100 protein-coding genes, 1 tRNA gene and 3 pseudogenes (2 of these 104 cut by a window edge) are annotated in these 115,343 nt (G+C 40.8%); 54 read left to right on the top strand and 50 right to left on the bottom strand.

Annotated elements, in window-relative coordinates:
* Positions 1-351: the final stretch of an alkaline phosphatase D family protein gene (locus HEQ19_07660; protein ID WYM03300.1), read on the top strand. Its footprint begins 1,236 nt before the window's first position; 351 of the gene's 1,587 nt are visible here — the last part of the coding sequence; the start codon falls outside the window, past its left edge; its stop codon occupies positions 349-351.
* Between the two features lie 514 nt (positions 352-865).
* Here HEQ19_07660 and HEQ19_07655 read toward each other — a convergent pair.
* The 8 genes from HEQ19_07655 to HEQ19_07620 all read right to left on the bottom strand — a co-directional run bounded on the left by HEQ19_07655 (position 866) and on the right by HEQ19_07620 (position 5,724).
* Complete coding sequence (locus HEQ19_07655; GenBank protein WYL99421.1) at positions 866-1,132, bottom strand: type II toxin-antitoxin system ParD family antitoxin; 267 nt, start codon at positions 1,130-1,132, stop codon at positions 866-868.
* 39 nt (positions 1,133-1,171) lie between these two features.
* A complete protein-coding gene (locus HEQ19_07650; GenBank protein ID WYL99420.1) occupies positions 1,172-1,729 on the bottom strand; it encodes a DOMON-like domain-containing protein in 558 nt (185 codons plus the stop codon).
* Positions 1,726-2,844: an aminoglycoside phosphotransferase family protein gene (locus HEQ19_07645; protein ID WYL99419.1), complete on the bottom strand. Its 1,119-nt coding sequence runs from the start codon at positions 2,842-2,844 to the stop codon at positions 1,726-1,728. The genes HEQ19_07650 and HEQ19_07645 overlap by 4 nt, the downstream gene beginning before the upstream one ends.
* Positions 2,845-2,973: 129 nt before the next feature.
* A complete protein-coding gene (locus HEQ19_07640; GenBank protein ID WYL99418.1) occupies positions 2,974-3,390 on the bottom strand; it encodes a retroviral-like aspartic protease in 417 nt (138 codons plus the stop codon).
* Complete coding sequence (locus HEQ19_07635) at positions 3,383-3,601, bottom strand: hypothetical protein (protein WYL99417.1); 219 nt, start codon at positions 3,599-3,601, stop codon at positions 3,383-3,385. The genes HEQ19_07640 and HEQ19_07635 overlap by 8 nt, the downstream gene beginning before the upstream one ends.
* A gap of 108 nt (positions 3,602-3,709) precedes the next feature.
* Positions 3,710-4,297 carry a Uma2 family endonuclease gene (locus HEQ19_07630; GenBank protein ID WYL99416.1) on the bottom strand — a complete coding sequence of 196 codons (588 nt, stop codon included), beginning with the start codon at positions 4,295-4,297 and terminating at the stop codon, positions 3,710-3,712.
* Between the two features lie 41 nt (positions 4,298-4,338).
* A complete protein-coding gene (locus tag HEQ19_07625; protein ID WYL99415.1) occupies positions 4,339-4,539 on the bottom strand; it encodes a hypothetical protein in 201 nt (66 codons plus the stop codon).
* A gap of 3 nt (positions 4,540-4,542) precedes the next feature.
* On the bottom strand, positions 4,543-5,724 hold the full coding sequence (locus tag HEQ19_07620) for an AGE family epimerase/isomerase (GenBank protein ID WYL99414.1): 1,182 nt from the start codon (positions 5,722-5,724) through the stop codon (positions 4,543-4,545).
* A 199-nt stretch (positions 5,725-5,923) separates the two neighbouring features.
* Between HEQ19_07620 and HEQ19_07615 the strand changes: the two are divergent.
* Positions 5,924-6,217, top strand: a pseudogene (locus HEQ19_07615) (sugar ABC transporter permease).
* Positions 6,218-6,618: 401 nt separating this feature from the next.
* Here the strand turns inward: HEQ19_07615 and HEQ19_07610 are convergent.
* Positions 6,619-8,115 carry a DNA methyltransferase gene (locus HEQ19_07610; protein WYL99413.1) on the bottom strand — a complete coding sequence of 499 codons (1,497 nt, stop codon included), beginning with the start codon at positions 8,113-8,115 and terminating at the stop codon, positions 6,619-6,621.
* Positions 8,116-9,163: 1,048 nt separating this feature from the next.
* Here HEQ19_07610 and HEQ19_07600 point away from each other — a divergent pair.
* The 4 genes from HEQ19_07600 to HEQ19_07585 all read left to right on the top strand — a co-directional run bounded on the left by HEQ19_07600 (position 9,164) and on the right by HEQ19_07585 (position 11,802).
* Positions 9,164-9,373 (top strand): hypothetical protein, encoded by a 210-nt coding sequence (locus HEQ19_07600; protein WYL98098.1) that lies wholly within the window; start codon positions 9,164-9,166, stop codon positions 9,371-9,373.
* A complete protein-coding gene (gene psbV / locus HEQ19_07595) occupies positions 9,366-9,857 on the top strand; it encodes a photosystem II cytochrome c-550 (GenBank protein ID WYL99411.1) in 492 nt (163 codons plus the stop codon). The genes HEQ19_07600 and psbV overlap by 8 nt, the downstream gene beginning before the upstream one ends.
* Before the next feature lie 260 nt (positions 9,858-10,117).
* Positions 10,118-10,537, top strand: coding sequence for a plastocyanin (gene petE / locus HEQ19_07590; protein WYL99410.1), 420 nt, complete (start codon positions 10,118-10,120; stop codon positions 10,535-10,537).
* 920 nt (positions 10,538-11,457) lie between these two features.
* Complete coding sequence (locus HEQ19_07585; protein WYM03299.1) at positions 11,458-11,802, top strand: c-type cytochrome; 345 nt, start codon at positions 11,458-11,460, stop codon at positions 11,800-11,802.
* A gap of 90 nt (positions 11,803-11,892) precedes the next feature.
* Here HEQ19_07585 and HEQ19_07580 read toward each other — a convergent pair whose 3' ends face one another.
* On the bottom strand, positions 11,893-13,599 hold the full coding sequence (locus HEQ19_07580) for a hypothetical protein (protein WYL99409.1): 1,707 nt from the start codon (positions 13,597-13,599) through the stop codon (positions 11,893-11,895).
* Positions 13,600-14,031: 432 nt separating this feature from the next.
* Here HEQ19_07580 and HEQ19_07575 point away from each other — a divergent pair, with 432 nt between their 5' ends.
* Together HEQ19_07575 and HEQ19_07570 are read left to right on the top strand one after the other, a co-directional pair.
* Positions 14,032-14,664, top strand: coding sequence for a cytochrome b N-terminal domain-containing protein (locus HEQ19_07575; protein WYL99408.1), 633 nt, complete (start codon positions 14,032-14,034; stop codon positions 14,662-14,664).
* 295 nt (positions 14,665-14,959) lie between these two features.
* Positions 14,960-16,198: a transposase gene (locus HEQ19_07570; protein ID WYL99407.1), complete on the top strand. Its 1,239-nt coding sequence runs from the start codon at positions 14,960-14,962 to the stop codon at positions 16,196-16,198.
* A 15-nt stretch (positions 16,199-16,213) separates the two neighbouring features.
* Here the strand turns inward: HEQ19_07570 and HEQ19_07565 are convergent, their stop codons facing one another.
* Complete coding sequence (locus HEQ19_07565) at positions 16,214-18,133, bottom strand: cation:proton antiporter (protein WYL99406.1); 1,920 nt, start codon at positions 18,131-18,133, stop codon at positions 16,214-16,216.
* Positions 18,134-18,422: 289 nt separating this feature from the next.
* On the opposite strand from HEQ19_07565, the gene HEQ19_07560 reads away from it, so the two are divergent.
* Positions 18,423-18,495 (top strand) — tRNA-Glu (locus HEQ19_07560).
* A gap of 120 nt (positions 18,496-18,615) precedes the next feature.
* Here HEQ19_07560 and HEQ19_07555 read toward each other — a convergent pair.
* From HEQ19_07555 to HEQ19_07545, 3 genes are all read right to left on the bottom strand, one after another.
* Complete coding sequence (locus HEQ19_07555) at positions 18,616-19,215, bottom strand: SRPBCC family protein (GenBank protein WYL99405.1); 600 nt, start codon at positions 19,213-19,215, stop codon at positions 18,616-18,618.
* The gene (locus HEQ19_07550; protein ID WYL99404.1) at positions 19,184-21,217 is read right to left on the bottom strand and encodes a GAF domain-containing protein; all 2,034 of its coding nucleotides are present in this window, start codon (positions 21,215-21,217) and stop codon (positions 19,184-19,186) included. Before HEQ19_07550 ends, HEQ19_07555 begins: the two co-directional genes overlap by 32 nt.
* A gap of 550 nt (positions 21,218-21,767) precedes the next feature.
* Complete coding sequence (locus HEQ19_07545; protein WYL99403.1) at positions 21,768-22,103, bottom strand: hypothetical protein; 336 nt, start codon at positions 22,101-22,103, stop codon at positions 21,768-21,770.
* Positions 22,104-22,174: 71 nt separating this feature from the next.
* Between HEQ19_07545 and HEQ19_07540 the strand changes: the two genes are divergently transcribed.
* From HEQ19_07540 to gntT (HEQ19_07500), 9 genes and pseudogenes are all read left to right on the top strand, one after another.
* Positions 22,175-22,423, top strand: a complete 249-nt coding sequence (locus HEQ19_07540; GenBank protein ID WYL99402.1) for a hypothetical protein — start codon at positions 22,175-22,177, stop codon at positions 22,421-22,423.
* Between the two features lie 109 nt (positions 22,424-22,532).
* Positions 22,533-22,922, top strand: a complete 390-nt coding sequence (locus HEQ19_07535) for an alr0857 family protein (GenBank protein ID WYL99401.1) — start codon at positions 22,533-22,535, stop codon at positions 22,920-22,922.
* A gap of 109 nt (positions 22,923-23,031) precedes the next feature.
* A pseudogene (locus tag HEQ19_07530) lies at positions 23,032-23,118 on the top strand (IS5/IS1182 family transposase).
* Positions 23,119-23,424: 306 nt separating this feature from the next.
* A complete protein-coding gene (locus HEQ19_07525; protein WYL99400.1) occupies positions 23,425-23,547 on the top strand; it encodes a DUF928 domain-containing protein in 123 nt (40 codons plus the stop codon).
* A 135-nt stretch (positions 23,548-23,682) separates the two neighbouring features.
* Positions 23,683-25,062 (top strand): guanitoxin biosynthesis MATE family efflux transporter GntT, encoded by a 1,380-nt coding sequence (gntT, locus tag HEQ19_07520; GenBank protein ID WYL99399.1) that lies wholly within the window; start codon positions 23,683-23,685, stop codon positions 25,060-25,062.
* Positions 25,040-25,987: an aldo/keto reductase family protein gene (locus tag HEQ19_07515; GenBank protein ID WYL99398.1), complete on the top strand. Its 948-nt coding sequence runs from the start codon at positions 25,040-25,042 to the stop codon at positions 25,985-25,987. Before gntT (HEQ19_07520) ends, HEQ19_07515 begins: the two co-directional genes overlap by 23 nt.
* A 15-nt stretch (positions 25,988-26,002) precedes the next feature.
* The gene (locus HEQ19_07510) at positions 26,003-26,434 is read left to right on the top strand and encodes a GtrA family protein (protein ID WYL99397.1); all 432 of its coding nucleotides are present in this window, start codon (positions 26,003-26,005) and stop codon (positions 26,432-26,434) included.
* A gap of 58 nt (positions 26,435-26,492) precedes the next feature.
* Positions 26,493-27,242: a class I SAM-dependent methyltransferase gene (locus HEQ19_07505; GenBank protein WYL99396.1), complete on the top strand. Its 750-nt coding sequence runs from the start codon at positions 26,493-26,495 to the stop codon at positions 27,240-27,242.
* Between the two features lie 63 nt (positions 27,243-27,305).
* Positions 27,306-28,685: a guanitoxin biosynthesis MATE family efflux transporter GntT gene (gntT, locus tag HEQ19_07500; protein WYL99395.1), complete on the top strand. Its 1,380-nt coding sequence runs from the start codon at positions 27,306-27,308 to the stop codon at positions 28,683-28,685.
* Positions 28,686-28,779: 94 nt separating this feature from the next.
* Here the strand turns inward: gntT (HEQ19_07500) and HEQ19_07495 are convergent, their stop codons facing one another.
* The 4 genes from HEQ19_07495 to HEQ19_07480 form a co-directional block, all read right to left on the bottom strand.
* The gene (locus HEQ19_07495; GenBank protein ID WYL99394.1) at positions 28,780-29,181 is read right to left on the bottom strand and encodes an ester cyclase; all 402 of its coding nucleotides are present in this window, start codon (positions 29,179-29,181) and stop codon (positions 28,780-28,782) included.
* Positions 29,182-29,689: 508 nt separating this feature from the next.
* Positions 29,690-30,871, bottom strand: coding sequence for a glycosyltransferase family 2 protein (locus HEQ19_07490; GenBank protein ID WYM03298.2), 1,182 nt, complete (start codon positions 30,869-30,871; stop codon positions 29,690-29,692).
* 47 nt (positions 30,872-30,918) lie between these two features.
* Positions 30,919-31,869, bottom strand: coding sequence for a hypothetical protein (locus tag HEQ19_07485; GenBank protein ID WYL99393.1), 951 nt, complete (start codon positions 31,867-31,869; stop codon positions 30,919-30,921).
* Positions 31,869-32,957: a DegT/DnrJ/EryC1/StrS family aminotransferase gene (locus HEQ19_07480; GenBank protein WYL99392.1), complete on the bottom strand. Its 1,089-nt coding sequence runs from the start codon at positions 32,955-32,957 to the stop codon at positions 31,869-31,871. Before HEQ19_07480 ends, HEQ19_07485 begins: the two co-directional genes overlap by 1 nt.
* Positions 32,958-33,719: 762 nt before the next feature.
* On the opposite strand from HEQ19_07480, the gene HEQ19_07475 reads away from it, so the two are divergent.
* The 7 genes from HEQ19_07475 (at position 33,720) to HEQ19_07445 (ending at position 41,118) form a co-directional block, all read left to right on the top strand.
* The gene (locus tag HEQ19_07475) at positions 33,720-34,739 is read left to right on the top strand and encodes a DMT family transporter (protein ID WYL99391.1); all 1,020 of its coding nucleotides are present in this window, start codon (positions 33,720-33,722) and stop codon (positions 34,737-34,739) included.
* A gap of 105 nt (positions 34,740-34,844) precedes the next feature.
* Complete coding sequence (locus HEQ19_07470) at positions 34,845-35,483, top strand: DUF1349 domain-containing protein (protein ID WYL99390.1); 639 nt, start codon at positions 34,845-34,847, stop codon at positions 35,481-35,483.
* 342 nt (positions 35,484-35,825) lie between these two features.
* Positions 35,826-37,412, top strand: coding sequence for a hypothetical protein (locus HEQ19_07465; GenBank protein ID WYL99389.1), 1,587 nt, complete (start codon positions 35,826-35,828; stop codon positions 37,410-37,412).
* A 31-nt stretch (positions 37,413-37,443) separates the two neighbouring features.
* A complete protein-coding gene (locus tag HEQ19_07460; protein WYL99388.1) occupies positions 37,444-38,676 on the top strand; it encodes an SGNH/GDSL hydrolase family protein in 1,233 nt (410 codons plus the stop codon).
* A 26-nt stretch (positions 38,677-38,702) separates the two neighbouring features.
* Entirely contained in the window at positions 38,703-40,541 is a 1,839-nt protein-coding gene (locus HEQ19_07455) for a carbamoyltransferase (protein ID WYL99387.1), read from the top strand.
* Positions 40,541-40,954 (top strand): SxtJ family membrane protein, encoded by a 414-nt coding sequence (locus HEQ19_07450; protein WYL99386.1) that lies wholly within the window; start codon positions 40,541-40,543, stop codon positions 40,952-40,954. The genes HEQ19_07455 and HEQ19_07450 overlap by 1 nt, the downstream gene beginning before the upstream one ends.
* Positions 40,954-41,118 (top strand): DUF5989 family protein, encoded by a 165-nt coding sequence (locus HEQ19_07445; GenBank protein ID WYL99385.1) that lies wholly within the window; start codon positions 40,954-40,956, stop codon positions 41,116-41,118. Before HEQ19_07450 ends, HEQ19_07445 begins: the two co-directional genes overlap by 1 nt.
* A gap of 240 nt (positions 41,119-41,358) precedes the next feature.
* Here the strand turns inward: HEQ19_07445 and HEQ19_07440 are convergent, their stop codons facing one another.
* The 5 genes from HEQ19_07440 to HEQ19_07420 all read right to left on the bottom strand — a co-directional run bounded on the left by HEQ19_07440 (position 41,359) and on the right by HEQ19_07420 (position 47,232).
* Complete coding sequence (locus HEQ19_07440) at positions 41,359-41,871, bottom strand: GtrA family protein (GenBank protein WYM03297.2); 513 nt, start codon at positions 41,869-41,871, stop codon at positions 41,359-41,361.
* Positions 41,872-41,902: 31 nt separating this feature from the next.
* Positions 41,903-43,549 carry a glycosyltransferase family 39 protein gene (locus HEQ19_07435; protein WYL99384.1) on the bottom strand — a complete coding sequence of 549 codons (1,647 nt, stop codon included), beginning with the start codon at positions 43,547-43,549 and terminating at the stop codon, positions 41,903-41,905.
* Between the two features lie 17 nt (positions 43,550-43,566).
* Positions 43,567-45,390, bottom strand: a complete 1,824-nt coding sequence (locus HEQ19_07430; GenBank protein ID WYL99383.1) for a hypothetical protein — start codon at positions 45,388-45,390, stop codon at positions 43,567-43,569.
* A 281-nt stretch (positions 45,391-45,671) separates the two neighbouring features.
* Complete coding sequence (locus tag HEQ19_07425) at positions 45,672-46,556, bottom strand: alpha/beta hydrolase (GenBank protein WYL99382.1); 885 nt, start codon at positions 46,554-46,556, stop codon at positions 45,672-45,674.
* Between the two features lie 181 nt (positions 46,557-46,737).
* A complete protein-coding gene (locus tag HEQ19_07420) occupies positions 46,738-47,232 on the bottom strand; it encodes a pyridoxamine 5'-phosphate oxidase family protein (protein WYL99381.1) in 495 nt (164 codons plus the stop codon).
* A gap of 232 nt (positions 47,233-47,464) precedes the next feature.
* Between HEQ19_07420 and HEQ19_07415 the strand changes: the two genes are divergently transcribed.
* Positions 47,465-48,943: a CIA30 family protein gene (locus tag HEQ19_07415; protein ID WYL99380.1), complete on the top strand. Its 1,479-nt coding sequence runs from the start codon at positions 47,465-47,467 to the stop codon at positions 48,941-48,943.
* A gap of 43 nt (positions 48,944-48,986) precedes the next feature.
* Complete coding sequence (locus tag HEQ19_07410) at positions 48,987-49,334, top strand: hypothetical protein (GenBank protein ID WYL99379.1); 348 nt, start codon at positions 48,987-48,989, stop codon at positions 49,332-49,334.
* Positions 49,335-49,447: 113 nt separating this feature from the next.
* On the opposite strand, the gene HEQ19_07405 is transcribed toward HEQ19_07410, so the two are convergent.
* Complete coding sequence (locus HEQ19_07405) at positions 49,448-49,858, bottom strand: hypothetical protein (GenBank protein ID WYL99378.1); 411 nt, start codon at positions 49,856-49,858, stop codon at positions 49,448-49,450.
* Between the two features lie 155 nt (positions 49,859-50,013).
* On the opposite strand from HEQ19_07405, the gene HEQ19_07400 reads away from it, so the two are divergent.
* From HEQ19_07400 to HEQ19_07390, 3 genes are all read left to right on the top strand, one after another.
* Positions 50,014-50,406 carry a GFA family protein gene (locus tag HEQ19_07400; GenBank protein WYL99377.1) on the top strand — a complete coding sequence of 131 codons (393 nt, stop codon included), beginning with the start codon at positions 50,014-50,016 and terminating at the stop codon, positions 50,404-50,406.
* 136 nt (positions 50,407-50,542) lie between these two features.
* Positions 50,543-50,779, top strand: coding sequence for a hypothetical protein (locus tag HEQ19_07395; GenBank protein ID WYL99376.1), 237 nt, complete (start codon positions 50,543-50,545; stop codon positions 50,777-50,779).
* 162 nt (positions 50,780-50,941) lie between these two features.
* A complete protein-coding gene (locus tag HEQ19_07390) occupies positions 50,942-51,109 on the top strand; it encodes a hypothetical protein (protein ID WYL98097.1) in 168 nt (55 codons plus the stop codon).
* A 713-nt stretch (positions 51,110-51,822) separates the two neighbouring features.
* Here HEQ19_07390 and HEQ19_07385 read toward each other — a convergent pair.
* Positions 51,823-52,479, bottom strand: a complete 657-nt coding sequence (locus HEQ19_07385) for a DUF3386 domain-containing protein (GenBank protein ID WYL99375.1) — start codon at positions 52,477-52,479, stop codon at positions 51,823-51,825.
* 101 nt (positions 52,480-52,580) lie between these two features.
* Here HEQ19_07385 and HEQ19_07380 point away from each other — a divergent pair, with 101 nt between their 5' ends.
* Positions 52,581-53,252, top strand: coding sequence for a LuxR C-terminal-related transcriptional regulator (locus HEQ19_07380; GenBank protein ID WYL99374.1), 672 nt, complete (start codon positions 52,581-52,583; stop codon positions 53,250-53,252).
* A gap of 350 nt (positions 53,253-53,602) precedes the next feature.
* On the opposite strand, the gene HEQ19_07375 is transcribed toward HEQ19_07380, so the two are convergent.
* From HEQ19_07375 to acnB, 6 genes are all read right to left on the bottom strand, one after another.
* Complete coding sequence (locus tag HEQ19_07375; protein ID WYL99373.1) at positions 53,603-54,475, bottom strand: hypothetical protein; 873 nt, start codon at positions 54,473-54,475, stop codon at positions 53,603-53,605.
* A 33-nt stretch (positions 54,476-54,508) separates the two neighbouring features.
* Positions 54,509-55,816: a DNA methyltransferase gene (locus HEQ19_07370; protein WYL99372.1), complete on the bottom strand. Its 1,308-nt coding sequence runs from the start codon at positions 55,814-55,816 to the stop codon at positions 54,509-54,511.
* A gap of 65 nt (positions 55,817-55,881) precedes the next feature.
* Positions 55,882-56,079 (bottom strand): type II toxin-antitoxin system Phd/YefM family antitoxin, encoded by a 198-nt coding sequence (locus HEQ19_07365; GenBank protein WYL99371.1) that lies wholly within the window; start codon positions 56,077-56,079, stop codon positions 55,882-55,884.
* Between the two features lie 55 nt (positions 56,080-56,134).
* Complete coding sequence (locus HEQ19_07360) at positions 56,135-56,581, bottom strand: DUF29 domain-containing protein (GenBank protein WYL99370.1); 447 nt, start codon at positions 56,579-56,581, stop codon at positions 56,135-56,137.
* A 187-nt stretch (positions 56,582-56,768) separates the two neighbouring features.
* Positions 56,769-57,110 carry a XisI protein gene (locus tag HEQ19_07355; GenBank protein ID WYL99369.1) on the bottom strand — a complete coding sequence of 114 codons (342 nt, stop codon included), beginning with the start codon at positions 57,108-57,110 and terminating at the stop codon, positions 56,769-56,771.
* A 511-nt stretch (positions 57,111-57,621) separates the two neighbouring features.
* Positions 57,622-60,276 (bottom strand): bifunctional aconitate hydratase 2/2-methylisocitrate dehydratase, encoded by a 2,655-nt coding sequence (acnB, locus tag HEQ19_07350; protein ID WYL99368.1) that lies wholly within the window; start codon positions 60,274-60,276, stop codon positions 57,622-57,624.
* A 224-nt stretch (positions 60,277-60,500) separates the two neighbouring features.
* On the opposite strand from acnB, the gene HEQ19_07345 reads away from it, so the two are divergent.
* Positions 60,501-60,653 (top strand): DUF433 domain-containing protein, encoded by a 153-nt coding sequence (locus tag HEQ19_07345; GenBank protein WYL99367.1) that lies wholly within the window; start codon positions 60,501-60,503, stop codon positions 60,651-60,653.
* A gap of 32 nt (positions 60,654-60,685) precedes the next feature.
* On the opposite strand, the gene HEQ19_07340 is transcribed toward HEQ19_07345, so the two are convergent.
* On the bottom strand, positions 60,686-61,828 hold the full coding sequence (locus HEQ19_07340) for an IS4 family transposase (GenBank protein WYM03296.1): 1,143 nt from the start codon (positions 61,826-61,828) through the stop codon (positions 60,686-60,688).
* A 215-nt stretch (positions 61,829-62,043) separates the two neighbouring features.
* Between HEQ19_07340 and HEQ19_07335 the strand changes: the two genes are divergently transcribed.
* The 5 genes from HEQ19_07335 to HEQ19_07315 all read left to right on the top strand — a co-directional run bounded on the left by HEQ19_07335 (position 62,044) and on the right by HEQ19_07315 (position 66,231).
* Positions 62,044-63,078: an ATP-binding protein gene (locus HEQ19_07335; GenBank protein ID WYL99366.1), complete on the top strand. Its 1,035-nt coding sequence runs from the start codon at positions 62,044-62,046 to the stop codon at positions 63,076-63,078.
* 369 nt (positions 63,079-63,447) lie between these two features.
* Positions 63,448-63,768 (top strand): 2Fe-2S iron-sulfur cluster-binding protein, encoded by a 321-nt coding sequence (locus HEQ19_07330; protein ID WYL99365.1) that lies wholly within the window; start codon positions 63,448-63,450, stop codon positions 63,766-63,768.
* A gap of 164 nt (positions 63,769-63,932) precedes the next feature.
* Positions 63,933-64,109, top strand: a complete 177-nt coding sequence (locus HEQ19_07325) for a hypothetical protein (protein WYL99364.1) — start codon at positions 63,933-63,935, stop codon at positions 64,107-64,109.
* 36 nt (positions 64,110-64,145) lie between these two features.
* Positions 64,146-65,183 carry a DUF3326 domain-containing protein gene (locus HEQ19_07320; GenBank protein WYL99363.1) on the top strand — a complete coding sequence of 346 codons (1,038 nt, stop codon included), beginning with the start codon at positions 64,146-64,148 and terminating at the stop codon, positions 65,181-65,183.
* A gap of 466 nt (positions 65,184-65,649) precedes the next feature.
* Positions 65,650-66,231: a CPBP family intramembrane glutamic endopeptidase gene (locus HEQ19_07315; GenBank protein ID WYL99362.1), complete on the top strand. Its 582-nt coding sequence runs from the start codon at positions 65,650-65,652 to the stop codon at positions 66,229-66,231.
* Positions 66,232-66,290: 59 nt separating this feature from the next.
* Here HEQ19_07315 and ruvC read toward each other — a convergent pair whose 3' ends face one another.
* Positions 66,291-66,782, bottom strand: coding sequence for a crossover junction endodeoxyribonuclease RuvC (ruvC, locus tag HEQ19_07310; protein ID WYL99361.1), 492 nt, complete (start codon positions 66,780-66,782; stop codon positions 66,291-66,293).
* A gap of 454 nt (positions 66,783-67,236) precedes the next feature.
* Here ruvC and HEQ19_07305 point away from each other — a divergent pair, with 454 nt between their 5' ends.
* Entirely contained in the window at positions 67,237-68,607 is a 1,371-nt protein-coding gene (locus tag HEQ19_07305; protein WYL99360.1) for a gluconeogenesis factor YvcK family protein, read from the top strand.
* Positions 68,608-69,108: 501 nt separating this feature from the next.
* Positions 69,109-69,579, top strand: coding sequence for a tRNA (adenosine(37)-N6)-threonylcarbamoyltransferase complex ATPase subunit type 1 TsaE (gene tsaE / locus HEQ19_07300; protein ID WYM03295.1), 471 nt, complete (start codon positions 69,109-69,111; stop codon positions 69,577-69,579).
* Positions 69,580-71,194: 1,615 nt separating this feature from the next.
* Here tsaE and HEQ19_07295 read toward each other — a convergent pair.
* Positions 71,195-72,529, bottom strand: a complete 1,335-nt coding sequence (locus HEQ19_07295; GenBank protein ID WYL99359.1) for a dihydroorotase — start codon at positions 72,527-72,529, stop codon at positions 71,195-71,197.
* A gap of 368 nt (positions 72,530-72,897) precedes the next feature.
* Between HEQ19_07295 and lepB the strand changes: the two genes are divergently transcribed.
* From lepB to HEQ19_07255, 8 genes are all read left to right on the top strand, one after another.
* Positions 72,898-73,539, top strand: coding sequence for a signal peptidase I (gene lepB / locus HEQ19_07290; protein WYL99358.1), 642 nt, complete (start codon positions 72,898-72,900; stop codon positions 73,537-73,539).
* A gap of 206 nt (positions 73,540-73,745) precedes the next feature.
* Positions 73,746-74,531: an MOSC N-terminal beta barrel domain-containing protein gene (locus HEQ19_07285; GenBank protein WYL99357.1), complete on the top strand. Its 786-nt coding sequence runs from the start codon at positions 73,746-73,748 to the stop codon at positions 74,529-74,531.
* A gap of 415 nt (positions 74,532-74,946) precedes the next feature.
* A complete protein-coding gene (locus tag HEQ19_07280; GenBank protein WYL99356.1) occupies positions 74,947-78,411 on the top strand; it encodes an ATP-binding protein in 3,465 nt (1,154 codons plus the stop codon).
* Complete coding sequence (locus HEQ19_07275) at positions 78,408-80,243, top strand: EAL domain-containing protein (protein ID WYL99355.1); 1,836 nt, start codon at positions 78,408-78,410, stop codon at positions 80,241-80,243. Before HEQ19_07280 ends, HEQ19_07275 begins: the two co-directional genes overlap by 4 nt.
* Before the next feature lie 509 nt (positions 80,244-80,752).
* A complete protein-coding gene (locus HEQ19_07270; protein WYL99354.1) occupies positions 80,753-82,090 on the top strand; it encodes a response regulator in 1,338 nt (445 codons plus the stop codon).
* Between the two features lie 224 nt (positions 82,091-82,314).
* On the top strand, positions 82,315-83,430 hold the full coding sequence (locus HEQ19_07265; GenBank protein WYL99353.1) for an LdpA C-terminal domain-containing domain: 1,116 nt from the start codon (positions 82,315-82,317) through the stop codon (positions 83,428-83,430).
* Between the two features lie 40 nt (positions 83,431-83,470).
* Positions 83,471-85,207: a R3H domain-containing nucleic acid-binding protein gene (locus HEQ19_07260; GenBank protein ID WYL99352.1), complete on the top strand. Its 1,737-nt coding sequence runs from the start codon at positions 83,471-83,473 to the stop codon at positions 85,205-85,207.
* A 207-nt stretch (positions 85,208-85,414) separates the two neighbouring features.
* Entirely contained in the window at positions 85,415-85,762 is a 348-nt protein-coding gene (locus HEQ19_07255) for a Dethiobiotin synthetase (protein WYL99351.1), read from the top strand.
* Between the two features lie 53 nt (positions 85,763-85,815).
* Here HEQ19_07255 and HEQ19_07250 read toward each other — a convergent pair whose 3' ends face one another.
* From HEQ19_07250 to HEQ19_07215, 8 genes and pseudogenes are all read right to left on the bottom strand, one after another.
* A complete protein-coding gene (locus HEQ19_07250) occupies positions 85,816-86,922 on the bottom strand; it encodes an RNA-guided endonuclease TnpB family protein (GenBank protein ID WYM03294.2) in 1,107 nt (368 codons plus the stop codon).
* Positions 86,923-87,200: 278 nt separating this feature from the next.
* The gene (locus HEQ19_07245; GenBank protein WYL99350.1) at positions 87,201-87,812 is read right to left on the bottom strand and encodes a hypothetical protein; all 612 of its coding nucleotides are present in this window, start codon (positions 87,810-87,812) and stop codon (positions 87,201-87,203) included.
* Between the two features lie 352 nt (positions 87,813-88,164).
* Entirely contained in the window at positions 88,165-88,908 is a 744-nt protein-coding gene (locus HEQ19_07240) for a peptidylprolyl isomerase (GenBank protein WYL99349.1), read from the bottom strand.
* Positions 88,909-89,817: 909 nt separating this feature from the next.
* Positions 89,818-90,285 carry a HetP family heterocyst commitment protein gene (locus HEQ19_07235; GenBank protein WYL99348.1) on the bottom strand — a complete coding sequence of 156 codons (468 nt, stop codon included), beginning with the start codon at positions 90,283-90,285 and terminating at the stop codon, positions 89,818-89,820.
* A 107-nt stretch (positions 90,286-90,392) separates the two neighbouring features.
* Positions 90,393-90,806 (bottom strand): hypothetical protein, encoded by a 414-nt coding sequence (locus tag HEQ19_07230; protein WYL99347.1) that lies wholly within the window; start codon positions 90,804-90,806, stop codon positions 90,393-90,395.
* A 1,137-nt stretch (positions 90,807-91,943) separates the two neighbouring features.
* Positions 91,944-93,824: pseudogene (locus HEQ19_07225) on the bottom strand (peptidase domain-containing ABC transporter).
* Between the two features lie 61 nt (positions 93,825-93,885).
* Entirely contained in the window at positions 93,886-95,256 is a 1,371-nt protein-coding gene (locus HEQ19_07220) for a cysteine peptidase family C39 domain-containing protein (GenBank protein ID WYL99345.1), read from the bottom strand.
* Positions 95,257-96,646: 1,390 nt separating this feature from the next.
* Entirely contained in the window at positions 96,647-99,061 is a 2,415-nt protein-coding gene (locus HEQ19_07215; GenBank protein ID WYL99344.1) for a GH116 family glycosyl hydrolase, read from the bottom strand.
* A 1,470-nt stretch (positions 99,062-100,531) separates the two neighbouring features.
* On the opposite strand from HEQ19_07215, the gene HEQ19_07210 reads away from it, so the two are divergent.
* A complete protein-coding gene (locus HEQ19_07210; protein WYL99343.1) occupies positions 100,532-101,128 on the top strand; it encodes a transposase in 597 nt (198 codons plus the stop codon).
* 461 nt (positions 101,129-101,589) lie between these two features.
* On the opposite strand, the gene HEQ19_07205 is transcribed toward HEQ19_07210, so the two are convergent.
* Entirely contained in the window at positions 101,590-101,925 is a 336-nt protein-coding gene (locus HEQ19_07205) for a CU044_2847 family protein (protein WYL99342.1), read from the bottom strand.
* A 72-nt stretch (positions 101,926-101,997) separates the two neighbouring features.
* Between HEQ19_07205 and HEQ19_07200 the strand changes: the two genes are divergently transcribed.
* A complete protein-coding gene (locus HEQ19_07200) occupies positions 101,998-102,858 on the top strand; it encodes a caspase family protein (GenBank protein ID WYL99341.1) in 861 nt (286 codons plus the stop codon).
* Here HEQ19_07200 and HEQ19_07195 read toward each other — a convergent pair.
* Together HEQ19_07195 and HEQ19_30720 are read right to left on the bottom strand one after the other, a co-directional pair.
* Positions 102,855-103,679 carry an ISL3 family transposase gene (locus HEQ19_07195; protein ID WZI67133.1) on the bottom strand — a complete coding sequence of 275 codons (825 nt, stop codon included), beginning with the start codon at positions 103,677-103,679 and terminating at the stop codon, positions 102,855-102,857. The genes HEQ19_07200 and HEQ19_07195 overlap by 4 nt on opposite strands.
* Before the next feature lie 9 nt (positions 103,680-103,688).
* The gene (locus HEQ19_30720) at positions 103,689-104,060 is read right to left on the bottom strand and encodes a transposase family protein (protein ID WZI67132.1); all 372 of its coding nucleotides are present in this window, start codon (positions 104,058-104,060) and stop codon (positions 103,689-103,691) included.
* Between the two features lie 1,097 nt (positions 104,061-105,157).
* On the opposite strand from HEQ19_30720, the gene HEQ19_07190 reads away from it, so the two are divergent.
* Positions 105,158-105,910, top strand: coding sequence for a phycobilisome rod-core linker polypeptide (locus HEQ19_07190; GenBank protein WYL99340.1), 753 nt, complete (start codon positions 105,158-105,160; stop codon positions 105,908-105,910).
* A gap of 582 nt (positions 105,911-106,492) precedes the next feature.
* On the opposite strand, the gene HEQ19_07185 is transcribed toward HEQ19_07190, so the two are convergent.
* Positions 106,493-106,912, bottom strand: coding sequence for a helix-turn-helix transcriptional regulator (locus HEQ19_07185; protein WYL99339.1), 420 nt, complete (start codon positions 106,910-106,912; stop codon positions 106,493-106,495).
* A gap of 345 nt (positions 106,913-107,257) precedes the next feature.
* Positions 107,258-107,959 (bottom strand): M23 family metallopeptidase, encoded by a 702-nt coding sequence (locus HEQ19_07180; protein ID WYL99338.1) that lies wholly within the window; start codon positions 107,957-107,959, stop codon positions 107,258-107,260.
* A 386-nt stretch (positions 107,960-108,345) separates the two neighbouring features.
* On the opposite strand from HEQ19_07180, the gene HEQ19_07175 reads away from it, so the two are divergent.
* Positions 108,346-108,732, top strand: coding sequence for a hypothetical protein (locus HEQ19_07175; protein ID WYL99337.1), 387 nt, complete (start codon positions 108,346-108,348; stop codon positions 108,730-108,732).
* Positions 108,713-108,862 carry a hypothetical protein gene (locus HEQ19_07170; protein WYL99336.1) on the top strand — a complete coding sequence of 50 codons (150 nt, stop codon included), beginning with the start codon at positions 108,713-108,715 and terminating at the stop codon, positions 108,860-108,862. The genes HEQ19_07175 and HEQ19_07170 overlap by 20 nt, the downstream gene beginning before the upstream one ends.
* Here the strand turns inward: HEQ19_07170 and HEQ19_07165 are convergent.
* The 3 genes from HEQ19_07165 to HEQ19_07155 all read right to left on the bottom strand — a co-directional run bounded on the left by HEQ19_07165 (position 108,851) and on the right by HEQ19_07155 (position 112,003).
* A complete protein-coding gene (locus HEQ19_07165) occupies positions 108,851-110,143 on the bottom strand; it encodes a lipid-A-disaccharide synthase (protein ID WYL99335.1) in 1,293 nt (430 codons plus the stop codon). The genes HEQ19_07170 and HEQ19_07165 overlap by 12 nt on opposite strands.
* A gap of 195 nt (positions 110,144-110,338) precedes the next feature.
* The gene (locus tag HEQ19_07160) at positions 110,339-111,178 is read right to left on the bottom strand and encodes an Rpn family recombination-promoting nuclease/putative transposase (GenBank protein ID WYL99334.1); all 840 of its coding nucleotides are present in this window, start codon (positions 111,176-111,178) and stop codon (positions 110,339-110,341) included.
* Positions 111,179-111,715: 537 nt separating this feature from the next.
* Positions 111,716-112,003: a hypothetical protein gene (locus HEQ19_07155; GenBank protein ID WYL99333.1), complete on the bottom strand. Its 288-nt coding sequence runs from the start codon at positions 112,001-112,003 to the stop codon at positions 111,716-111,718.
* Positions 112,004-112,157: 154 nt separating this feature from the next.
* On the opposite strand from HEQ19_07155, the gene HEQ19_07150 reads away from it, so the two are divergent.
* A complete protein-coding gene (locus HEQ19_07150; protein WYL99332.1) occupies positions 112,158-114,545 on the top strand; it encodes a CHAT domain-containing protein in 2,388 nt (795 codons plus the stop codon).
* 200 nt (positions 114,546-114,745) lie between these two features.
* Positions 114,746-115,343, top strand: the 5' portion of a protein-coding gene (locus tag HEQ19_07145) for a hypothetical protein (GenBank protein WZI67131.1). The gene runs 161 nt beyond the window's last position; 598 of the gene's 759 nt are visible here — the first part of the coding sequence; it begins with the start codon at positions 114,746-114,748; the stop codon falls past the right edge of the window.

The raw sequence follows: 115,343 nt of genomic DNA, 5'->3' as shown, positions 1-115,343 counted from the left end.
GTGGTTATTAGCGGTGATACTCATTCTAGTTGGGTTAGTAACCTGCTCGCAGATTTTAATAATCCCGAGTCTGCTGTAGTGGGTACTGAATTTGTTGGTACTTCGATTACGTCTAATTTTACCGCCAGCGATAGGATCGAAAAGGCTCTGCCCGAAAACCCTTGGGTGAAATATTTCAACGGTCGCCAGCGCGGTTATGTTCTCTGCGACTTGAACCGCGATCGCTGGCTGACTAACTTTCGACTTTTACCGGAATCGGTACTGGATAAACCCACCGTCCCCGATGAAAATCTACCAATTACGACAACGACATTTGAACTACCAAATGGAGGAGTGGTAGCAAAAGTTTAGCGACAAAGAAATACGAGTCACGGAGTCGTATTTTAACTTTTGCAACTCGCAAATTAAGTTTTTGACTCGTATTTTAACTTTTGCGACTCGCAAATTAAGTTTTTGACTCGTATTTTAACTTTTGCGACTCGCAAATTAAGTTTTTGACTCGTATTTTAACTTTTGCGACTCGCAAATTAAGTTTTTGACTCGTATTTTAACTTTTGCGACTCGCAAATTAAGTTTTTGACTCGTATTTTAACTTTTGCAACTCGCAAACCTGCTTTTACTAACTTAGTTCAGTAAAAATACGCGGATTAATCCAGCTTGCTTATGCTTTTAAAGTTCTTAGGACTTACGCATTGACAAAAAACACAAAATATAGGCTGCAAAAAACCGGAGATGTCGTAGGGGTTTAGCATTGCTAAACCCTTACAGCATTGCTAAACCCCGAAAACGCGGGTCTGTTTACCATCAAAGTAATAATTAATTTCTTCTAAATCTTGATTTGCCTCTGGGGAGATAATGTGTTGTTTCATCCTTGCTGCTCTCTTGCTTTACGCAGTTTCTCCCGTAGTCGCTCGACTACGACTTCCCCGTCAATTCCTTCACCTCTATCCAACTGTTCAGCAGCGACTTCCACTTTTTGACGGGTTTCTTCAACCCAATTTTGATAGCCTTCTTCCCACTCTCCTAATAGTTTTAGTGCTATACTAATAACTGCTTCCGGATTTTCATATTTACCTCTGGCAATTTGTGTTTGAATAAATTGCTCTTCTTCGGGCTTCAGTTGGATGTTCATGATTTTTCAAGGGTTGGTTTGCTCTTATTCCTCTATGTATTATGTCCCCAATTCGATGACGAAACTATCCCGACGGTGAAAGTCAGCCTCGGCGCCTGGATGAGTCAAAGCCCAGTATGTCACTTTACCATCTTTGCCTTTGATGACGGTGGTAATGGCAATTTCTAGGGCTTGTTCTGGGGGAATAATTTTATTTATATTTAATTTATCTAAATCGACATCTATCGCCAGTGTTAAACCATCTGATAGCTGATTTACACTAAATGGAAGTTTTGTCAAACTTGTTTCCTCAACCATCCCTTGACGGTAGTCATCAAAATGATATATATTCCAGTGTCCCGCTGGGGAAAGGTTGAATTCCCAATACTGCGGCGAATTCTTGACGCCAAAGAAAAACTCAAAACAGGTATGTTCCCACAGTTCATGCTTTCGCGCTGGTGTGTCTGATGGCGCAGCAATTTCAACTTCTTTGATATCGCCTACAAGCGCGTAACTGATGCTGAGTAAATTTTCATTACGGGAAATATTACCCTCTATTTTCAAATTAGGTGGCTCACTTGCGCCGAAGGGTTGGAGGGAAAATGTCTGTTTGTTCATTTCATTTCTTGAATAATCTTGCGAATTGTTGCTTCTTGCGCTTCAATGCTCTTTGTCAGCGCAAACTGCACAAGCGCCCTAGAAAGGTTATGTTCTGGGTGCTTGACTTTGAAATAAACATTTCCTGCTAAATAATCAGCGAAAAATCTCAGTCCCAACTCAAATGTAATCAAACGGATGGCGTCGTATATATAGGTATAATCATTCTCAGTGAGAAATTCTTTGGCTACACCAAGGTATCCTTGCAGTATGCTTTGGCAAAGTTCCGGCTCAAAATAGACAGTTTCCCATTGTTGAGTTTCTTCGCCGGCGGGATTGCAACCGGAACGCAAACAATCGCCTATGTCGTAATGTACTAAACCTGGCTTAACGGTGTCTAGGTCGATAACGCTAACGGCTTTGTCGGTGTCAATGTCGAACATGACGTTATTAATTTTCGGATCGCCGTGCATGAGGCGCAATGGTAGCTTACCTGTGGCTTTGGCATCTTCTAGAATATGTGCAAAAGTGGTGCGATCGCTCACAAATTGTAAACAATAATTGACTTCTGCTGATTTACTCACGCTAGTTTTCGCTAAAACTTCCTCGTATTGCTGAAGGTAGCGCGGTGTGATATGGAACCCTTCTAAAGTGTCGGCGAGTTTTTCTGGGGATAGGTCGCTGATGAGGTTATGAAACATACCCAAAGCATAGCCGACTTCGCTCCCGCGTGACCCATCTTGCAAGGTGTCGAATGATTGGGAGTTTTCAATAAAGCTGATTCCTCGCCAAAAGGAGCCGTCAGCATCTTTGTAATGGTCTTGAGCATCCTTAGTTAACAACACACGGGGAACTTCCCAACGACGGTTGAGGGGCGATTGTTGTAAACGCTGGTGAACATGCTCGGTGAAGATACACATATTACGCATCACCAATTCTGGCTGATTAAACACCCGCGTATTGATGCGCTGTAGGATAAAATGCTTTGCTTGTAAAGAATCTAGGGTAACGAGGAAGGTATCATTTATATTGCCATTGCCAAAGCATTTAATTCCTGTAACCTTCCCTGTGTGCGTGAATTGGTCGGCAATGATAATTAGATTGTCTGTATCCTGTGTCTTAATATTTTCCGTCATCTGCTTTACTCCCCACATACCTTGCACAATGGCAATTGGGGATATGGTAGCTTAATTTTTACGCTTGGTCTGTATAAAACTGTGGCGATAGATTGCGATCGCGTGCCATAAGGTGTCAAATCGGTTAGCTTAAGACTTTGGACGTAATTCAAATGCTATTTGGGAACGGTAGAAACAGACATCAAATTCCAGAAAAAAATTCATACGCCCCAATAGTAATGGCACATCATCAGTAAAGCTCCAAGCAAACACCAATCGCACAGGTGCAAAAGCGCCGATTTGGGCTGACACAACTAATCCTTTTGCTTCTACGGGTGCAAGATTTCCAGCCAGTTGTACGGAGGTATTCATCTCTTCCCAAACGGCTCCTAGCTGAATACCTATACTGTATGGCAAAACATTGATGCTGGCTCCAGTGTCTAACAACCCTGCAACTTCTACAACAGAATTTCGGTAAATTAGTGTCAGAGGTAAGCACGGTACTGCGTCAATATCGCCAAATACATCACGTCCTTCGATGAAGGGAAACCTTTGAGCATTAAGCATCGTTTACCTGCTTGTCTTCTTCGAGCAGTGCGGCTAGTTTCTGAGCCGCATCATGGGAATTATATGGAGACCACACATGATAGGTTGTTCCTGGTTTCAGCAACAATGCTTCTTCTTCGGCGGCTAATTCTTGAACTAAAAACTGCATGATCTGTAATTTTTCTGCACGAGAAAGATTTCGCAACGTCGGTAACAATTGGGCTACGCTCATATCAGCTTAGGAATAATAACTAGATACTAAATTATTTTAGCTTTGATTCATGTTCTTTTTTAGATAAGAGCGATGTTTACGACAGGCGTAGTTGCAGCAATCCCCAAATCACTCTCCAATTCCACTTGGTGGAAAAATTCGACTCAGGTCTAATAAAGCATCTGCAAATCCAGGAATTGTCACTGATTGATTAGATAGAAAAATTTGCTTATTGACATAGCCAAACTCCCCTTGAGCAGTTTGATAAGGTTGACTGTAACGCTCTAATTGACGAGCATTTAAATTCACAATCCAATAATTTAAAATTCCAGCTTCTGCATACAAACTTAGCTTTTTGGTTTGGTCATATATCAATGTAGAATCTGAAATTTCAACAACAAGTAAAATATCTTCAGGATAGGGATGATGAGCAAGATAGTCAAGGTGATTCCCTTGTGCGATAACGACATCTGGCTCTGGCTCGCTATTATTGGGTAGAGTAATTGGATCTTGTGCGCGAACAGTAGCCCTATCTGCTAACAGCCGATCAAGTTGTTGGCATAGAATAGCACCACAAACTGTATGCGGTGTTCCTTTTGCAACCATTTGGATCAATTCTCCTCTAATTAACTCAATGCGATCGCCCTCTGTTAAAAAACCGAGTTCAATCAGCCGATGATATTCGTCAATTGTGAATCGCTTCGGTGTCACAACCATAAGACATCCATCCCATAGAACTGCTTTTAATTTAACAAAAGTCAAGGGTCAAGGGTCAAGGGAATAGGAAAAGTAGTTGCAAATGACAAATGACAAAGAGTAATGAGTAATGAGTAATGAGTAATGAGTAATGAGTAATGAGTAATGAGTAATGAGTAATGAGTAATGACAAATGACAAATGACAAATGACAAATGACAAATGACAAATGACAAATGACAAATGACAAATGACAAATGACAAAAATTAAACTGATTGCGAACCCAAGTCCTCAAATTGTTGCCAGCATAAATACAACGCGCGCGGTACGTGAAAACACCCCTTCCATTTACCGCCTTTGAGGTTTAACAGCACTTCCCCGCGCCGATTTAGGTAGCCAAACCATTCTCCATGTTGGGGATCGGCGAAGTGTGACCAAGCGTAATCATGCAACTTTTGATACCATTCCCAGCATTCTTCCCGCCGGGTCAAACGATAACCCATCGCCAATGCAACTAAAGACTCTAAATGCACCCACCACAGTTTTTGATCCCATTCCAGTTGTTGTGGCGGATGACCTTCTGCATCCATAAAGTAATACAAGCCGCCATATTCACTATCCCAAGCAAAATTGAGGATATTTAGCACCACATCAACGGCTTGGTTAATTGTTTTTGTGTCCTGGCGACGGCGGGCGATATCCATAATAAACCACATCGCTTCAATCCCGTGACCGGGGTTAATTAAACGTCCTTCAAAACAATCAATGTGGGAACCGTCGGGAGCAACATTTTCGTACATCAGACCGCGTTCTTTGTCAAGGAAATCGGTCATTACTTCCTGAACAGTTGCATCCAAGACAGTTTCGAGGGTTTCGCTGGATAACAACCATTCCATTTCTAGGGTCAGGTTGGCTAAAATCATCGGTACAGCTAAGGATTTCATCGGGCGTGTACCTGGATAAGTTTTGGTGTACTTACCCTTTGGGTTATCCTGACGGCGCAAAACGTTATTATAAGCCTGTATCGCTACATCTTTTGCCCAGTCTTCGCCGCTAGCGAGTGCATATTGACTGAAAGCCATTGCCGCAAAGCAATCAGAAAAGATATTGTAGGGTTGAACCAGTGGCTGACCTGCACGGGTTAAGGCAAAGTACCAGTTACCTTCAGCATCTCTACCATGTTTAGCAAGGAAATTAGCCCCGTTGCTGGCAATTTTTAACCAGTTTTGGCGTTTTTCTAGCTGGTTACACAGTACGGAGAATGTCCACACTTGGCGATTTTGCAGCCAGATAAATTTGTCTGTATCGTACACTTTACCAGTGCGGTCAAGACAGGTAAAATAGCCGCCTTGCTCCCAGTCGATTGAGTGGGTTTCCCAAAATGGGAGTACATCGTTGAGGAGTGTATTTTTGTAAAGTTCAGCCAGTCTGGGAAAATCGTACTCCATAAATCCCTCCACTTTTGCGCTAAAACCAATAGCGTTAATTATCACCTTGGTGTGGATGGACTACAAGTGTTCTATATTGCTTTCAATTTCGCTGACCCCAAAATTACAGCACCTTCCTGTAAATAGACCACACAGTAGGGGATCTAGGCCTAGATCCCCCAGGTGGAATATCACAGAAAATCTGGCTGGGTATCTGTTCATGGCGCCCACCATTCTCGTTTTAGGAACTTTTGTAGTTCTACCGATTCTCTACGCCGTATTTCTTTCCCTGCAAAAAGTTGAACTTCTCGGCGGTATTAAGTACGAGTTCATTGGCTTTCGCAATTTCACCCGCTTGGTTGAAGATGAACTGGTCTGGATTGCTTTGAGAAACACGGCTGAATATGTGGCTATTGTTATCCCAACTCAAACAGTTTTGGCTTTAGTTCTCGCAGTCACGCTGAATTCGGGAATTCGCGGTAAAAATTGGTGGCGCATTCTTTATTTTTTACCGAAAGCTTGGGTCTAGAGCCGCCGTTCTTCTAGGACGGCTTTTTGGTAAAATAGTGGCAACAGGCAGGGCATTGTCTGTCGGGCTCATTCGTGAGAGGTTAAGATAATTGCACATTTGTCAAGAGGGTGCAGGAAAAGCGGATAAATCCAGCCTGGAGACTGGCGATCGCTTGGCTTTGATAATCAGTAGATCGAAAAGTTTTCCAAAACCCCTACCAGTCGTTCATTCGAGTTGAGAAACACAATTTGCCGAGAGCCCTTTAGAGTCTGCTTTTCGAGGAAAGAGCGTTGTTGGTGGGTTAATAGTGGAGTGCAAGCGATCGCGATCGCCAGCCCTAAAACTTCGGCTGAAACCCTAATTATTTCGTCAACTTACAAAAATTTTCGATCTACTGATTTTAGTTAAACAGCTTCTGGCTCATCCAATAACTCTAACTGTGTATCTTTATTTGCTTGCTTTTTAGCTGCTTTAACAACCTCAAGGCTTAAAGGAATATCTAAACGTTTAGTGTTCTCTAGCATGTCTTTAATAGTAACTATTTGAACACAAGGGTAACTTTTACCCATTGCTTTATGTTGATATATCCCACAAACCTTTGCTTCTTCAACCATTGCAGAAGTAGGTTTTTTTAAAGTAATGAATATAGCCATTGCAGCCTTTTCACGGTTCATAGTACCGTACAACTCACGAATATCACGTGAACTAACCTTACCTGATTTGACTTGTAAAACAATTCTTTTGTGTCCTCCGCCTTCTTCTAAGAAAAAAGCAAATCCGTCTATGCCTCTATCCGCACCTTTTTTCTGGTTGATAACGGCACGATTATTAGAGTAAGTAAGAACAGCCCATTTTTCAAATTCTTTACGAGTTCGGTCATTTTGACGGTTTGCTAATGCCTCTGCTGATTTAATATCTTTAGGAATGCCGTCAAGTTTAATCCCTTCCAATACCTCACTACCATAAGAATCTTCAAGCCGTTTAAGGATAAGGCTGATACTCTGATAAGTAATATCAATCCCTATCCATTTTCTATTTAATCTTTGTGCCACAGCTACAGTTGTGCCGCACCCACAGTATGCATCTAAAACAATATCGCCTTCATTAGAACTGGCTTTAATAATTCGCTCAAGTAAAGCTTCGGGTTTTTGTGTCTGATAGCCTAAATATTCTTTTCCTCTAATAAAAGGAATTTGAATCCAATCTTCGGGAAATTTACCAATATCATTAAGTTCGCAAATTTTGCTCTTTGGACTTCCTCCGCCTAAATTTGTTTTTTTATAACCTGCCCTTGCTTTACTTGTTGCAGCATAAGGTAAACGAATTTCATCAACATTAAATTTCCATATTTTTCCTTTTGCATACCAAAAAATAACATCATGGCAACGGCTTAATTGCTTTTGTCCTTTTGCTGCCATTCTGGAATATATCCAAATCATTTCGTTAATATAATTTCCACCTCTAACACAAAAAATAGCATCCAAAATTAACTTCAAATAATGGCTGGCTGTCGGGTCACAATGGAGATAAAAACTTCCTGTAGGTTTTAAAACGCGGTGAATTTCAACAACCCTGAGAGTAATACTCACTAAGTAGGCTAATAAGCTTCCTTTCCCTAATACTTCTTTTAAACCAGTTATTAAAGAAATAGTTTGAGCAGTAAATTTACCATTATAATTATTGAAAATATCTTGATAGCCTTGTTCAGCAAGGCTATTCCACTCCCAAGTATCGATGAAAGCTTGTGCTTGAGCCTTATCTTCAGAACCGATGTTGTTGTAAATCTGGTTGTAATTTCTCTTAGAATTGAATGGCGGGTCGATATAGCATAAATCCACAGATTCATCTTTTATATATTTACGTAAAATATCTATATTGTCTCCATAATATAGATGATTCATGGTTTTATAAAAATCTCGCTACTAAGTTTGGTTATTAATACTGACGAATTATAGTATATTACAGCATTAATAAATCATTTATCTGTGCTAAAAAAAACAATTGGTGATATTTGTCAACTATTCATTTTCTTCTTTAAAAGCTTATTACAATATTGAATAGAAATACCTACTGTGGGATTTGTGTCACGGTCATTTTATTTATTCCTAATAGGTTATTTTGCTCCTCAATTCCCTTCGGGGAAGTGGAATTAGTCGAAACGTGTAGGCGTTAATGTATGCCTTCATATAAAAAGCCTACCTACCCCTATGGTGGGGGGTAGGGGTATGATGTTTTTGTGTGTGGTCAGAGTTGTGTTTTGGTCGCTTGGGCATGGCGATAAACCAAAATTTTTTGTGAACTCGCTTAATAACTGAATTTACCGAATAATGTTGCCCAATTTTGATTAAAGTATTTGGTCGTTACAATAGTTTTTAAATGAAGATTTCAGCTATTCAAAAGTTTCTTAATAATGATAATCAAATAAAGGGGGAAGAAGACGAGCGTCGCTCGCCTTCTTCCCCACACCACCGCGCACGATTATCATTCTTATTTGAATTATTTTGAGTATTTTAACTGATTGACAAAATGCATTTTATCTTAACCTATCACGGATGGTCGGGCTAGGTGATGTAAGACGGGCTATGCCTGCTATTGCTGTTTGAATCCAGAATCCCTGAACTTTCAGATCAGGGAGTATGTCAAGCCTTTTTCAATCGCTACTTAGGGGGGAAAGGTTAGGAGTGAGGAGTCATTTCCCCCATCTTCCCCTCCGCCGATCCCCATCTCAAGCACAACCGTATTTTCGGCAACAAATTGCACTCCTAACGTGATATTGGTATTACAGCGACTCAATCTCTATTTACCAGTTAACAAGCATTATGGGTTTTGCAGACCTATCAATCGCAGAGATAGCAGCAGACTACGGTATTCCTGTGGAACAAGTTGTTTCTCTATGTAACCAACTGGGAATTGCCTATAAACATCAAAGGACCCGTTTGGCGTTCGAGGATGCAAAGGCAATTCTTACCCAAATCCAAATATTGTCCCAAAGATACTCACAAGGTACTACGGGCTGGATGGGTGATACCGAAGTCTTCTGAAAAGCTAGATCGGGCTTTGGTGAATGGCAAAAAACAACTAGCAATTAGCAATGTGGAGATTGAGCATCGCCAATTAGCTGTGTTGAGTGTCAAAATCTTTAAGGGGAAACATGTTTAGAAGAACAATTGGCGTTGTTGTGGCTACTATTTTACTGACAGTTCAGTTTATCGTCGGTAGCGCCTCAGCGTTGGAACTGGATGAAGCTACTCGAACAGTGCCATTAAATGCTCAGGGCGATACGGTCGTACTTAGCCTTAAACAGGTCAAAGAAGGCAAACGTTTATTTAACTTCGCTTGTGCCCAATGTCATGCTGGGGGCGTTACCAAGACTAACCAGAACGTGGGACTAGAACCGGAAGCGTTGGCTGGGGCTTTACCAAACCGTAACAATATTGCAGGCTTGGTGGACTACTTGAAAAATCCGACTACTTATGATGGGGCAATAGAAATTTCTGAATTACACCCCAGCACCAAGAGTTCAGATATTTTCACAACAATGAGAAATCTGACTGATGAGGACTTGACGGCGATCGCTGGTCATATCCTCCTGCAACCCAAAATTGTTGGCATCAAGTGGGGAGGTGGCAAGATTTATTACTAAAGCTTAGTATTAGTGCTGCGTGCTTTAAAGCCCTGCGGGCATGGCTGCGCTTAGAGCGTAGCGGTACGTAGCCCTTGCTGAGTGTTCCTTCTAGGGATGGGAGATTAGTCCCAATCTCTAATCCCCCTTCCCTAGACTACCTGTGTTATTTATTGCTTTTCATTCGCGAAAAAAATTATCTATGACAGATTGTCATATTTAGGCTCAATTGTATTTAAAATAGGAGATGCAACAAAAAAATTATTCCTTAGGAGAGAGCCATGAAATCGATTGCGGCAAGCTGGCGACGCTTTGGTTTAGCTGTGATGACAATTCTTTTAGTTGTTAGCAGCTTCGCTGTATTTACTCCCAGCGCTGCGGCTGATACCTACAAGGTAAAACTTGGTAGTGATAAAGGACTGTTAGCATTTGAACCCAAAACCTTGACAATTAAGCCGGGTGACACTATTGAATGGGTGAACAACAAAGTTCCTCCCCATAATGTTGTGTTTGACAAGGCCAAAAACCCTGACCACAGTTCCGATTTAGCCAAAGCACTATCTCATAAGAAGTTGTTGCTAAGTCCCGGAAAATCTGAAAAAACCACCTTCCCTGCAGACGCCCCTGAAGGTGACTATACCTTCTACTGCGAACCTCACCGTGGCGCAGGTATGGTTGGCAAAATCACTGTTAAATCCTAGAAACAGGGCTTTTGAACCCAGATTATTTTCCCAGGTACTGACTGAAATTAGCACAGAGCAATACCAGATATTTTTCGGGTGGCACACCGATATTGTAACGGCTCTTTAGCCCCCGGATTCATCCGTGGGGGTAAGCCGTTGGCTAATTTATTCGCCGTCCGCTACACTAACCCTCTCCATGTTAAAATAATGAACAACAACATTTGTTGTATAAAGTTTCGGCTGAGACTGTTGGTTGAAAGTACTACAAAATCAGTCAAAGTTTCTACTCATTAATTGAGTAGAAAGTTTTCCATTTAAACTTGATCAAGCAACTAAATTACTTAGTTGGGGATGGAACAATCCTTGCGGAAGGTTTGATCATGCGGAACATTAATTAATCTGCGAGAACTGCGACTAGTTCAAAGTCTCCTACTTTTGTGGGACAGAGTAGATCTTCCGTAATCCAATAGCTCGTAAGGAGTCGGAACCAGTGAGGGTAAACGAAACTTACGCAGTAAGTTGGAACCCCACGGATAAATCCGGGGGGTAGTTCAGTCTACAGATAACTGGCGGTGTCGAATCCTATACCTATCTAGTAGTCCACCACATGAACAATGCTTGGTAAATTGATTTGTTCGTAGTTGCGCTAATAGCGCTATTGATTGTTGGAGTGCTAAAGCGCAACTACAAACAAACCCTCACAACTTATGTGGAAAGACCATACAAATTTCCCTGATCACAAAATAAAGCTGCTCAACATTTATTTTTCGCGTTGTGCTTAATGGGGAAATAGATTGAGATATTTTCCTCACAGCTAAAAGTATTTAACTGAAATACATATCCGCATATGTAATCCCATCTCTAAGGCTTCTATCCGCCATAAAATAGTTAATGGAGACGGTTTTCAGTTGCTGGAAGCTTTGTGTGAGGAGAATACCTTGAAAATAGTGTTATTTATTCTGCTGTTAGCGATCGCTCTATTTAGATTTACATTCATTCTGCCAGCTCTAGCTGCCGAAACAACCTCCGGGTCCAAAATCTTCGATAATAACTGTTCTAAGTGTCATATAGGTGGTGGAAATATCCTCATCAGCGAGAAAACCTTGGAAAAGGCAGCTATGTTAAAATACCTGGAAAATTATGACAAACAATCTATCGAGGCTATTATCTACCAAGTGCGGAACGGAAAAAATGCTATGCCCGCTTTTAAAGGCCAGTTGAGCGATGTGGACATTCTAGTGGTATCTGCTTACGTTTTCGAGAAAGCTGAAAAGGGCTGGTAGGAGCAATTCTCAATCAAAAACTCCACCCACAAGGGGGTGGAGTTTTTGGTCATCAACAGTCAACTGTCAACGGTTCCGATTAAATATTTTTTATTTGGAAGTCCCTGATTGTTCTGAATTAGAACTTTCTATTTTTTCCTTCAGTTCACGCAGCTGACGTATGAGTTGTTTAGCAGATTCTACAGTGGGCGCAGACTGATTGCTAGTGTTATCCGGCGTAGCAGTCGCTGCTGGTGTGGGTGCTGGCTGTTTGCTTCTGATTAGCAGTTCGGATAATGGTTTGCGAGTCGTTACCGGCGCAGAAACTGGCTGCTTGCTATTGACTTCTGGTGTGGTTTGTGCTGGTTTCTCGCTAGGTGTCGATACAGGCGCTGGCTGTTTGCTATTGACCTCTGGTGCGATTGGCGCTGGTTTCTCAGTAGCTGCTGGTGTGGGCGCTGGCTGTTTGCGTCTCATTAGCAGTTCGGATAATGGTTTGGGAGACGTTACCGGTGCGGCAACTGGCTGCTTGCTATTGACTTCTGGTGTGGTTTGTGCTGGTTTATCACTAGGTGTCGATGCAGGCGCTGGCTGTTTGCTATTGACATCTGGCGTGGTTAATGCTGGTTTATCAGGAAGTGACTGTACCGGCAATGGCTGTTGAGTAGCCCCAGCTGTATTGCTGTTGTTTTGGAACCGCAGGCTAAATGGGTAATAGCTGGTTTTGCTATGTCCTTTGGGGGGATTGGTGCTGAAATATTCCCTGGCTTTTTGTAATAGATCAGGAGAAACCGACTTGTCTTGGAACTGAATGTCTAAAACCTTGCCATCAGCATCTACCACCAATCCACCGATAACTGTGCCTTCCTGCCCCGGTTTATCCGTAGCAATTATGTCACGGATGACAGCTTTTTCATCCGCACTTGGGTATTGTTGCTGGACGGTTTTTCTGAGATCTTCATAGGAGTTTACCTTAGAGATCTCTTGTCCGGTGATTTTTGCAGGCAACTCTGGTGTTTTTGGTGTCGATCCCTGCTGCCATTGGGGAATACTATCTTGTCCGAGGGTTAAATTATCCCCCACTTGTGGAGTTGTGTCAATGCGAGCTATTAGCTCCCCGTTTTGAGCTACTTTGGATGCATCGTCACCAGACTGGGGCGTTTGTGGAGTGGTATTATTCTGTTCAGTAGTATTGGGAGTACTTCCATATGGAATGGGAGATGGGGTATTGGGCAACCCATCTGGCATTCTTCCCGCTGGTATTGTGGGTAATTTATTGATAGGTAAGGGCTGGGCTTCTCCCATTGCTATGTCCCCACCATTAAAACGCGGCACTGATTGGGGGAATTTGCTGTTGGTATTGAAACCAGAGGTATCAAATGGCAGATTTCCCCTGGGAACTATCCGCAAAGACTGTCCTTTGGGTAATGAAGAAATACGATAGTTCCCCCCAGATGTGGGAATAGGAGGTACTACCAGCTGGCTAGATCCTGGTGGTGGTGGTGGTAACACAGGCAAAGCCGTTAAAGCACCCGGATTGAAGCTAGTTCCTGGCGATGGCGGAAATTGCGATTGTAGCGGAAATTGGGATGGGTTTGCCGCTTGTGCTTGTGGCAGACGCTGTTGGTCGGCTTGGCTTAACTCCATCACTCCGACTGATTTTTTCGATGCTGAATCCTTGGTTTGATTCGAGTCTATAGGCATCAAAGGCACAATCAACGCCATAGCACCGTGGATACCAACAGATGCTATAGCTGCTATCCCAGTTGGCTGGCTTAAGATTTCTGGTATATTTTTCAGCAGGGAGACGTAAGACATAACTGTTATCGTTCACTCAGCTCAGTTGCGGTTGACTATTAATAATGATCTTGCACGATACTATGACGGTAGATGGTCCCTTAAAAATAATAACTTCCGATGCTGGGACTCGAAACAGCAAGATTTGCTTTTTTCTAGGGGTTCCTTTTTCAAGGACGCACTATTGTACTTCAAAGTTGCACTTTATGACGAGATTTAAAAAAATTACCACTTTTGGTGTTGATGATTTCCACCAGTGAACCAGAAACTTATGGTAGTTGCAAGTTTAGGCAATCACGTCTATCTGAATATATAGCTATGTTCGCTCAAGTCGCCTGTTTCACCGTCAGCCCAATTTTAACCTGAGTGGTCAGTTATGAGAAATATTAATATTTCTTAGTTAAGATCGTAATAAAAGTACACATTTTTTCGCGAAGGAAAGAGGGGTTAGCCATGCAAAGCACCCAGTTTGAGCGGATGTTACGGCGACTGGCGACGATATTATCTGTAGTGATTCTTACCCTGTGCTTGATTAACGTGACTACGGGCATTTTGCTGTCGTTTTACTACGAACCCACAGCAGGCGGTGCTTATGAGTCGTTGAAAATGATTAATACAGAGGTAACATACGGCTGGTTATTCCGCAAAACCCATGATATTGCTGGTAACGCAGTCATTGCGATCGCCCTGATACAAGTTGTAGTGATGTTTTTAGGTCGGCAATTTCGCAAAAGTTGGTTGACCGCTTGGATCAGTGGGATTTTCTTGACCTTAAGTGTCATTGGGCTAGATTGGACAGAAATGATTCTCGGTTGGGATCAATTAGGATACTGGCGTTTTAGCATTGAGCTAGGAACTATCGAAGCAATTCCTTTCATTGGTGGGCAATTGCGAGACATCCTGACTGGTGGTGGAGCCATTAGCACCGTCACTGTTGAACACCTTTACGCCATTCACAGTGATATTATTTCAGTTGCTGCCATAATTCTGGCTGTGGTGCATTTATCTGCTTTACTTTGGCAAGAAAAGGAAATATTCATAGCACCACCAGAAATCAACAACAGCAATTTTATCAGAACGCCGTAATACCCCATCCGTCTATACGGTGGGGATGTAAGGCGGCGATTGACGATTGCATCTGTAATCAATTTTTGCCGCAGGCAAGACAGAGGACAGATGTATGAGGAATGAGCTATTTCATATTCGCCAATGCGAGGGTTTTAAAACAGTTATCAGTTATCAGTCCTGACAGCGTATGGTGGGGGATTAAAACAGTTATCAGTTATCAGTTATCAGTTATCAGTTATCAGTCCCATGAAGGATTTAACTGATAACTGTTATAATTAGAGTAGATCAAAATCAACAAGGAGGTGGTAAAGCAGTGCTAGTACTAGAGTACAAAGCAGTAGTAAATAAAAATCAGACGACTGCTATTGAGGAAGCTATTCTGACAACTCAATTCATTAGGAACAAGGCTATCCGCTATTGGATGGATGCGCCTAGAGAGTCCAAAATCAATAAAATAGCTTTAAACAATTACTCTACAGCACTGCGTAAAGAGTTTAAATTTGTTGAGGAATTAAACTCGATGGCTTGTCAGTCTGCAACTGAAAGGGCGTGGACATCTATTGATAGGTTCTATCAAAACTGCAAAAAGAAGGTATCAGGTAAAAAGGGATATCCTCGGTTTCAAAAAAATAACCGTTCAGTTGAGTATAAGACCTGTGGATGGTCTTTACATCAGACTAAAAGACGAATCACCTTTACTGATAAAAAAGGCATTGGTGAGCTTAAGTTATTGGGGAAGTGGGATATTCATGCATACCCAGTTAAATCCATTAAGAGAGTCAGAATTGTTAAACGTGCAGATGGTTTTTATGTCCAATTCTGCTTGGATATAGAAGCGACTCTTGAGCCAAGAACAGGTGATGGTGAGATTGGTCTAGATGTGGGATTGGAGCATTTTTACTCCGATTCCAATGGACATCATGAACCCAATCCCAGGTTCTTGAGGAAAGCCGAAAAGTCAATTAAACACGCTCAAAGACAGATTTACAAAAAAGAAAAAGGTAAAAACCAAAGACGAAAAGCGAGAGTGAGATATGCTCGAAAACATTTAAGAGTAAGTAGGCAACGTAATGAGCATTCTAAGAGACTAGGACGCTGCGTATGCAAGCTTAACAGTTTAGTAGCCTATGAAAACTTAAATGTTAAGAACATGGTAAAAAATCACTGTCTTGCGAAGTCCATTAATGATGTGGGCTGGACTCTATTTCGCCAATGGTTAGAATATTTCGCAACTAAGTTTGGAACTGTTGTAGTTGCTGTTCCTCCGCAATATACAAGCCAAAATTGCAGCAATTGTGGTGTAATTGTCAAAAAATCTTTGTCAGTTCGCACCCATGCTTGTAAATGCGGTTGTGTTTTGCAGAGGGATCATAATGCAGCGCTGAATATTCTAAGTCTTGGTAAACAAACTACCGGAGGGCATCCGGGAAGTAACGCTACAGGACTAGCGACCTCTACTCTACTTGGGGAAACCCTGGTAAAGCAAGTAGCTAGGAGGAATGTAGAATCCCCACCTTCCCTGCGGGACGCTGCGCGAACAAGGTACTCCTAAGGTGGGGAGTGTCAATCAACCATCGGGAGCCTCAGTAGTAGAAAGTTGAGCGAATTTAGCTAGGGGGACTTCTTCCACCTCCGGTAAAGTTTCTAAAGAAAGGCGAGTAGATTGGGTAGCACCAGATAAGCGCTTTAAAAGATTAGGTCTGGGGTCATACAAGAGGTAGATAATGCGATCGCCAATTACCCACTCTTGGTTAGCTGGCATAACTTGCAAACGTTCTTCTCGTTCTACCAATAAGGGTACTAGCTCCCCAGCCCTAATTTTTTCCTGTATATGTTCCTGTTGACTGGCAAATTCTGATTCATTCAGGGTGGTTGTCCCCAACTTGACTCGCCCATCATTCAAATACTCATTCCAAGTTTTAATCCCCAAATCAGGGATAAAAGCTTGATTAACTTTATTATTTGTGCCATTAGTCGCTTGCGGGTCACGGGGAAAAACTGCTAAAACACGAGGTGGATTAAAATCCTCAGCAGCCCGTTGCGCTAAGACAAAATTCACTTCTCCACTACTAGTCATCGCCAAAAAAGTTCCCATCGAGGCCAGTCCCGCCTCTTCCAACACCGAACCATCCAGCGCACTGCTAGCAATCACCTGCACCTCTTGGGCTTCGGCTTGGGCAAAAAAATCCGGTTCAGTATCGATCATCACCACATCTTCTCCCCGTTCTTGAAAGAATCGGGCAATCAAAAGACTTAAGGGATGACAACCGACAATCACCACCCCAGTAGCCTCTTGAGAGGTGATTTTTAAGCATTGAGCAACCCAGCCTGCGGTTAGCCCTTGGCAGACAACTGTCATAATAATTGTCAGGAAGACTAGAGCCTTAATCGCATCACCACCGTTGATACCCCGCTGTGTGAGTGAAATTGCAAATAAAGAAGCTACAGAAGCAGAAACAATTCCCCTAGGTGCAACCCAACTTAAGAACAGTTTCTGTCGCCAATTGAGGTCACTGTTCAAGGTACACAACAAAATGTTAATTGGTCGAACGACGAACATTAGTACCAAAACAGTCCATAAACTGCCCCAACCCAAGGCAAACACACTAGCAATAGATAAATCAGCCGCTAACAGGATAAACAACACCGAGACGCCCAGAATTGTCAGTTGACCTTTGAAATGTCGCAAGAGTCGCTCTTCTGGTACCGATGAGTTAGCAAATACTGCACCTGCGACTACTGTTGTCATGACACCCGATTCACTGCGGATGCTTTGGGCTAAAGTAAACAGACCCCACAGCACCGCCAGCACCACGAGATTTTTTAGTTCAAAAGACAGAAAATTGGCGCGTTTGAAAATTAAGCTCATCAAGTAACCCCCAGCCGCACCAATTGCGCCACCAATACCCAGGCGCATGGCCAGACCGATAATGGCGTTGATTGGGTCAGCATCACCATTTAAGATGGTGTCGAGGACAACGAAGGCGAGAATTGCTCCCACAGGGTCAATTAACACTCCTTCCCCTTCCAACAGTGTTGCCACTTGGCGATCCACGTTAATTTGTCTGAGTAAGGAATTAATTACAGTTGGCCCTGTAACCACAACAATCGAAGCATAAAGAAAAGCTATATTCCACGGAAATTCACCCAGCCAATGCGCCGCCATGCTACCGCCCAGCAGAGTGATTAGCGTTCCTAAAGTGACGAGCAATTGTAGACTAACCGAAACTCTACCCAACTTTCTCAAATCCAGGTTCAGCCCACCTTCAAACAAAATTATTGCCGTCGCTAAGGCGACAATCACTTCCAGTCCAGTGCCTAATAAATGCGGGTGCAATACGCCGATGCCATCAGACCCTAGCAGAATGCCCAGTAGCAGCAACAAGACAATGCTTGGTACTCGGAGGTATGCAGCCAGGACTTGGGCACTAATGCCTGCGAAAACGGTGATCACCATTTGTAGGGTGATTTCAAAAGATGCTTCCATGTTGTAGATTTTGAGCGATTTATTTCAAAATCTTCTGTAAAGGATAGAAAACGTTAACTCTACGGGGTACAACATCATACCCTTTATTGTTGACTGAATCTAGAGGTGTTATCATACTTAGTTCATTATAATACCCTATTTTTTCCCTATTTGCCAAACAGCAGCCAACATAGCAATCATCAGCTTCAACTGTTCACCTGCACCTAATTTAGCTAGGAAAAATTTTTTTAGCAAAAGCTGTTGACATCTGCTGGAAAATTGGTTAATTTATAAAAGGTCTGAGACACACGCCCCCATCGTCTAGAGGCCTAGGACACCTCCCTTTCACGGAGGTAACGGGGATTCGAATTCCCCTGGGGGTATTTAAAGAAAAGTAAAAGGTAAAGTTTATATTTTACTTTTTATAGAAGTAAACAATTGTAGGGTGGGCAATGCCCACCCTAACGAATTTATAAGGAAGGCTTGCTTCCTGAATTTCTTAATTAGGAATTACTAATTATAATTTGTACACGGTGGTAAATGGCGAGTAGATTTGACCGGATATCTTTGGTGAGGCGTGGTTCAATAATTGCGACTGGCATAGTGAGCTTAGGCCAAACTTGGATTGTGTAGCAGAGATTAGTACCCATAAGCTCACCGAGGGAATAAGGCTCTAAACACCAGCTACCAGTAAAGCCTTTGAAATCTCCCTCGACCATGCGAAAATTGATTTCTTTGGGAAAGTATTCTTCGAGATCGAAAACTACACGCGCACAAAAATTGAAGTTGAGTAAGCGTTGAGAACCTATCTGCTCTAGTCGAATACCACCTTGAGGATGCTCTAGTAGACGGCTCTTGGCAAGGCTGGGAATAAATTCAGCCAAAGCCTCATAATCTGTCAAGACCTGCCAAACTGTTTCCACAGGATGGGGAATTTGAATTTTAGCAGTAATTTGTCGTTGTCGGTCTGCTATTTTATCTACTTGGACGGCTACAGATGGTAAAACATCTGTAGCATCTGCCAAGTTCGCTTTGAGGTTAGCGTCAAGGTCGGTTGTGGTGGTATGTTGTTCAGTCACTTTTAGAATATGGTTTGCTGTCATCAGAAAACTGAGGCAAAGTAAGAGTGAAGCAAATTTCGCTCAGATCAGAATCGGATATTTGCTTACTCTCAACGGTTATCTTCCCATTTAAATGCTGTCCCAGAGACTTGGCTAGAGCTAGACCCAAACCAGTACCTGGAATCCAGCGTCCTTTACCGCGACGGAACTTGTCAAAGATGTAGGTCGCTTCTTCTTGTGAGATGCCATGCCCTATGTTAGTTACTTTAATAATAACTTGATCGAGCAGTTGTTCAACCTGGTGAGTGGCTTGCAAATAAACAGTCGTGTCAGGGTGCGAGTATTTACAGGCGTTAGTTAACAACTCTTGGAGGATGCGGTCAAAACTTTCTATTTCGGTTTGCAGTGTTAATGGTTCCTCAGGTAAATCTACAGAAATATTTAATCCTTTATCGGCGAGTTTTTTGGTAATTGATGCGGCTAAATCTTTAATTTTGAGATTTAAATCAATGGGTTCAAATTGGGGTACTTCTTGGTGAGACTCTAATTTTTGCAGTGTCAGTAAGTCATTAATTAAATTAATTTCTTTGGTACACTCTTGCTCTAGAATATCCAAGTACCTAATTTGACGATCAGGAGTTATCCCCGGCAGACGTAAATTACGGATTGACATCAGCATATTTGTCAGAGGATAACGCAGGCGATCGCTCATATTGCTCAAAAATTCATCTTTGAGTTCGTTGAGTTCTCGCAATTGCTCAACGTATTGTCTGGTCCTTTCATGGAGTTTGGCTTGTAGTTCCAGACTGCTTTGTAGCTTGGCTGTGCGCTCATCTACCAAATTTTGTACTTGTCGCAATGTCTGTGACTGAATAATGGCATTGCTAACTTGGGCACAGACCATTTCTACCAGATTTAATTCTGCTATTTGCCAAGTGCGAGCCACCGCTTGCTGTAGGACTAAAAATCCTAAGATTTTACCTTGACTTTCTAATGGTACTAACAGCGCTGCAGGCAATTTTTCCATATCAAACAATGCAGCCGCTGTCAAGGTATCCTGTTGCTCTGTGTAGTCATTAATGAGGACTGGTTTACCGGGATCTGTAAACACACGCTGACATAAACCACACTCAGCAACCGAGAATGACCTATCGTCCAAGCTAGATGAGGTAGTCGAGGAGATTTTGTTGTCCCGATTCCATTCGCATAGGATCGTCGCTTTTGCCTTAGGAACTTGCTTTTTAGCGCGAGTTTTAAACAGAGGATCTGTATATTTCAATAATATAAGTAGTCCCCGATCCGCCTGTAGAGATTCGGCGGTAGAGGTAATTACTAGTTGGAGCATTTGATTTAACTCCAAATTGCTACGATTTAGTATAGTTAATTGCTTGATTAAGCTATGATGTTGGTTACTCTTTTGTAGATATTGTTGTTGAAAAGCAATCAGATGTAATTGTTCCACTTGAGCAAAAGCGATCGCACAAGATGGCTCGATTGCTTTGAGCAGTTCTTTTTGGGACTGACTCCAATCATAGGTTTGAAATTTCAACAGCAGAATTACCCCATTATTTTTGCCACCAATTCGGGTAGGAATCGCCAAAACAGCTTTTACAGGTAATGGCAAAGACTGACACCCAGTTACCAGACTTTTCTGAATGGTGGAAATGTCCTCAATATTTAAGGGTTCTGCAGCGCATTGTATGACTGGCAAATCTATAGACAACTGTTCAATGGAGAACATCTGATCTGGATGCGATAATCCGAGATATTCGCCAGCGCACCAATTAACAGTAGTTGGTTCAGTAGAACCCTCGCTGATGACTGTAACTAAGCTGCAGCAATCAACCTGGAATACCACTCCTAGCAATTGGGCTATTTCTTGCAGGATCAATGTTGTCGCCGAACTATTGGCGATGATTTCGTTAATCTTTTGTGCCAACTGGTGGGCTGGTGGTTCCTGATGCTGCATCAGCTTGACTTGGTATTGTTGTAGTCGATCTAAGTCATCTGGGCACTGTGGCGGCGATGATAAACGCTTTTTCATTCCTGGTACGCTCTTGGATAACGACCCTAACTTGTTTGCACCCTACTTTTTGGCTGATTGTTCACCGTTAGTTGTATTGATGCACCCTGATGAATTCCAAATTTTTTATGAATACTTGCTCTCACCTGTTATAGCCCCTTTCTATGTCAGATGACTAAGTTCCTGAGAATATTAAACCAACTTATACATAAGTAATAAGATACCTAGAATATACCAAAACATATCAGCCGCATAACTTTTGGCTTGTTGGTTTTGAGTTAATTTACTAACGTTGACTTAGAATATCCTTTCTGTAACTGTACATAAACCGTAATTTCTCTGGAATTGAGGCAGGAGGTCTAAAATTGTTTTACGCATTAATACGTAATTAATTGTTGGTTGACGTGATAATTTTTTCATATTTATTTTTTGAGTGAGCTAGGGGATTATGGGTCAAGGCTAATAGTTATAATTTATCATTAGATTTATTTATTTAATTCATAAGAATATGTTATGAGTGCAGCCCTGTGACTAATTAGGGAAACAGGGCTACATTCACGTAAATACAAAACTATCCAACCAAACTCTCGACACTCAGAGGAACCATATCGCCAGTCCTCGTTAGTCCTAACAGCATTGGTTGTTGGGCCAGAATGAGTTGACCTGTGAGTACGCAACGTTCTTCTTGTTGAGCGGTAGCGGCGATGCTAGCTCGAATATCGGCTCGCGAAAATCTGGGTTTCCATTCACCTGATTTTTGCTGGACATAATTCCAGAGAATATCACGAATTAAAGCTTGATATCCCTGATTGCCGGCGATTTCTTTGAGTTTATCTTTCAATTCGCGCTCTAGGCGGATGCTGGTAACTTCCATATCGGTGGTTGGGGTGCGAGCGATGGTATGCATGACTTTTTCTCCTTAAAGGTATAGACAGGACAGTAATACAAGTGTAGTATGTTTAATGGAATGTTCAATAGGTGAAATTTTCTGTGAAATCCATTTACCCCATCTCTACTTCCTTGCGTCTTACCAATTGCCGAACCAGTTGGGAATCAGCTGCTGCGGGAGTGGAGTATTTATTTATGGGTGATGGTAGCCGAAATTATCGGCGAATTACAGAGGTTAATTATGATTTTAGATATCTCAGCATAACTGTGCTGAATGCAAAAACACAACTAGACGTAAGTAGCGGGAGGTACAGACTGAGGAATGCTGTACCGATATAAGACCAGAACAGTTTCCGGTCAATTTCCCACCCCCGCTTCACTCAAACAAGAAGCGGGGGTTTTTTTTATGATGTGCAAGCAAACCTGGAAAAACAGGAGAGCATAAGGAATGCTGAAATTAACTTATACCGAAAGGAGCTTTTATTTAGAGTGTCTGACTTTACCGCTGGAGGAATGGGTAACACAGCGAGTGATTTTGGCACTACGAGTCGGTCAATCTTTATACCTTGAACCCAATACCGCTTCCTTTTTGCTTCCTGTTGATTTACCTGGGGTAGAGAGACTAAAAGCTGAGGTGAAACGAGATGACAGGGAAATCATGGCGCTGTCAGTTTGTGACGCTGAATATATGGAAGTGAGGCTGCGGGGTTCTTGGCTATCGGATGGTTCACAGGAGGCTGTGGGTGTGTTTGTTACCACCATAAGCGATGGCACAGAGTACTTTTTACATAAACTTTGGCAGGAAGCGCAAGCCTGCACCTCCGTGATGAGTGAATAAGTAGCGGTCCAGGACCGATGAAAAAACTTCGCGCTTCCCCTCTATCTCGTGGTGGAGGGGGGGGTGGGGTTTTATTTTCCAGCTAGGCGGCTATTGAAGGGTTCTGGGGAAACCAGGTGGACGCAAGCGTGAAGTCAATATGTGGTCAGTCCTGAATGCGATTTTCTATATTTTGGTAGAAGGAGTCAGATGGCGAGGGTAGCAGGCGTGACTTTCCGCCCTATTTCTCAATTATGAGAAATTGAAATCGAATCATCATTGAATTTACTACAAATTGGGGTGGGATAGCCTGCCGTTGGCAGGCTATCCCACCTCACTAACAATGATTATCATTATTAGTAACTGTATATTTTATTTTCTGGAAGTCCCTTGGCGGACTAAAAAAACCAATGTCAGTAGATCTAAAAGTTCTGCGATCGCCAAAAAAAGGCTCAATCAAGGATTTTAGGTCTGAATATTTCTCTAACCAGAAATAGAGAGTGAACTTAGTTATTGGTATGATATGCTCAGGCTAATCGTAGAAGCTAGGCGATCGCATCCCGACAATGCCCAACTAACTAAGCTGTGGCAGAAGTTGTTAAATTCTGTACAACTCGGTGCAATTATTTCTGAAACTCTGGATTAAGCTCATCCTACCCCTCTAGGGTAAAACCCATTTTATCATCCAAACTACCCTTAACAACTGTTAGAGCAGTAAACCGCAATAAATGATTATTGTTGAGACAATTGACCACTTGAGAATTGATTTAATTCCTATTTAATGAACACCAAAGATTTTTCCCAGTACAACTTCCTTTATCGCTTTCTGAAAGCTGCTACTGTCAATGCAGCGTCGAATATTATGATACCCTTATCGGGTGCAATCAGCGTAGCTTTCCTGGGACACCTGTCAAACATTAATTATTTAGCAGGGGTGGCATTAGGTGCTGTTTTGTTTAGTTTTCTCTACGAGAGTTGTTCGTTTATTAAGTCAGCAACAACTGCGATTACATCTCAAGCCGTCGGACGAGATGACCGAGAAGCAATACTTCTAGCAGGACTACAAAATGCCTTAATCGCTTTGGGATTGGGTCTGCTTTTTGTAGTGTTGCAATATCCTCTGGGGAAGCTAGGCTTTATGTTTTTGAGTGCTACGACCGATGTGAAACTAGCAGGTATTGCTTATTTTCATAGCCGGATTTGGGGAGCGCCTGCGGCTTTAGTCAATTTAGTCTTAATGGGATGGTTGCTTGCACGAGAACAAAATCGTCAAGTTTGGTTACTGACTATCATTGGCAATGCTGCTAATGTTGGACTGGATTATCTTTACATTGTTGTTTGGGATTGGTCAAGTATGGGGGCGGGATTTTCCCAAGCTATTAGCCAATATCTCACCTTATTTGTCGGACTTGTCGTGATTAGCCGGGAAGTTTCCTTAAAAGAAATAGCTGCTTTAACAGGAAAAATCATCAATTTGTCTGCCTTAAAAGCTATTTTTGTGATGAATGGCAATCTATCTGTTAGGTCTACAGTTATTGTATCTATTTTTGTGCTATTCACTGCTTTTAGTGCCACACTGGGAACTGAGGTTCTGGCGGAAAATGTTTTACTTCTCCAAATAGTAGCATTAAGTATGTATATGTGTGATGGAGTAGAATATGCCACTGTAACTTTAACTGGTAATTTTCAAGGTCAAAAAGCCACAGATAAATTCGTACCACTTTTGCAAATTGCATTAGCAACTAACTTAGTGATCGCTTTAGTAGTTGGGCTGGTTGCTATTTTTTTTACTAACCCTATACTTTACATATTCACTAACCATTCTGAATTAATAGAAGCAATTAAAGTTTATATCCCTTGGGTAATCCTGGTTATAGTTTCTTCGGGATTTGCTTATATTATAGATGGATATTTTGCTGGTTTGGGTGAGGGAACTGCTATACGCAATACTTACTTGATAAGTGGCTCAATCGGATTTATCTCCCTAACTTTATCAACCTTTTATTTTCATAGTAATCATTTTTTATGGTTATCTTTATCCATGTTTATGTTATCTTGCGCGTTAATTTTAGGGATACAAATACCTATAACTTTTCAATTAAATCAAGAGCAAAATACCAGGGAAATAAAAAATCCAAATGAAATACAGACAATTGGGTAAGAGCGAACTGCACGTTTCCGAGATCAGTCTCGGTTCTTGGGGTATTAATGAAGGTGTAGAAAAGCAGAATGCAGAGGCTTGCATTTACAAAGCCTTTGACCTTGGTATTAACTTTATTGACACTTCTAATTCTTACGCGGCTGGTGGCGCTGAGTCATTTTTGGGTGAAGTATTACAAGGAGTGGAGCGATCCTCATATATCCTAGCGACCAAGGTCTTCTTTCCCATGTCACCTATGGACAGAGGACTGTCAGCAGCGCAGATTAGAAAGCAAATTGATGCTTCCTTAAAGCGATTGCGTACCGATTATGTTGACCTGTATCAATGCCATCGCTACGATCTGAATACACCCTTGGAGGAAACAATGACGGCACTCACTGAGGTAGTACGTCAGGGAAAAGCTCGTTACATCGGCTTTAGTGAGTGGAGTCCTGAGCAAATTCAAGCTGCGTTCAATATTCCTGATGTTGAATGTTTTGTTTCCAGTCAGCCTCAGTATTCTATGCTGTGGCGCACACCTGAAGCGGAAGTGTTTCCATTGTGTGCAGCTAATGCTATTGGTCAGATTGTTTGGTCGCCATTAGCTCAAGGTGTACTTACAGGTAAATACCAGCCAGGACAACTTCCACCTGAAAATTCTCGCGCTGCAAATGAAAAAATGAATTGGTATATGCTGGAGGAGTTGTTTAGCGATCGCATTCTCACAGCAGTACAAAAACTCAAACCCATTGCCCAAGACATAGGGTTGAGTATGCCACAGTTAGCTCTGGCTTGGGTACTAAGCTCTGAGTACATATCTTCAGCCATTATCGGTGCTAGTCGTCCTGAACAAATTGTTGATAACGCTGCTGCATCAGGAGTACAAATGGAAGCAGACGTATTCGCAGCAATTGACCAAGTATTGGTATCAGTCGTTCATAAGTGAGGAAAGTAGTTATCAATGCAACTCAATCCATTTTTTCAAAAAGTTTTGAAATTCCTGATTGGTGGAGGTATCACCACCTGCTTTAATTTACTCTTGATTTTTATGCTGGTTGATTGGTGGGGATGGGATACTCCTCTGCTACACAATATAGCCAATGCTGTATCAATTGAACTCTCTGTATTATTGAGTTTTTTCATTTACCGCATTTGGGTATGGACTGATAGCGAATGGAAGATTAAAGAAGTTTTATTTAAGCAATTACCTCTGTTTCATTTAGCGGCGGGGAGTGCGGTAGTTGCGCGAATTTTTTTTCTATTTCCTCTGCTGGACTATTTGAGTATTGATTTTATGATCAATACATTGGCTGGAGGTTTATTTGGTGCAACTCTCAACTATATTATGAGCGATCGCCTTGTTTTTAGAAGTGACAATGATAAATTGATATAAATATCTCAACATTATAAAATTTCATCAAATCATTAAGCTCTATGAGGTATCAATAGCAATGGAATCTCAAATGTACCAGGAAATGATGGAAGTCGAAGACAAACATTGGTGGTTTGTTGCACGGCGATCAATCATTGAGCAAGTTATCAGGAAGTTGAATTTACCAGCAGATGCAGAAATTTTTGAAGCTGGTTGTGGGACTGGAGGTAACTTAGCTATGCTCAGTCATCACGGACGAGTCTATGGTATGGAGTTAGATGAAACAGCCAGGACTTTTGCTAGTGACCTTAAAATAGGAGAAATTGAGCCTGGTTTTTTGCCAGATAATATTCCATTTCCTGATAAAAATTTCGATCTCATTCTATTATTAGATGTCTTGGAGCATCTAGAACAAGATACGGCATCTTTGGAAGCTTTGTCTGCAAAACTTAAGCCTTCTGGCTGGTTATTAATTACTGTTCCTGCTTATCCTTGGCTTTGGTCTCGACATGATGATCTCCTTCATCATAAACGTAGATATTTGCTCAATAACTTGCGGCAAATTGTTGGCAATGCTGGCTATAATATAAATTTTGCTAGTTATTTTAATTTTGTATTATTTCCTTTAATTGCAATGGTTCTCTTACTGCAAAAAGTTTTTAATAAAGGAGGTAAGGAACAAAATATACCACCGAAGTTAATCAATCAAATATTAACCTTCTTATTTGGGAGCGAGCGTTATTTGATAGGACGCTTATCTCTACCATTTGGTGTGTCACTCTTACTCTTAGCTCAAAGAAATAAATTAGCTCAATTGCTCGAGCAGTAAAACGCAATAAATGATTATTGTTGAGACAATTGACCACTTGAGAATTGATTTAATTCCTATTTAATGAACACCAAAAATTTTTCCCAGTACAACTTCCTTTATCGCTTTCTGAAAGCTTCTACTATCAATGCAGCGTCGAATATTATGATATTCTTGTCGCGTGCAATCAGCGTAGCTTTCCTGGGACACCTGTCAAACATTAATTATTTAGCAGGGGTGGCATTAGGTGCTGTTTTATTTAGTTTTCTCTACGAAGGTTGTTCCTTTATTAAGTCAGCAACAACCGCCATTACATCTCAAGCCGTCGGACGAGATGACCGAGAAGCAATACTTCTAGCAGGACTACAAAATGCCTTAATCGCTTTGGGATTGGGTCTGATTTTCCTAGTGTTGCAATATCCTCTGGGGAAGCTAGGCTTTATGTTTTTGAGTGCTACGACCGATGTGAAACTAGCAGGTATTGCTTATTTTCATAGCCGGATTTGGGGAGCGCCTGCGGCTTTAGTCAATTTAGCCTTAATGGGATGGTTGCTTGCACGAGAACAAAATCGTCAAGTTTGGTTACTGACTATCATTGGCAATGCTGCTAATGTTGGACTGGATTATCTTTACATTGTCGTTTGGGATTGGTCAAGTATGGGGGCGGGATTTTCCCAAGCTATTAGCCAATATCTCACCCTATTTGTCGGACTTGTCATGATTAGCCGGGAAGTTTCCTTAAAAGAAATAGCTGCTTTAACCGAAAAGATCCTCAATTTGTCTGCCTTAAAAGCTATTTTTGTGATGAATGGCAATCTATCTGTTAGGTCTACAGTTATTGTATCTATTTTTGTGCTATTCACTGCTTTTAGTGCCACACTGGGAACTGAGGTTCTGGCGGAAAATGTTTTACTTCTCCAAATAGTAGCATTAAGTATGTATATGTGTGATGGAGTACAATATGCCACTGTAGCTTTTATTGGTAATTTTCAAGGTCAAAAAGCCAGAGATAAATTCGTACCACTTTTGCAAATTGCATTAGCAACTAACTTAGTGATCGCTTTAGTAGTTGGGCTGGTTACTATCTTTTTCCCTACCCCTATATTTTACATATTCACTAACCATTCTGAATTAATAGAAGCAATTAAAGTTTATATCCCTTGGGTAATCCTGGTTGTAGTGGGTTCAGGATTTGCTTATATTATAGATGGATATTTTGCTGGTTTGGGTGAGGGAACTGCTATACGCAATACTTACTTGATCAGTGGCTCAATCGGATTTATCTCCCTAACTTTATCAACCTTTTATTCTCATAGTAATCATTTTTTATGGTTATCTTTATCCATGTTTATGTTATCTTGCGCTTTAATTTTAGGGATACAAATACCTATGACTTTTCAATTAAATCAAGAGCAAAATACCAGGGAAATAAAAAATCCAAATGAAATACAGACAATTGGATAAGAGCGAACTGCACGTTTCCGAGATCAGTCTCCGTCCTAGGGTTGTAGATATGTGTATAACTAAAAACAGATGATCCCATCATAAGAACTGATCATCAGTTATTTGAGAGAGTCTGTAAAATTGCTGCAATCGGCCAATATCCCCAAGATTCTGTAATCTTCTGATTCTCAATCTTGAATATTTCTAATGCCTCAAATTCTACTTTTACTCCAGTGGGAGCTATATTAATAAACTCACCTAAGTGCGTACCTGTAAAATGACCTCGAAATACAATTTTGTCATTTTCCTCAATGAGATCGTCAATCACCACTTTAATATCTGGAAAGGCTTTGTGAGTAGTTTTCAGTATCTCAATTGCATCCTCGACGCTTCGCACTTGAGGTAGCCCATGATCTATATAATCCGGTGCAATATATTTGTATGATGCTTCGTAATCTTGATTGTTATAGATCTCAAAAAATAGTCTAACCACTTCCTTATTAGTCAGATTATTCATAGAACCTCGTGGGATGCGGGAAACTCAGCGTCTTTAGACCTGAGAGGGAAGCGACTCGGCGACTTTAGTCGCAGTCAATCTTGTTGATCCATTACCGCCTTGGGATTGTTTAATTTGGTGTGCTTTTGTATTGCACTTTCAATGGGACAATTACCATTTCAAATCTCCCAATCCTGTACGCATAACGGTTTTGCTCCGTTCGCGCAGCGTGGCGCAGCCAGGAGCCACCCTTTCGGGGTAAAGTTAGCTTCGACCAGTTATAAGAGCTTGTTAGGCTTGCAACACTGTTCCAGTGACCTTAGAACTGTTTAATCACAAGCGACAGAGCAGGGAACTAGCTAGCCTTCGGCAACGCCAAGGGCGAACGCATTCCGAGGTGTCGTGACTCAAATAACGGCTACCTATTGCTAGGTGGTCTGGTCAGCACAGCTTGCTTGATTTCTCTTACAAGCTCAGTCCTTTAGGACTGGGTTGCTGACAGAATTTAATGTCAATTTTGATATGTAAATCATACCATAGGGTTAGTACATTGTAAATTAGTCTTCTTGGATTCTATCTCTAAAGAATTATTAGTAAAGCCATGAGATTCTTGGACTAAATACAATGGCCGTTGCTTGGCTTCCTCATAGATTCGTCCCAAATATTCTCCAATGACACCTAATCCTATCAACTGTATACCGCCGAGAAAGAGTAAAACGACCATTAACGAGATATAGCCTGGCACTGTAATTCCTGCAATCATGGTAAAAATAATTAGATAAGCAGCATATAAGAATGCTAAAAATGATATACTTAATCCCAAGTAAGTCCAAATCTTCAGAGGAATAAGACTAAAAGAGGTAATTCCATCAATGGCAAAATTCCAAAGTTTCCAATAATTCCACTTGGTCTGTCCTTGGTAACGGGGTTGGCGGTCGTATGGGATTGAGGATTGTTTGAAGCCAACCCAAGCAAATAAACCTTTCATGAACCGAGTTCTTTCAGGTATCTGTTTGAGTGCTTCTACAACTCGCCGATCTAATAATCGAAAATCACCCACATTTGCAGGAATATCAACAGGACTTAGCCTGGCTATAGTCCAATAAAATGCTTTAGCTGTTAACTGTTTGATCAAACTATCATCTAACCGTAAACGGCGTTGAGCATAGACTACATCATAACCCTCGCGCCACTTATCAATAAGTTGCTCAATTAGTTCTGGAGGATCTTGCAGATCAGCATCAATTGGAATAATGATTTTTCCCTCTGAGTAATCTATTCCCGCTGTTAATGCAATCTCTTTACCAAAATTACGCGAGAAACTCACTACTTTAATAGCTGGATTGTGATCGCGGTGATCGATCAAACACTTCAAAGTATTGTCCTTACTGCCATCATCTATACAGATAATTTCATAAGTAATGTTCAGGCGATTCAAAACTGAAGCAAGACGCTCAAATAAGTGGTCAATATTATCTTCTTCATTGTGAAGAGGTACTACTATAGACAACTCTACAGAATTTAAATTTGATTTCATTGGATGTCTGAAGCGATCGCACACTCGCTCTGGTGACAGTAGTGTTTGATTCCCTATTGATTGTTCATCAATAGTTAGTACCATTTTGTGAGTCCCTGGAGGAATATTGGCGGGAACTGTAATTGTCACTTCAGAATCTTTGGTTACAGTAGCAATAGCTTCAATTGTTATCATCGTATTAGTTGAAATCAATCTGAGTTATATGGATATTTTTGATGGGTTTAAAAAATATATTTAACCAAGTACTCCAATCCTATCCTAGAAGCGTAGGCAATATCTTTTTTTGTATTTTCCCCAGGTAACAATCCCTCATAAAGTAACTTCTCAGCATCAGACTTATTTTGTAAACGGACAAGTCGTGAATGTTCACTCAATCTTTGCGATTCAAAATGGTCTTCCTCAACAGAAGTTTGAACTACGAAAACTAAATCATTTTCACTAGTAAAAGGATTACCAGTAATCCCAATAAATCGAGTATTAGAATTATTCAGTTCCACACAAATGCCGACTTCTTCTTCTAACTCTTGTTGAGCATCAGCATAAAAATTAATATTTGCTGGTTTTTCATTAAATGTAGCTAGACCAGCTACAAAATTGAGTAATCCAGGACAATCAACGTTTGCCGACCGTTCTCCAATGTAAACGCTACTTTGTCTAGTGATAGGAATTACAGTGATACCCATTGTTCTAGCAAAATATACAAAGGGATCGTTATATTTTTCTAACCCTTTGAGCATCAATTCTAAGGATGCAGTTTTAGTTCTTTCTATATCTTGACGATATCTAGGATAAGTTGTGGGTCCAACTTCTAAATATAAAATTTCATTTCTCCGAAACCAACTTCCCCTGACACCTGCTCCAGACCATCTAACTTTTCTATCATCATATTTACTTTGTTTGCCATCAGAAATTTCTCCTGATGCAATTTGCGGTTGAATAATATTGTCTACGTACTCATGAAAGTTAGTATTAACAGGCTCTCCTGTAAGATTTTGAGGAGCCTGTCCGATGATGGTACGAATCTCTGTGATGCCTTCAACTTCTTGGTGCTGAAGTAGTGTTATATAATCTTTTCCCATTGTCAAAGCTGCAACTAAAACTTCACCATCAGAGAAATTTGTGAGCTTGGCAACAAGTTTTTCTAGGCATTGAGTAAATTCAAAATTGCTCATTACCCTAAATAAAATTCCCGGATTTTTTCAATAACATAAGCTTGTTCTTCTGGCTTTAATCCATAAGCTGACGGTAATGAAATTCCCTGTTCATAAGCCTTCTCACTTATAGGATATTCCCGATTGGGATCAACTAAATCTTTGTAACAAGGCTGCATATGCAGTGGACAGAAAAAGCGCCGTGTTTGAATATCGTTACTTAACAAAAATTTTTCTAATTCGGCTCGATTTTGGGCATAATATGAAGTAAACCAGTACACAGGTTCGCAGCGTTCATCTACTGGCAGTATTTGTAGTTGAGGTATATCTCCTAGTCCTTGACTGTAAGTGTCACAAATCTCCTGTTTACGGCGAATAATTTCTGGCAGTTTCTTGAGTTGTGCGACACCAATTCCTGATTGTAGTTCGGTAATAGAGAAGTTAAAGCCTATATGTTCGTGTACGAATGTGCCTCTGTGATCGCGTCCGTGGTTTTTTAACCGACGACAAGCTTGGGCAATTGTATCGCTTTGGGTTAGTATTATTCCTCCTTCACCACAGGTAATGGTTTTATTTCCATAAAATGAAATCGCACTTACGTCACCTTGTAATCCTACGTGTTCTCCCTTGAACTTAACTCCAATTCCTTGAGCAGCGTCTTCAATTACTTTGAGGTTATACTGTTGAGCAAATTCCATGACGGCAACCATGTCAGCACTTTGACCGTATAAATGGACTGGCATTATCGCTTTAGTCCTCTCTGTTACTAATGCTGCTGCTGCCTCAACGTCAATACAAAGTGTGTCTTTTGCGACTTCACAAAATACGGGTTTAGCTCCAGCCATAATTACAGCATTGGATGAAGCGACAAATGTTAAATTCGGTACAATTACTTCATCACCATAACCAATATTTAATGCTTTTAATCCACAATACAAAGCCGTGGTTCCATTGGAAGTGGCTATGTTGTGTTTAGATTGCGTTAATTCTTTGATGCCTTCTTCAAATTCAGCAGTAATTTTGCTTTCGGTCAGATATGTAGAGTCAATAACACGCTTGACTTGCTCCCACTCTTTTTCATCAATCCAAGGTTCGATTTGAATAATCATCGTTAGTTTGAGAATTTACAAATGGTGGATAAATCAATGACTTTGAAACCCGCATTAAATTTTCAAATTTTCAATTTAATGCATAAAAGAAAAATTTAATTTTTTAGTGGATGTGGATGTTAATCTAAATTTATTCATTTTGGATTTTGAATTTAGAATTAACTGAATTTTCCAAAATTAAATACTCTCAACATGATACAATATCACACGAGACAATCAATTGCAACAAATAGGCCTTTAGGGGTTCTTGTGAGGGCAAGACTATCTCAAATGCTATCTCCGTCGCATCCGTCCTAGGACATACCGTGATTTACTCCAGGCATTAGATGCGGCATTCGTGGAACCCACATTCCACACTTCAAAATGTATTACCTTAATTTTCAAGAACTATTCTTAATAATTGGAGCTTAGACTAATTCTATTCATTAAACCGCCAAAGCATTATCCAGAAAGGCTTTGAGTATTTTTAGGCTTGATTTAAAACCGAAGTCGATAACCCCGCATAATGGTTGTAGCCTTAAAAATCAAATTTATTTAATCTAAACTCATGGTCAAACCATTAAGTATTAATATTTAAATTCATTGGATGTTTCTGTTATTTATTTAACTGTTGTTTCTGAGATTTTGGAAATCTACGCATGTTACACGATGAAGTGCGGAAAGTCGGGTAGAAGTGACAATAGAACTCACTGCTGCTACTGTACTTGAGAAGACTGATAACCGCTATAAGCGGCATTTATGACTAAGTGAAATTATAAAGGCATGACAACAAATAAACTCGAATCAACGAAGTTGGAATCAACGGAGTCAAATATAGAGCGAACTGACAAGTCAAAGGTTGCGCGATCGCCGAATGTGATAGCGTTTATTTTATTATCTGTTGCCCTAGTTGCTCTGTCCTTTACAGCAATCTTGATCAAGCTATCGGTGCGCGAAATTAGCGCTAACGCCACGGTATTTAATCGCCTGTGGATAGCAACAATTATCTTTGGGTTGTGGAATGCAATTAATGAATTACGCACCAAAAAATTAGACGATCAAATCATACCCAAAGAACCCTACCAATCAAGAGAAATCATACTCCTAGTTGCAGTAGCTGTTGTTCATGTCGTGGGTCGAGTTCTTTGGAGTTGGTCTTTAACTCAAACCAGTGCTGCTAATGCTACTGTACTGTCTAATCTGCCTCCACTATTCACCACTTTAGGGGCTTGGTTGATATTAGGTCAAAGTTTTAACCGCAGATTCGTGATTGGTATGGTAATTGCCCTAGCAGGTGCATTTACTTTAGGATTAGATGACTTCCTCTTATCTGGCGATATTTTAAACAGCCAGAATGCTATTATTGGTGACGCTGCTGCTTTGTTATCTTCAGTCTTTTATGCAGCCAGTTTTTTGATTATAGAGCGACTGCGAAGTAGGTTGCCTGTGCAGAATATACTGGTATGGCGCTGCTTTTTAGGTACTTTGTTTATCCTACCAGTCGTGCTGACGTTTGAAGACCAAATTTTTCCCATTTCCTGGTTTGGTTGGCTAACGGTATTTGGTTTAGCTGCTATTTGTGAAGCCCTGGGACATGGATTAGTAGTCTACAGCCTCAAGTATTTATCTTCATCCTTCGTTACAATATTTCTTTTGCTTGAGCCAGTAATGACTGCAATTCTTGCTTGGTTCATCTTCTCGGAAAGCCTAAGTTTGGTTAATTTGTTAGCTCTTAGTTTCATATTACAGGGTATATATCTAGCAAAAACAGGGAAAGGCGCAGATGTAGAAAAACCTGATTAAATCGGTTATTTTTTTTGTACCTCAATTTAAAATGGGCGAACCAAGAGTTAGCTTTTCTGCTAATATCCTTTCAGGAAATGAGAGAATATTTTTAGGTCATGAATTATGAATTTTGATTTCACAACTGCTAAGTGGATTAACCAACCTAAAAAATTTGAAATAACTCCTGAGTTGGTGAAAATCACAACTGAACCAAATACAGATTTTTGGCAACGAAGTTACTATGGTTTCAGACATGATAATGCACCCGCTCTTTTAATTGAGAGTGACAATAACTTTACATCATTTACAGTCAGAGTAACCTTTGGATATTCGGCTAGGTTTGATCAATGTGGCTTGATTATTTACAAAGATAGTGAAAACTGGTTCAAAGCATCTATTGAATATGAAAACGAAAATTTTTCGCGTTTAGGAAGTGTTGTTACCAATTACGCTTATTCCGATTGGTCAACTACAGATATAGCTACTACAACTGTCATTTGGTATCGTCTTTGTCGCCGTGGTCCAGATTTCATCATCGAGTCGTCGGAAGATGGAATTTCTTTCAACCAAATGAGAATTTTTCATCTTCACATTTTAGGTGAAACTCCACCTCAAATGGGTAAAATTAATCCGCCAATTCAATCAGAGTTTGCCATCAACTATGGTTTGTATGCCTGTAGCCCTCTGAATTCATCCTTTGAAGCTCAATTCGATAACTTTAGATTTAATGACTATAAATGGATGGCACATCATGCTGATTGACCCTTGGTACTTATAGCAGGAGTCAGGAGTTAAGAGTCTCTTACTGTATGGCTTTTACCGCAAATTCTGTATCTCATTCAAGTGCATACTGCTATAGTCATGGAATTGAGATGACTATTTCCAGTTGCCAGATATGATGTTCTTCCCCATCTTCATTGATACATCTGGTGATATTATTTAGAAATACACTAAACACGGCTGGGAGATGGACTTTTACAAGATTACGAAAAACCTAGGATGTGTAGGGGTTTAGAAGTGCTAAACCTCTACCTATAGAATCACACAATTAAGCCATTTTGAGTATCTTGAAAACAAATACGTCAATTACACAGATATTATCTCATGTTATCAAAACTAAAAATTAGCAAAATTTTCCAAGAAAACTTAATTTTATACACAGCCATAATATCTGGACTATTTTGCGTCATTCTTTTGGGTGAGCGTTTTTTGCTAGATAATTTTGATCCATTAGGGCAACACATAGCACCAGAAACTGAGTGGAATGCAGATCGTTTAGCTATGGCATTTTTTTGGAAATATAAATTCCATTTGTATAATCCCGAAAATAGTGTTGGTCCACTAATTAGTGATATGTATGGACCCTTACTTGCTTTGGCTTATTTACCTGCAACAATCGCGAATACTCCAACCGTTGCTCTTGTTTTGGGTAAATTAACTTCACTAGTATTTTACTTTACTCCTGCCATTTGGTTATATGTGAGTGAAACTTGGCAAAAGAAAAAGTTAACCTTATCTATACTCGCATTAATTGCCTTTTTCTTCTTGACAACTCAGATAAAAGCTTTATTTTATAGTGCTTTTGGAATTTGTGCTGACTGTCCTGCTCTGGGATTTTCAGCATTAGCTTGCATAATAATTTACAAGGAAAGCCATAAAAATGAAATTCCTTTACCCAAATTATTAATCAGTGCTATTCTCGCAGTTTTAGCTGTGTGGACAAAGCAAATTGCCATACCTATATTATTTTCTTTACCACTATATATACTTCTAGCTTATAACATTAAGACTTTCCAGCGTTATTTAGCTTGTTTATTTATTAGCGGAGTAGTGATTTCTAGTATATTAATTATTGCTTTTAATTTCCAAGCTTTATTTTTTAATATGATGACAATTCCGGGAAATCAACCTTGGGAGGGTGGCGATAATAAAATACCAGTTATTTTATCGGCAGCACAAGAATTAGCAGGATTTTGTATTTTACAGGGTTCTATAGTAGGTTTTTGGATTTTATTTACCTTACCAAATGATCTAGCTAAAATAAAAGCTTGGCTTCAAGAAAATCCTGTGGTTTTATTTGTGATTGTCGGTTTATTTTTTATTCCTACTTCCATATTAGGTAGAGTCAAAGTTGGCGGAGATTTTAATGGGATGTACACAGTTTACTTTTTAACTCTTGCTGCTAACTTAGTTTTATTAAAACAAGCGTCAAATGCAGCCACGGAATCAGAACAAGCAACTTTACAACTACAACGTATAGGTAGAAGTTGGTTAATGGCTATAGTGATTATGTTTACAATTTATAATATCAATCTACCAGTTTCGATAATTTATCAGGACTTACCTAACTTTTTCCATAACGTTCATCAAGTTGTGTATGAATATTCTCGAAAAAATCCGGGTAAAGTTTATTTTCCGTGGCATCCGTTATCTGTACTCATGGCAGAAAATAAACTATATCATATTGATTCTGGCCCTTTTGATCGCTATTTAGCTGGATATCCTATCAGTAAAGATGATTTTATGGCTTATATCCCTGAGAAATTTACCATGATAGCTATACCAACTTGGGCTGATACAGTAGGCGAATTTGGGAAATTTTATCTTCATTATTTACCAGATTTTACTCGTAAAATTGAAGTTCCAGAGTTATCTGGCTTGATTGTATATGCGAAAGAAGTAGAAAATTGAACAGAAATATATTAGTAGGAGCGAATCGCAAATGAATAAATTGAAGGGATGGGTAAAGGTATCATTAATTGGCATCTTGATTCTCTGCGGACTAGTCTTTGGGTTAGTGATAGGTGAAATTGGCTTACGTATTGCTGGAATTGAGTATAAAGTGTTTAACACTATAGATGAACATAGAGGCTGGGCAGACCGTCCTGGTGATTCAGGATGGTATCGCACCGAAGGTGAATCCTACATTCAAATTAATAGTGAAGGCTTCCGAGATCGGGAACATACTAAGGCAAAACCAGAAAATACCTTACGAATTGCTCTCTTGGGAGATTCATTCGTAGCAGCCTATGAAGTACCACTGGAAGAAGGTTTTGCCGCAGTGATAGAACGTGAACTGAGTGGATGTAAATCTCTATCTGGAAAGAAGGTAGAAGTGATTAAGTTCGGGACACGTGCTTATGGAACAGACCAGGAACTGATTACCCTCCGAGAAAAAGTTTGGGCTTATTCGCCGGATATCGTAATTTTAGCTTTTTATACTGGTAACGATGTTGTTAATAATTCCCAGGCTTTGTATAATAAGGCTTTGTCTTATAACTTGTATAGAAATATAGTTTCCCAAAAACCCTATTTTATCTTGAAGGACGGTCATTTGGTTCTTGATACCTCTTTTCTGAATACAGATGCTTATCACTCAAGGCAGTCATGGTGGGCAAAAATTTATGAAAGCCTCCTACAAAACTCGCGCTTGTTACAGGTTTTTCGCCGCGCTAAATATGCTTTTGCTGAACTATTGATCCAACCAACAATACAGGAGACAGCTACTAAAGTAGGATCTGCAGCATCTATGCTTGAGAATGAGATTTACAAGCAACCTACTGACTCTACATGGTTAGAAGCATGGCAAGTTACAGAGGAACTAATTAAGTCAATGCATAATGATGTAATTGCCAAAGAGGCAGATTTTATGGTTGTTACTTTGAGTAATGACATTCAAGTACATCCTGATCGTTCATTGCGCCAAAAATTTATGCAGAATTTAAGGATTACTGATTTTTTCTATCCCGATTTACGGATAAAACTTCTGGGTGATCAATCTGGCTTTACAGTGTTCAATCTAGCACAGACTTTTCAGGATTATGCTCAGAAAAACCAAGTCCCCTTACATGGGTTTAACAATGATATTCCGTGGGGCGGGCATTGGAATGCTCAGGGACATCAACTGGCAGGAAAAATGATTGCCCAAAAACTTTGTGAACAGCAAGAATTATAAACTCAGCCCTTATATCTATAATAAAAATGCATATTATAGGAATTTCAGCTTATTATCACGATAGCGCTGCAGCCTTAATTGTAGATGGTGAAATTGTTGCTGCTGCTCAGGAGGAGCGTTTTTCTCGCAAAAAACATGATGCGAGATTTCCCAAACAAGCGATCGCCTACTGTCTCAAACAAGCAAAGATTCGATTATCAGAAGTAGACCAAATTGTTTTTTACGATAAGCCATTGGTCAAATTTGAACGCCTCCTGGAAACTTACCTCGCCTACGCACCCAAGGGATTGATTTCCTTTATTGAGGCAATGCCAGTTTGGTTGAAGGAAAAGCTTTACCTAAAAACCCTATTAAAAAAGGAACTGGCAACCCTTGGAGATTGTAAAACAGAGCAATTGCCCCAACTTTTGTTTACTGAACATCACCAAGCACACGCCGCTTCTGCTTTTTTTCCCAGCCCCTTTAATCGGGCAGGGGTGTTGTGCTTAGATGGGGTAGGAGAATGGGCAACTACCTCTGTTTGGTTGGGAGAAGACCATCAACTAACTCCCCAATGGGAAATTGATTTTCCCCACTCTTTAGGACTACTTTATTCTGCCTTCACCTACTACACAGGGTTCAAGGTCAACTCCGGGGAATATAAACTCATGGGTTTAGCACCCTATGGTGAACTCAAATATGTAGACCATATCCTCAACCATCTTTTGGATCTCAAAGAAGATGGAACATTTCGGTTGAATATGGACTACTTCAACTACACCACAGGGTTGACCATGACTACCCCTAAATTTCATGAACTGTTTGGTGGTTCACCACGTCAAAGCGAGGGGAAACTAACCCAGCGAGAAATGGATTTGGCTCGTTCTATCCAATATGTGACTGAGGAAGTCGTTTTGCGTTTAGCAAGAACGGTCAAGAAAGAACTGGATACAGACTATCTTTGTTTAGCCGGTGGAGTTGCCCTAAATTGTGTTGCCAATGGACGCATTTTGCGAGAAAGCGATTTTCGAGATATTTGGATTCAACCTGCCGCTGGAGACGCAGGGGGAGCAATCGGAGCAGCATTAGCTATTTGGCATCAGTATCATCAGAAGCCTCGCATTCCCCAGGATGGGGATGCTATGCGGGGGGGTTATCTAGGTCCTTGCTTTGGGGAAACAGAGATTCGAGAATATCTCCAGTCTGTGAATGCGCCCTACCAATACCTAGAAGATGACAAACTCATGCCGGATCTTGCTAAAATTCTAGAGCAAGGAAATATCGTGGGTTGGTTCTCTGGAAGGATGGAGTTTGGCCCGCGAGCTTTGGGAGGTCGTTCCATCATCGGCGATCCTCGTCATCCTAAAATGCAATCGGTGATGAACCTAAAAATTAAATACCGTGAATCCTTCCGTCCCTTTGCCCCTTCCGTTTTAGCAGAACAGGTTTCTAACTACTTTGAGCTTGACCGTCCTAGCCCTTATATGCTTTTGGTTGCACCCATTAACTCCCAACTGCGGATTTCCATGACACCAGAGCAAGAGGAGTTGTTTGGCATTGATAAGTTAAACGTGAAGCGATCGCAAATCCCCGCAGTCACCCATGTGGATTACTCCGCTCGGATTCAAACGGTTCATCAACAAACCAATCCTCGGTATTATGAATTGCTGCGTCATTTTCAGGCAAAAACTGGCTGTGGAGTTTTAGTAAACACATCATTTAATGTCCGGGGTGAACCGATTGTCTGTAAACCAGAAGATGCCTATCGCTGTTTTATGAGAACGGAGATGGACTATTTAGTGTTGGAGAATTTTCTCCTTGCTAAATCCGATCAACCCCAAATAGATCAAGATGAATCTTGGAAAACCGAATTTGAATTAGATTAATGTTGATGAACGAAATACGAGAACTTGATCAAAAAGGGCTACGGGTTTTTGGACTGCTCGGCGGTACGATCTCAGCAGGATTATTTGGTAGCCTATTGCCCCTGATACATCACGAGTCCCCACCCATTTTACCTTGGGCAATTGCCGCCATCCTTTGGGTGTGGGCATTGATTGCCCCTACCACACTCAATGGTCTTTACCAAATTTGGATGAGAATTGGCCTGGTTTTGGGCTGGATTAATACGCGCCTTATTCTGGGCGTTGTTTTCTATGCTTTATTGATGCCAATGGGTTTGGTGATGCGGGGTGTGTTTCATCAAGACTCAATGAAAAGAAAGTTAGATCCAGAGGTAAAGACTTATCGTATTATCAGTGAAGTAAAACCTAGAGAAAACATGGAGAAACCTTTCTAATGTTTGAAACCACACAAGACTTCTTCAAAGATTTATGGGGCTTTCTCAAAGATCGCCAAAAATTCTTCCTGCTTCCACTCATCGTGACACTATTGTTATTAGGTGTCTTAATCGTATTTGCACAGTCATCGGTGCTAGCACCCTTTATTTACACGTTATTTTAAAGAATTTAGGCGTTGCTGATTTAAGCTATGAAGATCGCAATCTGTAAAACCTAGAAATTTCAGTCTATCAATCTTTGTGAATTTAAGATCGCGTGATTTTATACTCCGATTCAGCAACGCCAAAGAATTTAATATGACAACATCATCAAAATTAAAGGGTTGGGTAAAGGTAACACTGCCCCTCAGTTTATTAGGTTTTGTCGTCAAGATGATAAAGTGAAAAGATTTTAGGGGCAATAATTAATTATTAATTATTACTATATCGCTTTTTCTCACCTGCCAGTTCAACTTTAGGTTGAGCCAGAAATTCCAGAGGGTAACGCCAGCGATCACCCCCAATTTAGCGATATACTCATTCACTCCAAATTTATAAAACAGCCAATTGACGATTAAACTATTTAAAATTAACCCAAAACAACAGATCAGGTTGAATTTTAAAAACCTTTGTAACCTCTTACTTATTGATTGCTGCTCTTGATAGACATCACCAAAAGTCCACACATCATTCCACAGGAAATTATTAATAATCGCCACTTCTGTTGAAAACATGGCACTAAGAGTTAACGTTAAATTCAACGGCTTGTGCAGGAAATAAAACACTCCCAAGTCTACCGCCACCCCACTTAGACCCACTACACCAAAGCGCATAAACCGAGCTATAGACAACCAGGAAAGACCCAACTGCAATCTTGGATAATTAATGTCTAGATAGGGATTCTCTCTAATTTCATTCTTTTCAAGTTCTTTACACACCTAACCTACTTCTCCTAGTTTAAAAACTTTTTTATTTGTTCTCAAGTTTTTCGATTCGCCACAGTTCTGAAACTGGGTCAATTAAACTGACGGAATAGGTTTTATCTTCCTTAAATCGAGCCACCAATTCTTGGCTATGCGTCAGATTATAATCCCACAACAAGATATTGCTAAATTCTTGGGCTAGGGACGGCAGATGCTCACTTTGTATTGTTAGTAAATTTATTTTTGGCTCTAAAACATGACTGAAGTATAGAAAGACTCCGATATTTAAAACATTGTCGTTAGTTACTAATAAAATATTCTCGAATTTATTGATATATTTAGCTGTTGTTTGCAAAGATTGGTTGCCTGCCTGTGTCCACCAAGTATCAGCTTTAAAAAACATCACATCTGAGACTAGCCCAATTATCAGAACTCCAACCATTAAGAATTGCCAAATTTTTTGCCGCCAGTGCTTCTCAAACAAGATATGGAAAGCTAAAATATAAGCGACAGCTATCTGGATGCTGATGTATAAAGGCAACTGATAACGAAAAGTAATAGAGCGAATCCCCCCCCAAATCAGATCTGGTAACAGCAAGCATAAAGCTGGAATCCCCCCTAATAAAACCAAAAATAGACTTATAGATTTAGTACATTCTTTGGCTAGAAAATACCCAAGATACAAAATTAAGTTGAAAGCAAATATCAGAGAGATAATGCTATAATAAATATTGTGACTTTCTAAAATAAACTTATTATCAAAAGAATTATCTGAAGCCAAGTTGACATCAAAGAATATTCGACTGAGCCGAGTCAGGAAAATAGCTATTAAATCGAAAGGATTATCCATCTTGATTGATGATAACCATGATGTTAGCTGTTGCGCTGTGCTGATATGAGTGATGACTACAAATAGCCAAGGAAGAAAAATCAATACCCCAAATAAAGTCCCCAAAAGATAATTGACAAGACTTTTGTTAAAGCGAAAGCGTTGTCGAAAAATTACATAAATACCATGAGCTATTGCTATCAAAGCCGTGAATAAATGGGTATATAATCCTAAAGCTAAAGTAATAGCATATATAGCCCAGCTTGCCAGAGTTTCTCGTCGAATAGCTCGCAGCAAGGCAGCACTCGATACTAGGATTGTTACCATCCACAAACCGTATTGGCGTGCATCTTGAGCTAAGAAAATTTGCAAGGGAGAAACAGCTATGAGAGCGATCGCCATCCATCCCACAATTGGGGACTCGAACAACTCTACACACAGCCAATAAACACTGGGAAACACCAACAGACTGATCGCTGCTGATAAACTCCTTAATCCAACTGGTGAATCTCCAAACACTTGCGCCCATAATCTCAGCATCGCATAATACAAAGGGGGATGCTGTGGGTCTGAGGTCATTAAATAGCGAACCGTGTCATTGACACCTCTGTCTGGGTTAATGTGTTGATATTTATCCAAGACAGTAACAGGAATTACACTCGCATTAAAAACTTCCTGTCGTACTTCAGCGACAGTATGACCAGAAATCGCTAGAGAGGTAAAAACTTCATCGTACCAGATCGCTTTTTGATCCAAATGGGCAAAGCGAAAGAAAATGCCTAACCCAATCAGAAAAATCACTAATATTTTGAACCAAATTGGGGGAATTTGTTTACCTATTGGAGTTTGTTTTTCTAAATTCATTGTTTAATTAAAAGGCATCAATCCAAAAAATTCGTTTTTATTCCGAAGTCTTCTAATTTTCTTTCTGTATGACTAAGGATAATCCTACTATTAAAATAATTGATAGGAAGTTCATCATCTTGTTTAATTAAGGAACTATATAAAGGACCTTTTTCAAAATGAAGGGTTGACTGAGAAACAGGCTTAAAATCAAACATTTGATTTCCAATTTTCAAAGGCGCAGTTCTGCGGAATAATTTTCCATTTTCTTCCTGTAACAAAATAATATTATGACTATCTATAAGTCGAGGAGACTCCCATTGTAGAAAATATTCAAATGCCTTGCTATTAGGGTTAAAATCGAATTTACCTTGATTTGCTATTGTGTCCTGCCAGTCGAGACTCAGCCTGTATACTTTAGGATAAAATGTATATTTCTGCCAAAAGTACCATCTAGGTTTATCTTTACCTTGAGGTAACTCATCAAGACGTTCCCAAGTTTTAGGAAAGTTATAAATTTGTCTCAATGTCATAGGAACACCCCACTCAATAAAAGAGTGTAAATGCTTTCCAGTATTTAAATGAGGGCTGTCAACTAAAATTATTGTGTCTGGCTCAATATCTGGAGCAAGATGTATAACATCAGTCCAAAAAGCCCGTTGATATTCCCAAGTTTTCTGATTTTCTTGCTGTACTATTAAGCCAAATCCTAATATTAAGGATAAAAATACAGCCAACCCCGTATTAGCTATATTTTTTGCCAGATTGTTATTATTGCATAGATTAATAATCAGATAACAGAGCAAACCAATTAAGATTGAAGCTCCTAATGCTGCTGTCGTATGTACCCGCGAATTACGTCCATTAATTTCAGTAGCTGCAACAGTAAAAAATAGAGGATAAGATAAAACTAATAACGTTAATCCCAAAAACGCTAACTTTTTAATCGGTGATAAAATAGGTGTATTATCTTCAGTTTTATTATCTTCTGCTGCAATCTTCAGATTAGATAAAAGTAAAGTAAAGCCCAAAACAGATAGAGGGACAAAGACCAATAACTCTCCTTTCAAATTGAGGAGAGTCTGAGCAGGACGATATAAAAACATACTTAAACTTATAAAAGGCCCGATGAGCATTTGACGAACGGGAATAAGAATAAGTTTTATAATATCTAACCCATCAACTCTGGCTTCACCTGTTATCTTCCGTACAACTGCAGTTGCTGCTAACATGGCTGCTAGAATCAGGGTATGTCTAAGCATCTCTTTGAATAAGTTTTTGTTCCACTGATTTTTAAATAACGGAGCAGTAATAAAAAGTGGCAACATAGTTTCATAGCATAAAAGGGATGCAAAAATAAGCAAGTAGGATAATAACTGTCTACCAGAGAAATAAGAGAGAAAAGCTAACAATAAAAATGTCAAAGATGAATACAGAAATACATGAGTTAAATATGCGTGATTGGTGTCTGCTGGAAATAGAGTAAAAGCTAGAGTTCCTGTTATGATAAAAATTGGTTGCCTCCAAAGAGAAGTCAGAAATAAATATACTAAAATGTTGTTGATGAAAATAACAAGATAATTTATCAAATAAAGGAATTGGAAATCTGCAAACAACTTACCTAAAAAACCGACTAAAAACTCAATAATATAGAGTAAAGGACGACCTTCTGTTGAATCATAATTGAGAATATGCCATTTAAAGAAATCACCAAAATCATGCAGATTCATGGACATGGGTTGAGCTATTAAAAAATAATCATCTTCGTATAGTCCTAAATTTTGATAGTGCCAAAAATGAGCAATAAAAGTAACAATAGCTAAAATTAAAATATTTCTACCTAACTGATTGGGTAATACCATAAACCTACTTTCCTGACTGATTTTGAGTAAGCATTCTGCTCATACCTCACGCTACGGGGTAAGTGCAACTATGGACACACGACTGGACAGCCTTTAGCCGTCAGCTTTTTAAAGCCTGTATCAAATTATCAGAAAGGATTTGAAAAGTCAATTTTTTAGGCAGATGAAGCCAAGGTAGCTACTCCCTTCCCGCTAGAAAACTGCTGAAAATGTATTACAATAAATACAAGTACGCGACAGGAGTATAGTTTGATATAAGTCGTCAAACCTTTGAGTTAAAGCTAAAGATCGCGATACAACAAACCGATGATGACCTCTGGCATTTCTAGATGGGGTAGGATTCCGGTATTGGCGATCGCGTAAAAATCTCGAATGGCGTTGATATTTAAACTTGCCAAGCGTCGTCCTAATTTGATGTTGGTAAATTGTGCTTGTTCGCCCCAAAAAATGACTGTGGGAATTGTTAGTTGCTGAATATATAAACTCAGGTCAAAGTAAAGGTCGCCGCGCAAAAATGCCAAGGCGGCAAATTTGGCATTAGGCTGTTGTGCGGAGGTTAAATAAGCCTGCACCATTTCTGGTGATACTCGTTCTGGTTTAGCAAAAAGAAAACTTTGCAAAAAGTTACGCACTGCAAATTCATTTTCTGCTCCTAGAGCATAAATTAAATGATCTAACAGTGGTGTATTGATAATTGGAAGTGGAAGTCTACGTCCCGCACCTTGGCCAAAGTCATCAAATCCAGAGGGAGATACCAGAAACAGTGCTTGGAATAAGTTGGGTTGGTTAATAGCAAGGCGGATAGTTAAAGCCGCTGTTAATGAAGAGGCTACGACTGTCACAGGCTGGCGACAGGTTTGGATGATAAATTCTGTAATTGTGGTGAGATAATCTTGAATTTGGTAATCCCGCACTGGATGAGCCGATTCTCCCCAACCGATTAAATCTGGGGCTAATATACGGTAATTGGGCGTAAATGCTGGATAAACTTTAGACCATTCATAAGCAGAAGCTCCGCCACCAAAGTTATGCAAGAACAATAGCGGCGGTAAATCTTCAGTATCAGCGTTCGTCCAGGGTGCAGTCGTTTGGGTATAGTAAACCATTGCACCCAGAGAGGTATTGATTACTTTATGCCCAAAGCCAGGAGGTTGAAACTGAAGCATAAAATTAAGTAAGTAGATACACGGAAACTACTGATAAGGGTCTTCATTTGTCTTTTGTCATTGGTGATTTCCATCTCCTAGGTTTAGGCTTTGTCACCAAAGTCTTCACTTCGTGACGCTACGCGAACACGCCGTAGAAGCCCCTGCATTCATACATGGGGGTAAGGCGCAGGTGTTACCCTTATTTATCTGGTGTGATCTGCACAAGTTGATGGAGGTTATCACCGTTGATATTATAAATGTTTCCAAAACCAATTACAAAACGACCTGATTGGGGAGTTAGCTGGAAAATCCGAAAGTCAGGTAAGCCGCGCAAAATCTCAATCGTTTGACCAAACCGCTCTTGAAATTGATCAACGATTTGATGCCAATGGTCAGTTTCATGGTCTATGAGTGTGGCTATACAGTCAAAGTTTAGACGACGCCGGGCAAATATATTGTTAGTGTTAGTTTCATCATCGATAAATAGCACGCTCACATGGGGATTGGTATTGATATTTTGGGTGTGTGTGGCTAAACCGCTGATGTAAATATAGATATTTTTGAATTCGTCGATGATGAAGGGTGAATAACTGGCGTTGGGTATGTTTTGTTGGTTAACAGTGCTAATGATGATACTTTGGAATTGTTTGGGGAATTTTTCGTATTCAGCTTGGATTTTTTCGCTCTCACTCATAAGTAAGTTTAATTTGTATTGATAACTGGTTATTAATTATTATACAGTTGTGTTGTGAATATAGATTTTGGGAATTTATCTCACGCAGAGGCGCAGTACCGCTAAGGCGGAACCCGAAGGGTGGCGCAAAGAAGAGAGATGAGAGAATCTGGTATGGGAGGTACATGACTGAAATTTAAATTGGTATCATTGAGTTAGACTGGAAAAAGTTATAAATTATAAAGATGTGGTTATGACTGAAAAAAATCGCTCTCTCTGGGATTTTGGCAGGTTTATTCAAACTCTTGCATACTTTGAGGTAATTCCTTTTTTTAAATGCTTAAAGCAGTTAATCCAAGGTCGTCCCCAGGATAATAAAAATCAACCCATTGGAGGAACAAGTGTGGGCGTAATATTGGTAGCGGGTGCGACGGGTGGTGTGGGTAAACGTGTCGTGCGGCGATTGCTGGAACGGGGTTATCAAGTGCGATGTCTTGTCCGTAATCTGGAAAAAGCACGGTCAATTCTTGGTAATGACGTTGACTTGGTAGTTGGGGATATCACTAAACCTGAAACTTTGACTCCCTTAGTTCTGGCTAATATCCAAGGTGTGGTGTGTTGTACAGCGGTGCGTGTGCAACCAGTTGAGGGAGATACGGCAGATAGAGCTAAATACTATCAAGGCATCAAATTTTACCAGCCGGAAATTGTCGGCGATACTCCAGAAAATGTGGAATATCAAGGTGTAAAAAATTTGGTAGAAGCTGCGGCGAAATATTTACACAAATCAGATGAAAAACTGATATTTGATTTCACAAATCCATCAGCAGAGTTAAAGAATGTCTGGGGTGCTTTGGATGATGTGGTGATGGGTGGGGTGAGTGCAAGTAATATTCAATTTGTAGAAAATACAGCTTTATTTGCTGGGAATGTTTCTACCGCTAACTCTGGGGGATTTGCTTCTGTCAGAACTAAAAATTTTGAGCCAGCGTTCAATTTATCGGGTTATAAAGGTGTGGAATTGCGGGTTAGAGGTGATGGTCAGCGTTATAAAATATTCCTGCGGACAGAAGTTAAATGGGATGGACTTGGTTATAGCTATTCTTTCGACACTGTAGCAAATACCTGGATAAATATTCGCATTCCTTTTGATGATTTGATTCCGGTATTTCGCGCTAAAGTTGTGCAAGATGCTCCCAAAATTGATATTAGCAAAATTTGCTCATTTCAACTGATGTTGAGCAAGTTTGAATATGATGGCGCTTTAAATCCGAAATTTTCACCTGGTGGTTTCTCTTTACAAGTGGAATCTATCAAAGCTTATGGGGGGGGAACTTTACCACAGTTTGTCCTCGTCAGTTCAGCTGGTGTGACTCGTCCCGGACGACCGGGAATTAATTTAGATGAAGAACCACCAGCGGTGAGATTAAATGACCAATTGGGAGGAATTTTAACTTGGAAACTGAAGGGAGAAGATAGTGTACGAGCCAGTGGAATTCCTTATACGATTATTAGACCTTGTGCGTTAACGGAGGAAGCTGGGGGTAACTTATTAATATGCGACCAAGGTGATAATATTAAGGGCAAAATCAGCCGTGAAGATGTTGCAGAAATTTGTGTGCAAGCGTTAAAACAACCAAAAGCCACTAACCTCATCTTTGAGGTGAAAGCAGGAGACAATAGCACTGAATCTATCGATTGGGAGAGGCTATTTTCAAGTTTAAAGGAGTGAATAGTTAACTGTTTATCCCGAACTCTCCCAATGATTACATCAAATGTTTAGCAGATTATTATTCTCCGGGGTTTTGGTACTAATTATCTGGATTGGCTTATTGTCCAGTACCGCCTCATCGCAGCAAGTAGAATCCCGCCTCAGTAATCTAGAAGCAGATTTTAGTCGTTTCCAGTCGCGGCTAAGTCAGGTTGAGGCGAAACTTAATCAAAGACGTGAGTCTCCATCTTTAGGGGTACCAAATAACCAGCCACAATCCCTGACTCCTAGACGGAATTTATCACAAAAAGAGCGAGATATTGTTATAGATAGACTATCAACTTTGGTGGTGGAATTGAAGCAACAATTAAATAAATTAGAGACGCGAGTCTCTAAACTGGAATCCCATTGATTGATTTTTAGCGACTGTGTAAATTAATTACATTCCTAGGGTGCGTCACATGTCAAAAATCTGTTGATAATCATCAATTTCTCAAATCTGACGCACCCTACAAGATGCTTCTCTCAATTGAGATCGTTACGATTAGGTTTCGACAGCTGAATTATTTCAGTAAAACGTGAATACTTGACCGCATCGGTAGGAGGATAATCCGCCGACACAGCAAGTAAACCAATTTTGATATCCTCGAAATAAATTACACCCCCAATACGTCCTTGAACTTGGAAGGGTCCATGAAATAAGTGATACTTTGCAATGTAGATCAGGAAAAAGTTAGTAATCTTGATTGTTTTGCCAAACATTTGCTGACAAGTTTTGTGGATAATAGTATTTAGGTATTCATTATGGGCGGGTTGACCCAATTCTGTGAATTCCGCATGATCCGCAAAATGATCCATATAAAACAACCAGATGTTAGAAAGATCTGCTTCATTGGTCAGTTTTTGTTTAAGTTCCTGGAATCGTTCTATTTTCATGGTGTAGATATTGATGAAATGGGGTGAGCAGACAGCACTGTTAAAAATTTACCATAAATGACAATGTTACGGCTCCCAAACTTCCCAAGATCTACGATAATCTTATTCGTGTACTAATTTCAACTGTAAAGAATAGATAAAAATTGCAATTTAATATGACAATCAATATTAATAAATCAGTTACATACGAAGGTGGATGTCATTGTGGTGCAGTGCGATTTCGGGTGCTAGTGAACAAAGACAGGGTGGAGGATTGTAACTGTTCAATTTGCCGAAAGAAGGGGTTTTTACATTTAATTGTGCCGCGAGAACAGTTTACCTTGCTACAAGGTGAAGATGAGTTGACAACCTACAAATTTAACACAGGAATTGCCCAGCATAAATTTTGCCGTATTTGTGGGATGCATCCTTTTTATATTCCCCGCAGTCATCCCAATTGTATTGATGTGAATGTGCGGTGTTTAGATGGGGATGTGATCGGTAATTTTGAAATTGTGCCCTTTGATGGGGAAAATTGGGAGGCGAATATTCACAAATTGATTGATTAAACCCCTTGCTTAAGTTAATCACCTGGAATCGCCTTGATTGATTTTTTGTTGTTGTGTAAATTACGTTTTAATGGTAATGTTCTTGTGCAAGATTTTCAGCCAAATAAATGTTAACTGTAAAGAATGAGGAGCAGTCATGTCAGATTCTTTTTCACAAGCGGCTGCAAGGCATTTGCATGATGCAAACCTATTGCTAAATAAACAGCGATGTGATAATGCAGTATACCTTGCAGGTTATGTCGTGGAATGCTCATTCAAGGTATTAGTAAAGATATATATTGATAAAGACGCAGTAAAAAACTATGGTTCTTGCGTACTTAGCGTGCTAAATATGTTGAAAAATAAGCTTGAAATCCTTGCTGGGATAAGATGACAGCCATTATTTACTGCCTTTTAGGTCTGATGATTAAAATTTTGGCTATAAGCGCCTGTAAGCCTTGATTTTAAAACAAAGTTATCGACTGTAATTAAAAATTTAGCACGTTAAGTACGCAAGAACCGTAATTATTTGCGATTACCTGATATTTTGCGGAATATGTTGAAAGAAATTAAAGGAGGAATCCAAAACCTGGACTTTATCCTACTGGATGCTAGAGCAGGATTCCACGATATTGGGGGATTAGCTTTAGCTGATTTATCCCATGCTGCAGTGATATTTGGCACCCAATCCGGTTCTTGCGTACTTAGCGTGCTTAATTATTAATTAAAGTTTATAAATTTGCTTTAAAAGTAAGGCTTACAGGCGTTCATAATTTAATTTTTACCAATATGATATAAAATACAGAAAATAATGGCTATTATCTTAGCTCTGCAAGGGTTTCAAGCTGATTATTTAATAAATTCAGCACGCTAAGTACGGAAGAGCCGAAAATGCCCACCTACTTCAAAACCGGAGGAAATTTTCAACTATTTGCTGCAACTTGGTATTCTTGACAGTAGGTCGGATGGACGTATTAATATGCCTGAAATTTATTTATATGGATTTGGAGTAAAAAGACGGGGTGGAATTAAACGTCCAAAATAACCGATTAAGTGTTGTAACTAAAGTTTTGAAGTTATCGTTTGTTATGGGAATTGTCTTATTCAGGCTCTAAACTCAAAATACCAACCTTTTTTGTCAACACACGGAGTGCTGAACTCGACCATTTGCGCTTATAACTCAATACAGTTCAGTTAAGGAAAATTGTCGTAGGGGCAGGGCACGGCACGAATAAAATTGTCATTAGAAGAAAAAATTTTGGATGTTCCCTACAGTGTATATCATTCGAGCCTAACTGAACTGTATTGGCTTATAACTCGGAACTTCGTGTTCGGAACTCGAAACTTGGTGTTCCGAACTCAACATACCAAAAATAAATGCGATGGCTACCCCCAGAGCAGCCCATCGCTGATGTTTATATTCCAGACTAAGACTGATTAAGCAGCAACAGGCTCCAGTAATTTAATATTCGAGAAAATAAATTCCTGATTTGATATCGTCCCTGCTGTTTGGGTGCGAATCTCCCGGCGATTTAAAATGAAATATTTACCAACCTTTTCGTATTCGTCTGTAAATTCACTTCTTCCACCCTTTTGTTCCCCGGTTTTGGGGTCATGATATACAGAATCATAGGTGTGGGACAGATAGCCTTCTCCAGTGTCGTGACTGCTAAAGGTGTCAATGGTCACAAAAGTACCGTGGATGAGACGGTGAACGTGGCTGACTTCATTGTTATGGACTTTGTATTTATCGCCGTCAGCTTTACCACCAACTAAAATCTCTACAGCACCATTTGCTTGGGTCGCACCATAGCTAAATGTATTTGCGCCGTGGGTGTCTGTAAACGCACGACGGATGCGGTGAACAGCGATTTCCCAGGCTTGAGAGTGAATCGCCTGCTTGGCTTGTTCGTCCTCCACATCTAAGACTTCCGCCTTGAGATTGGCGTTGATGAGAACTTTACCTGTGATTACTTGTTCGTCATATTTGTAAGTGACATCTGCTGTGTACCCAGGGAAATTGTTGTCCCAGGTGTAGCGGTTTTCATAAGCATCTCGGAAAAGTTCCTGAGCAGAGAGTTGTGTAACTGTCATGTGCTTTATCTATGCTACTAGTGTTATTAGCTTTTTAGCTTTGCTGGTATTAGCATAGAGGTAATTGTTGAGGCTCGGATAGTCCCCAACTGGGTACACTTATGACTAATTCTCTCCATGCTGTATTTCATGCGATCGCCAATGTCCGCGATGAGCAAGAACTTAAACTCGCACTCAAGGATACAATAGGCGAGCATTTTGACGTGCAACATTGGGGTATCTATCTTTTAAATGACCAGTCAACCACCAAGATTGATGTTCAAAGTATTCCAGATGTATGTGTCCAGAGCAATCCCATCGGGCGCTATGTGGTAGAACGTCATGCTCCCGCTCATGAGCAATTAATATTATCCCCTGACGACTGGCAAAATATTTGTCCACGTCATGACCACGAACACGTCATGACTGGCCCCATTGTCTACGATGGTCATTTAGTTGGGACGCTCAACTTAGCACGCGATCGCGGAAATCCTCCCTTTGATGGCGATGATTTAGCTGATTTAAGCGCTTTATGCATTCATTTGTCCACAAAACTTGCTACCTTAAGGGCAAAACCAAAAACATTCACATCCGCTACAACTAGTCCCTTGACACCCCGCGAATTACAAATTGCTGAATTGGTGGCGCAGGGGTTAACTAATACCGAAATCGCCGCCAGATTGTGGATTACCCAAAATTCCGTCAAGCAAGCTTTAAAGAGGATGTTTCGCAAGTTGGGGGTGTCAGCCCGTGCGGAAATGGTAGCACGATTGCAAGATGTTTTGGGTTCTTAAACCAATTCATAATTCATAATTGAATTAGAAGTAGGGTGTGTTACGGCACAAGGTCACAAAGAATAGGGAAAATAAATCAATATTTTTGCCGTAACGCACCGAGATTAATGGTGTGTTGCGCTACGGTCTAAGAGGATGTTTTAAAAGTTCTCGGCGAATAGAATTCGCTACTACACAAGCAAAGTCCACCTCCGTGGACTAACACAATATTTTCGCGTAGCGTCTCGTAGAGAAGGTTTTTCCAACCTGCGGAGGTGGTCACTGAGCTTGTCGAAGTGCAGGTTTTGTCTGTGTTTTTGTGAAATTATAGAATTTGGGTAACTCCAGAAATGTTGAGCGAATCACTTTATCTATATTACACCTACAAATGTTCTCAGAAATTTTATTGCTTCATTTTTATTTTGAAAAATTGCATGAATTGTATCGCCATTATTATAACGAATGTCAATTTCATACTTCAATGCTAGTGCAGTTGTAGGTAGATTATCTGAATAATCCTGTATATATTCAATAGCATTATAAATAGTGGCGGATTGATGAGATATTCCATGTAGAACAATCACAGTTACCGTTTGAACTATTCTGGCGAATGATTGTTCTAAACTATTAATAAATTTATCTATTTTTGTTTTTTCAAGACTGAGTATTTGATTTTTTATTTGGACAATATTGTGATTTGATAAGTTATTCCACTGAGCCAGCTTATCTTGAAATTCAGCTTCTGATGTACTTTCGTTAAAAGAGGCATTTATCTCAACCAATGCAAATGCCTTTACTATATTTTCATAGTCAAGATAAAGGATTTTAAAGCCTTTAGACTCTAATTGACTGATTGCTTCTTTAGTAAACACACCTGCTAGAATAGCACCTAGAAATGGGTTAAGGTGATTATAGGTATCTGCAAGAGGAATAAGCGCACCTTCAATTTCTTGAACCTTATTTCTAGAATGCTTGGTGTAGCGCCGCCATGCAGTCTCAATAAATGCGACTGGTAGACCGAGAGTATCTTCTGTACCTCCCCTTTCTAATACATAATCAAGGTCATGATAATTACCATAGCGATCCTGCCATGATACCTTTTTGGTGATTCGTGCCTTCCGTTTCTTTTGATAGTCCAAATAAAAACCATGCTTATCAGCTACTTGCTGAAGCGTCTCGCGAATAAATTCTTGGATGAGATTCCCAATAATCTGTCCCCATTTATGTGAAAATGACTCTGCCATTACATCTATAAACAGTAATTTACTTATATTACCTTATCCACGAACCAATAAATAGCCTTCACAAAGAGGCACTCTGTGTTTCCGATTTTTCCACTTCACATTCCGGTCACGAATTTTTTCAAACTTGCAAGTCTCAAACCCTGCTGATTGTGCTAATAAACCCATCCATTCAATTACTGGAACATAAATACCATAGGGAGCCGAATCACCAATCACAAAGCAAACTGTTGCTGGAGTTTTACATACTCGACGCAGCGCTATCCAAACTTTAGCCATATCGAAAAAGTAGCAGGCAATCATTAAATGGTAATTCTTTTTACCCCCATGTAAATGTCTCTCTTGAGATAACTGCTCACAGGTTTGAATAATATTATATTTGATTGGATCTAGTTCAGGAGATGCCAGAATTTCATCGAGATTTACATTTTTATTTGTGACGTGCTGAGAACATGAACGAATCAAATATTGCCGCACAGCATTTTGTAAATCACCCCAGCCATGAATTTCTTGCATAAAACACATTTCTAAACGTGTAGCATCTGCATAATCATAGTTATTAGCATATGGTGGTGAAGTGATTACTAAATTGGCAAAATTATCAGGTACTCCGTGGCAATTTCGAGCATCGGATTGAATAAGTGTGGCAACAGAATATGCTGTTTTTGCGGCGATTTTCATATCTATTTCTATAGTTTCTGCCATTAGCTGAAAAGCAGATATTGGTTCTAAAGGAGATTGTTTCTGTTTATTGGGTAAAATATACTGCCAAGGTGCAGTTCCCGCATGAGAAACATGGCGAAGAATAGATACAAGTGTTAACCAAGCTAATTGAGATTGAGGTGATTCATCAGCAAGCTTTTCCCAGGCTTGCCGCAATTTATCTAGAGATTGGAGTGAGGGAATACTAAAGCAATCATGAATCAGTTTGGGATATTTATCTATGGAAGATTGTAGATTTTCAGCACAGGCGATAATTTTTTTGATATGTTCAAGATAGGCATCAACATTAGTTTGATACAAAAGTTTAGTTTTGGCTATACGCGCAACAAAAGGATGAGCCTCAATGCCATAACATGGAACTCCCAATTTTTCAGATACAATTAAGGTTGTACCAGAACCGGCAAATGGATCTAAGATAGTTACTTCTCCTTGTTCTTTAGCTTGAGTGATTATCTTTTCAACCCATTGTGCAGAGAAACCAGCACTGTATCTAAACCAGCGATGTACTGGCAATTTCATGTTATCTATAAAAGTAGAAGAGTTGTCAAAGCTTTGAGAAATAATATCAGGTATTTCTGTTGATAAAATTTGCTGAAATGGTAACTCTAATTTTTTATTCATCCTAGTTTCCGCGCAACCCGTTCTAATTTACTTGCTTTAGTTGGCATTTGCAATGCCCTTCATCCTCAAGATATCAACATCTTCTTTACTTCGTCTAAACATCCTGAATTACTTTCTTTTTCTTCCTGTTTAGCATCCCTAAAATCTCTTAAATATTCTAAATCTTCTAACAATTCTTGAATTTTCAGAAATTCCTCATAAGACAAAACAGCAAATTCCTTTTGCCCATTTTTTGTTAAAAATTCAGGATGTAATTCAATCATTCTTTAATCTCCTCTTATTCATAAGCCTTACTACGATGTTTAATTTTATAAATAATTATTCACTAATTTTTAATGTTTCTTCCAAGGTAAAAGGAGATTCTTGAGGAAAAAAATTTAATTTAATACCTGTTTCATCAGATGCTTTTATTCGAGCTTTTTGATAACAATCTGCAAACAATTCTGCGAGTAGAGTTTGCAAACTTGGACTATCTTCTAATAATGTTTCAATACAGATGCGCTGCTCAGAAATGGTACTGCGCCAACTTTCACTACGTTTTTCTGGTTGATATTGCCATTTCAATAAGTGCATTAATAGCACAATTACGCGACTTTTTAACTCCCGTTTTTCACTTCTCCCCATGCTTTCAATTTCTTCAATTAAATTAGGTAGATCTATTTCGTTAAATTTATTCTCTTTTAGCTGTTGGACAACGGTTTGTGTCCATAAGTAAAAATCTTGATCATAAAGATTTTTGTCATTGATAAAAGATGGGCTGCTCATTAATTAATATTCCTCGCAATTTGATTGATTTAAATTAGATGATTTTTCATACTTTGTTATAAAAATTAATTTTCATCTGAAACTATTGCAAAAATACCCAATTTGTAGGGTGGGTCAGATGTCAAAAATCTGTTGTTCATCACCAAATTATAAAATCTGACGCACCCTACTAAACTAAATTATAGCTTTAAGCAGCGGCAAACTCAGTCAATTTACGAGTTTCTGGATCGTGAAAAGCTAAAACAATATCCTCTCTTGGTACACCTTCCCTTAATAATTCAGTAGCAATTCCTTCTTCTGTCCAATCGTCTTCAATGTAAATTTTCTCATTTTTAATCCGAACATAAACAGAAATTGCTTTAACTCTCTTTCCTTGTTTCCAACCAATATTAAACCAGAGATACTGGCGTCTTTCATCGTCAAAAATTAATTCTTCATCTACATCATCATCAGGAACTTGTGCTGAAATTTGTTGATACTCTGTTAAAATTTGCTTGATGAGATTTTGATAATGAGTTAGCTTATCCATTTGAAAATTTCCTCTGGCTGTAAATCAATAATTAATAGTGATACTTGATATTTCTCTAAAATAAACTTACTCCCTTCCCGGTCTAAGATTACCTATAATTCAATACAGTTCAGTTAGGCTCGAATGATATAGACTGTAGGGGCACGGCATCCAAAATTTTTTCTTCTAATGACAATTCTATTCGTGCCGTGCCCCTACGACAATTTTCCTTAACTGAACTGTATTGACCTATAATTTTCCTTCTTTGCGCCTACTCTTCGAGAACGCTTCGCGAATGCGCCTTCTCTGCGTTCGCGTAGCGTGTCGTTCGCGGTAGCGTTGCGTAGCAAAGACAGACGCTGCGCGAATGCAGAAGCTCAAAATTCTTTCCCTAGAGGACGCTCCGCGAACTGTAATCTTCTAACAGAAAGCGAGTAAGGCATTTTTAACAGCATTATGGTAAATGTCTTTTGCCGGCATTCTCACCCTAGTAATAAAATCAGGTGAGCTAAAATAGCCCACCCTAATTAGATTATACCAACAAAGCCTCCTGCTCTTTAGAAATCACGCGCCCTTCATCCTCAAAACCGGCGATTTGATCAAAGTTCAAATACTGATACAAATTCTCGGCAAAAGGATGAATCTTCTGCGCTACAATATCAAGATATTCTGGTACTGTGGGAATGCGTCCTAACAAGGCACAAACTGCAGCTAATTCGGCGGAACCAAGATAAACTCGCGCACCTTTACCCATGCGGTTGTTGAAGTTGCGGGTTGAGGTAGAAAATACGGTTGTGTTATCAGCAACTCGCGCCTGATTTCCCATGCACAAACTACAACCTGGCAGTTCTATTCTTGCACCTGCAGCACCAAAAACACTATATACACCTTCTTCTTTTAATTGGTGTTCATCCATGCGGGTTGGTGGTGCTATCCACAGGCGAGTTTTCACTTCACCTGCGCCTTCTAATACTTTTGCTGTTGCGCGATAATGACCGATATTGGTCATACAAGAACCTACGAATACTTCTTGTACTGGATCATTAGCAACTTCCGATAATAATTTAACATTATCGGGGTCATTGGGAGCGGCTACAATTGGTTCGGTGATTTCGTTTAAGTCAATTTCAATGATTTCGGCATATTCAGCATCTGCATCTGCTGCTAATAACACGGGATTTGCTAACCATTCTTCCATTTGGGCGACTCGGCGGAGAATAGTCCGCGCATCGTTATAACCCCGTGCTACCATATTTTTTAACAAGGCTACGTTAGAATGTAAATATTCGGAAATTGTCTCTTGACTCAGTTTAATAGTAGAACCAGCACAAGAACGTTCGGCTGTAGCATCGGCGAGTTCAAAGGCTTGTTCAACTTTCAAATCTGGTAAGCCTTCAATTTCTAAAATTCTGCCAGAAAAAACGTTTTTCTTGTTTTCTTTGGCTACTGTCAGCAAGCCTTTTTGAATTGCTACGTAGGGAATGGCGTTAACAATATCCCTCAAGGTAATTCCGGGTTGCAATTCTCCTTTGAATCGTACCAAAACTGATTCTGGCATATCCAAAGGCATCACACCCAACGCGCCTGCAAAAGCTACTAAACCAGAACCAGCGGGGAAGGAAATTCCCAAGGGGAAGCGGGTGTGGGAGTCACCACCTGTTCCCACGGTGTCGGGTAATAGCATCCGGTTTAACCAAGAGTGGATTATACCATCACCGGGACGCAAAGCTACGCCGCCACGTTGGGCGAAAAAGTCGGGGAGTTCGTGATGGGTTTTGATGTCTACTGGTTTAGGATAGGCTGCAGTGTGACAGAAACTTTGCATTACTAAGTCAGCACTAAAACCCAAACAGGCGAGTTCTTTTAATTCGTCGCGGGTCATCGGACCTGTGGTATCCTGAGAACCAACGGTAGTCATAATCGGTTCGCAAGATGTACCGGGACGGACACCGGGTAAACCGCAAGCTTTACCCACCATTTTCTGTGCCAAGGTATAGCCTTTACCTGTGTCAGCAGGTGGTTGGGGACGGATAAATAAGGTGCTGGGTGGTAAACCTAGTGCTTGGCGGGTTTTATCGGTGAGGGTACGTCCAATTAATAGGGGAATTCGTCCACCTGCGCGGACTTCATCGAGGATGGTATCGGGTTTGAGGGTGAAGGTAGAAAGGACTTCGCCAGATTCGTTGGTGATTTCGCCTTTGTAGGGATGAATGGTGATCACCATACCAGTTTCTAATTTGGTGACATCACACTGGATGGGTAAAGCACCAGCATCTTCGGCTGTGTTGAAAAAGATGGGAGCGATCGCCCCACCTAAAATATAACCCCCTGCCCGCTTGTTTGGTACAAAAGGAATATCATTTCCCATATGCCACAATACTGAGTTAATGGCAGACTTACGGGAGGAACCAGTACCTACCACATCGCCAACGTAAGCAACGGGATGTCCTTTTTTCTTCAACTCAACAATGGTTTCTAAACTTCCCGGTTGCCGTGACTCTAACATAGCCAAGGCGTGTAAGGGAATATCTGGGCGAGTGGTAGCATGGGTTGCGGGGGATAAGTCGTCGGTGTTGGTTTCTCCAGGGACTTTGAAGACGGTAACGGTGATAGCTTCCGGTAATTGGGGACGAATCGTAAACCATTCAGCTTCAGCCCAGGAGTCTACTACCCGCTTGGCAAAAGGATTAGTTTTCGATAACTCCAAAACATCATGAAAAGCATCATACACCAAAAGGATTTTGCTTAAGGCAGTAGCGGCGTAAGCTGCAATCGGTTCCCTTCGACTCCGCTCAGGACAAGCCTTTCCTTGTCCTCCCATCGCCAGAGGTGTTGTGGAAGAGTCTGATAGATATACCGCAGGAATTTGCAGTAAGTCAATTAAAGATTGTACATTATAACCACCCACCATTGTTCCCAACAATTCCACCGCGTCTATAGGCGAAATCAACGGACTGGTAATTTCACCTTTAGCAATTGCAGTCAGAAATCCAGCTTTAACATAAGCACCAGCATCCACACCAGGAGGGACGCGATCGCGCAATAATTCTAATAATGTCTCTTCTTCCCCTTGGGGTGGATTTTTCAGTAATTCACACAGTTGTGCTGTTTGCTTTGCATCTAGAGGTAAGGGGGGAATTCCGAGTAATGCTCTTTGCTCAACCTGTTCACGATATGATTCTAGCATTTTTATATTCTCCATTCGGTTGATATCCCCCTAATAATGGGGCAATTTTTAGCAGACTTTAGCTATCAAATTTTACCTTATTTTCTGAGCTAAAAGCATTACTGGTCAATGGTTTTGGCAAATTATAATTTATACTTAATGTATAGTCTTCCCTCATTCCTCTCAACTCTGTTAAACTACGGAAAAACTATATATACTTAGATTACAAGGACTATAATCAACTTATGAATTTAAATAATTATTTTGACTTCCTTGCCGCTGATGATATTCGCATTAAAGGTCATCGTATTGGAATAGAAACCGTTTTATATGAATATCTATTTAAAGGAAAAACTGCGGAAGAGATTGCCAAAACCTATCCGAGTTTGTCCTTATAAGCAGTTTATGCCTGAGGGGGCGACGAAATAAGCTAAAACATAGACTCGATAAGCTTCATAGCCCTCAATCCCTGTTGATAATACTTGCGCTTATTACGATTAATTCTCATTAATTCTGTCACTAATTCCATACAAATATCTGTGAAATTGACCCAAGTTTGACCATACAAGCCAACATAAAAACTACTATGTCTCCGCACAGAGCGACCAGACTCTTTAACACGAGCTACATATTTTTGTATTCCTTTATGTTTAATTTTTTGACCCTGAATCATGGCAGAAGTGTAAGCGAGCGTTATCAGTAAAACTAGAGAAATAAATCGGTTGCCTTCAACATTAGTCTCTTCTAAATTATAACCACCTGTTTTAAAATCTCTAAACATTTCTTCTATATCAAATCTTTGTTTATAGGCAGATATTGCCGACTCTAAGTCGTCAAAATTTGTTAAAATAAACCATCCTTCTTTCGGTGCTACTCCATTGATTTTACGTTTCCATTTAGCCGCTACATTAAAGCTCATAAAACCCCGAGTCTTTGTCACTTTAACTCCTTTGATAAAAAAAGAAACTCCCGGTACTAAACCCAGATTTTTTAACTCAACAAAAACATCTTTTTCAACTTGCAAAAACTCATTCTTTTTTAATCGCAAACAAAAATACACATCCAATCCCTGGAGATACTTTGCCAGTTTGACAGAGCAAAATTCTCTATCACCTAATACACAGATTTTATAGTTTTTAAAGATTGGTATTACTTGAGACAATATTTTTTGTTGTTCAGCGATGTTACTATTACCTAATTTTGGCAATAAAGTAAAATATATTGGTACTGCTCTTTTATCCCAAATGATACTCACCATGAATAAATTTATCCGACTCCAATTAGTTCTATCAATTGCTATATAAATAATTTTTTCATCTTTGAAGTATGTTTCCAGCCATTCTTTAATAATGGGAAACCAAACTTTCTCAATGGTGAGATTTGGTAATGATAAAAATCTTTGTATTCTCTTTCTTCTACTCTCAAATTTAACTGCCAAAGGTAGCGCATTTGCTAACTTTTCTAAAGTTACTTCTTTGATTGACTGTAATAGATGGATTAAAATTTTTAGCAGCAAGTATTCTGCTAAACTTAATTGACTTTTTAAGTGGTTTTGGTAGAATGCAGGTAACATTATCATTAGATAGGTCTTATTGACAAAAGTAGACCTATCTTTTTCTACCACAAAACGTTGCCCTCCTTACATACAAAGCTTTTGAGCTTGTTTCGTCGCCCCTTCAGAGTTTATGCAACAATTTTATAATTACTAAAAACCTAGTTTAAGCTCCATAGTCTATCTATACTGATACAATATTTAAAATACCGCTTACTACCCAATTACTGACTAGTATGAACCTAGATAAACTAGAAAAGTGCCCCTATGCAACTACAGTTAAACCTTCTAATCAAATTTTTGATGAATTAGGTAAAAATACTTATAATTATTTAGATATTATTTCGGAATTAATAGATAATTCTATCGCAGCTAGAAGAACAGATATAGATATACTAGAAGTGACAATCAAATTATTGCTTAATAAAAACAATAAGGCAGTTAAATTGACAATTACTGATAACGCAGCAGGTATTTCTCAAGATAAATTAGGTGAAGCAATTACACCTGCTGGTCGTCAAAAGCCTAATTCTTTAAATGAACATGGTTTGGGAATGAAGCAAGCAATCGCCGCATTGGGTACACTTGAATATTTGCTAACAAAAGTAGTTGATGAACCTAAAGCAAGACTAATTAAAAAACTAGAATTTGGCGATATTCCAACTTATTATGCGGATTTTCAATCTCAGTCTGGTACTGAAATCTCAGTAATTAATTTAAAATCAATTGTTGTTTTTGATATTAATAAAATAAAAAGAGAGATTAAACCAATGTTAGGCGCAAGATATAGAAGGTTTTTGTCAGCAGATAATAGAAAGATGAATTTAGAATTAACATTCTGGAAGGAAACCAATCAAGGAAATTTATTTGAAAATGAGATTTTCACATGTCCAAAGGGTATTAGATACAAATTTCAAGCTAAACACGAAGTTCAAGAAGTTAAACCTATATATTTTCATTCATCTAAAAGAACCAATAAGCCAGAAATCTTGAAACATCCAATTTCTGGTAAAGGTTGGAAAGCTGAGTTGACTTTTGGATACGCACCTCAAGACAAAGAATATGAAGAAATTGGTGTAGAGATACCTCCCAAATCTGATCCTTACTACGTTTCCATGAATAAACAAGGGCTTGATATTATACTGCATAATAGAGTGATTTTATTTCATCAGTTATTTGAACTAGATATAGTTCCTAATCGAGGCTCTTCCGTACTTAGCGTGCTGAATTTGTTAAAAAATAAGTTTGAAACCCTTGTGTGGCTCCGATAAAAGCCATTATTTTTTGTATTTGAGCTACTGTTACTAAAAATCAAATTATAAACGCCTGTAAGCCTTGTTATTAAAGCAATTTAATCGACTTTCATTAATAATTAAGCACGCTACACACGCAAGAGCCGAAATTTTCGGATATTTTGCTTAAATTATAGCCTAAATCGCTCTTGTGGTGAGCCTAGGGTGCGATCGCTCTCAGGTATAATACAGATATTACAATGATTTTCTGATAAATAGACCACGCTTTTGGGGCGCAAGGCCTAGATCCCCTACAGGGATCTGTGGTTCAAAGAAATGAAAATTGCTGTATGTCTACTCATCAGATAAAATATTAACTTTGTCCGTTAAATTGCACCGCTTTTGTATATGACCAAAACTTACACCGTTCAAATTCACCACCAAGGGTCAATTCATACTTTACAAGTCCCTGAAGATCAAACCATTTTATCAGCTGCTGACAAAGCCGAGTTGGGTTTACCTAGTTCCTGTCATGCTGGCGTTTGTACAACTTGCGCCGGTAAAATTATTGAGGGAATGGTCAATCAAGCTGATGGTATGGGGGTGAGTCCACATTTACAAAAACAAGGTTATGTATTGCTTTGTGTCGCCAAACCCCTTTCAGATATCAAAGTAGAAACCGAAAAAGAAGACACACTTTATCAGTTGCAGTTTGGTAAAGACAAATAAGTGGTTTAATTTAAAAGATCTACTTTTGCTATAGGTCTATTGTTTTTTGTTCAAAAATCAAATAGAAGTGCTATATTTGAGGTTTGAATTATACGTTGGGTGGGCATTGCCCACCCAAAGGCGATATTCACTCAGGTCTAATATACTCAACAGGATTCACCGCCATGACTACCCATTTTATTACAGCAGAAATCGACCTCCAAGAAACCCCTACCGAACTACAACAAGCCATCGAAGCCGAGTTGCAAAAACAAGGCGAACCCCTACGCTGGGCGATTACCTCTGTGGATGACCAACAGCAAATAGCTACTGTAGAAGCCGTGGTGACAGTTGAGGGTTAGGAGTGAAAAGTGAGTAACTTCTAACTCATCACTGACATGCAAAGTCCCTACACCGCTGTTTTGATTATACCTACCGGCATTGGAGCAGCGATTGGTGGTTATGCAGGAGACGCACTACCAGTAGCTAAAGTTTTAGCACAGGTTTGCGATCGCCTGATTACTCACCCCAATGTCCTCAATGGCGCTTCTTTGTATTGGAATATCCCTAACTCTTTCTACGTGGAAGGTTTTGGACTTGACAAATTTGCCGCTGGATGCTGGGGTTTACGTCCCGTTCGCAGTAACAAAATAGGTTTGCTTTTAGACCAAGGGATAGAACCAGACTTGCGGTTACGACACCTGCAAGCAGCGGATGCAGCCAGAGCTACCTTGGGCTTGACCATCACAGATTATGTAATTACTGATGCCCCGTTAAATGTACAATTACAGATAGCCCCATCGGGTGCAAGTTGGGGGACAATTGGTAATCCTGATAGTTTATTAAGGGCAGCAGAGAAATTAATTAAAAAAACTGGCGCAGAAGCGATCGCAGTTGTTGCCCGTTTCCCCGATAATCTGGATGAGGAAGCAGCGCAAAATTACCGCCACGGTAAAGGCGTCGATCCTCTAGCGGGCGCAGAAGCTGTGATTAGTCATTTGTTAGTGCGAACCTTTCAAATTCCTTGCGCCCATTCTCCAGCTTTGGCGAGTGTACCCCCAGATCCTAATTTATCTCCCCGTTCCGCCGCCGAAGAATTAGGCTATACTTTTTTACCAAGTGTTCTGGTTGGCTTGAGCCGCGCACCACAATTTATTATAGAAAAGGGATTGAGTCCATATCTACAAGAGGATATTTGGGCAGATCAAGTTGATGTGGCGATCGCACCTGCAACCGCTTGTGGCAGTAGCGCCTTACTAACTTTAAGTCAAAAGCGATGCCAAATTATCACCGTGGAGGAAAATAAAACTCAAATAAATGTTCCTGCCCAAGCTTTGGGGATTAAAGCAATACAGGTAAACTCATATTTAGAAGCAGTGGGTGTATTGGTAGCACTCAAAACAGGTATCAATCCCCTCACCCTCAGACTACATTGACACTCCTTAGCCTAAAGGCTAAGGATTCTTGGTTCAACGAGTCCACTTAGCCTAGACCCCTTGCGGTATCTAAGCCAGAGGTGGTTCTCTCCCCAAGCGTTAACTTTTGGTCTGCCCGACCATAGTTGCACATAGTGCAAAATTTGTTTGCAGTTTAATGCTGTTAGTCTAGTACCTGTAAATCTTTTACCTACTTCCAGGCGATACTAGAACTACGAAGTAGAACCCCATAGATTTAGTTGTCTTGGCGTAGCCTCTCCCTTTGGGAGAAGGTGCAGCGTCTACTTGTTAGGTAGCAAATGGGTTTTTTATGTGGTTGATTACCCTTCCACAAAGGCTATTATACCAAAAGCCGTCGTAGAACGACGGGGTTTTAGACCCAGATTTTTGATAAGTTATTTGTTATTTGTTATTTGTCACGATTCCACAATTCTTCCCCCACTCCCCCACTCCTCCCTAAACACCCGTGGTTGAACAAAAAAGACAAGAGCCAGAAATTCCCTACCTGACACGCATCCAAGTACTGGGAGCGATGGGAGCGACTGCTATAATTTTATGGATAGTCGCCAAACTTTGGTTGCGCTTTGGTGATTTTTCCCTATATTCTTGGCGGTGGCACCCCAGAGATTTTTTCCTGGGGTTAGGATTGGGATTAATCATCACGGTTTTAAGTGGTTTAGGTTATCGCTTGTGCCCTCCCTACCGTAAAAGTGCAGATTACTACCTAGATTTGGTGCTAAAGCCCTTAGCCTTACCTGACATAATTTGGCTGGGGTTGCTACCAGGTTTGAGTGAAGAATTATTATTTCGCGGCGTGATGCTGCCAGCATTAGGATCAGATCATGTAGCAGTTATCGTATCCAGTCTTTCCTTTGGCGTCTTACACCTCAGCGGTGAGCAACAATGGCCCTATGTAATTTGGGCAACTATTGTTGGGCTAACGCTTGGTTATAGTACCCTTTTGAGTGGGAACTTATTAGTGCCTATTGTTGCTCATATTCTTACCAATTTGCTTTCTAGCTATTTCTGGAAAATACGGGTAATTTGACCAAAAGTCGCCCTAGAAGGGCGAGGCTTTAAACCCAAATTTCCGGTGAATTGGAAAACCTATACCTGATACCAAGCAGTCAAGGCGACTGCTAAAGCATCAGCAGCATCATCTGGCTTGGGAATCTCATCTAAATTCAACTCCCCCGCTACCGCTTCTTGGACTTCGGACTTATCGGCATTGCCATAACCAGTTAAAGCTTGTTTAATTTGAGCAGGGGTAAATTCGACATAGGGGAGACGACGTTGACCCAAAACTAACATGAGTACACCCCGTGCCTGTGCAACTACGATAGTACTTGACATACGATAGAAGAATAATTTCTCAATCGCAACCAAATCCGGTTGCGACTCCTCTATCAGGGTGTGCAAATCGTCAAACAACGTACATAGGCGCTGTGCCATTTCTGTATCTGCAGAAGTTCTGATTACACCAAAATCCAGCATATTTACGGTTGTGTCTGGGACTTTGGTTTGATTTTCTTTGCAGCTAATTAGCCCAAAGCCTACAATTGCCAGTCCTGGATCTAATCCTAAAATTCGTTTTTCCATTAATTAAATTTAGTTTCACCAAACTAGTACAATAGGGCAGAAATAAAAATACAATCTTCACAGAGCTACAAAATCCCAGAAATTAGGCGTTTTGAATTTTGAATTTGGCAGGTGAATTCCGTGCAGCGGTACTAGGTTGTTGTTTGACTACAAATGCTGGCAACTTTCAGGAGTCATGCTCAGTCTACTGGAATAAGACTCAAGTTGCATGTCATATTTTTTCTAGTACTCTGTCAAGATAAAAATGATGGACTGTAGTGCGGGCATCTTGCCCGCGTGAGCGAGACGCTCACACTACCAAAAATCCCTCAAAACAAAATTGACAGACTACTAGAGGTTATCGAGAGCCAAAAGTCAACAGTTTGAAAAATGTAATAATTCCATGCTTGGTGTTGAAACCAGGTAGTGTACATTTTCTGTTAATTATTATTTATACCACCGCTCCGAATCAGGTATGTCAATCGGTTTTCTTAGACAAGCCCTCAACGTCATGCAAAAGCAGTCGCGCAGTCGCACTTCCTATCGGGTGAACCAGTGGTTCAAATGGTTATCCCCTGGGCTTTCCATAAAACGCTGGTTATTGATCAGTCTTGGGGGTGTAGTGTTAGTCAGTCTGGGGTTAGCTATTTGGATTAAGCTGACCCCCATTTTTTGGATGTTGGAGTTGCTTAAGGGTTTTCTGGGAGTACTCACCGAGATCTTACCCAACTATATCAGTGGTCCGTTGGTGATACTGTGCGGTTTGCTGTTGGTGCTTTGGGGACAAACTCGCACTGTCGGCTCAATTACTGAAGTCTTAAGACCACATGGCGAAGAGGACCTGATTGATGTGCTGTTAGCCCATCGGCGATTGTTCCGAGGCCCGAAAATAGTAGTGATTGGTGGTGGTACAGGACTTTCTACATTACTGCGGGGACTGAAAACCTACAGTGCCAATATTACTGCTATTGTTACCGTCGCCGATGATGGTGGCTCTTCTGGGCGATTGCGCCAGGAATTTGGTGTGCTACCACCAGGGGATATTCGTAATTGTTTGGCTGCGCTTGCAGATGAGGAAAAATTATTAACAGAATTATTTCAATATCGCTTTCGTGCTGGGGATGGCTTGACAGGTCACAGTTTTGGCAATTTGTTTTTAACCGCGATGAGTGACATTACTGGGGATTTAGAACGCGCTGTTGCAGCTAGTTCCAAAGTCCTAGCGGTACGGGGACAAGTTTTACCAGCCACTCTCAGCGATGTTCGTCTCTGGGCAGAATTAGCGGACGGTCGCCGCATTGAGGGCGAATCTAGCATTCCCAAAGCCGGAGGTAAAATTGTGAAAATTGGCTGCATTCCTGCTAATCCCCCAGCTTTACCAGCTGCTATCAAGGCAATTAAAGAAGCTGATTACATTATTATTGGTCCTGGTAGTCTTTATACTAGCTTAATTCCTAATTTATTAGTCCCACAAATTGCCGATGCGATCGCCGCCACAACTGTCCCCCGCATCTATATTTGCAATATCATGACTCAACCTGGAGAAACTGAGGGATACACTGTTGCTGACCACATCAGCGCAATTGATGCGGCTTCTGGTCAAAGACGGCTTTTTGATGCTGTACTCGTACATAAAAAATCCCCATCAGCCCAATCACTCATCCGCTACGCTCAACAAAATTCCCATCCCGTGTTCCTTGATCGAGAAGCTGTCACCAAACTAGGACGCCGGATTGTCCCAGCAAATATTTTGTATGAAGATGAAACCGGTTTTGTCCGTCACAATCCCCAGAAACTAGCGCGAGTATTGTTGCGCTGGTACAGTGGAGCTCATCACGCCAAATGAGAATTTGTCCTTTGTCAGTTGTCAGTTGTCCTTTGTCAAATAACCAATCACAAATGACTAATGACTAATGACTAATGACTAATGACTAATGACTAATGACCAATAACAAATTTTGACACTCTCCTGCCTAAAGGCGAGGAGATTCTTTAAAAGGAGATACCAGGAATGGCATTGCTCGTACCACAACTCCCAGAACCGTTTACCCGTATCCCAGTGTCGTGCGATGCGCGGTGTCAATCGCGCCTACTCCCTCCAAGCAGTGCGTAAACTGCCCATTGGGTCTACTTATCGTATGCTTGTTACTCACTCACTTAATTGTCCTTGTTTGTGGGGGCTGGGACTGGAGTACAGAGTACCTCCTTACCCATGTAGAGTAACAGCCTTTTAACCAGAACGTCCCGCCACTGGGAGTTTCACCCACCAATTAAGGTCCTAGTGGCTGTGCTGATTATACCATGTAAAGCCGTCCTAGAAGGACGGGGTTTCATACCCATTTTTCTGATGAAAATTCTTCTCAAAGACGCAGAAGCTACACTACGTTTGGGTATCAGTCTTAGTGAATCCCTGACCCCTGGTAGTGTAATTTTATTAGAGGGTGATTTAGGTGCTGGCAAAACCACTTTAGTCCAAGGCATTGGCAAAGGTTTGGGCATTGCTGAACCCATTGTAAGTCCCACTTTCACCCTCATTAATGAGTATACAGAAGGACGCCTCGCCCTTTACCACCTTGATTTATATCGCTTAGAACCACAAGATGTTGCAGCCTTAAATTTAGAAAGCTACTGGGAAGGTATTGAGGTCATACCAGGAATTGTGGCGATTGAATGGGCAGAACGAATGTCCTATAAACCCGATAGTTATCTGAGAGTGCGTTTAATTTATGGGAATGACGGTGATCGCCAAGCCGAAATTACGCCATTCAATTCTACCATTAGCGAAGGAATTTCCAGCTTAGGATTTAGCCAAAACTGAATCGGATTGACCAAGCCAATTTTAGATTTTAGATTTTAGATTGTTTCGGTTCGAGCAAGGCCCCGCAGAATTTTAGATTTTAGATTTAATCCAAAATCCAAAACTTGTACTGAGCGAAGTCGAAGTATCCCAAATCTAAAATTGTTTGCCCCTTGTGGTCGGGGTCAATCCAAAACTTGTACTGAGCGTTCGCGCAGCGTCCCGCAGGGAAGTCGTTGGCGTAGCCTCTCGTAGAGAAGTATCCCAAATCCAAAATCGTTTGACCCTTATCCTATCTGCCACTACCACGTTCATCAGTGTAATTAATTATCATTGTTATCCTTGTGTTCTCAATTAGTAAAAAAATCAGGGAAAAATTATTCGACAGAAGATGTATCTACAATTGATATCGACTAGCTTGATTGCCGAAGTAACCAATTCACAGTAGATATTGATTTTGGCGGATTTTTGGATGTTACCGCAGGCTCATCAGCTTTTTGGTTAAATGATTCTCAGTAACAGCCAATTTCCCGAAGTAAAACAAACAATTTTTAAGGAGGAATTAACCACATGTAAACTTTTCTTGGAAGAAAATAGATTTTTTACAAAAAATAGTCAGCATGGTTTAGCCCAATTTTTATTCTCTATAGCGAATAAGAGATAAATTGGATGCTTGAATACCCAAATATATTTCAGAAAAGTTAAACAATTCTCACGGCTTATATAAATTATCTAACTTGTTCCTGGGTTTATTGTTCCCACTAGAAGTCCACGATCTATACCGTGAAAACTGGCAATTTTAAATTAATGAGATAAAGTGATTCAAATATTTTTTCTCGAAAAGATATTCTTATATCGCTATATATATGCATTACCTAAGTAAGATAATAATCAAAAATTTGCATGGTATAAATACTTGATGAGCGCGTATTTATACGCTTTTTAATATTGAAAATATATTGCTATTTAGATGGGCAATATATTTTTAAGTGTATGCACTATAACAATGAAGAGTAAATATGGATAAAATTACCTATTTATCAGCTTTTCAGGATTTTTTGCTTGCACAAATAAACCCGGATTATTATATAGTAAGCCGGTTTTATTTGTGCAAAAATTTTAAGTATTTATATACTGGACAATACCAAAAAACCCTTCATCAAGAAGGGAACAGGGAACTCTTAACACTTCGTTCCGCACTGTTAAGAGCTCTTTAGTTAAGATTTCCCTCAGTCCTTGGGAGTTGGAGACCCCCACCTCTACAGGACTGATAACTGTTTTAGAGACTTCCAGAAATTACAGCCATTTTCAGGTAAATAGACCACGCTTTTGGGGCGCAAGGCCTTGCGCCCCTACGAAGATCTGTGGTTCAAATGAATGAAAATTGCTGTAAATTATCCACAGTAAGGTGCGTCAGTCTTGAGTTTCTCGCTGCTGACGCACCCTACGATTGTATATTTATTGGAAGTCGGCGGGAAACTCCATCCCCTTGTGGGTGGAGAGGGACAGCCGCCCGCCGACTTTGGGCATTGGGCATAGGGCATTGGGAATCTTTACCATGCCCCATGCCCTATGCCCCATGCCCGATCTCCACGAATAGCCTAGTGCGTAAGTCCTGTATTTATTTGTCAGTCCCTTACTTGGAACTCCCTGACAAGAAAGTTAGCGCCTGACCACGCACTGAGGTATTTAATATCCCCTTGTCATAAACAATTTCACCACCAACAATAGTGGTTACAGCCCATCCGGTAAGGTTCCAGCCTTCAAAAGGACTCCAGCGAGACTTGGTTAACAATTCTTCACGGCGGACCTGGCGATAAGTGTTTAAATCTACAAGCACTAAATCGGCATCATAACCAGGTGCGATCGCTCCCTTATTGGGAATACCATAAGCAATAGCCACAGCCTTTGACATCCAGTTAGCAACTTGAGCAACGGTACACTTACCTGCCATAGCGGCAGTTAACATCACAGCCAAGGAAGTTTCTACCCCAGGCATACCTGAAGGACTTTTGGGGTAAGCTTGGGCTTTTTCTTCTAAGGTGTGTGGTGCATGATCTGTGGCAATAAAATCAATCACACCATCGCGCAAAGCTTGCCACAGGACTTCATTATCATGGGGCGATCGCAATGGTGGATTCATTTGTGCCAAGGTGCCAATTTTTTCATAAGCACTGGTATTCAACATTAAATGCTGTGGTGTCACTTCAGCCGTTACCCAACTTGGTTTATCCTGACGTAGCAAGTCGGCTTCTTCGGCTGTTGACATATGCAGAATATGTAGCCGACGTTGGTATTTTCGCGAAAGTTTTAAGGCTAGCTGAGTAGCCAACAGTGCGGCTTGATTATCTTGAATCTGGGAGTGAACAGCGGGATCGTGAATATCAGCAAATTCTTGTCTTCGTTGGTTAATTCTGGCTTGGTCTTCCGCATGAACGGCAATTAACCGGTCTCCTTGAGAAAATATACTCTCCAGCGCTGCTTCCTGGTCAACCAGCAACTGACCATGCATCGACCCCATGAAAATTTTAATTCCTGGTGTCGGCTGGACTGCCAACAAATCTGACAGATTCTCTGCTGTTGCGCCAATAAAAAAGCCATAATTAACTAGGCACTTGGTCGAGGCTCGGTGTAGCTTATCGTCTAAAGCTTCCTGAGTCGTCGTTAAAGGGCGCGTATTCGGCATTTCTAGAAAGGAGGTGACTCCGCCTTTGGCACAGGCACAACTGGCAGTAAATAAATCTTCCTTGTGTTCTAGTCCTGGTTCTCGGAAATGCACCTGCGGATCAATCACTCCTGGCAACAAAGTTAACCCTTCAGCGTCAATTGCTGTGGTAACTGTTGTGGTGGAGATTTCTGGTGCAACTTCGACTATTTGGCGATCGCGCATCAGCACATCCCCAACCATTAATTCTCCATTAGGTAAAATTATGCGAGCGCCGCGAATCAATAAACTTTTTGCAGATGACATGGGGTTAACAGTGTGAAAACACCAGAGCTAGACATAACCGATAACTATCCTTTTAGGATAAACTTGGTTGCACTCTTGGTAGTCAATTTCTGCTACAGGTTAAAAAAAGTTTATTTTTTAGGACTTATGCATGAGCAACGAAACATCAAGGGTTTGGGTTGGGCATGGGGCATGGGTCATAGGGACCCTATGCCCTATACCCTATGCCCGATATCCACGAATAGCCTCGCCGCGTAAGTCCTGTTTTTATTGATAACCCTGTCAAGATGCCAATATAACCAGGAAATCTAAGTTCTCCCGTTAAGATAAAAAAACAGTCTCCTTGGGCGAGTTAATTACCTGATTATTTTCTTTACTTCCGTAATTTCATGCAAAATCAAGTGTCTGATAACAATTCTAGTCAACAACCTGATAATTCCTGGATTGCAGAGCTAGGTAGAACCGTTGTCTTAAGTATCGTTCTAGCCTTGGGAATTCGTACCTTTGTGGCGGAAGCTCGCTGGATTCCTTCCGGCTCAATGGAACCCACTCTGCACGGTACCCCAAATCAGTGGGAGGCAGACAAGATCATTGTTGATAAATTAAAGTATAAATTTTCTCAACCGGAGCGGGGAGATATTGTAGTTTTTTCCCCCACGGCTGAACTACAAAAAGAACAATACCACGATGCTTTTATTAAACGGGTCATTGGCTTACCTGGAGACAAAGTAGAACTGAGGGAAGGAAAAGTTTACATTAACAGCAAACCTCTCCAAGAAGAAAAGTATCTTGGCTCAAAGCAGCGCACAGTAATTGATGTTTGCACTTCTGGACAACAACCGCCATTTTTGGCTAAACCCCAGACTATACCTACCAACTCATACTTAGTGCTAGGTGATAACCGTAATAGTAGCTATGACAGCCGCTGCTGGGGTGTTGTACCCAAGCAAAATATCATCGGTCGTGCCGTAGTTCGTTTTTGGCCGCTCAATAACATTGGCGGAATCGATAAATCACCACTATATCCATAGTTAATTTTTATTTGAAAAAGTGGTCTCTCCCTGAGTGCTGAGTAATGAGTAAAAAAATAGGACTAAAGCTGCGTGTCATATTTTTTTTTCGTAGAGGTTGTCTAGAGTCAAAAGTCAAGAGTCGAAAAAACCCGGACTTTTGAGTCTAGACACTTGATACTTGACTCGCATAATAGAAGATATATGTGCCAGTTGCGTAAGTTGTCATGCCGTACCTAGCCAAAATTTTACTCTACCCGATTAAGTCCCTCGATGGTGTGGAAGTTGAGAGCGTCAAAGTTCTCGCCAGTGGCGCACTAGACTATGACCGTGGGTTTGCAATTGTTGACGAACAAGGTAAGTTTGTCAATGGTAAACGCCATGCCAAAATTCATTTACTACGGGCACAATTTTCCATCTTAAATAGAACGCTGTCCCTACAAGTTCCCAACACAGACTCACCACAAGTTTTTCATCTAGATGAGAAACCTGTAGCGCTAGAAGCAACTTTGAGTGATTTTTTTGGCTTTGCTGTCAGATTAGTGCAAAATTCTCTGACGGGCTTTCCCGATGATACAAAATCACCCGGTCCGACTGTGATTAGTACAGCAACTTTGACAGAAGTGGCTTCCTGGTTCCCTGGTATGAGTGTTGTTGAAATGCGCCGTCGGATACGTGCCAATCTTGAGATTGACGGTGTACCACCATTTTGGGAAGATAGGTTATTTAGTAGCGAAAGTGATGGTACAATTTTATTCCGAGTAGGAGATGTGGACTTTTTTGGCATTAATCCCTGTCAGCGTTGTGTAGTCCCCACACGCGATCCTGACTCAGGTGCAGCTTACCCAAACTTTCAAAAAATATTTGTACAACAGCGGGAAGCTAACTTACCAGATTGGGTAGCTTTATCCCGTTTTCATCATTTTTACAGATTGAGTGTGAATACACGATTACCCGCATCGGTAGCGGGGAAAATTTTACAAATCGGCAACAAAATCGAAATATTTACCTGATTAGCCGAACTTATCTTAAAATCAAAAATGAAAGTCAATAAACAATAGGGAAAAGCAGGGCACCCACAAAGGGGAGCCATTGCTTCTGGGTGGCTTAGTTTTAAGAGTTCCCTGTTCCCTGTTCCCTGTTACGTGTTCCTTGTGTCCTGTTCCCTGTTCCTTGTTCCTTGTGTTCTGTTCCCTGTTCCGTTTCATTCTGAGCAAATAAAGGTGTTATAACCAAGCTTGAAGATTAAGTGGGGGAGGAACTCAATCAAGCAAGTAGAAGCACCAAAGCATGGCTGGCTTTTTATGCAAAAAAAGTGATGCATATCTTTGGGCTTTTTCAAAAAGGTAGTAGTAACTTTTATAAAATGTGTAGCTTATTATCTGGACAGAATCCCTTGTTTAGAACTGGGGAGGACATCAAAAAACAATGTTATCCAAACCTCAACCAGTCAAATATCTCAACAGCTTAGTTGAGAAAGTTTATGCCAAGATAGCCCTAAAAAATGTTTTAATTGTGCCCTTTGTCTTACAAATTTGTGGATCAATAGGGCTTGTGGGCTATCTTTCGTTTCAAAATGCACAGAAAGCGGTACAAGAGCTTGTAACTCAGTTAGAGAATGAAATCTGCAATCACATCGAGCAACACCTTGATGACTATTTAACAACTCCTAAACAAATTAATCAAATTAATATAGATGCAATTAATTTAGGTTTGTTAAACCTTTCTGATTTGGAAACGACAGGGCATTACTTCTGGAAACAAATGCAGGTTTTTAATATTGGTTACATTAACTTTGCCAATACCCAAGGGGAATTTATAGGCGTAGAACGTTTGGATAATGGTAATCTGGTCATCCAAGAAACTTCCAAAAAAACTGGTCTAGGAAAACTATTGACCTATAGTACGGATAGCCAGGGAAATCGTAGCAAGTTACTGGCAGTAAAAGGTGGCTTCCCACTGTTACAACAAGAGGCTTGGTATGTAGATGCAACCAAAGCAGGTAAACCCGTGTGGAGTCAAATTTACCAATGGGAGGATCAACCAGTTTTATCAATTTCCAGTAGCTATCCGGTGTACGACGCTGAAAAAAATCTTCGAGGAGTTATAGGTATAGATTTAATTTTATCACATATTGGTCATTTTTTGAGACAATTAAAAGTTGGTGAGTCGGGAAAAACCTTTATTTTAGAACGCTCTGGACTAATAGTGGCTGCTTCAACTAATCAGCCTGCTTACAATGTCATTCGAGGTCAGGTAAAACGTGTATTGGCTTCAGAAAGTCAAGATGTTGTAATCCGACAAACAACCCAATATTTACTCAAGCATTTTGGTAGTCTTGGGTTCATTGTTGGTAGGCAAAATCTCAGTTTTACCACCACAGAAGGGCGTTATTTTGTACAGGTTAATAATTGGAGAGATGACCGTGGTCTGGATTGGCTGATCGTTGTGGTGATTTCTGAAGGCGACTTTATGAAACAAATTAACGCCAACAACAACACAACGATTATGCTGTGTATAGTTGCCTTTTTAGTAGCTACAGAATTAGGAATTTTAACTGCTCGCTGGGTGATCAAGCCAATTCTGCAATTAAACGCATCAGCCAAAAAAATTACTGTGGGTAAATGGGACCAGATAGTAGAGATTAAGCGTTGCGATGAACTGGGGGAATTAGCTAAGTCATTTAATAGTATGGCAACGCAACTACAAGAATATTTTTCGGCTTTAGAAGCACAGCATACTGAAATGAAAACTTTGAATGAGGCGCTATTTGAAAGTCAGAATCGGCTGAATCAATTTTTAGAAGCTATACCAGTGGGTGTATTTATTACCAATGCAACCGGTAATCCTTATTATCTTAATCACGTTGCCAAGCAGATTCTTGGTCAAGGGGTAGTAGCTGAGGCTACCGCTGAAGAATTGGCAGAAATTTATCAAATTTATCTAGCTGGAACCGAGGAACTCTATCGCAGCGATCGCTTGCCAATATTCAGAGCATTGCAAGGAGAAAACATTAGGGTTGATGATTTGGAAATTCGTCGTTTAGATAAGATTATTCCCCTGGAAATTTTCGCAATGCCAATTTATGATGACTTGGGTAATATTGCCTTTGCTATCGCTACTTTTTCTGACATCACCCAACGCAAACAAGCAGAAAAGTTATTAGCAGAATACAATCGAGTATTAGAATCGCAAGTCAAAAAACGTACTCATGATCTTCTCAAGGTTATTCACAAATTTCAAAGCACTCAACAAGAACTGATTGAATCCCAAGCAATTGCAGCTAGGGGAAAAAAAGTTGCCGAGCGGGCTAATCGAGCTAAAAGCGAATTTCTGGCTAATATGAGTCATGAATTGCGTACTCCACTCAACGCCATTCTTGGTTTCACCCAAGTTATGAGCCATGACAATACTTTATCTTCTGAACATCAAGAAAATTTGGCAATCATCAATCGTGCTGGTGAGCATTTGCTTTCTTTAATCAATGACATTCTCGAAATGTCTAAAATAGAAGCTGGTAAAACCACGTTGCATATGAACAGCTTTGACTTAATTCATCTGTTGAAAAACCTGGAGGAAATGTTACAATTTCGTGCTGTTTCCAAGAATTTACAACTGGTATTTGAATATGCTCCTGGTCTTCCCCAATATGTACAAACAGATGAGAATAAGCTGCGTCAAGTCTTACTCAATTTATTAGGAAATGCCATTAAATTTACTCAGGCTGGTAGTGTTATTCTCAAAGTGGGAATGGGGACACTTCGGCAAGCTCAGTGCATCGCTGGGGACACTTCGGCAAGCTCAGTGCATCGCTGGGGACACTTCGGCAAGCTCAGTGCATCGCTGGAGACTGGGGGAGATGAGTTTGTACTGAAACATTCAACATCCTCCTCATCTCCTCCTCACTCCTCCTCCCCCCATCTCTTGTTCGAGGTAATTGACACAGGCCCTGGGATTGCTCCCGAGGAAATTAACTTACTATTTGAAGCCTTTGCACAAACTGAAACTGGCAGAAAATCCCAACAGGGCACAGGACTGGGTTTAGCTATTAGCCGTAAATATGTACAACTGATGGGCGGAAATATTACCGTTTCCAGTACCCAAGGCGTAGGAAGTAGATTTGCCTTTGATATTCAAATCCAAGAAGCCTCATGGAGCGAAATTCAGAATACCCAGAATCAATCTCAAGTGATTGGTTTAGCACCAGATCAAGGAGAATACCGTGTGTTGGTGGTTGACGACGCTAGAGATAGTCGCTTACTGCTGGTTAAACTACTAACATCTATTGGCTTTATCGTGCGAGAAGCTACTAATGGTCAAGAAGCGATCGCTCAATGGATGGAATGGGAACCACATCTGATTTTTATGGATATGCGGATGCCTGTGATGAATGGCTACCAAGCTATCAGAGTGATTAAAGCTAGAGAAGTAGCTCAACCAAATAATGCCGAATGCCCAAATCAGCATCATCACACCATCATTATTGCCCTAACTGCCAGCGCTTTTGAGGAAGAACGGCAGAAAATTTTGTCCACCGGTTGCGATGATTTTATTCGCAAGCCATTCACGGAGGAGGTATTACTGGAAAAAGTCAGGGAACATCTCGGTGTAAAATATATCAGCGAAGTCAAAATGGCAAATACGCTAACTGTTTGTCAAGAAACACAGACATTGCCTAGCCAAGCTGACCTCCTGCGGTATTTATCGCAGATGCCGTCTGAATGGCTACAACATATACGTCATGCCGCAGCGAGCTGTAGCGATGACATGATTTTAGATCTGTTGCAGCAAATTCCACCAGATAAAGCTCAACTTTTTGGAGTTTTGAGAGATTTAGCAAATAACTATCAGTTTGAGAAAATTATGGAATTGACTAGTACAAATGCAGAATGAATTACGACCGATTAAACCCTAATAAAAAAGATATTTTGATCATTGATGATATGGCAGATAACCTGCGGGTTTTATCCTCGCTGTTGACAAAAGAAGGATTTAATGTTCGCAAAGCTTTAAACTGGCAGATGGCTTTGACTGCTTGTGAAACAATACTACCTGATCTGATTTTGCTTGACATTATGATGCCAGAGGTCGATGGCTATGAAGTGTGCCAGCGCTTTAAGGCTTGGAAGCTAACTGCGGATATTCCTGTGATTTTTATTAGCGCATTAAATGATGTTTTTGACAAGGTGAAAGCCTTTAGAGTAGGGGGGGTGGATTATATCACCAAACCTTTTGATTTAGCAGAAGTGTTAGTACGCATCCAAAATCAACTAGCATTGAGGGGGGCACAATTAGAAATCATCAAGCTAAACGTCGAACTCGAACAAAGGGTAAAACGACGGACTGAGGAGCTAGAAAAGACTCTCAAAAAACTACAGCGGGAAGTTAGATCTCGCGAACAATTACAGGGTCAACTGCTGGAAATAGCTTTACATGATTCCCTGACTGGATTACCAAACCGAGTTTTGTTTATCCAGCGACTAGCAAAAGCTCTCAACAATGCTCACCAACGATCAAATTATCAGTTTGCATTACTTTATTTGGACTGTGATCGGTTCAAAGTTGTCAATGATTCTCTTGGTCATCTGGTTGGAGATGAATTGCTAATAGCTATCGCCCGCCGCCTCGAAGCCTCTCTAACGCCAGTTGATACTTTAGCTCGATTGGGTGGTGACGAGTTTGGAATTCTTCTAGAAAATCTGCCAGATATTAGTGCAGTTATTGAAGTAGCAGAGCGCATTTTACAACAGTTATCACTCGCTTTTAAATTATCAAGATACGATGTATTTATGAATGCCAGTATTGGTATTGTTTGGGGTAATCGAGATTATGATCGTCCAGAGTATTTACTGCGGGATGCTGACACGGCTATGTATCGTGCTAAAGCCCAAGGGAAAGCCAGCTATCACGTTTTTGTTCCCGCCATGTATCAGGAAGCTATTCAGCTTTTGGAGCTAGAAAACGACCTGCGACGGGCGATTACACGGCAAGAATTCCTCGTTTATTATCAGCCAATGGTTTCTCTGACCACAGGCAGAATTGCTGGATTTGAAGCGCTGGTACGTTGGCAACATCCGAGTCGTGGTCTCATTTATCCTGTGGATTTTATTCCTGTGGCAGAAGAAACAGGTTTGATTCATGCCATCAACTCTTGGGTATTGCACTCAGCTTGCAAACAACTACGTCTGTGGCAACATGATCCAGCAATACCAGAAACCCTAACAATCAGCGTTAATTTGAGTGCTAGATTATTTTATCAGCCTAACTTAATAGCAATAATTGACCATATTATTGAGGAAACTCAAATAAATCCAGCCAACTTAGAACTGGAAATTACAGAAAGTGTCATTATGGAAAATAGCCATGTAATCAAAACAATTATTAAGCAATTACAACAACGAAACATTAAGTTAATTATGGATGACTTTGGCACAGGTTATTCTTCTTTAAGTTACCTGCATAGCTTTCCTCTAAATGCACTCAAAATTGATAAATCTTTCGTCCACCGGATGCAGGAAAACCAAAATCATATGGGATTAGTACCAGCAATTATTAGCATTGCTAACTCAATGGGAATGCGAGTAATCGCTGAAGGCGTCGAAACGAAAGAACAGTTAGACCAACTGAGAAGTTTAAACTGTGATTTCGCTCAAGGACATCTGTTTGCTAAAGCCTTGGAACCACAATTGGCTCTGAACTTACTGACTATAGATTCTCACTGGTAGTGTTAAATTTAATTAAGTGACAATAAAGTAAGTATCATCCATGTTACTTCCGCATGGGAATAAGTAAGTCGGTGAGAATAAATAAATGTAAATCAGGCTGAAACCTTTACCAATGTCTTATGACAAATGTCAAATGACCTAACGGGAAAGCCAGTCGCTGATTGGGGAAACCACGCCACTTGCTTCACCAATGAATACCAAGTAAAGTGGCTCCCCAAGACCGCACTGGCTCACAAATGACAGACCTCTATAGTACGCTCTATTTGCGCCGACCTGGCTTGACAATAGGGACTAGGGTCTGGGGACTAGTCCAAGAAAAATTCATGTTTGGTTGTGGAATTTTCCCATGATTGACTGACTTGAAAAATTGCTGAATGTGAAAGCACAAGTTATGAGTAAAAACTCCCCAGTCCCTTTATGCTCCGTTATTGGTGTACGCAGTTGATGATGACTACTTGTAACAAATATTTTTATTCATTGGAAATTATTTATCTCTTGGGGTAAACATAATGTCTTTTACTAAAACTAATCCTTGTAAAGGAAATATCCTGGTGGTTGATGATACCCCAGATAACTTGCGCCTTTTATCGATAATGTTGACAGGACAAGGTTTTGAAGTCCGCAAGGCTTTAAACGGTAAAATGGCACTCACTGCTTGTCAAATTGTTTTGCCAGATGTGATTTTACTTGATATCAATATGCCAGGAATGGATGGTTATCAAGTTTGTCAGGAACTGAAAGCAGATGATAAAACTTGCCAAGTCCCAGTGATTTTCATTAGCGCTTTAGATGACGTTTTAGATAAAGTAAAAGCATTTGACGTTGGTGGGGCTGATTATATTACTAAACCTTTTCATGGGGCAGAAGTTGTCTTAAGAATTGAAAATCAGATTAATTTGCGTTTACTGCAAACTAAACTCCAAGAAAAAAACTTTTTATTGCAAGAGGCTTTAGATCATTTAAAAGCTGCTCAAGTCCAACAGATTCAGAATGAAAAAATGGTAGCGCTGGGACAATTGGTGGCTGGGATTGCCCATGAAGTTAATAACCCCATCAGTTTTATCTATGGCAATCTTCAATATGCTGGTGAATATATGCAAGACTTAGTAAATATGATTGAAACTTATCAACAAGAATATCCAGAACCTACTCCCAAGATTCAAAAATTAGTTCAGGATATAGACCTAAATTTTGTGATCAACGACCTGCAAAACTTGATGGGTGCTATGTTTAGAGGCGCTGATCGCATTCGAGAAATTGTGCTGGCGCTGCAAAACTTCTCTAGACATGACGAAGCTCTGATCAAGCAGGTAAATATCCATGAAGGCATAGATAGCACTTTGTTAATGTTACAGCATCGACTGAGGGAAACAAAAGATCGGTCTGCTATTATTGTCGTCAAAGAGTATGGCAATTTGCCCTTAGTTAACTGTTACGCTAGTGAACTTAACCAAGTATTTATGCATATATTAAATAATGCAATTGATGCCTTAGATCAGTCAGTGGTTAGTAGTGAATGCTCATTAGTAGAAGAACAAGGAGAAATGACTTATGACAAACTACAAATGAAACCCGCGCAAATTCACATTCGCACGGAGGTAACAAAGTCGAATATGGTGAAGATTGCGATCGCTGACAATGGCCATGGTATAGATGAATCATTGCGCTCACGTTTATTTGACCCATTTTTTACCACAAAATCTGTCGGCAAAGGTAGTGGACTCGGATTATCGATTAGCTATCAGATTGTGGTACAAAAACATCGTGGACAGATCACCTGTTCCTCATCTCCAGGACAAGGCGCAGAGTTTGTCCTTGACATTCCGATCACCCAACCTGAATACTGAGTTATCTGTATACTTATACTATTACTTCTAATGTACTTACGTGGTGTTACTGATAACATGCTATACATATACAATTCTGTGAATCGAGAATATTGTCCTTAAGGGGGTTGACAGCTACTACGCGATGTGGTTTGTGTAGCCCATCGAAACTTAAAATTAGGAAATCGGAACTTTTTATTGATCAGAGACTATTATTTTCATTCCCATAAAAGCATAATAGAAATGTGACTGAACTGTTTGCTCCTTTACAATCCCTAAAAGATGGTCACTGGTTCAAGCTCATCTGCGGAGCCAGTTTCCAGCATTTGCCTGCAGTCAGAAGTTTAACATTAGCCTACACTTTGGCAGGCGCTGACTGTATAGATCTCGCAGCTGATCCGGCGGTGATTGCAGCAGCTCAACAAGCGCTGCAAGTAGCGAAGGATCTCAGAGTAGATGCTCAAAAGCGAGGCTTTGGCTACAAAGGCAACTCACCCTTTTTAATGGTTAGCCTGAACGATGGAGAAGACCCCCATTTTCGCAAAGCAGAGTTTAATTCTACAGAGTGTCCCACAGATTGTCCTCGACCCTGTGAAAAAATTTGTCCGGCACAGGCAATTGTGTTCAACCGTATAAAAGATAACTTTTCGGGAGTAGAACCCCAAAAGTGCTATGGCTGCGGTCGTTGCACACCTGTCTGTCCTCACGATATAATTTATACAAGCTCATATATATCAACGCCGGGAGTGATCGCACCATTGGTAATCTCAACGGGAGTAGATGCGGTAGAAATTCATACCCAAGTCGGGCGTTTTGCAGAATTTCAAAGATTGTGGCAAGCAATTTCACCGTGGGCAGATCAACTAAAGGTATTAGCCATCAGCTGTCCTGATGGCGAAGGCTTAATTGATTACCTTCAGGCAATATATGACCTGATAGCCCCCCGTTCTATTTCCTTAATTTGGCAGACCGATGGTCGGGCGATGAGTGGTGATATCGGAGATGGCACCACAATAGCGGCGGTGAAATTAGGGCAAAAAGTTTTGACAGCAAAGTTACCGGGATATGTGCAATTAGCAGGTGGCACCAACAGTTATACCGTTGCTAAGTTAAAAGCAATGGGACTGCTTCGCTTACAAAGGGATGGGGAGAACTTCGCCCCCGCCATTTCTGGAGTCGCTTACGGTAGCTACGCCCGTGTACTGCTGTCATCAGTTCTCGAGCAGTTAGAAAATAAGGAGGTGAGTAAAACCAGTGTCAAGGCGACTGTCCGCCTCGAAGAAGAAGACGTATTACTTTGGCAGGCTGTAGAGCTTGCCCATTCTCTCGTTTCCCAGCTCAAGTCACAGCAAGAGCGCTAATCGCTCGTTCCCTATCTCTCAAACCGTCACCATAGAAAGCATGACGATTACAGAAGATCTCCAAAAGTTGTTAGATATTTTGCCCCAAGACCTGCAACAAGTACTAGAGAATCATCCCAAACGAGATAGTTTAGTAGAAGTGGTCTTGGATCTGGGTCGTCGCCCAGAAGCTCGGTTTCCTAATCAAGCTGAGTATCTGAGCGAAACACCCGTTACTCAAGAACAGATCGACGATTGTATTCAGCGAGTCGGAACCTTTGGCGGAGATAATCGCGCAGGAATTGAGCAAACTTTGCACCGCATCAGCGCCATCCGCAACCGTACCGGTAAAATTATTGGCTTGACCTGTCGCGTCGGTCGGGCAATATTTGGGACAATTGGCATGATTCGCGATTTGGTAGAAACTGGTAAATCGATTCTCATGCTAGGGCGTCCAGGCGTGGGCAAAACTACCGCCTTACGGGAAATTGCCCGTGTTTTGGCGGATGAGCTTCATAAGCGAGTGGTGATTATCGACACCTCCAATGAAATCGCTGGAGATGGTGATGTTGCCCACCCCGCCATTGGTCGCGCTAGGCGGATGCAAGTAGCTCATCCGGATCAGCAGCATCAGGTAATGATTGAGGCAGTGGAAAACCACATGCCAGAAGTCATCGTCATTGATGAAATTGGCACAGAACTGGAAGCCTTGGCTGCTCGTACCATTGCCGAAAGAGGCGTGCAATTGGTAGGGACAGCCCACGGGAACCAGATCGAAAACCTGATTAAAAACCCTACCCTAGCTGATTTAATTGGTGGTATCCAAGCTGTGACACTGGGAGACGACGAAGCCAGACGGCGGGGTAGTCAAAAGACCGTTTTGGAACGTAAAGCCCCTCCGACATTTGAGATTGCTGTGGAAATGTTAGAACGGCAGCGCTGGGTAGTACATGAAAGCGTTGCCGATACAGTAGATAACCTTTTGAGAGGGCGTCAGGCTAGCCCACAAACGCGGACAGTCGATGATCAGGGCAAAGTCGCGATCGCCCGTCAGTTAGCTGTGGTTAATGGTCGCGGTGGATACCAAGCTGATACGGAGGAATCTTTCCCCCCAGCCAGACAGTCAAACGGCTGGCGCTCATCTGGACAAATGGTGGCTTTACCTCCATTACCTGTAGAGCGGGAACGGGTGACTGGACGCAGCGAATTTGACCGCTTGCTAGATGAGTCCTTCAATTACTCCGAAAGCATTGATTTTGGTGCCACCAGACAGGCGGGGCCAAATGGCGAAGATTTGCCGCTGCACGTTTATCCCTATGGCGTCAGCCGCCATCAACTAGAACAGGTAATTAACGTGCTAACTTTGCCTGTGGTATTGACAAAAGACATCGATAGTGCTGATGCAATTTTAGCACTGCGATCGCACGTCAAAAACCACGCCAAATTACGGCAAATGGCTAAAGCCCGTCATGTACCCATCCACATGATTAAATCCAGCACCATACCGCAAATTACCCGTGGCTTGCGGCGATTGCTGAATATGGATGATCCAGAAGCAAACGATGACCGAGAACTGGAACTACTGTTACACGCCGGTAGCGATGACGAAATGGACGCCCTGGAGGAAGCCAGACTTGCTGTTGAGCAAATTGTCATTCCTAAAGGACAGCCCGTAGAGTTATTACCCCGTTCACCCCAAGTCCGCAAAATGCAACATGAGTTGGTAGAACACTATCGCCTCAAGTCCCACAGCTTTGGGGAAGAACCAAATCGCCGCTTAAGGATTTATCCGGCGTAACTTTACCATTTAGGGACTTCCAATTAAAAAAAATATCCCTTCGACGGGGCGCAAGGCCTTGGGGGCGCAAGGCCTTGCGCCCCTACAAATGTAAAAATTGGGATAATTTATTTTTTGGAAGTCCCTGAGAGAATGTTTGGCAGGTCTTAAACTATACTAGAAACCTTACTATTCCTGCGGTGTCAGCATCTACGGTAAGCTGAATAAATGAACTACGAAACAGCTCGCAAAATTCTTATCGACCAGACAGCAACAACTGAGGAAAAGCCCGACGCCCTTTTAATGCGTATGAAACAGGGAAAAGCGCCGGTACCCGGTCAGATCACCTCGATTTTGTTAGCTTTAAAAGTCGTGTTTGAAGCCCTCAAAGAAGCCCCCACTCTAGACCGAGAACTGGCTTTTGCCTTGTATCAGTTAAGCATTAAGGCGCAACAGCTATTTGCTGTAGGGCGCAAGGCGGGGATTGATTGGCCGCCACTACTGAAGGAAGATTTGCTACGAATTTCCTTAGCATGTGAAAGTATCTTTGCTGGTAAATGGCAAACTGCTACATAAAATCTGGACAAATCCAGACATTACTTGACGTTTCAACGGGAGCATGGTAGCGGCTATCCCTTAACGTCCAGACACGGTTGAGCCAACCGTGCATATTTTTCGAGATTTTTAGATGCATTTAAATCTCGGTCTTCAGTATGCTGACATTTTTTACACTCATAAACCCGCTCTGATAGACTAATTTCTTGAATTTCTCCACAATTTGCACAAGTTTTACTAGATGGGTAAAATCTATCCACAAATACGACAGTTCCACCGTATCTAATTACTTTATATTCTACTTGTCTGCGGAATTCATAAAAATTGGCATCGCTGACAGCACCGGCTAATTTATGATTTTTCAACATCCCCGAAGTATTCAAATCCTCCAAAGCAACAACTGCGTGGTTTTTGCAGATAAATGTAGTTGCTTTATGAGTCGCATCTTTCCGTATATTAGTAATACGTCGATGCAGTTTAGATATTCTCAATTTTTGTTTTTCATAACGATTACTCCCCTTTATTTTCCTTGTAAGTTGACGTTGTAATCTTGTTAACTTCCTCCTGGCACTTTTTAAAGCTTTCGGATTAACAAAAATTACTCCTGTTGATAAGGTAGCTAAAGTTTTTATCCCTAAATCAACCCCGACATAATCATGTTCTTTTTTAGTAGTTTCTTGTTCTATTTCATAAGAACAAGAAATGTACCAATCTCCCGCAGATTGAGATATAGTAAACTTTGTGGTTGTGGTATGAGGTAAAGATTCATAAGTTGCAACCCAGCCAATGGTGGGTAATTTAATGCGTTTACCACTGATATTTATTGGTTTACCACCCGCATTAATTGTAAAACTCTCATTTCTGCCTTTTCTTTTAAACTTGGGATATTCTGCACGTTTATCAAAGAAGTTCTTAAAAGCTTTCCCTAAATTATCAAAAGCAAATTCCGTGATTTTTTGACAAATACCTGGTTCTTTAATCCAAGTCAAAACTGGCTTGACTTGATTATTAAAGAACTTTTTCAAAATCAAGTGATTGGGTTGATATCCAGATTGATACAATGCTTGCCATGTGGCGAGTCCCCAATTGTATGTAAATCGCGATATGCCGGCATGTTTTGACATCAGAATTTTCTGGTCGGCAGTCAATTTTAACTTGGTAATGATTGCAGTCAGTAACACAAATTTACTTGTAAGGCAAGCTTTTCAAATCATCACATAAATAGTATAGGTGGGTCTAGAAGGTTTATGTAAATTTTCTGGAAATATGTGGCGACAGAAGCCCCCAGAGCGCGTAGGGTCTGCACCATACGCGCTCAAGGTTTTTGGTGCGGTTTGTAAATAAATGTCCGTGGAAGTCCAGCAAATTCTTAACTAGGAGATTACTCCTCCTTCTGGGGCGTTTGGGGGGCTGTAATCAAAGATCAAATCTCCAACTTTCCAGCCTTTATCGTTGATTTTTAACGATTTTGCAGTTCTGCTTCCAAATTGTCTAAGTCCGTTTTGAGTAAAACCGTCATTTGACCAATAAAAGCTTTACCTGTGTTGGGTTGGGCAATTTCGATCCAGTAAGCATAGCGATCGCCTACACGTAATTCTCCCCGCAAAGCTTCCCTAATGGGAGTTTTGGCAAACCGCGCCGAGTTAATAGCACCCTCGCTAGGATACTTATACACCACCCCAGCGCGATTAAAATCTTGATAGATATCAAACCCATAAATCACCCGCAAGGATTCTTGAAGGCGCTCAAAAGTCATGCCGTTAATAGCATCATACATCGCAATGCGCTCACTCCGAATCCGGCTACGGTCTTTGATAAATAATACCTTACCCGGAGGAAATACAGATGCTTGAAAACTGAATCGCTGGGCTGCTGTATCACTCTTTTGGATAAATAATCGCTCCGAACTTTTGGGGCGTAGTGTGGGATGTGCTTTCATCCACGTATCTACTTCTTCTGTTCTTTGTCCTGGTAAAGCATTGGCTTGAGAATTAAAAAACATTCCCAGCCATAGCCAGGGTACTAGAGAAAAAGGCAGAATTAATAAAGTAAACAGAGAGCTTCTTAACATTTTTTATTCATCACTTACTCGCGATTCCCCCATTGAATGTTAAGTATTTCCACTTAAAAAATGTAAAATGTTTGTATTAGCGCTTTAGCGCCTTCATTAGATGCACGGTAGCAGTAAGATATTCTGCTTCTGGGAAAAATTTTATATTTTCTCGAAAACCATGAAAGCATTTTATCTTAAATTAAGTAGACTTACGTAACAATCGGGGTATATATTCTTAGTATTCCCATTTTGTTTCCAGAATTAGCACCCTCATCAATAAATTTATAGCGAAATTACAAAAAATGAATATTTAAGCGCATATCTAGAAGCGAAGGATCTGGCTCCAGGTTACACAATGTTTTGTTACTCCCTAACTGCGTAATGTTGAATGCAACATAAAGTCTAGTTCGGTAGATAGCCAATTTTTAAACATATTATTAATAATTTCTTGATACCTTTGCGGCGTTAATACAGCAGGGTGAAACTCTTCTACTAAAAAAAGGTGATAACCTTGCTCAGTTTTCAGTGGACCGATCAACTGCTGGGGTTGGGTACTAAATACAACAGCAGCTACATTTGGCTGGAGAGCAAAACGATAAATTTTTCCCTCATAACCGCACTTTTTTTGGCGGTTAAGGTCTATATCATACAAGTGAGCCGCGTCATAAAAACTAATTTCCCCTTCCTCTATTTGATAGTAAAGTTCTTGCGCCAGTTTTTGTGAATTAACCAGAATTTGATAGAGGCTAACTTCCTCAAACTCCAGGCGATTTTGAATAAAAAAGTTTTTTACTTCTTGAGAGAACAGTTCCTCAGCTAACTTTTGTGCCAGCAAACTATCGCGGATTCCTACTTCCCAATCTTGGGGAGAAACCAATTGATCTGCTAACCATGCTAGTGTGTCTGTAGCTTTTTCTAGTTTCTGTTCCCGACGTTGGCGATTCGCCTCAGCCTCAATTTCTGCTGTAGTGACAGTTATCCCTCTTTCCTCTGCTGCGTCACGAATTACCCTTTTAAACAAAATATTTTGGTATATTTCCTTGAAATTCATTTTGCTTTTGAGGAAATTGACAATTTCCTCCGGTTCAATCACTATTTTTTTTAGGTCATTCATTGGTCGTATTATATAGCGTTTGGTAGCGGCACTGCAATGCCCCTACCAAACGCTATATGTATCAAAATTTTGGTGAAAGTGTATAAGGTATTGAACAAAGATCATCCTATTTGGGAGGACAGGACTAGGATGATCTTTGCTCATAGAAGCGTAAGAACTATCAGTTCTACCAGCCATAATCACGACTTAACCGTCACTTTTTCAATTTCCGCACAAAGTTAGAATTGCAGGGCCGCCGCTCCCACTTTTCTATAATTAGACTTCCTGGGAAAAAGAACCACCAATAATAACGGTTAAATCGTCCTCCATAAAGTAGTAGCTATCTACTCCATGAAATATTGATTTGAACCTAGAGGATGAAATTGGCTCGTCAAACAATTTGGGATTTGGGATTTTAGATTTGAGATTGACCCCATACCATTGATACATGAGCTTGAAGCCCGGAACTTTGGATTTACGATAGGGTTCGCGTAGCGTCTCCTAGAGGGCATCTTTTGGATTTTTCTATATTAGGGACATAAGTACTTTCGCCCCTAATAGTTGCTAGGCACACTCTGAGATTTTGGATTTTTAATTAGTCAATTACATTATCCTAAATCTAAATGTCGGTCAATCACCTCTGTTGTTTGATTAGCTATATATAATTTATAAAATTTTATCATGGAATATTTGCCATTTTGGCAGATTTATCAATAAATATTCAAATTAACGTTAGAAAACAAACTCATAGATATGGTGATCAATGCCTGTTTTTTTCTGAAAAAAATCAAAAATATAGACTACAGGCACAAAGACTAAAATGTATGGTGCGTCAGTCAGATAAACCCTTTGAATTACAAGCAATTATTTGTACTCACGCACCATATTAACTAATTCGTAATTCGTAATTACGAATTGTTAATATATTTTTTAGCTTTGACAAAGTTTCAAGGATGAATCTGGAGGGTTTTCTGGTTTTAATTCCGATTTTATTGATTGATATTCGTCAACTTGCTGGTTCAGCCACTGGTCCATACTACCACCACGGACTTCTACTTTTTGCTTTTTAACTACCTCAAGATAAGCTAAATCTTTGATTTTGCTTAAACAGCTTGGCGAAACATTAGTATCAGGACTTTTATCACCAGATGACTTGACAAGTTTCAAATTGGGATTTTGCTGTTGATTAGAGCTACTAACAGGGGAGTTTTCTTTGAGTAATCGGTTGTAAGTGCGATAGGGAATGTAATGTAACGGATTGTACCCAGAGAACCGTAACATTAAAACACATGCCCAGGAATACTTACCCGAAAGAATCGCCTCAACTACTTGGTCAAACTGTTCTGGATGAATTGAGTTATTGAATTTGCTACTAATGCCAGAAATATCTTGATTCATAGTGTTAGTTGTTTTGCTTGAAGTCAACCAATCTAGTTTCTTTGGTTGTTGATGTTTCAATTGAAAATGATGTGGTAGTGCCGGATATTGAGGGAGGACACAATCTATCAACAGCGGTAGACACAGAACTCTAAATTTATCAACAGCTTTTGCAGTTCCTTAAGGAAGCAGCCAACTTTCACCAGCTGTTGTCGGGCGGCTTGTGCTTCTAGGACTGCGATCGCTGAACGAGAATTCACTGTGACAATCATCCGAGCCATCAAAGTTTTGATATTGTTTCTTTGGGCATGGGCGACTTCTTCAATCTTTCCTATCCATGCCCAAATTACAATCTTCGCCAACAAACCTCCCCTCTCTAATTCCACTAGATGGGGTTGCTGCGTAATAGCTACCTTGGCAGTTCTAGCTATGGCGGTATCGCTATTCTTGGCTATTTCTAGTGCAGTCGCCGTTGCTGAGGCGACTACACTGCCGTAAATTGATGTTTTACCAGGAGCTGGATCGTAGTTGAAAGGCCTCATCCTAGAACTGCTCCCTTGGCTTGAGGTTGTGACTGCATTTGGCCTGATGATGTTTTCCATGAGCTTACCTGTGATCGGAAACTGAACTTTTTTGAATCAACTCTGTTAGCTGCTTTGCCCTAACTCTTCGCATTCACTCACTCCCCAGTTTTGACTGGGTGGGAGTTAGTGCGACTGGAGAAAGCTGCCGTTTATCGGCTTTGGCTTTTGCTTGGCAGTGAACGAAAGGTAAATTTTTACCTTTTGTTATCTGAGATGACTGGCAGAAAAAAGTCTCCGTGTGGCTCTTGGTAGATGCAGTTTTGTCCTCTTTAAATTTCCCGACTCCTCAGAAAATTACTATCCCCTGTGAAGGATTTAGTATCTTGTTTTACACTTTTTCTTGGGAGTCATTTAGTATTATTACATACTTTTTAGGCTACAAGAGAAAATTTATTCATCCTTGATGATCAAGAACTACATTTGTATTTATACTATTTTTTTCCGCTAATGTCATCTGCCAGATTGGCAGCTTTATAAATTAAATTTACTTAATTTGTGTCCACATTTACTGGTGTATTGTGCAACTTTGCAATTTGTCCTATATCAACTAATCGATGAGGGGTTTTACCCCTCCGTAAATGTGTAGATTAGATTTTTATCCTTCTGGGCTTACTAGGAAACTTTGCTATTAACTCTTTGTTAAACAGACGATTACCAGAGCAATATAAAGACGATTCAAAAAATCCTATTATCGATAATAATTACAAATCATTTTGATGGTTTCCACCTCCTGCTGGATGAGGCATATCCTCTACAACTATTGCCATGCAAGCATTATAGCGATTTCCTGGCTACAGAATCCACACAAAAATTGTTCTGAGTTTTACATGGCAACCAGCAAATAATCGCCAAGAGCAAGTTGTGAGAATCACTAGATTATGGTATGATACATAAACCTGAAAATTACCAAAAAAATAACTCTAGCATAATATCCGTAAGGAAGTATTTTGTCTTCAAAAGATGTAGCAGCTTTAAGTTCCACATCGTGATAAAATTCAGATATTTAGAAAAATTCATCGTCCAAAAAATGTTACTTATTTGACAGAATAAAGATTCACTTATATTCTGAGCCATAACTAATCTATATAAGTGAAACTACAGTGATGATTGCAGTTGGGCTAAGTGGTAATAAAGACCGCCAATTGCTATTAGTTCGTCATGAGTGCCTTGTTCGACAAGGATACCTCTGTCGAGGACGAGAATAGAATCGGCATGGCGAACGGTCCACAGACGGTGAGAGATGATCAAGGTGGTACGCTCCTGACTAATCCGAGTTAAGTTTTGTGGAAATTGGGATTCAGACTCAGCATCTAGAGCGCTTGTAGCTTCATCCAAAATCAAAATGTGGGGGTTTCTGATCAATGCGCGGGCGATCGCAATCTTTTGGCGCTGTCCAAGGGAAAGCAGGGAACCTCCCACCTGGGTGTTGTAGCCCAAAGGTAACTGCTGAATAAAATTGTGTGCTTCTGCCAGCTTGGCAACTGACTCCACTTCCTCTTGAGTAAACTGAGAACTATACAGGGTAATGTTTTCTAAAATGGTTCCCGCAAACAGGAAACTGTCTTGGGGCACCAAACCCAGCTGAGGACGCAACGACTGGGCACAAACATAAGCAATATCATGCCCATCAATTACAATCCGTCCTCCGTTGGGCTGATATAAACCAGCTAATAAGTTCACTAAAGTACTTTTACCAGACCCACTTTGACCAACAATGCCAATAGTCTGCTTGGGTTTTATCTGAAAAGATATATTTTGCAAGGTGTTGCGGTCTTCATCGGCATTGTAACGAAAGCTCACATTCTCAAAGTACACTTCACCACGAATTGGGGGAATTACCACTAGTGGTTTTTGAGGATTTTCTTCTGGTTGGGAGGTAAAAACATCATTGAGTCGTTCTAGAGAAATCAGTGCTTCTGGGAATTCATCCGACAACTTCACCAAGGCCAAAACTGGGTTAGCAACATTACCAATCAGCATATTAAAAGCCACAAACTGACCAAGGGACATCTCCTCACCCATCACCAGAGTCGCCCCAGACCACAACACCATTGTGGTGCCAAGGTGATTAATCAAACCACTAATTAGTTGCAACTTATTGGCTAACTTCTGCCCCCGAAATCGCGCCTTTACCATACTGATAAAGCGTTCCTGCCAATGGCGTTGCACCAAGCGTTCCGCTGCTGCGGTTTTCACAGCAGCAATACCAGTAATTATTTGTACAACCAAGCTATGTTGTACCGCTGATGCGTGCAAGATTTCCCGCGTGGCTTGTTTCAGTGACTGACTAGCCCCCAGAGTCAAAATAACGATGGGTAGAATCCAACCCAGCACCAACAGAGTAAGTTGCAAGTTGTAATGAGCCATCAGCCCCAGGTAAATCAGCACCATCACAGCGTCTAAGGTGACACTGAGAGCTTGACGGCTGAGAAACACTTGGATTTTGCGGTTTTCCTGAACACGGCTAATAATATCTTCTGCTTGACGCGCTGCAAAAAACTGCAAAGGTAACTTTAATGTGTAGCTAATAAAACCACTGATCAAAGAAAGGTCGATACGGTTAGCAAAATAGTCCAGTAGGAATTGGCGCTGTGCAGTTAAAACAAGACGCCAAAGGCCTAAAATCAGGAAACCCACGGCAAACACATTCAAACTCAGGAAGTTAGGAACAAGCATTACTTGGTCGAGAATCACCTGAGTACATAGGGGAGTCACCAGCCCAAAAACTTGTACCAACACCGAAATGAGAATAATTTTGCCTAGTAATTGGCGATGATGTTTAAATAACTGCCAATAGCGCTCTAAAGAAACTTGTTCGCTCTTGTAGGAATGCAAGCGATCGCTTGGGTCTAACAGCAAAGCATATCCAGTCCAGCCAGCTTCAAACTCCGAACGCGATAGCCAACGCTTACCTATGGCTGGATCACAAATCAAAATGCGATCGCCTTTGACCAAAAAAATGGGATTCAAGCCCCGTCCTTCTAGGACGGCTTTATGATAAAATTCAGGTATAGTCGCCATAGGGCATTGGGAGACTTTAAACGGACATGGAGGGATGGTAAGACCACTTGTGGCGCAACGAGCGCGAAGTGTCAAGGAATCCTCGCTCCTTTAGGACGAGGAGGTATGTCAATCGCCAGACAACTATATAATGAATACCTTGCCAATGAGCAATCCAGGGGTTATCATATGAGTCCAGCTTGCTCAAGCTCGCCCGGACTGTTAGGACATCATATCCCAAGGTTTCGGCTGCGGCGGCTAAACTATGCACAGAAGCACCCCTACGGTCTACCCGTGCTAAATTACGCAGAGTGTTCATACTCAAGCGTTTACCCCAATATTGGCTAATCATCGCCAAACAGGCCGCACCACAATCGGATAAGCTTTGCTGTGCAATAAAAGGATAGGGACGCCAGAACCTAGGCCTGAATCCGCCTTGGTTTCTCTGTTGGGGAAAGTCAATGTCATCCTCAGCTATGACTGTAGCGGAGATCTCAGGCTCTGGGTGAGGAATTGGTAGCTCAATGACCTGGGGAACAGGCTGAGGTTTTGGGGCTATTTGCAATTTACTCTCAGATTGGCTACCGAGTTCACACCCATGAGAAAATATCTGAGGTGCGATCGCCCTTGCCGATTCCCAATGTTCCATCGACAGGTGGTAAACAAACAAATCCGTTTGAGCTATCCCAGAGAATATAGTCATCTGGGGATATCCCCAACTGGCTCCCACTACGGGCGGTATATTTACTGTTGATAAGTTCTCAATCTTCCCACTTAGTAACCAAAAGCGCCCCAACGCCTGCGGAGTTGCTTCCACCAAAGATGAACCAGCAGGGATTTTGGTTGCTACTAAGTAGGGTAACAATTGTCTTAGTCTCTGGCTACACAGAGAGCGTAACTCAGTGCAACTTTTGAAGAAAATTAGTGCTTGACGCTCAACAGCCAACTGCTGTAAATAACTTTTTAGATGCGGTAGGCGTTGGCACCACAAGCCCAGATCAGCAATGGTGATTTGAGCAACACAACCCCCACTAGCGGCGATCGCTCGATATCTCCAAGGTTCATAGCAGAATAAATCATCCGCGCCAAAGGTTTCCCCAGTCAAAAGTAACTGAGTGGAAATTTCTCGCCCCAGAGTTGCGTCCCACCCCAGCAGGCGCACTCGACCTTGACAAACTAAATAAAGAAAACTGCGATCAGCAATTTCCCCATTCGGATCATACTTGGTCAAATCATCACCTAGTTGGAACTCACGCAGATCCCAAGCTTCTGTAAAATCCGATACTAGGCTAGTATCCCCTCCCACCGATCTCCAAAATTTGAGGATAGCCTCTTTGAGAGTGGAAGACTGCTGATTACTTGTATATTCTAAATATCCCTGAACTCTTAACGACGAAGAGGGGTTCATAATTGGATTTCAAGTATTTTAGTAAAATTTTTAACTTTTTTAACTACGTTCTTTTTACGAAAAAAAAGTATACAACCCTTTCACTGATTGGTTTACCATCATTCCAACAGCCTCTGGTAAACGCAATTTATTGTGTTTTGAATCACTGATTGCTCGACTCTCATTTTTCAGTTGCTTTTGGTAAGTGAAAGTTTGTAAGATAACATTGTACTAGTGAACCTTAAGTTATGTTTATACCTGAATTAGAAACTTCTGATGGACTTTCATGAATTCATTACTATTCTTGATAATTGAGATGTATACTTTATAAAATTTTTATCACCTTGTTAATACGTATACACTTGTTCTCCTTTTATCATTTCATTTTTCTTTCTACATAGAAAAAATCCTATAAGTCTTACCAGACACTAAGTTTAGAGAAATTTATTGCTGAAAATTTCACCCGCTAAGTATTTATTCTAACAGAGAATATTTATATTAACTACATTTAGTTGTAGGAAAAAATTGTTATTAGTGAACATAATATTCCTGGTATTAGTAATTTTTATGACTAAAGCTAGTACTATGAGGATTTTTCTAAACAGTAGTCGAGAGTCCTAAGTACGTAAGGGCTTCCACCTAAAAAAAGATGTAATCGTAGCTGTCGGCTGTTGACTGCTAACCCGGCGCTAAAAAATCTCTTTCCTGCAAAGAAAGAAGCTTTTCGGAATGACGTAACCGAATTTGCTTTCTCAGACCCATGTATTAATTACAAATTACGAATTACGAATTAATTCTCCCTATTGGCTCTGACACAAAAAGGGTGGTGGTTAGGTTTCGTCGTGGTTGTTCCACATAGTGTGAACACTCAGAACACTGAATAGTAAACAACTTTAAGTGGTCGGTTTTATTTTTTTACTTCCCTTAAACTTTTTTTTACTCTAGTTGTATTTTCTGTTCATTTATCAAATACCCGGAAAATAACAACAGAGATATTAATACTTACTCTATCAATTTGAGGTAAATAAACTTGTAATCAAAAATTTTAAATCATTTAATTGGATTCTTTTGTATCTTTAGTTGCAAATTTCAAATTTGATGATCTTTCGGGGCGCAAAGCCTTGCGCCCCTACTTTTAGCGAATGGTAGGTATGATCCATCAAGGTACGGTAAAGGTTTTTGGCGTCGTTTGATGATTTTTCGGGGCGCAAAGCCTTGCGCCCCTACTTTGGTCTGTAGTTCAACGCTTAGGGCTAGGATGCAATACAGTTCAGTTACGGAAAATTGTCGTAGGGGCACGGCACGAATAAAATTGTCATTAGAAGAAAAGATTTTGGATGCCGTGCCCCTACACTGTATACCATTTGAGTCTAACTGAACTGTATTGGGCTAGGATAATGACAACTGACGCCTACTGAGCAATTAGGTGATAAATAGCCCAAATAGCCATTGGTCGCAGGTAAGTACTAGCGCGGAAAGTACCAGCAGCGGTGATAGCTTCAGGTGTGCGGAATTGGAGTCCATGATTGTAAATTTGCTCAACCACAGCTTGTGTCAAGCGCAGCGCTTCATCTCGCATACCCATCTGTACAAGAAAAGCAGCCAATCCAAAATTAATCCCCGTCCAAACTTCCAGTGGGTGGGTAGCTTGGGGATTTTCTGGTGAACCATCGGGACGCACACCATTGGCCGCGCCAAATTGACCATCATAGAACTTGACAAAGCAAGCATCATAAACAGTTCTCAGCGCAGAGAGGGCGCGATCGCTCGCCACAATATCCGGTAATTCCAACAGTCGGGCGTAAAATTGTCCACATAACTGATCCGCCATCACCACATCCGAACCACTCTCACTATCCAGGCGATAATATTGACCATTCCATAGCTTTTGGTCATAAATCGGGCGAGATTGTGCTAACCAAGCCTCATAGATAGACTTTTGTGCTACTATCTCCTCCGCGTTCTCTGCGTCTGTGCGGTTCATTAATATATTAGCTATGGCGATCGCCGCTTCCAAAGCCGTCAACCACAAACCACCACAATAAGCACTCACACCCTGTAATCGCCAATCATCAAAAGTTTGGTCAGGCGCCCCAGAATTCTCCGGTATTCCATCCCCATCTTGATCAAAAGTTTTCAGATAATTGAGAGTTTCGACAATAGCATCCCAACATTCTGCCAAAAAGTCCACATCGTTAGCACCCGTCAGCAGAAAATCTCGGTATACCTGCAGGACAAAATCACTACCTAAATCTTTCCATAAATTGCAGTCTTGGTAGCAGGTGTAATTGGTTTTTTCCCAAACATGTTCATTGGGTGCGCCCAAATCGTGGGGAGTTGCGCCTGGGACTTTGCGGACAGCGGTTGTAGTATCTGCGCCAATGGTATAATAATATCCTATAACTCGCAAGCGTTCATCACCGTGGGGAATTGCCCTTGCAAACGCCCGGATTACTGATTTTTCCAGTTCTGGGAACAGTATCAGCAAAGCAAAGGAACCATACAAGCGGACATCCAGACTTTCGTACCAACGGTAATCTAAGCATTCTAAAACCGCAAACTGACCGATAGGGTCAAGTTCTGAGGCTGCACTCCAGAGAGTCCCGCCGCTTGTCAGGTCGTAAAGCTCATTAAACAAAGCCATTTTCAACCAATCAGGCAAATCTTCCCGGTTGAGGATGGGTTGTTGCCAGTTTTGAATTTGCGATCGCCAATTTTGGTATTCTTGTAAAGCAGTGGACGCGATCGCCCAAGCATTTTTACCACTACGGTCAAAAAAGTCTGTATATCTGCGATAATAGTTGATTCCGGCGGCAAATTCGGTAACAGGGAAATCCCAAGCCAGAGAAAAGGGAATTTCGAGAGTTTCCCCTGGTTGGAGAGTAAAACGAACTGCGATCGCCGCCCCTATTCTTGTATTTTCTGATGCCGGAATTCCATCTATATAATTAGGCAAAGACCCATCATTGGCGAAGCTTTGCCACAAATCTTCCCCCGTACCCACAGGATTCCAGCGCGTATGGTAAAATGTTTCCACAAGGGGATGTTTCAGCGTCGCGATACACCAGATGCCATCACCTTCTTGCACCCCTGCATTGCTACCAACGCGAGCTAAAAAGCAACCCAGTTGTTGAGTATTTTCAACTATCAAATTATAATTATCTTGACTTTCTCCCAAACGCGGCTGATATTCATAAACTGGACTGCCATCATCGCGGATTTTCACCTCAGGAGATTTCTGGGAATTAGTAAACCAACCCACCATATTTTCCCAAGAAAGCATGATACTGAGAGTAATCGGTGCATCCGTCGGGTTATGCGCTTTCCAGACGAACATTGCCACCGGGTAACTAGTTTCTTGGTAGTTATTTGCCCAAATTGGCGAAAACTGCTCACAGCTTAACCGCGCCTGTAAGACATTTTCATACACAAACCAGCTACGGGGGTACAGCGCGTGATATGTACCAACACTGCTACCTGATTCACTCACCGGATACCATCGCCAAGCTGCGAGAGTCCCATCTTCCGGCGGTTGGCTAGACAAAGCGTAAGCTTGGGAAGATGTACCATTGGACTCAAATATACTGAATTGACAAGCGGGAATATTTTGGAAAGTATGTTCACCACCGTCAATGTGCCAAAAGTTAAAATCTCCCCGTGAAGAACGACCGATACAACCAGCACCAAAGCCACCTAAAGGCATACCATGCCAAGGGCCATCATCCAGATTACTAGCATAGCGGACAGTATAAGGTTTATCCCAGCCCAGACCAATGGGACGGTTCCAAGTGTAAGCGGGAATTTCTCTTGCGGGTTGATTTGTCATTGCTTAATTTCACAGCGTGCAGTTGTGTTAATGAAGACTAGCGCGATGTGTCATTTTTCTCAAGTTTCCTGGGGAACAAGGGATGGGGATTGGGGATTGGGACAATAACGAATGACAAATGACCAAAGTTAGATAAACTCGTAGGGGCATGGCAATGCCGTGCCCTGAGAGAATTGTTCAGCGCAGCCAAGAATTTATTTGTAATTTCCCCTAGATAAATTAGCATTATTTATCGGAACTTCTTGTATGGCGTTTCTCACCCTAATTAGATAAACTCGTAGGGGCATGGCATTGCCATGCCCTCAGAGAATTGTTCAGCACCTTCGTGTATGGCGTTTCTCGCCCTAATTAGATAAACTCGTAGGGGCATGGCAATGCCATGCCCTGAGAGAATTGTTCAGCGCAGCCAAGAATTTATTTGTAATTTCCCCTAGATAAATTAGCATTATTTATCGGAACTTCTTGTATGGCATTTCTCGCCCTAATTAGATAAACTCGTAGGGGCATGGCATTGCCATGCCCTCAGAGAATTGTTCAGCACAGCCAAGAATTTATTTGTAATTTCCCCTAGATAAATTAGCATTATTTATCGGAACTTCTTGTATGGCGTTTCTCGCCCTAATTAGATAAACTCGTAGGGGCATGGCATTGCCATGCCCTCAGAGAATTGTTCAGCACCTTCGTGTATGGCGTTTCTCGCCCTAATTAGATAAACTCGTAGGGGCATGGCAATGCCATGCCCTGAGAGAATTGTTCAGCGCAGCCAAGAATTTATTTGTAATTTCCCCTAGATAAATTAGCATTATTTATCGGAACTTCTTGTATGGCATTTCTCGCCCTAATTAGATAAACTCGTAGGGGCATGGCAATGCCATGCCCTCAGAGAATTGTTCAGCACAGCCAAGAATTTATTTGTAATTTCCCCTAGATAAATTAGCATTATTTATCGGAACTTCTTGTATGGCGTTTCTCGCCCTAATTAGATAAACTCGTAGGGGCATGGCATTGCCATGCCCTCAGAGAATTGTTCAGCACCTTCGTGTATGGCGTTTCTCGCCCTAATTAGATAAACTCGTAGGGGCATGGCAATGCCATGCCCTCAGAGAATTGTTCAGCACCACCCAGAATTTATTTGTAATTTCCCCTAGATAAATTAGCATTATTTATCGGAACTTCTTGTATGGCGTTTCTCGCCCTAATTAGATAAACTCGTAGGGGCATGGCATTGCCATGCCCTCAGAGAAATGTTCAGCGCAGCCAAGAATTTATTTGCAATTTCCCCTAGATAAATTAGCATTATTTAAATGTGATAGGCACTGTGTTAAATAATATTGTTTATTGTTGAGATGCTAAATGGGTTGGAGGGCAAGAGGGCAAGGCAATGCCTTGCCCCTACATTATTTATAGAATTTAAGAGAAAATGAATGTTTCAACTAAATCAAAATAAATCATCAATAAATATAGAAAATCATGCCTTATGATCCACAAAAACATCATCGCCGTTCTATTCGCTTAAAAGGGTATGATTACACCCAAACAGGTGCATATTTCATCACCATTTGTACTAAAAAACGCCAATGTTTATTTGGTAATGTGGTTCAGGGCGAAATGCAATTGAATTCTTTAGGTTATATCGCCTTTAACTGCTGGCAAACAATACCCGATCATTTTCCCCACATTGAATTAGATACATTTGTGGTCATGCCTAACCATATACACGGCATATTAATCATCACCGACAACCCTGTAGGTCTAAGGCATTGCCTTGCCCTCAACCAACATAGTGAAGGCAACCCAGAAAAATTCGGTAAACCTGTAGGTGGTTCTATTTCTACAGTTATTGGTAGTTATAAAAGCATTGTCAGCAAACGCATTAATATAATTTGGCAGACTAAAGGACAATCAATCTGGCAACGCAATTTTTATGAACACATTGGCAGAGAACAAAAATCTATAGATCACATCCGAGAATATATTGTAAATAATCCTCTGTGTTGGGCAGATGATCCAGAAAACACACACCCTAATTCTGATGTTAAAGATTTCCTTTTTGATATCCCTTTTTAAGGAAAAATTATGTATTACATCATCAATATCAATTCCCATTGAGACGCAAAAAAAATGTAGGGGCAAGGCATTGCCTTGCCCTCCTTGCCCTCCTTGCCCTCCGAGAATTATTCACCACAGCCAAGAATTTATTGGTAATTTTCCGTAGAAGAATTACCATCATTCAAATCTAATACGCACCGGGCAAAATAATATTGTTGATCGTTGAGATGCCAAATGGGTTGGAGGGCAAGAGGGCAAGGCATTGCCTTGCCCCTACACATCGCGATATCATAATAATATTGTTGATCGTTGAGATGCTAAATGGGTTGGAGGGCAAGGCAATGCCTTGCCCCTACACATCGCGATATCATATTGTACTGAATTTGAATGGTAAGCCCTATATATGAGACTGGCGCTCGACAAAATGGGCGGGGAAACCCCGCCCATAAATAATATTGGCGCCTCTGGGATACTGCCGTTTATTTATTTTTCTGCGCCAAGTTATACTTAACCTCGATTTCAAAATTACTCTCTGCTGAACCCTCAGTTAAAAACGGAATCCCCGTTTTACCACCCAGCTTGATGCCAAATTTAACTGTTACCTCCTCAGCGTCAGGTAAATTCTTGAATGCACCGACAGCTAATTTGGCATAACCACGAACTTTATCCTGAAATTCTCTGATATTCAACGTGGGTAAACCATCACGGTATCCTGGTTCTTCTTCTTCTGGAACCTCAGCGGCTGCTTTTGATTCCACATATATCTCATACTCTTGATCATCTTCTTTGACAATCAGGCGTTGCACTTCTGACATTGGTATCCTTAGTTAGTATTTGGGTTGTTATTCTTGTAATATTACGTAAAAACAGCTGCCTGATTCGGAAATATGGCTCGATATGCGCTGGTGATTGGCATTGCTAAGTATGATAAGTTATCAAACCTACCAAAGGCTGTCAACGATGCCGAAAAAATGGCACAGTTACTGCGTCAACAGGGTAGGTTTGATGTGCAGCCGTTACCGGGTAAGCTAATTGAGAGCGAAAATCGCTGGCAAGTCACACCAGATAAAAAGTTAACTGGTAAAGAACTCGGTCAAACACTGCAGACTTTTCTGCTGGAAAAGGCGAAAGGTGGGGAAGGTCTGATTTATTTTGCGGGACATGGCTTTGAAGCACCCAGCCTCACCGGTCAACGGAAAGGATATTTGGCCACTTTCGATTGTAATAAAGAAGATGGACAAAATGCGATCGCCTTTGATGACCTTAACGCCTTAATCGCTAAATCTCCACTCAGCAGCCTGGTGGTACTGCTCGACTGTTGTTATGCTGGGTCTTTAATCGAGAGAAGTTTGCTGCAGTCGAGTTTTCCTGTGTTCAACAGCAAACAAGACTACTGCTTAATTACAGCCTCCCGTACCTTTGAAAGAGCTAGGGAAGATGCAGAAGGTGGTATTTTTACGAAGGCGGTACTAGAAGGACTGGCTGAGAATCAAGCTGATGAGACTAGCGGCGCAATTAATGTTAATGATTTGATTAGTTTTGTCTCCCGCCAACTTAAGCAAAGTGGACAAGAACCAATTTACATGGGCGGTGGTAGATCAATTCCCTTGGTTTGGTATCCGCCAAAGAATCCTGTAGCGGCTGGGGTGGTAAGTGATGAATGTCCCTATCGAGGATTACAAGCTTTTGAAAAAGAACACGCCAAATTCTTTTTTGGTCGGCAGAAAGTAGGGCTCTTGCGTACTTAGCGTGCTAAATTGATAGGATAATGCCAAGAAAGTAAAGCTCTAATCTCAAAATTACGAAAGTTTCTAAATCCAAATCCACTTCGCTTTATTAACTTCAGTTTATTATTTATTCCTTCTACTACTCCACTGGTAGTCCTTCGTTCAAAATATCCGACTATTTCTCCAAACCACCGTTTAATTGTCTGCACACTTCTTTGATAATATGGTTCAGCTTTTTTTAACCAATTGATTAATTCTAGCGTTCCCGTTACCACATTTTTATTGTCTTCAAATAAATTGTGAAAATCTTCTTTTAATGAATGCATTCTAGCTATTAAAGGAGAAGCTTGTTTAATTCTATTTAATTTATCTTTTTGCTTTTCGGTGAGCTTATTCTCGGCTTTTAGAATTGTAAATTTATTTCCTTTTAAACTTTCAAATACTTTTTTTCTTTCCGGGGCATTTAACTCAGATGCTATTTTCTTTTCTGCTATCCTAGCTCGATTTAATTCTTCATGTACTAATTTAGTAACATGGAACCTATCTACCGTTACAAGGGCGTTTGGACAAATCTTCTCAATTAAAGATTTATAATTGCCTGTCATATCAATACTTACTTCTTCTATTTGTGACAAAACTTTTTCTCCCCACATTCTCATGGTTTTTTTGATTTCAATTTGTTTTCTTTCTTTTACTAAACCTATCAATTTACCTGAATCTATATCTACTAGCACGACAATAAATTTTCCTTGTCCTTTGACCAAACTAATTTCATCTATTCCTAATCTTCTTAAATCTTTGACATCTATTGGCATCACATTTTTAGCTACATCTTCAAGCATTGATATGACTTATTCATTAGTTAGTCCATTATTTCTTGCCACATTACTTACATTACTATTAATCACTTGTTTGATAATATATTCCGCATATCGGTATGTATACCTCTTTCTTGCTCCTAGAAAATCTAGCTTTTCATTAAATGTTTTTCGGCATTTTTTACACTTGAATCTTCGTCTATTGACATTCAGTATTACTTCAAAATCCCCCATCGGTAAATCTTTCACTAAACATTTTTGATTTTGATGTAAATGTCTTGAGTTTTGACCACAGTGTGGGCACGATGCACTTTTCGCTTTTTTACCTACTGATAGAATTAGGACTTGACCCTCTTGTAGGCTTGATTCTACTAATACTTCAGGCAAATTTAGGAGTTGAGTCATTATTCGTTTCATAATTTATTTTATTAAACATTATTAAAAAATATCTTAACATTTTAGCACGCTAAGTACCCAAGAACCATTAAATTCTCCCCATTGCTAAGTATTTCTACTTGAATACTCAGTTCGTGTTTGGAAGTCGTTCGTTCGTGTTTGGAAGTCGTTCGTTCGTGTTCGCAAGTCGTTCGTTCGTGTTCCCAACTGCAATAGCCGAGATCAAAGGGTGAATGCTCGTGATTAAAGGGCGAATATTTCCCTTATTATCCCGTTTTCACACACCTGCAACCTCAAGCTACCACAAATATCTTGCGTAGGGGCACGGCATTGCCGTGCCCTGAGAGAATTGTTCAGCGCCGTGCCCTGAGAGAATTGTTCAGCGCCGTGCCCTGAGAGAATTGTTCAGCGCCGTGCCCTGAGAGAATTGTTCAGCACCGTGCCCTGAGAGAATTGTTCAGCGCCGTGCCCTGAGAGAATTGTTCAGCGCCGTGCCCTGAGAGAATTGTTCAGCGCCGTGCCCTGAGAGAATTGTTCAGCGCAGCCAAGGATTTATTTTGACATACTCCCTGATCTGAAAGTTCAGGGATTCTGGATTCAAACAGCAATAGCAGGCATAGCCCGTCTTACATCACCTAGCCCGACAGACAATGCCCTGCCTGTTGCCACTATTTTACCAAAAAGCCGTCCTAGAAGAACGGCGGCTCTAGACCCAAGCTTTCGGTAATTTTCCGTAGAAGAATTAGCATCATTTAAAGACAATACGCACTGTACAAAACAATATTGTTGATCGTTGAGATGCCAAATGGGTTGGAGGGCACGGCATTGCCGTGCCCCTACGTGGTGTATGTGGCGACACGCTGCGCGATGACAACCAGAGGAGGGCACGGCAGTGCCGTGCCCCTACGTGGTGTATGTGGCGACACGCTGCGCGATGACAACCAGAGCGAAAAAAAAATATGACAGTTGGGTAAGACCTAACTTCCTTAACGACTCAATTAAGTTATGTAATTTTTATCAAACTAAATCGAATAATGTCCCCCTTGTCCTTGTATGATTGTGAGAACTTTGTAATATTTCATGAAGGAAAGGGAGATTTTGTACTCGTGGCAATTCCTCTTTTAGAATATACCCCTATTTCTCAAAATCAGCGCGTAGCAGGTTATGAGGTACCTGGAGATGAGCAACCCCGCGTCTACTCTACGGAGAACCTACTTTCCTCAACAGACCTGGACATTCTGATTGAAGCCGCCTATCGTCAGATTTTTTTCCACGCCTTTGCTGCTGATCGTGAGCGTTTTCTGGAGTCCCAGCTCCGCAGTGGTCAGATCACAGTCCGCGACTTCATTCGTGGCTTAGTGTTATCTAATACCTACAAGCGCAGCTTCTACGACCTCAATAACAACTATCGTTTTGTCGAACAGACAGTACAGCGGGTTCTCGGTCGTGATGTTTATGATAACCGGGAAAAGCTTGCCTGGTCAATTGTTGTGGCGACAAAGGGCATCCAAGGCTTTATCGATGACCTACTCAACAGTGAGGAGTATCTGGAAGCTTTTGGCTACGACACACTACCTTATCAACGTCGTCGGGTACTACCCGGTCGCTCACAAGGTGAATTGCCTTTCAACATCAAGTCTCCCCGTTACGATGAATACCATCGTAATAAACTTGGCTTCCCGCAGATCATCTGGCAAACCACCGTGCGTGGCTATACTCCTGCTGATAAGAAACTTACAGCAGGTAATCCCGCTCTGTTCCTTGACATGGCCAAGAGTATTAACCCCAAGGTTAACACACCTCCACGGCTATCGGTAATGAATATTGATATCGAGAAATCAGTTCCTTATCGTAAGTAACTTGATCTGAAAATTGAAGCATAGCGTATGTCGTACCTCAATCAAGGTACGGCATATTTTCTTTTGTATTCTCTTAGCTTAACCCGGCAGAAGCCCCACACCATACCCGAAGTTGGTGTGGGATGAATGACGGGATAAAAACGAGACGCCCTCTAATCTGTTTTACCTGCGGTAAAAAACAATTAGAGGGCAGTTGAGTTTTTATCAATATCTTGAGATAGGTAATCACTTCTTGTTAGAATATATCAGTGACGACAAAGCCTAAAATGCTGGTCTAACATAGTACCTTCTCCCAAAGGGAGAGGCTGCGCCAAGAAAACTGAAAATATGGGGTTTTATAGGGAAATGCAACCGCGTATGCGTTGCTGCCTCCTGTAAGTAAAATTTTCAAGGAAACTAGGTTGAACTTGGAATTTTTTTTAAGACCAAGAGTGGGGCAGGGCACGTACCTCACTATAAAATGCTGTGGTGGGAAAAATGGAGTACCACGTTCGCGTAGCGTCCCGCAGGGAAGGAAGTTCCTGATATCCTTAACAGGACTCGGAAGCCTACACCACATTGCTTGCAATTGGTGTAGGAGTGTCACGCGCATTCATCATTCTCGGCGCGAAATCCCAGTTCCAGGAGAGCTTTGCGGATTTTGGCTTTAGAAGGGCGAACTTTTGGAACGGCTAATCCCAGTTCTCTAGCAGTTTCAAACAGATCCCGCATCAGGATATCCAGCGAAGTACCATCTGCGTCTTCGGGAAGCTTCTCAATTCTAGCTTCGTAAGCTAACGTATAAAGCTCCAAGTGGTGTTTCCCCATCACCCTAGCCAGTTTCCTCAAAGTTTCAGGGGTAGGACAGGTTCCCTTAAAGCAAGCACCTCTCAGTCGAGGCTGAGGAACACCAGACAAATCAGCCAGACGGTTCATACTGATACTCTGTTCTTCCAAGAATTGAAGAATGAATTGTCCTAAAGGAGAGCAATCTTCAGCTTTTATTTGCAACCTTGCTGGCATTTTTCAGTATCAGGGAAATTTGAATATCTACAATATAGCGAAATCAAAGCAATTAGGCATGATCTAATATGTTTAAGATTTAAGTTGCATATGTTTCAGTACAGTTCAGTTAGACTCAAATGGTATACAGTGTAGTAGGGGCACGGCATCCAAAATCTTTTCTTTTGATGACAATTTTATTCGTGCCGTGCCCCTACGACAATTTTCTGAACCGTATTGGCATATGTTTACGTTACTTAATAGTCATTAGGGTGTGTCAGTACCAGTAATCTCTGGCGATTCACAAGTTTTCTTGCTCCTGACGCACGCTACAAATTGGATTTTTTTTAATTGAAAGTCAGTTACTTAATAGCCAGAATCGCGAACCAATTTTGATTCTTGAATGATGACTTGTGACTGTTGCGGATTCACTTTTGACCCGCCTCTTCTGGCTATTTGTTGTTGGAAAAACATTTCCCGCAGCACCATTGCGGGGTCTACATAGTTATTGCCATACTTTAATCCCCAGTGGAGATGTGGTCCGGTGGTGCGTCCAGTCATTCCTACTCTACCAATTCTGGCTCCAGTTGGTATTTGTTGACCTTCCCAAATTTGAATTCCCGCTACACGATCAATGAAATAACGCCGACTAGATGCGGTTTCGACGTTTCCTTCCATATGGCAATAGGTATGTTCCCATTGTCCTGATTTAATTACTATATGAGTGCCGCAGGCGGTGCGATCGCCAACTTTAATTACAATACCTACCCACCAATTACGAATGTAACTACCTTGTGGAGCAGCAATGTCTAAACCTCCATGAAATTCCCAATTATCACCGCCAGTAGCAGAACGGCGATAACCAAAACCAGATGTATAAGCTTGAAAGTTTTCTACAGGAAAAGACGCAGCTAGCCAACTATTTGCTGTTGCTACTTTTTTCGGCTGTACTTGTCTAGCACTGGCGATTTCTTGCTTAGGCAATAGAGTGATTAAACTTACAAGACCTAATCCTAATGTTAATAGGATAGATCCACAAGTTACTACTCTTTGTTTTAGCATACTCATTTTTATGTAGTGTGAAATACATTTTTTTAGTACGAATTTGGTTGTAACCTATTGCAATTTAAGATTATATAACTAGACAAAATCAAGTTTATTTGATACATAAATATATATAAATTGAATTTAAAATTGCCTTTAATACTTAGTCAGAATACTTATTCTGATAAACTTGTGAGGTAAAAATTATACCATAAACACGCAATAAATTAGTAGATAACTGGTGTCAGTTTAGGGAGTTCCAAATAAAAAAATATACAAACGGAACCGTCAACCGTCAACTCGTGGGAAAGTTGCCAAGCACTCAAAATCCTGTTAACCTTTATGCTTAAAATTGCTTAAAAGGTAGATCTAGAAGCTGAAATTGACCATTTGTAGGAATACCACAGACTATGCTGACTGAAATTTTGCCTTTCCGCTTTGAGTTGGACAAAATCGCCCTTGCTGGAGCGAGTTTGTGGTCTTTGGCGCTATATTTGGCTTTTTCCCCAGTGAGTGAATGGGTAATGGAGCAACTCAGGCGCTGGTTTAACTTTGCGGAGCGATCGCTTTACATTAGTAAGACAGAATTTGACAAGACTCGTCAAGCCAGAGAATCCCAAAACGCCTTTTATGCATCTGTGTTTAGCATTGTGCCTTTTTTGATAGCAGGTGCTTTAGTTAACTGGTTTCTGGAAATCAGTTTAGGACGCAGCTGGGGAATTAGCATGGGTATACTAGCCTGTATGGCTGCTGGTATTTATGAACTGGGGCGAAGGAATGGGGATTCTGTCGATTAGTCATTTGTCAATTGTCATTTGTCATTTGTCATTTGTCATTTGTCATTTGTCATTTGTCATTGGTCATTTGTCATTGGTCATTGGTCATTGGTCATTTGTCATTTGTCACCCCATCACCCTAACTTCCTAACTCTTCCTTGACTAAACTGGCTAACTTGTGTGCTGCGCCTGCTTCGCCTCTAGTGCTGCGGAGTTTGGCGCGTATGGACTCTAATTTTTGTGGATGAGCCAAAAAATCTAAGACCATTTCGCCCACTTCTGAGGCTTGAAGTTGTCCCAGAAGTTCTGGTACAATTTCTTCTTGTGCCCAGATATTGGGCCAAGCTAATAAACCTTTGCGTCTGAGGAAAAACCAGTTAATAACTTTGGCAAACGTGGAACCCAATCCTGGTAAATTAGCTAACAACCCCAGTAAACCATCCCAAGAACGCATCGCGTCAAGTTGTTGGGTTGGTAGCAAAACAATCATCGGTAATGCTAAGGCACCAAGTTCCGCCGTGTTTGCACCGACTGTAGTTAAACAGATACTGCACTGGGATAATAATTCATAGGCGGGGTGTTCTTGGCACAGTTCGACAATTAAGCCCTTTGCTGTTTTCAGCTTGTAGGGGCAAGGCAATGCCGTGTCCCTACCATCCTCTGGGACAATTAAAGTAGCACCGCTCAAACCAAAAGTTTCGACAAAAGGATTTTTTTGGGAATCAGCAAAACTTGCTAAAGTTTGTAAATCCAAAGTTGGGGCTACAGGAATCACAAACTTGGTTTGGGGTCTTTTGGCGTGGATGTATTCAGCAATGGCTAACTCTAGGGGTACTCCTTGGGTTAATTTTGCTGCTTTCGACCCTGGTAATAAACCAATAAGTTCGGTTTTGAGTGAGGAGTGAGGAGTTATGGCGGAATTTTCTGTCTCTGTCCCAATCACCGCCTGGGATTCTACCATCAAATCGCCGACAACGGTAAATTTGTGAGCATATTTCTGGGAAACACGGGCTGATACTTTGGAGTTCATGACGCCAAAGCGGTCGATTAAGCTGTGCCAACGGGCGTCCATTTCGGCGTAAACTACTGTGCGATAACCGAATTTTTTGCCAATAATCACGGGAAATAGTTGATCACCGCCGAGGAAAACAACTACACCATGACTTCGCAAGTCCCAATTATCAACAGTTTTTCCCCAGAGTAAGAATTGCCAAAAATGCTCTGCTGACTGTACTCTATCAACTTCGGGATACGAAAGTGCGATCGCAGCTTCTTTACCACTAGCATTTGGACAAGGGGATAATACTACAGAAATTCTGACTAAATCACGGTCATGTCCTAATTGTTGCCTTAATGCCTTGACTACTGGGCGTACCCAGGTGGTTACTTCCCCAGGGCCATTTGAGAGGATGAGAATATCAACTTGATTCATGACTTAATCGTCAAGATTTAGGGGTCATTAGTCAAGAGGCTTGTATTACTTATTTCGTTCCTACACTTTAGTGATGTTAGGCGCGAATCCGTAATTATCAGGTTATTTCGCCATAATGATTGTAAATATAGTAGGGGCACGGCATTGCCGTGCCCTGAGCGCTTGTCTATTTACCTGACAACTGATGCAAGATGTCTATTGAATGGGCGAAATATTCCCCAAGTAATTAATTACATCACCTTGACTAGTGAAATCTAACAGCGCTTCAGCTAAATCTTCCAGTTGAGCGATCGCTAAAGCACGAATTTGCTGTTCCGTCTCCGGCGCAATTGCACCGAAACGACGTGTTAACTGACGCAAAATCAGTTGTAGCGCCTCCTGTTTCTTTCCTCGTTCTTCTCCCTTTTGCAAAATATCTTGGTAAATTACAGATTCTTGCATAATATCCTCTCTGAAAAGTTGTGTAATCAAATTTTTGTCAAACCGCAAGCCGGCTAGAACTTGTACGCAAGCTGATATATTCCGTCGCGATTCTGTTTCTTCAATCATATCGACAGCGGCGGCGACTTGCTCTAATAATGCTTGGGGTGTGTCGCTTTTGGCTAATGTCGCCAGTGGTAAAAGTGCGGGGTTAGCTAGCAGTGGTGCTGGATCTTGTTCCCATAAGCGAATGACTCGATATCTGTGTACGGTGTTTTTATCTACATACTCTGTCCCAAAAGCGATGGGAGCGGATGTCTGTTGTAGAAATATTAACACCTGCTCAATGTCGCACCAGTATTGGCGTTTGAGTTTGGTGTAATAATCCAGCATTCGGAAGTCGAGTGGTGGTGTGGATTTGGGTGTGGTTTGAAACTCTAAATGCAGGATTTGATTGGGAATTTGCAGGAATGTCACCGAGTCGGCGCGAATTGGTTCTAGGTTCAGTTCGGTTTTGAGTACCTGGATATCTGATGTGTCAGATGCTAGTAACCATCTAGCAAATTCGGCGGGGTAGGTTTCGGCGAGGTATTTGCAGGTGTTGTCGTAGCTCAAGGGTTGATGCTGAAAATGTGATTATACTGATATCTTCCAGCAAAGCATTCCCGTTTTCTGCAAAATTACGACATTTGTTCAAAACCTTACGACGTTTGTTCAAAACCTTACGACATTTGTTCAAAACCTTACGACGTTTGTTCATAACGCTACGACATTTGTTCATAATGCTACGACATTTGTTCATAACGCTACGACGTTTGTTCAAAACCTTACGACATTTGTTCATAACCTTACGATGTTTACAATCTAATTTTTTTAGGACTTACTTCCGTGTCACATTTAAAGAATGGTGCGTGACGCCACAAGTCTTGTGACTACGTAGAATATTTATCGCTGCGTCACGCACCCTACAATTATTATTGTGCCCGGAGAGTAGGTTCTGTTTTTATGAAAACTGGGAATAATTTATTTGTGGGAATTCCCTTGACAAGAGAATATCTTGACATGATATTATATAGATAATGGAAAAGGTGTGGGCATATATAGTAAGTTCAGGGAACATCATCTTCACGGATTTTGAACTTACAGCCGTTTTCAGTTAATGAAACCACAGATATTCGTAGGGGCACAGCACTGCTGTGCCCGGAGAGTATCGTTATTGTGTGAAAACTGCTGTAACGCCGCACCAGTTTGATCACTAATTAAGGGAACGGAAAATAATTTATTTGTGGGAATTCGGGCGTTGCTGATTAATGGGATGATTTTTGTCTCACGCAAAGGCGCAAAGGCGCAAAGAGGAAGAGTTTTCAAAGTTGAATTTAACGATTTCATCCCGCAATTATGCAACGCCGGAATTCCCTTGACAAGAGAATATCTTGACATGATACTATATAGATAATGGAAAAGGTGTAGGCATATATAGTAAGTTCAGGGAAGATCATCTTGGCGGATTTTGAACTAAACGCCGCAGCAGTCTTATCACTAATTAACGGAACGGGGAATAATTTATTTGTGGGGATTTTCTTGAGAAGAGAACATGAAGCGAATCTTAAATTGGCTCAGAAATTTGGTCAGTCTAGTAACTTTGCCTTCTCAACCGGCTCCAAGACAAAGAGAAACTACGCCTATCAGCCAAGATGATATAGAGACTTACGTGGCATTTTTACAAGAAATACTGCTCAAAACATCACAAAGCAACGGCGATGCTCAAGTAATTTACCCCTTACTGGCAGCCAACACCGATAAACTCAATCATATTTTTGCAGAATTATGGCGCGATTGGTTAACAAATCTCCTAGCAGAAGCAAAACCAGAGACAGTAACAGACATCGCTGCAGATATTGTTAATTTTAGTAATCTGATTCAGCAATTTCCCTTGGGTAGCAAAGCCAGTAACATGGAAATTGCTATCACTGGCTACGAAATCGCCCTCACAGTTTATACCCGCAGCGCCTTTCCTGTAAATTGGGCGACGACGCAAAATAATTTGGGTGCTGCTCACCGTGTCAGAATATTAGGAGAACGAGCCGAGAATATTGAAATGGCGATCGCCGCTTATTCAGCAGCACTATTCGTAAGAACCCGCAGCGCCTTTCCTGAAAAATGGGCGACGACGCAAAATAATTTGGGGACTGCTTACCGTGACAGAATATTAGGAGAACGAGCCGAGAATATTGAAATGGCGATCGCCGCTTATTCAGCAGCACTATTCGTAAGAACCCGCAGCGCCTTTCCTGAAAAATGGGCGATGACGCAAAATAATTTGGGTGTTGCTTACGGTAACAGAATATTGGGAGAACGAGCCGAGAATATTGAAATGGCGATCGCCGCTTATTCAGCAGCACTAGAAGTTTATACCCGCAGCGCCTTTCCTGAAAAATGGGCTGGTACGCAAAATAATTTGGGTGCTGCTTACGGTGACAGAATATTAGGAGAACGAGCCGAGAATATTGAAATGGCGATCGCCGCTTATTCAGCAGCACTTGAAGTATATACCCGCAGCGCCTTTCCGCAAAACAATGCAGAAACTTTGTTAAATCTCGGTTGGTTATACCAAGACGAAAGAGAATTTAACTTAGCTTACAATACTTTTATTCAGGCGATAGAAACAGTCGAAGCTTTGCGGGGTGAAATTGTTTCTGGGGAAGAAGCCAAGCGCAAACAAGCTGAAGAATGGAACAAACTTTATCGCCGCATGGTGGAAGTGTGTTTAGAATTGGGAAGAGACACCGAAGCCATAGAATATATTGAACGCAGCAAAACCCGCAATTTAGTAGAACTGTTAACTAAAGCCTTAGCCAATCCAGAAAATTTGCCGGTTGGTAGCAGCATCAAGTTTCCACAAATTCAAAACCTCTTAGACAGCGAAACAGTAATTATCCAGTGGTACATTTTTAATGATTGTTTTCGCGCTTTCATCATCACCCGCGACAACAATCAGCCAATCATCTGGCGTTCTGATGAAGCAGATTTAGCAAACCTCGCAAATTGGAATGATAAATATCTACAACTTTACAGCCAAGATAAAAAACAATGGCAATTTGAGCTAAATAATCTACTTACCGAACTAGCGCCAATACTCCACCTCAATCAAATTGTCAATTTAGTACCAAAACATTGCCAAAAGCTGATTTTAATTCCCCATCTTTACCTACATTTATTTCCTCTCCACGCTTTACCTCTATCTATTGACTCCGCAACACGAGAATATCTAATTGATAAATTCCCTGGTGGTGTGAGTTATGCACCTAGCTGTCAATTATTGCGCTTTGCTCAACAGAGGGTTAGGGTCGGGTTAAATCAACGTAGCGACCTGTTTGCAATTCAAAACCCCACCAATGATTTACAATTTGCTGATATCGAAGTCGAAACAATCGCGGCTGACTTTCGACCTAAACAAGTCCTTAAACATCACCAAGCAAGCAAAGAAGCATTAACAGAAACCTCAACTGTGCAAAACTTCCGCAATTCTCAATGGCTGCATTTTTCTTGTCACGGATATTTTAATTTCCAGACTCCCTTAAAATCTGGTTTAGCCTTAGCAGGTGCGAAGAGTTCTGATATTCCAGCCAATAGCAACCCATCCCGCTATCTGCGAGTGGATGAGCAAACCACAATTAACTTAGATAAATGCCTGACGCTAGAGGATATCTTTAAATTAAACTTAAATAAATGCGGTCTTGTGACTCTTTCTGCTTGCGAAACAGGCTTAATTGATTTTAGGAATAACAGCGATGAATATATAGGTTTAAGCAGTGGCTTTATCCATGCTGGTGCTACCAATATAATTAGTAGTTTATGGGCAGTCAGCGACTTTCACACAGCTTTATTGATGATTAAGTTTTATGAAATATTGCCAAATTATACATATAATGTGCCTTTAGCCTTGAATGCTACTCAACAATGGCGGTTCTTGCGTACTTAACGTGCTAAATTTTTAATTACAGTCGATAACTTTGTTTTAAAATCAAGGCTTACAGGCGCTTATAGCCAAAATTTTAATCATCAGACCTAAAAGGCAGTAAATAATGGCTGTCATCTTATCCCAGCAAGGAGTTCAAGCTTATTTTTCAACATATTTAGCACGCTAAGTACGCAAGAACCCAATTAGCTAAATACCAGCACGTGTTAATTTGGCTATTTGCTGATGAACAAGCAGATATTAACTTTAATAAAAGTTATCAAACGTTATTAGATTTATTTTTCTTTCGCACCAAAGCAGTCAAAGCATACAAAGACAGTAGAGAGATTTATAAACAACTAGATAAAGCCTATCGCCAAATAGAAACGACAATTGATCAAGTACCTAAATTAGACAACAAGCAATCTAGTAGAGCCGCCGATTTAACTGATTTAAAACAACAGCTAAAAGCCTTACCACAACTAGCATTAACATATACGCGCCTGCTGCGAAATCTAGAAGAATATCAAAATACAATTGCGATTAATGCCAATAACTACGCCGAGAGATTAGAACAAATTCGTGGTATAATACCAAATGGTGAAGATATCAGCTTTTTAGAAAACTTCAGCCAAAGAAATTGTCTGTTTTTCCAACAACAAATCAGCGCCGACTTGGGTTATTTTCGCCACGGTTCCGCGTTATTAGGTCAAGCTATAGACACAATTCGCGGTATAGTAGAAATAGAACAAACCGAGCGCGATCGCTCTTTAGAAAACACGATTCAAATATTAGGTATCGGCTTTGGTGGTGGCGCAATTA

It is taken from the genome of Gloeotrichia echinulata CP02 (genome assembly GCA_038087035.1).
GTDB classification, from domain to species: domain Bacteria; phylum Cyanobacteriota; class Cyanobacteriia; order Cyanobacteriales; family Nostocaceae; genus Gloeotrichia; species Gloeotrichia echinulata.
This window is presented reverse-complemented; position numbering and strand designations above follow the sequence as displayed.

Excerpts from the sequence above, each read along its gene's own strand:
- lepB (WYL99358.1), top strand. The coding sequence starts at position 72,898 with ATGCAAAATCAAGTGTCTGATAACAATTCTAGTCAACAACCTGATAAT.
- HEQ19_07320 (WYL99363.1), top strand. The coding sequence starts at position 64,146 with ATGCAAAGTCCCTACACCGCTGTTTTGATTATACCTACCGGCATTGGA.
- HEQ19_07335 (WYL99366.1), top strand. The coding sequence starts at position 62,044 with ATGAACCTAGATAAACTAGAAAAGTGCCCCTATGCAACTACAGTTAAA.
- HEQ19_07445 (WYL99385.1), top strand. The coding sequence starts at position 40,954 with ATGTTTGAAACCACACAAGACTTCTTCAAAGATTTATGGGGCTTTCTC.
- HEQ19_07185 (WYL99339.1), bottom strand. The coding sequence starts at position 106,912 with ATGCCAGCAAGGTTGCAAATAAAAGCTGAAGATTGCTCTCCTTTAGGA.
- HEQ19_07620 (WYL99414.1), bottom strand. The coding sequence starts at position 5,724 with ATGGAGTACGATTTTCCCAGACTGGCTGAACTTTACAAAAATACACTC.
- psbV (WYL99411.1), top strand. The coding sequence starts at position 9,366 with ATGTTTAGAAGAACAATTGGCGTTGTTGTGGCTACTATTTTACTGACA.
- HEQ19_07345 (WYL99367.1), top strand. The coding sequence starts at position 60,501 with ATGAATTTAAATAATTATTTTGACTTCCTTGCCGCTGATGATATTCGC.
- acnB (WYL99368.1), bottom strand. The coding sequence starts at position 60,276 with ATGCTAGAATCATATCGTGAACAGGTTGAGCAAAGAGCATTACTCGGA.
- HEQ19_07170 (WYL99336.1), top strand. The coding sequence starts at position 108,713 with ATGGGGATTCTGTCGATTAGTCATTTGTCAATTGTCATTTGTCATTTG.
- HEQ19_07610 (WYL99413.1), bottom strand. The coding sequence starts at position 8,115 with ATGAATCATCTATATTATGGAGACAATATAGATATTTTACGTAAATAT.
- HEQ19_07370 (WYL99372.1), bottom strand. The coding sequence starts at position 55,816 with ATGAATAAAAAATTAGAGTTACCATTTCAGCAAATTTTATCAACAGAA.
- HEQ19_07505 (WYL99396.1), top strand. The coding sequence starts at position 26,493 with ATGGAATCTCAAATGTACCAGGAAATGATGGAAGTCGAAGACAAACAT.
- HEQ19_07325 (WYL99364.1), top strand. The coding sequence starts at position 63,933 with ATGACTACCCATTTTATTACAGCAGAAATCGACCTCCAAGAAACCCCT.
- HEQ19_07640 (WYL99418.1), bottom strand. The coding sequence starts at position 3,390 with ATGCTTAATGCTCAAAGGTTTCCCTTCATCGAAGGACGTGATGTATTT.
- HEQ19_07555 (WYL99405.1), bottom strand. The coding sequence starts at position 19,215 with ATGACAGCAAACCATATTCTAAAAGTGACTGAACAACATACCACCACA.
- HEQ19_07275 (WYL99355.1), top strand. The coding sequence starts at position 78,408 with ATGAATTACGACCGATTAAACCCTAATAAAAAAGATATTTTGATCATT.
- HEQ19_07365 (WYL99371.1), bottom strand. The coding sequence starts at position 56,079 with ATGATTGAATTACATCCTGAATTTTTAACAAAAAATGGGCAAAAGGAA.
- HEQ19_07460 (WYL99388.1), top strand. The coding sequence starts at position 37,444 with ATGAATAAATTGAAGGGATGGGTAAAGGTATCATTAATTGGCATCTTG.
- HEQ19_07410 (WYL99379.1), top strand. The coding sequence starts at position 48,987 with ATGTTTAGCAGATTATTATTCTCCGGGGTTTTGGTACTAATTATCTGG.
- gntT (WYL99399.1), top strand. The coding sequence starts at position 23,683 with ATGAACACCAAAGATTTTTCCCAGTACAACTTCCTTTATCGCTTTCTG.
- HEQ19_07280 (WYL99356.1), top strand. The coding sequence starts at position 74,947 with ATGTTATCCAAACCTCAACCAGTCAAATATCTCAACAGCTTAGTTGAG.
- HEQ19_07340 (WYM03296.1), bottom strand. The coding sequence starts at position 61,828 with ATGTTACCTGCATTCTACCAAAACCACTTAAAAAGTCAATTAAGTTTA.
- HEQ19_07545 (WYL99403.1), bottom strand. The coding sequence starts at position 22,103 with ATGCATACCATCGCTCGCACCCCAACCACCGATATGGAAGTTACCAGC.
- HEQ19_07360 (WYL99370.1), bottom strand. The coding sequence starts at position 56,581 with ATGAGCAGCCCATCTTTTATCAATGACAAAAATCTTTATGATCAAGAT.
- HEQ19_07230 (WYL99347.1), bottom strand. The coding sequence starts at position 90,806 with ATGAGGCCTTTCAACTACGATCCAGCTCCTGGTAAAACATCAATTTAC.
- HEQ19_07235 (WYL99348.1), bottom strand. The coding sequence starts at position 90,285 with ATGAATCAAGATATTTCTGGCATTAGTAGCAAATTCAATAACTCAATT.
- HEQ19_07630 (WYL99416.1), bottom strand. The coding sequence starts at position 4,297 with ATGGTTGTGACACCGAAGCGATTCACAATTGACGAATATCATCGGCTG.
- HEQ19_07490 (WYM03298.2), bottom strand. The coding sequence starts at position 30,871 with ATGATAACAATTGAAGCTATTGCTACTGTAACCAAAGATTCTGAAGTG.
- HEQ19_07200 (WYL99341.1), top strand. The coding sequence starts at position 101,998 with ATGGCTCGATATGCGCTGGTGATTGGCATTGCTAAGTATGATAAGTTA.
- HEQ19_07215 (WYL99344.1), bottom strand. The coding sequence starts at position 99,061 with ATGACAAATCAACCCGCAAGAGAAATTCCCGCTTACACTTGGAACCGT.
- HEQ19_07515 (WYL99398.1), top strand. The coding sequence starts at position 25,040 with ATGAAATACAGACAATTGGGTAAGAGCGAACTGCACGTTTCCGAGATC.
- HEQ19_07430 (WYL99383.1), bottom strand. The coding sequence starts at position 45,390 with ATGGTATTACCCAATCAGTTAGGTAGAAATATTTTAATTTTAGCTATT.
- HEQ19_07285 (WYL99357.1), top strand. The coding sequence starts at position 73,746 with ATGCCGTACCTAGCCAAAATTTTACTCTACCCGATTAAGTCCCTCGAT.
- HEQ19_07650 (WYL99420.1), bottom strand. The coding sequence starts at position 1,729 with ATGAACAAACAGACATTTTCCCTCCAACCCTTCGGCGCAAGTGAGCCA.
- HEQ19_07175 (WYL99337.1), top strand. The coding sequence starts at position 108,346 with ATGCTGACTGAAATTTTGCCTTTCCGCTTTGAGTTGGACAAAATCGCC.
- HEQ19_07245 (WYL99350.1), bottom strand. The coding sequence starts at position 87,812 with ATGTTAAGAAGCTCTCTGTTTACTTTATTAATTCTGCCTTTTTCTCTA.
- HEQ19_07450 (WYL99386.1), top strand. The coding sequence starts at position 40,541 with ATGTTGATGAACGAAATACGAGAACTTGATCAAAAAGGGCTACGGGTT.
- HEQ19_07525 (WYL99400.1), top strand. The coding sequence starts at position 23,425 with ATGCTCAGGCTAATCGTAGAAGCTAGGCGATCGCATCCCGACAATGCC.
- HEQ19_07220 (WYL99345.1), bottom strand. The coding sequence starts at position 95,256 with ATGAACCCCTCTTCGTCGTTAAGAGTTCAGGGATATTTAGAATATACA.
- HEQ19_07405 (WYL99378.1), bottom strand. The coding sequence starts at position 49,858 with ATGAAAATAGAACGATTCCAGGAACTTAAACAAAAACTGACCAATGAA.
- HEQ19_07575 (WYL99408.1), top strand. The coding sequence starts at position 14,032 with ATGCAAAGCACCCAGTTTGAGCGGATGTTACGGCGACTGGCGACGATA.
- HEQ19_07195 (WZI67133.1), bottom strand. The coding sequence starts at position 103,679 with ATGCTTGAAGATGTAGCTAAAAATGTGATGCCAATAGATGTCAAAGAT.
- HEQ19_07420 (WYL99381.1), bottom strand. The coding sequence starts at position 47,232 with ATGAGTGAGAGCGAAAAAATCCAAGCTGAATACGAAAAATTCCCCAAA.
- HEQ19_07510 (WYL99397.1), top strand. The coding sequence starts at position 26,003 with ATGCAACTCAATCCATTTTTTCAAAAAGTTTTGAAATTCCTGATTGGT.
- HEQ19_07210 (WYL99343.1), top strand. The coding sequence starts at position 100,532 with ATGCCTTATGATCCACAAAAACATCATCGCCGTTCTATTCGCTTAAAA.
- HEQ19_07165 (WYL99335.1), bottom strand. The coding sequence starts at position 110,143 with ATGAATCAAGTTGATATTCTCATCCTCTCAAATGGCCCTGGGGAAGTA.
- HEQ19_07380 (WYL99374.1), top strand. The coding sequence starts at position 52,581 with ATGACTAATTCTCTCCATGCTGTATTTCATGCGATCGCCAATGTCCGC.
- HEQ19_07645 (WYL99419.1), bottom strand. The coding sequence starts at position 2,844 with ATGACGGAAAATATTAAGACACAGGATACAGACAATCTAATTATCATT.
- HEQ19_07435 (WYL99384.1), bottom strand. The coding sequence starts at position 43,549 with ATGAATTTAGAAAAACAAACTCCAATAGGTAAACAAATTCCCCCAATT.
- HEQ19_07255 (WYL99351.1), top strand. The coding sequence starts at position 85,415 with ATGAACTACGAAACAGCTCGCAAAATTCTTATCGACCAGACAGCAACA.
- HEQ19_07260 (WYL99352.1), top strand. The coding sequence starts at position 83,471 with ATGACGATTACAGAAGATCTCCAAAAGTTGTTAGATATTTTGCCCCAA.
- HEQ19_07455 (WYL99387.1), top strand. The coding sequence starts at position 38,703 with ATGCATATTATAGGAATTTCAGCTTATTATCACGATAGCGCTGCAGCC.
- HEQ19_07400 (WYL99377.1), top strand. The coding sequence starts at position 50,014 with ATGACAATCAATATTAATAAATCAGTTACATACGAAGGTGGATGTCAT.
- HEQ19_07395 (WYL99376.1), top strand. The coding sequence starts at position 50,543 with ATGTCAGATTCTTTTTCACAAGCGGCTGCAAGGCATTTGCATGATGCA.
- HEQ19_07150 (WYL99332.1), top strand. The coding sequence starts at position 112,158 with ATGAAGCGAATCTTAAATTGGCTCAGAAATTTGGTCAGTCTAGTAACT.
- HEQ19_07305 (WYL99360.1), top strand. The coding sequence starts at position 67,237 with ATGTCAATCGGTTTTCTTAGACAAGCCCTCAACGTCATGCAAAAGCAG.
- HEQ19_07155 (WYL99333.1), bottom strand. The coding sequence starts at position 112,003 with ATGTCAAGATATTCTCTTGTCAAGGGAATTCCGGCGTTGCATAATTGC.
- HEQ19_07600 (WYL98098.1), top strand. The coding sequence starts at position 9,164 with ATGCAAAGGCAATTCTTACCCAAATCCAAATATTGTCCCAAAGATACT.
- HEQ19_07495 (WYL99394.1), bottom strand. The coding sequence starts at position 29,181 with ATGAATAATCTGACTAATAAGGAAGTGGTTAGACTATTTTTTGAGATC.
- HEQ19_07535 (WYL99401.1), top strand. The coding sequence starts at position 22,533 with ATGCTGAAATTAACTTATACCGAAAGGAGCTTTTATTTAGAGTGTCTG.
- HEQ19_07385 (WYL99375.1), bottom strand. The coding sequence starts at position 52,479 with ATGACAGTTACACAACTCTCTGCTCAGGAACTTTTCCGAGATGCTTAT.
- gntT (WYL99395.1), top strand. The coding sequence starts at position 27,306 with ATGAACACCAAAAATTTTTCCCAGTACAACTTCCTTTATCGCTTTCTG.
- HEQ19_30720 (WZI67132.1), bottom strand. The coding sequence starts at position 104,060 with ATGACTCAACTCCTAAATTTGCCTGAAGTATTAGTAGAATCAAGCCTA.
- HEQ19_07390 (WYL98097.1), top strand. The coding sequence starts at position 50,942 with ATGTTGAAAGAAATTAAAGGAGGAATCCAAAACCTGGACTTTATCCTA.
- HEQ19_07465 (WYL99389.1), top strand. The coding sequence starts at position 35,826 with ATGTTATCAAAACTAAAAATTAGCAAAATTTTCCAAGAAAACTTAATT.
- HEQ19_07375 (WYL99373.1), bottom strand. The coding sequence starts at position 54,475 with ATGGCAGAGTCATTTTCACATAAATGGGGACAGATTATTGGGAATCTC.
- HEQ19_07415 (WYL99380.1), top strand. The coding sequence starts at position 47,465 with ATGACTGAAAAAAATCGCTCTCTCTGGGATTTTGGCAGGTTTATTCAA.
- HEQ19_07565 (WYL99406.1), bottom strand. The coding sequence starts at position 18,133 with ATGGAAGCATCTTTTGAAATCACCCTACAAATGGTGATCACCGTTTTC.
- HEQ19_07580 (WYL99409.1), bottom strand. The coding sequence starts at position 13,599 with ATGTCTTACGTCTCCCTGCTGAAAAATATACCAGAAATCTTAAGCCAG.
- HEQ19_07240 (WYL99349.1), bottom strand. The coding sequence starts at position 88,908 with ATGAATGACCTAAAAAAAATAGTGATTGAACCGGAGGAAATTGTCAAT.
- tsaE (WYM03295.1), top strand. The coding sequence starts at position 69,109 with ATGAAAATTCTTCTCAAAGACGCAGAAGCTACACTACGTTTGGGTATC.
- HEQ19_07635 (WYL99417.1), bottom strand. The coding sequence starts at position 3,601 with ATGAGCGTAGCCCAATTGTTACCGACGTTGCGAAATCTTTCTCGTGCA.
- HEQ19_07550 (WYL99404.1), bottom strand. The coding sequence starts at position 21,217 with ATGAAAAAGCGTTTATCATCGCCGCCACAGTGCCCAGATGACTTAGAT.
- ruvC (WYL99361.1), bottom strand. The coding sequence starts at position 66,782 with ATGGAAAAACGAATTTTAGGATTAGATCCAGGACTGGCAATTGTAGGC.
- HEQ19_07480 (WYL99392.1), bottom strand. The coding sequence starts at position 32,957 with ATGATTATTCAAATCGAACCTTGGATTGATGAAAAAGAGTGGGAGCAA.
- petE (WYL99410.1), top strand. The coding sequence starts at position 10,118 with ATGAAATCGATTGCGGCAAGCTGGCGACGCTTTGGTTTAGCTGTGATG.
- HEQ19_07355 (WYL99369.1), bottom strand. The coding sequence starts at position 57,110 with ATGGATAAGCTAACTCATTATCAAAATCTCATCAAGCAAATTTTAACA.
- HEQ19_07270 (WYL99354.1), top strand. The coding sequence starts at position 80,753 with ATGTCTTTTACTAAAACTAATCCTTGTAAAGGAAATATCCTGGTGGTT.
- HEQ19_07330 (WYL99365.1), top strand. The coding sequence starts at position 63,448 with ATGACCAAAACTTACACCGTTCAAATTCACCACCAAGGGTCAATTCAT.
- HEQ19_07295 (WYL99359.1), bottom strand. The coding sequence starts at position 72,529 with ATGTCATCTGCAAAAAGTTTATTGATTCGCGGCGCTCGCATAATTTTA.
- HEQ19_07205 (WYL99342.1), bottom strand. The coding sequence starts at position 101,925 with ATGTCAGAAGTGCAACGCCTGATTGTCAAAGAAGATGATCAAGAGTAT.
- HEQ19_07485 (WYL99393.1), bottom strand. The coding sequence starts at position 31,869 with ATGAGCAATTTTGAATTTACTCAATGCCTAGAAAAACTTGTTGCCAAG.
- HEQ19_07180 (WYL99338.1), bottom strand. The coding sequence starts at position 107,959 with ATGAGTATGCTAAAACAAAGAGTAGTAACTTGTGGATCTATCCTATTA.
- HEQ19_07475 (WYL99391.1), top strand. The coding sequence starts at position 33,720 with ATGACAACAAATAAACTCGAATCAACGAAGTTGGAATCAACGGAGTCA.
- HEQ19_07655 (WYL99421.1), bottom strand. The coding sequence starts at position 1,132 with ATGAACATCCAACTGAAGCCCGAAGAAGAGCAATTTATTCAAACACAA.
- HEQ19_07470 (WYL99390.1), top strand. The coding sequence starts at position 34,845 with ATGAATTTTGATTTCACAACTGCTAAGTGGATTAACCAACCTAAAAAA.
- HEQ19_07425 (WYL99382.1), bottom strand. The coding sequence starts at position 46,556 with ATGCTTCAGTTTCAACCTCCTGGCTTTGGGCATAAAGTAATCAATACC.